Raw genomic sequence first — 110,534 nt, 5'->3', positions numbered from 1 at the left:
ATGGATGGATGCGATGCTCCGGATGCGATCCGGGAAGCTGGCCGCCGCATGCATCACGAATGGCCCGCTCATGCAGTAGCCGACGGCGCCGACCCGACGGCCGTCGGCGTGCGGGTGCGCGTCGACGTAGCGCAGCATGGCCCCGGTGTCGCGCACCGTCATGGCATTGGTCAGCGCGTTCATGTGCTCGAACATCACGGCCATCTTCGCCTCGGTGCGTTCGGTCAGCCACCAGTCGCGGGTGCGCCGGTAATAGAGGTTGGGCAGCACCACGAAGTAGCCGGCGCCGGCCAGCCGCCGCGCCATGTCGTGCAGTTCCTCGCGCTTGCCCGGCGCGTCCATGTAGAACAGCACCACCGGGTGCGGCCCGCGCTCCTGCGGGTACACCACGAAGCTGTTCATGGCGCCGTCGGCGGTGGCGATGTCGATGTGTTCCTCGATCATGCGGGTCTCCCTGTTCGCCGGCTTCTTCGTGCACGCACGGTGTCGCGTCGCGCCGGGCTGCGCTAGCATACCCGGCAGGAGGAGCTGTTGTTCTTGTTTTCAGATCTTTCCGGGCGGCCGGCGTGGCGGCGCCTGCTGCGCCTCGTCGCGCTTGCCTGGCTGGCCGTGGTCACGGCCGCCGGCGCCGAGACCGAACCTTCGATGGCGTGGCGCGGCCACGGCGGCATGGCGGCGCAGTGGTGGGCCGATGCTTCGGGGCAGGCGACCTTCGACGCGGCCCGACGCGCCTTCGAAGCCGGGCAGGGACGGCCGGCCGACGAGACGCAGATCCTGCCGCTGGGCCATGGCGCCGCCGTCTGGTACCGCGTGCAACTGCCGCCCGCGTCCGTGCCGACCCGCGCCGTGCTGGCGCTGCCCTACGCGGGCGTCGACCTGGTGGAACTGTTCCGTCCCCACCCGGCCGGTGGCTGGGAGGTGCGGCGCGCGGGCGACTCCCTCCCGGTGGCGGAATGGGCCCTGCCGTACCTGCATCCCGCGTTCCCGATGACCGTGCGGCCCCAGGAGTCGCGGCCGACCTACCTGCGTGTGCAACACAGCCACCCGGTCAGCCTGCAGTGGGAACTGTGGGACGCCAGCGGCTTCAACGAGTCGTCCAAGCTGTGGCACCTGGCGCTCGGCGCCGGCACGGGACTCATCGTGCTGGTGATCCTGCTGAACCTGGTCCATGCCGTCGCCTGGCGCGATCCGATCCATCTCTATTACGCCGTGCACGTGGTGCTGGTCGGCCTGAGCGTGATGTCGCTGACCGGGGTCGCGGGCGAGTACCTGTGGCCGCACTGGCCCTGGTGGAACGACATTGCGTCGCTGGTCGTTCCCATGGCTGCCCTCGGCTGGATGGGCGTGCTGGTGCGCGAGCTGGTCGCCGAGCGCGGCAAACCGCTGCTGTCGCGGCTGCTGCTGGCGCATGCGGCGATCTCCTTGCTGATCGTGGCGGCTTTCCTGGTGTGGGGCCGCCACTTCATGTTCCGGCCGTTCAACGTGTATGCGCTGTTCACCCTGGCGTTCATCCTCGGCGTGCTCGCCTGGTACACGCTGCGCCGCCCGGCGGTGGGCGGATGGGTGCTGGCCGGCTTCGCGATGCTGGTGGCCGGCAGCCTGTTCCCGTTGCTGCGCAACCTGGGGTTGTTGCCCGTCGGCTTCGCCACCCAGTACGGCCCGCAGATCGGCGGGGTGCTGGAGATCCCGCTGGTGCTGGTGGGCCTGTATTTCCGCAGCCGAGAGCGCCGCGACAACCAGCTGCGGGCCCAGGCGCTGGCGCACACCGACCCGCTGACTGGCCTCGCCAACCACCGCGTGCTGCACGAGCGGGTGGAACTGCTGCTGCGGCGCGCCCGCCGCGACCCGACGGTGGGCGGCGTGCTGCGGGTGCATGTCGCGAACTATTCCACCATCCGCAACGAGTACGGACGCGAGGCGGCCGAAGCCGCGCTGGTGCGCGCGGCCGAGTGCGTGGCGACCGAAGCCGCCGAGTCCGACCTGGTGGCGCGGGAGCAAGGCGGCGACCTGGTGCTGGTGCTGCACGGGCGGGTGGAGCGCGCCCAGGTGAGCGAGGCGGGCCGCAACATCATCGCCCGCGGGCTCAAGTTCTCCGGCCGCCTGCCGCCAGGGGTCACCCTCTCGCTGCGGGTGGTCGGTATCCATGCGCCGCTGCCGGCCGGGACCGCCGCGACGCTGCTGGCGACGCTGGCGCAGGCGAGCGACCAGCTGGGACGCGACCTGTTGCGGCGCAGCCTGCTGGTGATCGATCCGGCCGCGGGCCGGCAGCGCTGAAACCCGGGCAATGACCGACCGTGGCCGCATGGCATTCTCCGCCTTCGCCCGTCTTGATCGCTAGACTGACCGAAACGCAGGATCACACGGAGGCAGGGACGTTGAGTGCGCGGTTCCCGGCGCCGTGGTGGCGCCACATCTGGCTGGCCATGCTGTTCGCCCTGGCGGCGGCCCTGGCCGGCACCGCCCTGGCCGAGTCGGAGCCGGCGCGCCGCTGGCCGGCGCGCGAACTGGGCGGCGCCTTCTGGGTCGATCACACCGCGGCCGCGACGGTGGACCAGGCGCACCGCGCCTTCGCTACCGGCGCCGGCCGCCCGGTGAACCCGAACCAGGTGATGCCGCTGGGCCCGGGCACCGCCGTGTGGTACCGGCTCGAGCTGCCGCGGGTGGCCGAGCCGACGCGGGCCGTGCTGCGCATCGCCTTTTCGGGCACCGACTCGGTGGAGCTGTTCCGGCCCGACGGCGGCGGGCACTGGCGCACTCAGCGCTCGGGCGACTCGCTGCCGGTGGCCGACTGGCCGGTGCGGCACATCGACCCGTCGTTCGCCTTCGACCTCCGGCCCGGCGAGGACGCCACCTACCTGCGCGTGCGCAACGCCCAGCCGATCCGGGTGCAGTGGACGGTGCAGAACGTGACCAGCTTCATCGAAAGCGTGAAAGCCTGGCACTTCGTGCTGGGCGCCTACGCCGGCTTCATCGCGATGGTGGTGCTGGTGAGCCTGTTCAACGCGGTCTCCTGGCGCGATCCGATCCACCTCTATTACGCGGTGCACGTGGCGATGGTGGCGGTGAGCATCATGGCGCTGACGGGGCTGGCCGGCGAATACCTGTGGCCCGACCAGCCGTGGTGGACCGACAAGGCACCGGTGGTGATCCCGGGCCTGAGCATCGCGTGGGTGGGCCTCTTCCTGCGCGAGCTGGTGGCCGAGCGCGGACGGCCGATCCTGTCATGGCTGCTGTACGGGCACGTGGTCACGGCGACGCTGATGGTGGTTGCCTTCCTGGTGGTGGGCCGCGAGAACGTCTACCGGGCCCCCAGCATCTTCGCGCTGCCCGGGCTGCTGGTGCTGCTGGGCGTGATGGTCTGGTATTCGCGCCGCCAGCCGAAGGTGGGACTGTGGATCCTGGCCGGCATGGCCTTCCTGATGGCCGGCGCGCTGGCGCCTCTGGTCCACAACCTGGGGCTGGTGGAGCCGTCGTTCCTGACCGACTTCGGGCCCCAGCTCGGTGGCGCGGCGGAAGTGCCGCTGCTGCTGATCGGCCTGTACTTCCGCAGCCGCGAGCGGCACGCCAGCCGCGAACGGCTGAAGGCGATGGCGCACACCGACCCCCTCACCGGCCTGGCCAACCATCGGGTGCTGCAGCGACGGCTGGAGTCGGTCCTGCGGCTGGCCCGCAAGGACCCGCTGGCCGGCGCCGTGCTGCGGGTGCACGTTGCGAACCTGGCCGACATCCGCGCCGAGTTCGGGCGCGAGGCCGGCGAGGCCGCACTGGTGCGGGCCGGCGAATGCGTGGCCAAGGAGGCCCGCGAAGGCGACCTGGTGGCGCGCGAGCAGGGCGACGACATCGTGCTGGTGCTGGGCGGTCACCCGACCCAGGGGCAGGCGGCGATCGGCGGGCGCAACATCATCGCCCGCGGCCTGAAGTATTCCGGACGCCTGCCGCCCGGCGTGACGCTGAAGTTGCGCGTCGCCGGGTTCGCGCCGCCGCTGCCCGAGAGCGGCGACCCGGCCGGCCTGCTGCAGACCCTGGCGCGGCTGCTGCTGGACATCGAGAACGACCCGCACGGCCGCGCGCTGCGCTTCGTCGGCTCGCCCGATTCGTCGCCGTGGCGCTCGTCGCCCTGGCCCAAGCACGACGAACTGCCGCCGCAGTCCCCGCCGACGGTCGACGAACTCCTGTCGCTGGAGCATTCGCGGCCGAAGCGCACGAGCAGCCTGCACTGACCGTCGCTTGCCACCCCGCCCGCACCGCCTTCGGCACCCTGGCGCCGACCACGCGACGGAAGCCGATTCGCCGGCGGGTCTCGCCGAAGCGCTACCATGCCGCAGGAACGCGGCCCCACGCCGCCCGTGCCCCTTCAGCATCACGAGACTCCCATGCCCTTGAATTTCGCCTCCCGCCTGGACAACGTCGAAACCTCCGCCATCCGCGAGCTGTTCAAGCTCCTGGGCAAGCCGGGCATCATCAGCTTTGCCGGCGGCTTTCCGGATGCCGCGATGTTCGACGTCGAGGGCATCAGGGAATCGGTCAACAAGGCGCTGCAGCAGGAAGCCGGCGGCGCGCTGCAGTACGGCGCCACCGAAGGCTACGAGCCGCTGCGCGAGCAGCTGAGCGCGTTCATGGCGAGCAAGGGCGTGGCCGTCGCCGCCGACGGCCTGATCGTCACCACCGGCAGCCAGCAGGCGCTGGACCTGATCGGCAAGACCATGATCAGCCCCGGCGACAAGGTGATCGTCGAAGGTCCCACGTTCCTGGCCACCATCCAGTGCTTCCGCCTCTATGGCGCCGACATCATCAGCGCGCCGATCGACGAGAACGGCGTCAAGGTCGACGTCCTCGAGCAGCTGATCGTCGAACACAAGCCCAAGTTCGTCTACCTGATTCCCACCTTCGGCAATCCGAGCGGGCGCATGTTGAGCCTGGAGCGACGCAAGCGCGTGCTGGAACTGGCGGTGAACCACGAGACCCTGATCGTCGAGGACGACCCGTACGGCGACCTCTATTTCGGGGAGCCGCCGCCGCCGTCGATCCTGTCGCTGTGCGCGCAGCAGCCGGGCGCGCGCGAATGGGTGGCGCACTGCGGATCGCTGTCGAAGGTGCTCAGCCCTGGCCTGCGCGTGGGCTGGATGGTCGCGCCGCCCGAGCTGCTGGCGAAGGCGACCATGTGCAAGCAGTTCAGCGACGCCCACACCAGCACCTTCGCGCAGGCGACCGCCGCGCAGTACCTCAAGTCGGGCCGCATGCCGGCCACGCTGGCGAAGGTGCGCAAGACCTACGCCGAGCGCGCCGCCGCCATGGGCGCCGCGCTGAAGCGCGAACTGGGCGACGCGATCGAGTTCACGCAGCCGCAAGGCGGCCTGTTCTTCTGGGCCCGCCTCACCGGCGCGAACGGCAGGATCAGCGACGCCAACGAGTTTGCCAAGAAGGCGATCGAGGAGAAGGTCGCCTTCGTGCCGGGGGCGCCGTTCTTTGCGACGAATCCCGATCTGTCAACGCTCAGGCTCAGTTTTGCGACGGCGGATGTGGCGAAGATCGAGGAGGGGGTGGGGAGGTTGGGGAAGGCGATGGGGTGATGCTCGTTAGCTTGCTGCCACGCGGGCGAGTCTGGCTAGCGCTAATGTTCGATCAGCGATAGTCAGCATGCGTCGCCGCCAACGAACGGCTTGCGGCCATGAGCTGCCCGTCGTGGCGCCAACTTGAATGTCCGTTGAAGACTGGGTGCTGCCGGTCAGGTTGGAGCCGCCCGATGGCTGCTGTCGCCCCTACCTGACCTTGGCCGATTTGCGCAGTGAGGGGTCTCGATTGGTCAACAGCCGCCATTGGAGCAGTCGCGGGTGGACCGGGCCCAAGCGCGGTGTGTCTCAGATCCGGGAGGGCGAGGTGTCGTCGATCGTGAGCCAACGCAAGGGGCTTGCCCAGCTGCGCCACACGCCGACAACAGGAAGCGCCAATGGTTATATGGCCATCTCGGCAAACATGCATATCCACTTGTCCTTGAACTTTGCTGGGAGCATAGGCCTTCAGCCATTCCATCGGGGCTTTTGCTAGCCATGATGTGGGTAGTCGGCTGAGCCCCCAATGCCTTCGCGCGGAGGCAGTCGCACGCCGCGAAAGGCTTCCATCTGCTGCAGCGCTGCGCTGCGACGGTCGCCGAGATCTACTAAGGCATCCAGGACATGCAGCAGCTTTCTAGCGAGTTCGGTCGGCAGCGGCTGGTGACGGGCAGCATGGGCCTGCACCAGCCCGGCGAGCGCGGCTGGAATGGCGGTGCCTCGCCACCCTTCGGGCAGGCGGCCATCCCGCAGCTGCGTGAGGACCTGGTCGGCGAAGGTCTCCACGGGGTAAGCGCTGCCGGCGCGCTCGCACAGGGTCACGTACTGGGTCGCGACGTACGGAATCCAGCCACCCTGACGAACCAGCTTGTCGACCAGCGGCAGCATTTGCGGCAGGTCGTCCCAGCGGCCGTTCGCGAACCGGGTGGCCGCGTGCGCGCCGTCGATCGCTACCCACAGGAAGGCCTTGATCAGGTCGGGCATGTCGTAGCCACTCATGCTGCCATCGCTGTAGGCGGAGCGGCGGAAGTCGCGGTGGTCCAGCACCCGATCCAGAACCATCTCCAGCACGCCCAGCACTTCGGGGTCTAGGCACGGGGCATCCAGGACGCCTGAGGCCGCGAGATCACCGGTGAGTGGACCGAGCAGCCGCATCGCCACCTCGTCGGGCTGATCCAGGATGGGGCCAAGCAGCCGCTCGCGGAATTCCGATGCAGGAAGCCGCTCCGCCACACCCGCGAGCGACCGGCCCAATTGGCGCAGCCAATGGAAAAGCTCCCCGCCGTTCCACGCCCTGCGTTGGCGCCCCTCGGCGCGCCACAGCGGGTTAACGCTGTCCAGTGTCCATGCGACAAATCCTTCCAGGGCTTCGAGGTAACGGTCCCGCGCTGGGCTTTGCATAACGGCCGTGGCGGGAACGCGCTGCAGAACTGCAGCCGCGAAGTCGCTGAGCCAGATGTCCTCGGACCGGCGCCACCCGCTTTCGTCGGGCTGCCTGAGCTCATCGTCTGCCTCCGGCGCCACCGGGGTCCAGGACGGCAGGGGCTGCACCCAAGGCGGAAACTCCTCCGGCGCGGCCAGCTCGCGCATCGCCTCGCACAGGGCGAGCCTCCTGCGCTCGTCTTCGATGCGGGCGCGGTCTGCAGCGGTCAGCCGGTGGTCCGCTGTCGTGCGCCGGTACTGCGCCAGGCGCAGCCCCAGATTGAAGCCGCACCAGGCGAAGCGCGCATCCCGCGCCCAGCAGCCTGCGATGCCCTCCAGCGCTTTCAGCGCGACGGCCTCCTGCGGGTGGGCCAGCAACCGGTATAGCGCCGCCCGGTCGTCCGCTTGCTCACGGCCGTTCCGGATGCTGGCCGCCAGCGCCCGGGCGACGAAGAGCTTGGGGTGCCAGGGATTGCGAGACTTGGCGAAAAGGTCGTCCGCGGGAGCCTCGACCTGGTCGCGGTAGACCTCGACGGTGCTACGGGCCCACCCAGCATGTTCAGCTGGCCCGTCGAAGCACAACACGGCCGCAGCGGTGCCGGCGATGCAGGCATGGGCCACAGCATGGTCCGGCATCAGCGAAGCCGCTGTTCCGGCAGCGACAGCGGCGGACATTTCCTTCGCGCGCTCGACGGCTTCGGCCGCGGCCAGCCCGGGTGCCAATGCGCCTGTCTCGAAACACTTCTCCACCCACAGCCAGAGCTCCGATTCGCGGGCGATTTCCTCGTAGTGCTGTCGCGCCGCCAGAATCTCCGGAGCGGCATGCCGCGCGCTGCGCATCTCGATGCCCACCACGTCAGTGCGGCCCGGGATAGGTACCCTCACATAGTTCTCCTGGTGCCCGAACTCGGCCCACAACTCCGCGTTGCGGCGCAGCTCCGCCAGTTGCGCCTCGCTGGGCGCCGGCTCGTCGTAGTCCAGGTCCAGCTCGAGGGGGAAACGGTCCAGCGCGGCCCGGCACGCCGAACGCAGCCCCTCGTCCGGCCCCAGCGCGAAAAGTTGCACCAGCCAGCGGATGTCCAGGCCCCGCTCCTGAATCCCACCGGCTTCGATTACGGCCTTGCGGTGCGCATCGTCGCTGGTGAAGCCGATGAGGTTGGCCGACTGCAGCTGCCGCTCCTGCCGGTTGCGGTCCAGATCCAGGCGCCAGAGCCGGTGGCTGCTCACCAGCGGCAGGCTCACCGCGGACACCTCCTGCGCCCGAAGCGCGACGAGCACCGCGATGCTCAGCACGGCGAGACTGCTGTGGCCTTCCACCAGCTCCCGCAAGAGCTCACCTGCGGGGCGGCCCGCCGCCAACTGCTGGAGGGCCGATTGCTCCAGGGCCATCATCGCGCACTCCAGGGCGTGGGGGCCTCCGTGGCCGCGCGACCAGGTGTAGTGCTGAGGCGCGCCCCAGAACTCCTGCCGGCCCCATGGGAACTCCAACACCAGCGGCAGGGGTGTGCCGCCGCGGCCGCTGTGCCGGTGCAGCTGGCGCCAGGCCAACACCGCGTGGTTGGCGAGGTCGCGCACCAGCGTCCGGCCGACTACCGGCGCGTGCGCCAGTAGCGCATGGAAGGGCTCACGCAGCGGCGACGCCGGAAAGTACCCCTGAAAGTCGGCGCCGATCGACAGCCGGTCCCAGTCGTGGTGCGAGAAAGACCTGCCCGACATGATCGACATCGGCAGGAGGTCCAGCGCGCGTTGTTCGTTGCGGGTGCGCTCCGCCTCCGGCTTGGCCCGGAGGGCGGCGATACGGGACGCGCGCTCCCTCGACTCGCGCCGCTCCCGGGCCTGCTGATCGTCCGGCAGCTCGTTCAGGAAACTCCGGCGGGCAACTTGGGCCAGCAGCTCGGGGTGCGTCTGCGCCAGCAGCGCAGCGTGGCCCATCACCTCGCGGAAGGCGGATTCCTGCAGGCGTTGGATTGGCTCGATCTTGACCAGGTAAGCGCGGACCACGTCCGGGAAGGCACGCGCCGCGCGCAGCACTATAGCCCGCAGCTCCGAGTCGAGGCCGCCCGGCACCCGCGGCGCAAGTTGAGCCGGCTCCGCGTCGTCCGCGGACCGCCACTGGGGCGACTGGTGGGCGTCCTCGATCGCGTGCAGCCAAGTGGCGCACTGCGCCACGATCCGGCGTGACAGCGGGTGCGGCAAGTCCATCAGCGGGACCTGCCAGGTCTGGAACAACGCCACCAGCTCGCGCAGGCAGGCGTCGGGGATGTCGTCGATGTGGTCGAGCGCCCAGGTGAGCAGGCGCTCCCAGGCGCCGAAGTCCGAGGGCCACCCGAGCAGGTCGGCGATCCGGATGCGCTCGGCCGGTGCCAAGTCCCCGCCCAACTGGCCGGACAGCACCAGGGGGTTGGGTGTGGTCTTCTCGGCACGCATCCACACCAGCAGCTTCCCCAGCAGCCGGTGATCGTCGGCCGCGAGCGTCGCCGTCAATACATCGGCATGACCGCTGAAATCGGGCGTGAATACCGGGGCGATGAGCCAGGCCCTCAACCATTGCGGCCGCAGTGCGGGCGCTTCCAGCGCCTTCAAGTGCCGCCCCCATGCTTCAGGATCGACGTAGGTGTCCTGCGACAGCAGTTCCACCGTGCGAGCCAGCGCGGGCGGCTCGCCGGCGTCGGTCAGGACGCGGATCCAGTGCTCACCTTCGTCGAGCAGCAGATGCAGGAGCGACCACTCGAAGAAGATGTCGTGTGCGAACTGCACCGTCAGGCCGCTTCGGACCTGCTGCACCAGCCCATCCTGCTGCAGCGACGGCAAGACGGCCTGCGTCGCCGGAGAGAGCATTCGGATTCGCACGTCGCGGCCAAGTTCGCGCGCGCTGCGCTGCGCGAGTTCAATCAAGGCCTGTTGCCGCGCCAGGACCTGGATGTCCGGCGCGTCGTAGCCGCCGCGCGCCCACCACGCCCGGACCAGGTCAAGTTCGGAGCGCGGCGCGAAGCCCGCGGGGTAGCCGGCGAGGCCGCGGGCCAGGACCGATGCGAAGAACGGCCGGCGCGCGAGGGCCCGCACCCGGTCGTCGCCGCCGATCAACAACGGCCGCAGCGCGGGCAGGCGCGCGACCAAGCCCGCGGCTTCACCGTCGGACAAGTCCTGGACATCGACGTAGCCGACGCCGCTATCCGCGATCAGCGCCGGGGGCACCCAGTTGCGCAGCGGTTCAATGCCAGCGTCCCGTGCGGTCGCGACGATCCGCCAGGACGCCAGGGCGGGACTGCCCAGGATCTGGCCCAAGAGGTCGGTGACGACCGCGCGCTGTTGGGGGGCGATGCGGTCCAAGCCGTCGATGAACAGCACCGCCTGGCCGGTGGCCGCGACCTCGACCAGCAGCGGCTCGATGGCCACCGTCGAGAGACCCATGGCGACGGCGTTCTCGCCCCAGCTGCGGCCGGACAGCCGGTTCGCCGTCAAGAACAGAGTGGTGCCGTCGGCGGAGCAGCGCTCCAGCAGGTCTCGCAGCAGCACGGTCTTGCCGGTGCCCGGCAAGCCCTTGATCAGCGTCAGCCGGTGCCGCTCCATCTCCGTTGCGAGCGCGGCGCGCAGGTCGGTCCGGTCCACGTGGGTGCCGCCGATGTCGTGGGCCTGCTGCGCCAGCCAGTGGCGGCTGCTCTCGCGCAACACCTGCAGGTCAGCGGCGAGCGCGGGCGCGCCGGCAAAGCGGTAGCCGGCCGGCAAGCGCCGCAGCAACGACGCACGGCTGAACTCTTCCCTGCGGCCCGCGCCATCGCGCGCGATCTGCCGCAAGTGGTCCCACAAGTCCTGCGCGCGGGCGTGCTGCGCGGGCGCCAATGCCCGTTGCAGGCCGGCCAGCACGGCGGCTGCGGTGGTCGAGCCCGCGTGCATCAGGTCGAACTTGATGAGGACCAAATGCGACAACAGCCGATGCAGGGCGTCATCCTGCAGCGGCCCGGCGTCTCCCAGCGCGCAGTGGCGAACTGCATGGACGACCGCCTGGTGCGCCTGCGATGCACCACCGCCATCGCTGCACCGCTGGAAGAAGGAGGCTGGCGACTCGGATGCCCGTGCCCATTCGCACACCGTGGTGAACTGCCGGTGGGCATCGTCGGACATCGTGCCGACGGCCGCGCCCACCCGGTCCAGATGCTCCCGAAAGTCTGGCTTTTGCAGCGTCCGCCAACTGCGCTGGATCACTTCCCGGAAGTCAGTGTTGCTCGCCGCGTCCGACACCGTTAGCGACCGCTTGACCTGCAGCGACAGCCGCATTGTCGTGTGGTCGGCGGACGCGACCGCATCGACGATCACGTCATCCAGCGGCTCACCGGCGTCCCCCTGCTGCTGCGCCACGCGCTGCACCACCCCAGCGTCGAGGCCCGGCGCGGTCGTGCCGCTGACGAGGGCCGCAAGGTAGCAGCCCGCGACAGCGTCTTCAAAGGTGAATCCGGCGCCGCCGGTGAGTTCGGGCGATGGCATGTGAGCGTGACTCCAGCTTGAACCCATCATAGGGGGTGCCGCTCAGCGGCCAAGATGCGCAGCGGACCATCCGCCCGTACGTTGGCCATCAAGCACGTGATCCTGGGCCACAGCCTGAACAAGCGCGCGGTCCTGGAGACTTTACAGGCTGCTAGGAATCTCGGTCTACACAAGCTGAGTCGCGAGACAGCGTTTGCTGGTGACCTGATCCTGGTCACTACATCTTCACTTCGTATCGCCGACCATCACTCATGCCGCGGCAGCAAGGCTGCGACCGCTTGATGGCCGTTTGTGTGCGTTCGGCCTGCTGTGACGACCGACCGCAATCGCTGCATTGCTGTCATTCGGCGCCGTTGGTCGAAGGACAGCAAAGGGTCGAAAGCGGTAGTTGGCTGACGATCGGCAATATACAGTTATCCATGGTCAGCGGACCGTGGTAATCCGCAGTGCGGTCGTCGCTAATTCACGCATGTGCCGCTGCGGCCTGAAAGCGCTCGGTCGTTGCTCCGCAACGAATTCGCACGCTCCAGGGAGGCACTTTCCTTACTTGCCAGTCCGGCTGCTCAGCTAGACTTGCGCGCGACTGGAGGCTGTAGCCGTGGCAGTATTTCCGCAGGGCAAGACGAGGGTGCGCGAGCGTGCCAATGCCGGCGAAAAGCGGGTGCTCGACGCGCTCGCCAGGCATCTGGAAGACGATTACGCCGTCTGGCACAACATTGCCATCATGGGTTCGGGCCGCGAGCCTGATTTCGTGATCCTGCATCCGCAGTGCGGGCTGCTGATCCTGGAAGTGAAGGACTGGAAGCGCCAGACCATTGTCCAGGCCAACCCGATGCTGGTGCAATTGCGCACCTCGCACGGCGCCGCCAACGCCGAACATCCCGTATCGCAGGCTCGCGGCTACATGCTCGATCTCGTGCACCAGCTCCAGCACCACCCGGACCTGCTGCATGCCTCTGGCCCGCACAAGGGCAAGCTGCTGATGCCATGGGGCTGGGGCGCCGTCCTGAGCCACATCAAGGCGGCCGACGTGGCGGGGGATGCGAGTTTCTTCGAGGTGTTCGAGCCCCAGAAGGTCATGCTGGCCGACGACCTGGCCGACTCCGTCGAAACGATGGCCTTCCAGCAGAAGCTGTGGGGCATGTGCAACGTGCAGTGGCAGTGCCTTCTGACGCTGCCGCAAATGAGCATCGTGCGTGGACTGCTGTTTCCCGAGCTTCGCATGGGTTCTCAACAGAGTCTTGCGCTCGAGAGCACCCCGTCCCGCCTGATCGTGCAGGACGTGTTGCAGGTGATGGACTTGCAGCAGGAATCGGTTGCCCGCGGCCTGGGCGAAGGGCATCGGCTCATTCATGGGCCGGCCGGCTCTGGCAAGACGATGATCCTGCTGTATCGCGCGGTGCAGCTGCAGGCGATCGCGCGACCCGACAAGCCGATCCTGGTGCTTTGCTTCAACCGGGAGCTGGCCGCGCGGATCGACACGATGCTCAGGCTCAAGGGCGTCGGCCCCGCCGTGCAGGTAAGCACGTTCCACTCCTGGGCGATGGATCTGATCCGCACCTATCAGCTCGCACCCATCCCGCACCGCCAGCTCCATTCGGACGAATACGACGCGCTCGCGGGGATCGCATGCGAGGGCATCACCTCGTCAAGAATTCCGAAAGGCCAGTACGCAGCGGTGCTGATCGACGAGGCGCACGATCTGGCTGACGACTGGCTCGCTGCCGCGGCCAAGATGGTGGATCCGGCGACCAGGTCGCTGCTGGTGCTCTACGACGATGCCCAATCGATCTATCAGAAGTCGCGCCGGAAAATGAGCTTTGCCAGGCTGGGCATCGAGGCGAAGGGCCGCACCGAAATCCTCAGGATCAATTACCGCAATACCACCGAGGTGCTGGCGCTCGCCATGGAATGTGCGGAGGGCATCCTCAACGACGGCCGTGCAACGGCGGAGGAAGACATGCCGTTGATCGTGCCGCAATCGGCTGGCCGCAGCGGGCCCGTGCCGACCTTGCACCGGTTCGAAAATGGCGTACAGGAGGCAAGGCACGTCGCCGAGTCCATCGCCGAACTCGTCGCGCAGGGCCGGTCGCCGGCCGATATTGCCGTGCTGGCCCGCACGCGCCGCAGCCTGGACACGATGCGCGCGGCGATCGAGCGGGCAGGTGTGTCATGCTCGCCGTCAAGCGCGGATCGACGGGCGCCACCTAGTCCGCCGGCCGTGAAGCTCACGACGCTCCACAGCAGCAAGGGGCTCGAATTCCCGGTCGTTTTCGTTGCAGGACTGGACGAGCTCGATTGCGCCCAGGCGCGGCGGGTGGAGGAACTCCGCCTGCTCTACGTCGGCATGACCCGCGCGACGCACCGCCTCTGCTTGAGCGCGATGGGCACCTCGCCCATCGTGGACTTGGTGGAAAAGTCGCTCGACAAGGTGCAGCGGGCGTATCAGTAGGCGGCCAATGCCAGCCATGCGATTCACCGGAAAGGTCAAGAGCTGGAACGACGACCGAGGGTTCGGCTTCATTGCACCGACCGATGGCGGGCAGGACATCTTCGTCCATATCTCCGACTGCCCGAGAGGCCGCAGGCCCGAACTTCAGGAAACGATCACGTTCGAAGTGGCCCTCAATGCGCAGGGCAAGAAGAAGGCCGTGAATGTCCGCCGCGCCGAGATCGCAGCCAATGCTGCGAAGCGCGAACGTGCGCATGCCGCGCGCCGACGCAAACCTGAGGAGCGGGCGGGAGGAGTGATGGCCGGCCTCGTTGCGCTCGCAATCGCCGGCGCGATCGGATGGTACGGGTACCAGCAATACGGCAGCCGACCGGGTGCTGCTTCGGCTATCGGCGCTCCGGTAGATCGCAATCTGCCGCTCACGGGTGCCCCGGCCGCGCGCTTCTCGTGCGATGGCCGGACCCACTGCTCCCAGATGACGTCCTGCGCGGAGGCGACCTTCTTCCTGAAGAACTGCCCTGGCGTGCAGATGGACGGCAACCACGATGGCGTGCCCTGCGAGCAGCAATGGTGCCGGTAGGTGCCGGCGGAACGCGCCACGGTAGTCAACCCAGCAGCCGCCGAGCCATCCCCCGTATGGCCTGCCACAGCTGTGCCTTGGTGACCGGCCCGATGCTCAGCGCCCTCATGCACTCTTCCAGCCGCCCCGGCCGGGATTGCAGCGCGTCGACCGCTCGCGCGAGCGAGCTCCGGATCGAGTTGCCGTAGGCAGCTTCCGCCTTCACGCAGGATGCTTCCAGCAGCGGTCGGTCTCCTTGCATCATCGCCAGGTCGATGAGGTCGCGGCTGTACACCGAATCGTCCGGCCATCGGTCTGCATTCGCCAGCAGCTTTTCGGCGGCGAGGTCGATCGGCGCGAGCGCTTGGATGCCGCAGATGCGGTCCTCGTCGCCGGGCGCGGCCAAGTCGATGCGCGCTTCGAACACGATCTCGAACTTGATCGTCGACGTACCGGCGCGCACCTGCGTGCGGATGCCGTACTGGTCCGCGCGGACTTCGCGGGCGAGTTCCAGTTGGAGGCCGCCGCGCACGATGGGCTGCATCCCGGGCGCGTTGCCGAGCAGTTGGCGAAGGTCGCGGTAGCCCGCAAGATCCGAAACCATGAAGTCGATGTCCACGGACTCGCGGTATTCGCCGTATCGCAGCGCCATGGCCGTGCCGCCGCCGAAGTAGCAATGTCGTTGCGACAAGGCTTGCGGGTCGAGCGACTGGAGCACGAGCGCAACGTCGCGATGATGCGCACGTTCAAACAAGCAGGCGCCCTCCACCGAACTCCCGCGACAGCATATCGATCAGCGCCGCCTCGTCCTCGGAAAGGGCGATGCGATCCACATGGCGCCAATTGCGCTCGTACAGTTCCAGCGCCTGGCGCGGCGGAATTTCATGGACTCCATGCAACTGCCAGGCGAGCTTCTTCAATTGCGGGTAGTCGCGAAGGCGAATCTGCTTCGGCAGCTGGCTCGTCCGGCTTGCGGCGTTCGCATCGACCAGATCGAACGCGAGCCCCAGGGCGCTTGCCGCGGCCATCCAGGCGCCGATTGCCACAGTCGGCTCCCCGCGTTCGATGCGATGCAAGGTCACGCGCGAAATGCCCGCAGCCTCCGAGGCCGCGACGGTCGTGACGCGCTGGCGCTTGCGGGCGGCGCGCAGGCGCTCGCCCAGGCTGGCCAGGGGCTCGTCGCGGATGGGCGCGTGGGGTGGGACGGTGGCAGGCATGTGTTTCTCATAATAGTCTGAATACCATATTTGTCAACTATGAGCAACAGTTTCGTGAAGCGATGATCGTGCGCGGTTCGCCGCGCCGTCCGGCCCGCACTGCACAATCCCGCCCATGGCCCGCAAGTCCATCGATGAACTGGAAGTCTTCCTCCTGGCGCAGGACGTGCCGACCCTGGCCGGCGTGCTGCTCGAGCTGTCGCACGAGCACGATGCCGTGCGCCACCGTCTGGAGCGGCTGCGGCTGGCGACCGGCCGTCGCGCCTGGCTGCGTCGTTCCGCAAGCGCCTGAATGCGTGGCGACGCTCGACGGCGTTCGTGCCCTATGCCGAAGCAGGCGCCTTCGGCCGCGAACTGGAGCTCTGGCTGGCCCAGATCGAGCGAGAGCTGCTGCCGAAGGACCCGGCCGCGGCCCTCGAGCTGGCGGAGGCCTTCATCCAATCGGATGGTTTGTTCCTGGAGCGGACCGACGATTCCAACGGCGCGATCGGCGCGGCACTGGGCGCGGGTTGCGTGCTGTGGCTGAAGGCGGCGGCACGCTGCGAGGCCCCGCCCGACCAGTGGCCCGACCGCCTGCTGCGCCTGGCCAGGGACGATGGCTACGGCGCCCGGGAGGATCTGCTGCTGCATGCCAACTTGCTGCTGGACGAAGCGGCCATGCGCCAGCTGGTGGCTCGCTTCGAAGTAGAGCTGCGCGGCGTGCTGGCCGCCGCACGGGACCGGCAGGACTCTCGCCTGCCGGTGGAAGTCTTCACGGTTTCGGAGCCGCTCACGCTGCTGTCGCGGGCGCTGCGCGACCCCGATGTGCAGGTACGAGCCGTGCAGATGTACTCGCCCGAGCCGAATCCGTTGCAGAAAGCGGAATTCGCGCGCGCCTATCTGGACTGCGGCCGCGCCGAAGTCGCCCTCGACTGGCTGCAGGGCTCGTGGGGGCCACACGAGGGCGAACGCCAGAGCCTGCTCGCGCAATCCTTGGAGCGGCTGGGCAGGCTGGGCGAGGCCGCGTCCATCCGCCGGCAGATCTTCAAGCGCTCGCTCTCCGTCACCGATTTGCACCACTGGCTGGAGGACCTGGCCGTGCCTGAGCAGCCGGCGGCTGTTGCCCAAGCGCGGAAACTGGCGCTGGAGCATCCCGATCCGGCCGACGCAGCCCTGCTGCTGCTGGACATCCGTGAGGACGCAGCGGCCGAAGCGGCGCTGGTCAGCGGCGTCCAGCGGCTCGACGGCGGCGCCTACTACACGCTGCCGGAGCTGGCTCGCACCTTGGAGGAGCGCTCGCTGATGAAAGGCGCCACGGCGGTATACCGCGCGTTGCTCACCGACTTGCTGGCGCGCGCCCATGCCAAGGCCTACCCGTACGGCGCACAATACTGGATGCGGCTGGCGGCGATCGCGGCGGCGCAGCCAGACCTCTGGCCACTCGAGCCGCATGCCACGTTCGTGGAGACGGTGCGTGCGGCACACGCGCGCAAGGCGAGGTTCTGGCAGTGCGTGAAGGAGGCGGAGATGAGGGGCGCGGGGGATGAGTAGGTCGGGCGGCCCCCAGGGCGCAGCAACCGTCTCGGTTCCCCGGTTCCCGTGACCGCCGTGCTACCGTACCCCCAGGAGCCCACCCATGCCACGCCCCATCCTCGACGAACCCCACATCCATCCCGCGATCCGCGGCAAGGTCGCCGGCCACCAGCAGTCGATCGTGGAGGAGGTGCGCGGCGCCGCGCAGCGCAACGACGTGGTCGTCGTCGGCATGGCGATGAACCCGTTTCCGACGAAGGCGCGCAAGGCGCTTGCCGCGGCCGGCGTGGCGCACCAGTACCTCGAATACGGCAACTACTTCAGCGACTGGCGCCGGCGCAACGCGCTGAAGATGTGGACCGGCTGGCCGACGTTCCCGATGGTGTTCGTCAAGGGCACGCTGGTCGGCGGCGCGAGCGAGCTGCAGGCACTCATCGACAGCGGCGAGCTGAAGAAGATGCTCGCGGCCTGATCGCGCCGGCCGCGGCGACAATCGACGCCTCCGCCGTTTCCCCGAGAACCGAATGCCAGAACCAGCGATCAACACCGGCACCTACAAGCTGTTCCCGTCGCCGCGCAACGCGCACCGCACGGTGTTCCTGCACGAGGTGTTCGTGCCGCATCCGTACGCGCTGGTCGACCTGCCGAGCTTCCGCTTCAAGGGCAAGTACAGCCTGTTCGCGGCGTACCGGCTGGCCGATGGCAAGCACGGGCAGCTGGTGACGTTCGAGCTGGAGGCGGAGGCGCGGCGCTTCGAGCGGGAATTCTCGCCGGATTGAAGGCCGCGCTCACGGCCTGGGCGTCGGCGTGATGCGCACGAACTCCACGTTGCCGACCGGCTGCTCCATGAGCACGAACGCGAGTCGGGGCGACAACACCGCCGGACATGCCAGCAACGGGTCTCGCGCCACGTCGCCCCAGAAGACGCGGTAGTCGGTGCCAACGCGCAGGATCAGCTTCACCTCAATCTGGCTGCACGTCGCCCAGCCGTCGCCGCCGCCCACGACGGCGTACCTCGTGAAATCGACCGCTGGGAGCGCCGGCTCCGGCCACACGAAGTTCTGGCGCTCCGCCCAGGCCGCCGCCCAGGCCTGCGCGTCGCGGATCACATAGGCCTTGCTCGGCCACGCTGCGCCGTAGACGCCTTGCACGTACGGGATCGCGCGGGGCACGGCGCCGCTCCAGCAGACCGACGGGAGGACATCGCACTGGTAGTCGGCGAGCGATCCGACGCGCTGCGGTGCGAAGCCGGTGGACGCGCCGAGCAGGAACACGTCTTCGCCGGCCACGGCCAGGAAGTTGCCGGTGTACGGATAGTGGCGGAACGAGTAGGTGGCGGCGGACTGCGTCGGCTGGCCCGGCGGCTGGAAATACCGCGGATGGGCTGACTCGGCCCACTGCAGCAGCATTTCGGCCGAGATGACGGTGGGGAGGGCCGCGATCGAGTCGCGCCGGGCCGGCAGTTCGACGACAGCGCTTCCGCCGCCACCGCATGCGGACAGCAGCGCCGCGGCGGACAGCGACAGGATGGCAGCGCCGGTGCGCCGGACGAAGTGGTGCGTCATGGGAGGTCGCATGAGGCCCGGGGGCCGCCGGGGCTGCGCCGCCCGTCGACGCCGGCTGCCGCCGCGCGGCTGCGACGCCTGCGACCTATTGCCGGACGACGGAATTGCCCGAGTTCCGGACCGGATCGCCCACCTTGAATCCGGGGTCCTTGTCGAACTGGAAGCTGCGCTTGATGTTGTTGGGGTAGTCGACGGTCACGGTCCACACCTGGTGGGACGTCATCTTCTCCTCGATCTTCTTGCCGGCGTAGGCGCCGCCGGCGGCGCCCGCGATCGTGGCAATGTCCTTGCCGGTGCCGCCGCCGATCTGGCGTCCGAGCAGCGCGCCGCCGACGCCGCCGGCGATCATGCCGACGGGCCCGCCCTTGCCGGCCTCTTCCTTCACGGCGACGGCGGCAACGGTGCCGCAGTCGGCGCACGCCGGCGTGGCAGCCCTGGCCGAGACGGCGGTGCCGCCGTTCAACGGCGCCGTGGCGGCCGCCGTCCTGGCCTTCGCCGCCGCGATGGCGGCGTCGTACTCGGCCTTGGCGTCGCGGCGGCACTGGAGCCGCGCCTTGGTCGACGTCTCGTCGGCGCACAACGCCTTGTCGGACTCGTAGCGCGTGGTGGCCGCCTTGGTATCGGCCGCCAGTTGTGCCTTGGGTGAAAGAGTCGTGTTCTGCGCTTGCACGCCGGCGACGGCCAGTGCCATCCCCAAGGTCATGCTGATCAGGTGCTTGTTCATGGGACCTCCTGGTGCAGCAGGTATAGCAAAGAGCAGGGGCGGCGACAAGGAACCCTGTCACGCGTGCTCGTGGTTTGCGACCGTCACGCGCGAATTCGAGCCTCTGGTCTGCACCTTGCGGCCGCAGCGGGGCAGGGCGGCGAGCTACCGCTTCAGATTCAGGTACTCGCTCTGCGACCGCACCGCATCCTTCAACTGCTGCTGCTGCACCGGCAGCACCTTCTGCGCATTGGTTGCGCCGAACAGGCGCAGGTCCGAATCGGCGAGGCGCTTGCTCACGGACAGCAGCGTGTAGACGCGGATCGTCTGCTGCTTGCTGTGGTACGAGGAATAGGTGCTCTCGACCTTGGCCGACTCCAGCAGGTATTTCGCGGCGGAGGCGCTGTCCACGCCGCCGGCCTGCGGCGCCGCGAGGCGGCCGGCCAGGTACTCGCGGGCCTGCTTCAACGCATGCTCGCGCGACGCCTTGACCGCGCCGAAGTAGTCGCTGCCCTGCGCGTCGCCCAGGAAGTACAGGTGCTCGTCGTCCACCGGTACCTTGGTGATCCACGCCGGCCGCCCCGCCTGTGCATGGGCCGTCGCGATGAGACCGGCGGGTCGGGCGTCGCCGGCGGTGCGCACGCTGCGCTCCTGGAACGCCATCGGCAGCGCCAGGATCTCGTTCTTGTGGCGGCGGATCTGCTCGAAGATGGCCTTGCGCGCGTCCTGCTGGTCCGGCGGGAACTGGCTCAGCTCGTTGATCTTCACCTTGATCTCCGCCAGCAGCAACCGGCCCTGCGTGGCCATCGCCTTGTACTGCCGGTGGTCGAAGTCGAAGTACGCGTTGTTCAGGCCCGTGAGCAGCGTCACCGCACTGCCCAGGACGACGGCGCCCACCTTGGAGATCGTCATCGGCAGCGAGTGGACGACCGCGACGGCCGCACCGAGGAACACCACCACGGTGACGATCGCGATCGAGATGTAGCGCGCCACTTCCCATTCGCGCACCAGTTCGGTCGGCTCCTGCAGCAGGATGTCGATCGATGCCAGCAGGGGATCGGCCGCCGCGGGGTGGGCGACGCTCCAACAGAGAAGGACCAGCACGAGTGGCGTGATTCTGCTCATCTGCAACTCCTTGCCCCGGCGCTCCGGGATTGCAGTCACTACTCTTGTCGCGTCCACGCCGCCCGCCATCAGGGTTAGTCCCAGCGGCCGTACCTATCAACGTTGACAGGTCGCGGACGTAGACGCGACAGCCTGCGCTCACCAGAATTCAGTACCCCGCCGCCGGCCGATTCTTCGATCCGTGCCGGGCGGCGGACGAACCCCTCACTCGCATCCCGAAAGGAGGCGCGCCGTGAACCTGGGAGCACTGCTGCTTGCGAGCACGGTCGCGCTGCCGGGTCTGCTCACGGGCTGCGCCTACAACTACGTCGGCGCCGACGGCGCGCGCCACCTGGTCGGGCTGGTCCACGTCACCTTGCCGGCCGAGGGGCCGCACGCGGCGGCGTCGCTGCGCGCCCAGGCGCTGGGCCTCTCGTACACCCAGGCCGATGTCGGCGCCGCCCTGTCGCTCGGCTACAGCGACACCACCCTGGCCTACGTGCGCGACAACACCTGCGTGCGCTGGCCGCTCGTCGGCAGCGCGCCGTCCACCCCGAGGAGATCGCCGTGAACTTCTGTCGCATGGCCTGGCCGGCGTTCGTCCTGGCCTTCGCGGGTTGCGCTGGCCCGCAGGACTCCGCGGTCTTCGTCACCCGCACTTCGCTCAGCATCGTCGACCTCGATTCGGCGCCGGCCAGCGCGGCCTTCGGCTACAACCGCGTCGAAGGCTATCTGGGCCCGCGCTACGACACCGGCACGGTGCCGGCCGTGGCGGGCAGTTTCCACACCGACGGCGGGCTGTTCGACCGCAAGGTCAGGCAGACCTACGCCACCGGCAACGCGGCCCTCAACGCGACGGCCGGCGGCACGGCGCAGCCGGCGCCGGAACACGAGTACTTCGCCGGCGAGCGCAAGGCGATGTTCTTCGGCACCGGGACGGTGCTTGGCGTCAACATGGGCTTCGGCGATGCCGGCGCGAATTCATTCACGCTCGGCTTCAAGCGCAAGGAGATCTCCGTGATCCCGGTGACCAGCACCGTCACCAGCTCGATCACGCAGGACGGCACCACGGCGCAGGTGGTGCACCGGTTTCCCTCGGTGTTCGCGCGCCTGGACAACACCTCGGAGGCGAGCACCCCGGCCGACTCCGGGCTGTCGATCCGCCAGTTCTTCGCCACCGGAGTCGCCGCGCAGCGGCTGGCCAACAACACCGAAGTGCAGGCGCAGTTCCGCAAGGAGGCGGTCGACCCGCGGCTTCGCTACCGCAACGAGGAGCACCGGCAGAGCCGCTTCGCGCTGAACACGCTGTACTGCGTGGCCAGGGTACCCGATGCGCAGCTGCCGAAAGTCTTTGGCCACGCCGAGGCCATTGACCTCTTCAAGGACCGGCAGGCCTACGCCGACCTGCGGGCGGCGGCCTCGCCCCAGGCAGCGCGCGCCACCTACACCGGACACATGGGCCTGCTCGATCCCAACGAGCAGGACGCCACCGCGCTGATGCGCCTGCACCAGAAATTCGTCTGTGACCTGCCGGGAGCCAAGACATGAGCAACGAGCTTTCATTCACCGTCCTGTGCGAGGACTGCGACGACAGGAAGGAAGACCTGCAGCTGCGCGGCTACGAGGTGGTCGGCGCCTGCGCCGAGGACAAGGCGCAGCCGGGCATGTGCGTCATCCGCTACCGGCGTCGTGCCGCGGCCGCGGCAGCCGGGGCGACGGCGGTGCGCGATGCGGCCATTCCGGCGCTGGCGGTCGAGTCCTTCGAGGAGCCACCGGCAACGGCCACGCAGGCCAACGCCGCCAAGGCCATCGTCAACCTGTTCGAGACCGGCCAGGTGCTGGGCGACTACGGCGCCGTCACCGTGTTGCCGGGTGACACCGGGCACCTGACGTACGGGCGCTCGCAGACCACGCTCGGCTCGGGCAACCTGGCGGTGCTGATCGACCGCTATTGCAACCAGCCCGGCGCGCGCTTCGGCGCGCGGCTGCGCGACTGGCGCGCCAGCCTCAAGGCGCGCGACAAGGCGCTCGATCGCGACCCGCAATTGCACAACCTGCTGCGCGCCTGTGCCGACGATCCGGTGATGCGCGACGTGCAGGACCGCTTCTTCGACGACGCCTACTGGCAGCCCGCGCTGCGCGCCGCGGGCCGCCTCGGCATCCGCCTGCCACTGGGCGTGGCGATCGTCTACGACAGCTGGGTGCACGGCTCCTGGGGCGCGATGCGCGACCGCACCGACCGCGGCGGCACCGTGCGGGAGTCTGGCGAGAAGGAGTGGCTGGAGCGCTACGTCGACACGCGGCGCGACTGGCTCGCCGGCCATTCGAACCTGCTGCTGCGCAAGACGGTGTACCGCATGGACGCCTTCCGCGGCCTGATGGACCAGGGGTACTGGGGGCTGGAGCTGCCGCTGGTGGTGCGCGGCCGCGAGGTCTCGCTGGCCACGTTGTCCGGCGTGCCGCCGGGGTGCTACGACGGGCCGCAGCCCGGCACCCGGCCGCTGGCGGTGCAGTCGCCGCTGAACCGCGGGCTGGACGTGCGGCTGCTGCAACTGGGCCTGTCGCTGGCCGACCACCAGTGCGAGATCCGCGCCGACGGCATCTTCGGCAGCGGCACCGCGCGCTGGGTGCAGCGCTTCCAGCAGGCGAGCGGACAGCCGCCGACCGGCGTGGCCGACCCGGCGCTGGTGGCGAAGCTGGCGGCGGTGTGATCCACGTGCGAAAGGAGCAAGCCATGGCGACCCAAAGAGTCTTCGATGCGCGGCCCGACCGGCTGGACCTGCGCGACCTGCCTTACCGCGCACCCCTGCGCTCGCTGCCGCCGCGCTATCCGGCGGACGCGCAGGTGCAGCAGTTCATCCCCAGTTACGTGGCCGAGCGCCTGGTGCTGGACCAGGGGCTGGAAGGCGCCTGCACCGGCTTCGGGCTGGCCTGCGTCGCCAACTACCTGTTCTGGGTGCGCCACGTGCAGGAGCAGACCGGCACGCCATTCCTGCCCGTCAGCCCGCGCATGCTGTACGAGCTGGCGCGGCGCTACGACGAGTGGCCGGGCACCGACTACGAAGGCTCGAGCTGCCGCGGCGCGCTCAAGGGCTGGCACAAGCACGGCGTCTGCAGCAACGAGGTGTGGCCGTACAAGCTCGACAAGTCCGGCAAGCCGGTGTTCGCGCGGCCGTCGCAGAAGTGGCAGCTGGATGCCGCACAGCGCCCGCTGGGCGTCTATTACCGGGTCGACCGCGAGTCCATCGTCGACCTGCAGGCCGCCATCTCCGACATCGGCGCGGTGTACGTGTCGGCGTCGGTGCACGACGGCTGGGACGCGCTCGCCGGCCTGAAGCGCCCGGCACCGAACAAGCACGACGACCTGCCGGAGATCGACCCGCTGAAGGACCCGGGCAGCCGCGGCGGCCATGCGTTCGCCCTGGTGGGCTACAACGAGCGCGGCTTCGTGGTGCAGAACTCGTGGGGCACGACCTGGGGCGCGTCGGGCTTCGCCGTGCTGCCGTACGACGACTGGATCGTGAACGCCACCGACGCGTGGGCCTGCGCGCTGGGCGTGCCGGCCATCGTGCGCGACGGGCCCGACGCGACGCGGCGGCCGATCATGTCGTCGCGCTGGCGGGTGGCCAGCGGCACGTCGCTGACGGCGCTGGACCGCGCCACCCGGCAGCCGGGCAATCCGCCCGACGACCCGTGGCCGATGGACCATGCCTACCTGCACAAGGACTATGAACCCTGGTCCACGGCAGCGGCGTACGAGCACAGCCTCGTCACGGGCAACAACGGCGAGCTGGTGGCGACCGACTTCACGCGCGATCCGGGCGATCGAGCCGGACTGGCCAAGCAGATCGTCGTCGACGCGCCGCAGATGTGGTTCGCCGCCCGGCCCGAGAACGTGCTGAAGCTGGCGATCTATGCGCACGGCGGCCTCAACGACGAGCAGTCGTCGATCCAGCGCATCCGGGTGCTGGGTCCCTGCTTCGAGGCGAACGGCGTCTATCCGGTCTTCCTCACCTGGAAGACCGGCGCGGCCGAGACCATAGGCAGCATGGTGCAGGACTGGGCCGAGCGCTGGCTGGGCGAGGAGGCGGCCCGCAGCAAGGGCATCCTCGACGCGCTGGGCGACGCGAAGGACCGAGCCGTGGAAGCGGTGGCCAACAAGCTGTTCAAGGGACTGTGGACCGAGATGCGGGAGAATGCCGCCGCCTCGGTGGGCGCCGGCCACGGCCTCGACCTGCTGCTGAAGAACCTGCTCGCATTGCAGCGGGAACTGGCCGCGGCCAGCAAGCGGCTCGAGCTGCACCTGGTCGGGCATTCGGCCGGCAGCATCCTGCTGGGACACTTCCTCAAGCTGGCGAGCGGCTCGCATGGCGGCGGCAATGGCGGCTTGACGGTGAGGTCGTCCACCCTCTACGCCGCCGCCTGCTCCTGCGCGTTCGCCAACGAGCATTACGGCGCGGCGCACGCCAAGGGCGTGCTCAAGCTGTCGGACCTGTGGCTGTACGTGCTGGACGACAGGAACGAGAAGGCCGATGGCCTGCCGTCGCCCGCGCTGCCCGCGTACGGCAAGTCGCTGCTGTACCTGGTGTCGCGGGCGCTGGACGACGAGCGCAAGATGCCGCTGGTGGGCATGCACCGCGCGCTGCTGTCCGAGTACGCCGGCGACGCCGACCAGTGGGCCGGCGACCAGCTGGCCGAGGTGAAGCGCTGGCAGGCCGCCTGGCCGGGCGCCGCGAAGGACCTGCTGCGGCTGGTCGACCGGCCCCAGGTGACGGTGACGCGCGAAGGCGGGCAGTGCAAGTCCACCCACGGCTCGTTCGACAACAACATCGCCGCGCTCACGGAAACGATCGAGCGCATCAAGGGCAGCGCCGTGGTGGCGCCGCTGGAGTGGCTGGATTACTGAGGTCCGGGCGCCTCTTTCTCCCCCTCCGGGGTGCGGGCATCTTCTCCCTCCCCCTCTGGGGGAGGGCTGGGGTGGGGGCAGGCACCCGGCGGAGGACCTGGCAGCGCTCACGGGCGCAGCACCCGCGCATGGAGGAGATTCGATGATGATCTTTCGACGGACCTTGGCCACCGCGGCGCTGCTGCTCGGCGCGTCGCTCCTGCTGCCCTGCGCGGCCGCCGCACAGGCCGAAGCCCTGCAGGGCGAGCTGGCGACGCTGCGCCAGCTGCGGGCGGCCAACCGGATGGCGGATGCCTCCGACCGGGCCGTGGGGCTCGGATTCCAGCAGGCACTCGACGCCGTCCCGGGCGACAGCGCCGATGCGAAAGCCACGAGCCTGAAGGAGACGGCGCTGTGGGAGGCCGCCGACATCCACCTGGCGGAGGCGAACAGGTGGCAGGCATCGCCGGACAACGTCTATGCGAAGCGCGCCGTCGATGCCTGGACCGCCTACGTGGACTTCGCGACGGCCAGCGGCCAGTCGGCCCGCCTGCACCGCGCGGTCGAGTTCCTCCAGCGCAGCTTTGTGCAGGCGAACGAGTATCCGGAGATGTTTTCGTATTTCGTGCTGCTGCCGCCGCAGTACGTCAACGACAAGGTGGTCACCCGCTGGGAGGACCGCTTGCGCGCGTGTTCGGACTACAGCCGGCAGGGCGGGCGTCCGTGGAAGGAGCAGGACTGCGTGCGGGACGAATGCCGCGACTCGGTGGCCGCGTTCTACGAGTTCGCCCACCGGTGGCTGAAGGAATTTCCGCTGAAGGCCGACGCGCGCACGGTCTTTGCCCAGCGTGTGGAACGCGTGCCGCCGTCCTGCAGGAGCAAGCCATGAACACACTCGCCGGCATCCTGTTCGTCTGCATCTCCCTCGGCTGCGCCCAGGCGCGCGCTCAGCCCGCGGCCGCGGCCCCGCCGGCGGCCACGGTGCCGACCCGGCTGGCCCCGTCGGTGAAGGTGTCGTTCCAGCCGGAGAAGATCGGCCTGCTGGAGGACTACGTCGTCGACGCCGAACTGGTCAACGAGACGTCGCAGCCGATCCAGGTCCGGGCCGCGCGGGTCTGCTACTCGCCCGATTTCGTGAGGGCGCGCGGCGGCACCGAGAAAGGCGTCTGCGTGCCGATGCGGTGTCCCACCGTCGACGAGTCGGGTGGCGTGCGCACCGAACAGGACTGCAACCTGCTGCCGGCGCAGGTGCCGGTCGGCCAGTCGCACCTGCTGCGGCACCACGATGCGACGAGCTGGCGCCTGCTGTTTTCTCCGTCGAGCTGGCCGGCGCTCTTCATGTGGACCGACCGCAAGACCGCGATGACGGTGGAGATCGAATACAGCGGCGCCGACGCGCAACTACACAAGCTCTCGCGCCAGCTGTCGGCGCAGGTCTCGGCGTCGCTGCTGATGCTCCTGATCGGTGCATGGCTGGGCGCCGCGCTGCTCGCCGCCTTCTCCCTCACCAACGCGCAGCAGGACTCGCCCGGCGCGAAGCGGGCGCATGCGGGCCGGCTGCTGGTGGCGGGGATCGTCACCGGCACCATCTTCCTGCTGCTGATCCAGCGCGTCGGCGACCTCGACCTGCCATTCAAGTTCGCCGTCAACGATGTCATCGGCGGCGTGATCGTCGGCCTGTTCTCGTTCAAGCTGGGCCGCATGCTCTACGGTTACTTCTTCGGCCCGGGCCAGCGCGCCAGGCCGGACGGGACTGGCGACGTCCCGGTCGTCGCCAAACCCGATTGACGCGCCGCGGCTGCCGGCCGGTCCCACCGGCAGCGCCGCGCTTGCACGAAGAGCCCGCCATGCCTTAGCGTCGGTGACTTCATCGTTCAAGGAGTCGTCGCTTTGTCCTGGGTCTACCTGATCATTGCCGGGCTGTTCGAGATCGGCTGGCCCGTCGGCCTCAAGCTGGCGCAGCAGGGCGAAACCCGCGTCCTCGGCGTCGTCCTGGCCGTCCTCTTCATCGGCGCGAGCGGCCTGTTCCTGTGGCTCGCGCAGCGCGAGATCCCGATCGGCACCTCGTATGCGGTGTGGACCGGCATCGGCGCGGCCGGCACCTTCCTGGTGGGCGTGCTGTTCTACGGCGATCCGGCGACGCTGGGACGCCTGCTCGGCCTGGCGCTGATCGTTGCCGGCGTGGCGACGCTGCGGCTCGCGCACTGACTCCGGACTCCGGGCCGGCCGGAACCGGACCGGCGCGCCGGCGCGGTGGCGTATCGCCCAAATGGGGGACGGCGAACCGGCGGGCCGCGACCATCATTGCGACACGACTCGCGAGGAGCGAACATGGCCCGCAAACCCACGCCCAACGTCCGATTCGCTGCCGCCGTGCTGATGGCGATGATCGCGGCCGTGGTCATTGCAGGGACCGCCACCGCCGGCGAGAGCGACGCGCTGCTTGCGGGATCCGCGGCGGCGGCCGGGAAGGCGCCGCCGGCGCGACAAATCGACGGCCTGGACTCGCAGGCGCTGAAACGGCGCTACCTCGACTGCGAGCGCGCGGCCAGCGACGGGACGCTCGATCGCGCCTCGGTCATGTCGTGCTCGGTCGTCTACGAGGAACTGAAGCAGCGGGTCTTCGGCGGCAGCTTTGAAGCGCTGCACGCGTGGTGGCGCCAGACGCCCGATCGCGCGGCCAGGTGAGGCGCGCGGCGTACGATGCGGCGCGCCGCCCAGTGCCCGGAACCTACTTCGCGGTCGCGGCCAGTTCCTCGTCGACCAGCGTCTGCAACTGGTCCCAGCCGAACGACGGCAGGGGTCGGCCGTTGACGAAGAAGTCCGGCGTCTTCCTGACGTTGAGCATCCTCGCGTCGGCAAGGTCCTGCGCCACGATCGCCGCGATCTCGGGCGCCTGCATGTCGGCCCTCAGCTGCATCGTGTCGACTCCGGCACGGGCCAGCACCGGCCAGATCAGTTCCGGGCGCGCCTGGTGGTGCTGCACCCACGTCGGCTGTGCGGCGACCAGGGCCTCGAACGCCTGCCAGTACCGGCCCTGGCGGCGGCTCGCCTCCAGCGCCTTCACGACTTCGTCCGAGCCCTGGTGGAACGGCGCATAGCGGACCGTCAGCCGGATGTCGTCGCGGTGGGCGGCCATGAGCTGCTTGACCCGCGGATAGAAGGCGGCGCAGGTCTCGCACGCGGGGTCGAAGAATTCGACGATGTGCACCCTCGCGTCCGGACGGCCGAGCGCGGGCGAATGCGGCCGCACCAGCGACTGCCGGTTCTTCTCGGCCGTGGCCGCGGCTTCCTGCGCCTGCTGGCTGCGATACCACTGCGCACCGCCGGCGAACAGGACGGCCAGCAGGACGAGGGCGGCGATGAAGATGTGGTTGCGTTTCATGGTCTGAACCTGGTGCGGGCGGCGGCGAGGGCCGCTCCGATCGCGGTGAAGGAAAGCAGCGAGAGCAGCGGGATGGTGACGAATCCGAACCACGCCACCTTGTCCTCGGAGCACGGAACGCCCTGGGTGCAAGGGGACAGGCCGGCGGGGATGACGCCCTTGGTCAGCAGCAGGTGGTACAGCGCCACGAGCCAGCCGGCCGCCACCAGCGGCGCGGCGTAGCGCACGACCCGGCGATCGAGCGGAAAGAGTCCGGTGGCCAGCACCAGCACCAGCGGGAACATGAAGGCGCGCTGGTACCAGCACAGGGCGCACGGCGCCACCTCCACGACTTCGCTGAGGAACAGCGCGCCGAGCGTCGCCGCCGTGGCGACGAGCCATGCCGCGAAGACGAAGGGCCAGGCGGCCTCGCTCCCCGCTGCATCGACGGTCGCTGGATGGCGGAGGCGGGCGGCGGACTGTTTCATCGCAAAGGCCCCATTAGGCCGTGCGTGGCGCGGCGCGCGCTTGACCAGCGTCAGCGGCGCGGCAATCAGGCCGGCCGGCGAGCGCGGCGGCGGGCCGATGCCTGCGTCGCCGGCACCGCCGCGGCCGCCGGCTGGTCGTGCAGCACCTGCATGAAGCCGGCCAGCGCCGGATTGCCGTTGTCGCGTCGGGACACGCAGCACAAGGTGGCGAGCGCCGTCGCCCCCGCGCCCGCCAGCGGCCGCGACACCAGTGGGCCACCGTGCTTCGGCACTGCCGCCGCCGGCGCCAGGGCCAGCCCCATGCCGGCTTCCACCAGCGCCAGCAGGGTCGGCAGGATGCTCATGTGGGTGATCGTCGGGCGCACCGCCGCGGCCGCGAAGATCCCTTCGACCAGCTCGTGGAAGTAGCGCGAACCCTGAGGCGCGTAATGCAGGAAGGGCAGCCCGTGCAAGGACCGCACCGGCACGGCGTCGAGCGCGGCGAGCTCGTGGCCGGCGGGCATCACCAGCAGCATCGGCTCGCGCGCGATCAGCGCGACCTGCAGGTCGGGGTCGGCCATCTCCGGCGACACCCGGGCCAGCGCCACGTCGATGCGACCGGAGCGCACGCCCTCGAGCAGCAGGTCCGACGTCAGCTGCTTCAGGTCCAGCGTGACGCCCGGGTAGCGCGAGCGCCAGGCGCCAAGCGTCCGCGGCAGCACGCCGTACACGGTGCTGTGGGTGAAGCCCAGCGTCAGGCTGCCGGCCTCGCCGCGGGCTACCCGCTGCACCGCCACCAGGGCGGCGTCGGCTTCCGCGGTCAGCCGGCGGGCGCGTTCCAGCATCGCCTTGCCCGCGGGCGTGAGCTGCACGTTGCGGGTGGTGCGCGTGAACAGCGTGGCGCCCAGTTCGTGCTCGAACTGGCGGATCAACTGGCTGAGTGGCGGCTGGGTGATGTGCAGGCGCTTGGCGGCGCGGCCGAAGTGCAGGTCTTCAGCCACCGTGACGAAAGCGCGCAGGGGGCGGGAGAGCAGCGGCATTGATACAAATGGCGACTGAATGAGGCGTGAATTTTATATTGGACCTCTCAATCGCCAATTCCTACACTGCGGCGTCGCGATCCGGCCGTCCGGCCGTGCACCTGGAGACACCATGAAACTGCAATCCATCCGCCGCCTGGTCCTCGGCGCCGCCGTCTGCCTGCTGGCCGCCGCCGATCCCGCGCTGGCCCAGTCCGCGCCCTGGCCGAGCCGGCCGATCACGATCGTCGTGCCGTTCGGCGCCGGCAGCGTCACCGACCAGCTGGCGCGCATCGTCGGCCAGCACCTGTCGGAATCCATGGGCCAGCCCGTCGTCATCGAGAACAAGGCCGGCGCCGACGGCAACATCGGCGCCGCCTACGTGGCCGGGGCGACGCCGGACGGCTACACGCTGCTGATGGGCGCCGCCAGTACCAACGCCATCAACCCGAGCCTGCACAAGAACCTGCGCTTCAACCCGCTGCGCGACTTCGCGCCGATCACGAACATCGCCGCCGTGCCCAACGTGCTGGTGGTCGGCCCGTCGGTGAAGGCCCGCAGCGTCAAGGACTTCGTCCAGGCCGCGCGCACGGACAAGTACAGCTACGCGTCCAGCGGCGCCGGCGGCAGCATGCACTTGGCGGGCGAGCTGTTCAAGGTGATGACGAAGACTCCGGACATCCTGCACATCCCGTTCAAGGGCGGCAGCGCCCCGGTGACCGAGGTGATGGCCGGCCGCATCAACGCAATGTTCTGCAACCTGCCGCTGTGCCTCCAGCACATCAAGGCTGGCAAGCTGACGGCGCTGGGCGTCACGTCGCCGCGCCGCACGCCGCTGCTGCCGGACGTGCCCACCATCGCCGAAGCCGGCGTGCCGGGCTACGAAGTCGAAGGCTGGTTCGGCTTCTTCGCGCCGGCCGCCGTGCCCAAGCCGATCATCGACCGGCTGAACAAGGAAGTGGTGGCGATGCTCAAGGACCCGAAGGTCAAGGAGAAACTGCTGGCGCAGGGCGCCGAGCCGGTTGGCGGAACGCCGGAGGAGTTCGCCGCCTTCGTCAGGAAGGAGCACGATCGGTGGGCGAAGATCATCGCCGAGGCCGGCATCTCGCTGCAGTAACTCCGGGAAGATCGAACATGAAGAACGCCAATCAGCTTGGCGCGCTGGAGGCTGCCCGCGCCATCGATGCGGGCACGCTGACGAGCGAGGCGCTGGTGGACGCCTGCCTGGCGCGCATCGAGGCGCGCAACGCCGACGTGCTGGCCTTCACGGCCTTCGATCGCGAGCTCGCGCTGCGCCACGCCAGGACGGCGGACGCGGCCACCGGCGGCGTGCTGCGCGGCATCCCGTTCGCCGTGAAGGACGTGATCGAGACGGTGGACTATCCCACCGCCTATGGCTCCCCGATCTACGCCGGCCACAGGCCGCGGCTGGACGCCGGCTGCGTGGCGCAGGCGCGCGAGCAGGGCGCCGTGGTGCTGGGCAAGGTCGCGACCAGCGAGTTCGCCACGCAGACACCGAGCACGACGCGCAACCCGCTGAACCTGGGCCGCACACCGGGCGGCTCGTCCAGCGGTTCGGCGGCGGCCGTCGCCGACTTCATGGTGCCGGTGGCCTACGGCACCCAGACCACCGGCTCCATCGTCCGCCCGGCCTCCTACTGCGGCGTGGTCGGCTACAAGCCGACCTTCGGCTTCATCGGCGCCGCCGGCCTGAAGCTGCTCAGCCCGATGCAGGACACCATCGGCCTGCTCACGCGCACGGTGGCCGACGCGGCGTTCTTCGCGTTTGGGGTGCACGGCACCAAGCTGGTGGCCCAGGACGACGTCCGCCCGCGGCTGGCCGTGTGCCAGTCGCGCCAGTGGGAACATGCCAGGCCGGAGATGGCGCGCGCCGTCGAGCAACTGGCTGCTGACGCGCAGCGACAAGGCGCCACCGTCAGGCGCGTCACGCTGCCGGCGGAGATCGAGGACCTGGTCGAGATGCAGATCCGGCTGTTTGCCTTCGAGGCGCGGCAGTCGCTGGCGCACGAGCGCCAGCACGATGCCGGCCAGTTCAGCGAGCGGCTGAAGCAGCGCCTGGCGGGCGGCATCGGGATCACGCCGGCCGACTACCTGGCGATGCGCCGGCGCGCGGCGCAGGCGCGCATCACCATCCAGGCGCTGTTCCAGGACGTCGACGCGCTGCTGTATCCGCCGGCCGAAGGCGAAGCAGACGCCGGCCTGGCCGACTCCGGTTCGCCGCGCTTCGGCGCGCTGTGGTCGCTGCTGCACCTGCCGTGCGTGTCGTTCCCGGTCACCCGCGGCCCGCAGGGACTGCCGCTGGGCGTGCAGGCAATCGGCGCCTACGGCGACGACCAGCGGCTGCTGTCCGTGGCAGCGTTCCTGAGCGAGGTGGCCCGGTCGCGGTGATCCGGGCTCGGGCGCGGGTTACGGCAGCAGCCCGCGCTTTCTCAGCATCGAATCCACCTGCGGGTCGCGGCCGCGGAACGCGCGGTACGCCTGCGCCGGCTGGTGCTTGCCGCCGGTGCTGTAGATGTGGCGGTGCAGGCGCTCGGCGGTGTCGCCGTGGAACGGGTCGCCGGCTTCGGTGAAGGCGTCGAAAGCGTCCGCCTCCAGCACCTCGGCCCACATGTACACGTAATAGCCGGCCGCGTAGCCGCCGGCGAACAGGTGCTGGAAGTGGGTGAGGTGGTGCCGCTGCCCGATGTCCTCCGGCACCCCGAGCGCGCGCTGTTGCTGCGCCTCGAATTCGCCGACGTCCACCGGCGTGCCGGCCGGCAGGCTGTGCAAGGCCATGTCGATGAGCGCCGGCCCGGTGTACTGGATCGTCGCCCAGGCCTGGTCGAACTGGCGCGCCCGCAACAGCTTTTCCAGCAGCGCATGCGGAATCGGCTCGCCGGTGCGCCAGTGGCGGGCGTGCCGCTCCAGCACCTGCGGCTCCAATGCCCAGTTCTCGAACAGCTGCGACGGCAGCTCGACGAAGTCGCGCAGCACGCGGGTGCCCGACAGGCGCTCGTGCCGCACCTGCGACAGCAACCCGTGCAGGCCGTGGCCGAACTCGTGGAACAGCGTGCGCACGTCCTCGAACGACAGCAGCGTCGGGTCGGCCTTGGCGAAGTTGTTGTTGTTGGCCACGATCGGCAACGTGCCGCCGTCGATCTCCGACTGGCTGCGGTAGACGTTCATCCACGCGCCGCTGCGCTTGGTCGGCCGCGCGAAGTTGTCGCCGAGGAAGACGCCGAGCAGTTTGCCCGTCCGGTCGTGCACCTCCCACAACCGCACGTCGGGGTGGTAAAGGGGCGCGCCGGGCCGTTCCACGAAGCTGAGGCCGAACAGGCGGCCGGCCACGTCGAACATGGCGGCGATCATGTTGTCCAGCGAGAAATAGGGCTTGAGCTCGGCGTCGTCGAGGTCGAAGTCCTGCTGCCGCACCTTTTCGGCGAGATACCGCCAGTCCCAGGCCGCGATCGGCGTGGGCTCGCCAAGCTGCCGCGCCATCGCGGTGAGACGCTCGCGGTCCTGCGCCGCCCTGGCCTTGGCCGGCTCCCAGGCTTTTTCCAGCAGCTCCAGCACGGCGCCGGTGTCCTGGGCCATGCGGTCGGCGAGTGCGTAATCCGCGTAACTGGCGTACCCGTGCAGCGCGGCCAGCTCCTGGCGCAACGCGACGACGCGCGCCGCCACGGGCCGGTTGTCGTGCTCTCCCGCATGGGCGCCGCGCTCGACGCGGCCGCGCCAGACTTTCTCGCGCAGGTCGCGCCGCGTCGAGAAGGTGAGGAAGGGCTCGGCCAGCGACGGCGACAACGTGACCACATGGGCGCCGGCGGGCAGCCCGCGCTCCGCCGCGGCATTGCGCGCTGCCGCCCGCACCGGCTCGGGCAGGCCGGCCAGGTCGGTTTCACCTTGCAATGGCAGCACCCATCCGGCTTCTTCCGCGAGCAGGTTCTGCGCGAAGCGGGTCGTGAGTTGCGCCAGTTCCTCCGTGATGCGGCCCTGCCGCTCGCGCGCCTGCCCGGTCAGCGTGGCCCCCGCCAGCACGAAGTCGAAGTGGATGCGATCGAGGAGCTGCAGGTCCTCGTCGTCAAGGTCCAGTTCGTGGCGCCGCGCATGCAGCGCGGCGATCCGGGCGAACAGCCCTTCGTGCATGGAGATCGCGTTCTCGTGCGCCGCCAGGCGCGGCGCCAGCTCGCGCTGCACCGCCTGCAGGGCGGAGCTGGTCTCGCTGGCGGCGAGGTTGTGGAACAGCAGGTCGATGCGCGTGTACATCCGGCCGCAGCGGTCGAACGCCTGGACGGTGTTGTGGAAGGTGGGCGGCTCGGGCTGGTTCGCGATGGCGTCGATCTCGGCGAGCTGCTCGCGCATCGCCTGCTCGAAGGCGGGTTCGAAGTGTTCCGGACGGACCTCGCGAAAAGGCGGCAGGCCGTAAGGGGCGGTCCAGTCGGCAAGGAGGGGGTTGGCGGCAGGGGGCATCGGGCGATTCTGCCCGGGCTGCGGAAGCCCCGGCCGCGAAAAAAGAATCGGCGGCCCCGCGCAAACGGCCCGGCTCGGCCAGAATCCGATTCCCTCCGCGCTGCGTACCAGCAGGACAACTCAACCGGAATTGGACGATGACCGGCGATTTCGACGACAGACAGGTGATGGCACTGCTCGCCCGCGTGGCGGCGCGCCAGGACGCCGGCCGGCGCCCTGGCGATGCCGAAGCGGCGCTGCGGCAGTTGTACGACCTGGTCGGAGGCCGGTTGTACGGCGTCGCGTTGCGGGTGGTGGGCAACCGCGAGTGGGCCGAGGACGTGCTGCAGGAGACCTTCCTGGGCATCTGGCGCGTCGCCGGCGACTACAGCAGTTCGCTCAGCCCGCCGATGGCCTGGCTGGGCCTGATCGCCCGCAGCCGCGCGCTGGACCTGCTGCGCCGCCGTGCCAGCGAGCGCGCCGATGCCGGCGTCGAGCTCGACGGCGTGGTCGCCGAGACGGTGGCCGGCGATTCGGCCGACCCCATGGACACCGCCCAGGCCAGCGAGCAGGCGTGGGCGGTGCACGAATGCCTGCGCAAGCTCGAGGCCAGGCAGCGCGAACTGGTGAGCCTCGCGTATTTCCGCGACCTGAGCCACAGCGAGCTGGCGGCACGGCTGCGCCTGCCGCTGGGGACCGTCAAGACCTGGGTGCGGCGCGCGCTGGAACAGTTGCGCGGTTGCCTGGGTGGGTACGCGTAGGAGCGCCGCATGAACCTGACGCGTTCTCCCGAACTGATCGACCGGCTTGCCGCCGCCTACGCGCTCGGCACCTTGCGCGGGGGCGCGCGGCGGCGCTTCGAAGCGATCGCCCGCCAGAGCCCCGCGGTGCGGGCGCAGGCCCTCATCTGGCAGGAGCGGTTCGCCAGCATGACCGAACTCGCCCCGGCGCAGGAGCCTGACGCCAACGTGTGGAAGCGCATCGAGAACCTGCTGCCGGCGCAGGAGGCGCCGCGGCCGGCCGGCGAGCAGCCGGCGGTGCTGGAGCGGTTGCGGCGGCTCGTGTCGCTGTGGCGCGGCGCCGCGCTGGCGGGCGCCATGGTGGCGGTGGTCGTCGCCGTCGTCGGCGGCCAGCTCGCCGCGAACCTGCAGCGGCAGGAGGCGGCACTGGCCGAGGCGAGCCGCCAGCGCGACGCGCTGACGGCCCAGTTGCAGGCGGCGCCGCAGGTGCAGTACGTGGCCGTGCTTGCCGACGACCGGCAGGCGCCGGCGATGCTGGCGACCTTCGATCCGAAGCACAACACGCTGACCCTGAAGCGGGTTGGCGGGGTGCAGGCGGGGCCCGATCGCTCGCTGCAGCTGTGGGCCTTGCCGCCGGGCGCGGCGCCGCGCTCGCTCGGCGTGCTCGGTGACGAGCAGGTGCTGCGGCTGAGCCTCACCGAGCAGCAGGTGCGCGAAGTGCCGGCGCTGGCGATCAGCCTGGAGCCGCGCGGCGGGGCACCCGCCGGCAGCGGCCCGACCGGCCCGGTGGTGTCCAAGGGCGCGCTGCTGCAGACGGCGCTCTGACGAAGTCCCTGCCGCTGGCGTGGGCAAGCCGCAGCCACATCCGATCGCGCCGGGCGCGCGTATTCAGACCACCTCCAACCCGAAAGGTCTGAACATGAAGCGCTTTCCCAACCTGATCCTGTGCGCCGCCCTGGCTTGCGGCGCCGCAGCCGCGCAAGCCGGCACGCACGTGCGTGCCGCCGACCTGCCGCGGATCTCCAACGGCGGCACCGGGTTCATCGGCGTCACCGATTCGGCCGCCATGGCTCAGCGGCCCGTAACGGCCCAGTGGAACACCGCCACCAGCACGATCCCGCTGCGCGCGGGCGAGGCCAGCACCATGGTCGACGGCCGTCCCAACGCGAATCCGGAGGCACCCATGCCGCACGGCATGGCCGGCCAGCCGATGCAGCACTCGCTGCGCTCGATGGGCGGCAGCGGCGGCCCCATGACCGACCGTCCCGCGGGCGCGCACGCCGGTTGGGGCACTCCGGACTGACCCCAGCCTGCCTTTTTCCCAACCAATCCCACCGCGAGTGCACCGTCCCCGGCGCGGGTCGCCGGGGCGGCGCGTCCGGTCCACCCTTCGACAGGAGACACCATGCGAACCAAGAGAAACAAGCTGGCCCGGATGACGCTCGTCGCGCTGGCCGCGGCCGGGGCCGCGGGCCTCGGCCTTGCCGCCAGCCACCGCGAAGCGCCTTTCATCACGACCAGCCCCAAGGTCGACGCCACCGACTTCTACATGTTCCGCAGCTACGAGGGCGTGGCGCCCAACGGCAGCGGCGGGCGCGGCGACTACGTGACGCTGATCGCCAACTACCAGCCGCTGCAGGATCCGTACGGCGGGCCCAACTACTTCCAGCTCGATCCCAACGCGCTGTACGAGATCCACATCGACAACAACGGCGACGCGGCTGAGGACCTCACGTTCCAGTTCCGCTTCAACAACAGGCTCAATGACATCTCGCTGCCGGTGGGCGGCAAGAACGTCGCGATCCCGCTGATCCAGGCCGGCCCGGTCGCGGGCGTCGCCGACGCCAACCTCAACGTCACCGAGAGCTACACCGTCAACATGGTGCGCGGCGACCGGCGCAAGGGAACGGCGTCGGCGGTGACGAAGACGGGCGGGGCGACCGCGTTCGAGAAACCGGTGGACTACATCGGCGTCAAGACGCTGGGCGACGCGGCAGCCTATGCGGCGTATGCGGCCAGGCACGTCCACGAGGTGAAGATCCCCGGCTGCGGGGCCGGCAAGGACATGGGCCGCGTGTTCGTCGGGCAGCGGCAGGAGGGCTTCGCCGTCAACCTCGGCCCGATCTTCGACCTGGTCAACGCGCCGTTGTCGGTGATCACGAACCCGGCCAACATCAATGCCGCCGCGGCCAACTCGATCCAGAACAAGAACGTCACCTCGATCGCGCTGGAGGTGCACAAGGACTGCCTCACCGCCGGCAGCGAACCGGTGATCGGCGGCTGGACAACGGCCAGCCTGCGCCAGGCGCGGCTGCTCTCGGGAGCGCCGGCCGCCGGCCTGCAGGCCAGCGAGAAGCCGGGCGGACCCTGGGTCCAGGTGTCGCGCCTGGGCCAGCCGCTGGTCAACGAAGTGGTGATCGGGCTGAAGGACAAGGACCGCTTCAACGCGGCCAAGCCCAGGGGCGATGCGCAGTTCCTCGACTACGTCACCCATCCCACGCTGCCGCCGCTGCTGGGGCTGGTGCTGGCGGGCAACGCGGCCGGTTTGGCGCCGACCAACCTGCCGCGCACCGACCTGGCAACGGTGTTCCTCACGGGCATCACCGGCGTCAACAAGCCGGCCACGGTCACGCCGTCGGAGATGCTGCGGCTGAACACGGCCATCGCGCCGGTGCCGTTCGCCAGCCAGAACCGGCTCGCCATCGTCGGCAGCCTGAAGAGCGCGCCGGCCGGCAGCGACTTCGCGGGCTTTCCGAACGGCCGGCGGCCCAAGGACGACGTGGTCGACATCGCGCTGGTGGCGATGCTGGGGGGCCTGTGCGTGGCCAATGGCGACAACGACGCGCTCAAGTTGAACTCCATCCCGGGCGTGCCCGGCGTCACGTCGGCCTGCAAGCCTTCCAGCGTGCCGGCCGGTGCCGCTTCGCTGGACGTGCACGACGCGGTCGACCAGGCCGTGGTGCCGCTGCTGCCCGGCTTTCCGTACCTCAACACGCCGCTGCCGGGGTCCAAATGAACGCGCACGCAGTCTTCATGACGAACCGTTCCTGGCGCGCGCTGCTCGCCGGCGCGGCGGGTGCGGCGCTGCTCTCGGCGTGCGGCGGTGGCGGCGGGGACGCCCCCCCAGCCGTGGTCGACACGCCGGCGGCGACCAGCGAGGTGCCGGCATCGGCGCAGGCCAGCGCGGCGGGCGCCGTGGCGTTCGTGCGGCAACTGGCCGCGACGCGCGACGACGGCGCGGAGCCGATCCGAGTCGGCGACGCGGTGCTGGGCACCAGCGAAACCGACGAGCCGGTGGAGCTTTGACGATGCATGCCGCGCGCGCTGCGCTCCTGGCGCTGCTTTTGGGGTGCGCCGCGCCGGCGTGGAGCCACGACAGCTGGCTGGCCGTGGAGCGCCCGGCCGCGGGCGCGGCGCGCGCGACGCTCGAACTGGCCACCGGCAACCGCTTTCCCGTCCAGGAGGTGGCCCCGGCGCTGGACAACGTCGCGCGGGCCGGCTGCAGCGACGGCCGCGGGACCATGGCGCTGGCGGCGCGGCGCCACGATGAACGCTCGCTCGAAATGGAGGTGGCCGCGGCCGGCGGGCAGGCAGCGCTCGCGTGCTGGGTGGAACTCGGCGCGCTGGACATCGAACTGGAGCCGCGGCTGGTGCAGGTGTATTTCGACGAGATCCGTGCGCCGCAGCCGGTGCGTACGGCCTGGGCGCGGATGCACGAGCGCGGCGTGCGCTGGCAGGAGCGCTATCGCAAGTTCGCGCGCATCGAGCTGGCCGGCGGGCCGGCGCCAGCCGCGGCTCTGGCAGCGGCCCGGCAACCGGTCGGGCTGGACCTCGAGATCGTGCTGCTCGGCGGCGAGCCGGTCCGCGCCGGCGAAGCGCTGGCGTTCCAGGTGCTTCGCGACGGCCAGCCGCTGGCGGGATTTCCGGTGGAACTGGTCTCCGACCGCAGTCCGGTGGGCATCTGGCGCACCACCGATGCGCGAGGCCGGCTGCAGCACCGCCTGCCGTTCGCGGGGCAATGGCTGTTGCGGGGCACCGACCTGCGCCTGTCGGCCACTCGCCGCGACACCTGGGAGAGCCGCTTCGCGACGCTGGTCGTCGAGGTGCCGGGCGGCGATTGACGGCCGCCGCACACGCGCGAATCTCTGCGCTGCGTCCTACACGCGCCGTCGCGCCGTGCCGGCGGGCCGTCGGCCGCCCGCGGCCGACCATGCAGCATGGCCAACCATCTTCCCGAACAACCGAACCAGCCCCAGCCGGTGCCGCCCGTGCAGCCGGAGCCGACGCCCAACGACCCCAAGCCGATGCCCAAGCCCATGTAACCGGCACGGTGGTACGCGGCAGGGGGCGCTGCTGGCCTCCTGCTATCGTGTGGCATGGAACTCGTGCGACTTGCGCTCGTCGCCGGAGCGCTTCTTTCCGCCGCCGTGGCGGCCGACGCCGCCCCGGCGGCACAGCCCGTCCGGCCTTCCGCGCGTCTGTTGCACGAACTGGCAAGGTCCGACGACCTGAAGGCGTTCACGACGAGCGCGCTCACCCGCCCGGCGGAGGGCGGCTATTTCTACGCCCGCTACGTGGCGAACATGTGCGGCCGCGACTGGGCGGTCATCACGCGCTACGGCCAGGCGGCCGTCGAGCCGGAGATCCGCGCGAGCGGTCCGCTGCCCGCGTGGCGGGTCGAGATGATGCAGAACCTGCCGCGCCGGTGTGCGGGCTTCGCTCCCGGCGAAGCGGGCGCCATCCTGGCCGATCTCAAGAGCAGGCCGGACCTCCTCGAGGACCCCTTGCTGTCTGCCGAACGCGAGCTGGTCGATGCGTCCAGGGCAGGCCGCCACGCCGCGTTGCGGTCGGCCGTCAGGAGGCTCATCCAGCTCGACGATCCCGTGCTATGGACGGAGCGCCGTCTGTGGGACCGCGTGGCCCAGTCGGACCCGCGCACGCGCGGGCGGGGCGGGTACTTCTTCGACCGCAAGGTGTACCAGGGCGATGACCCGAAGTTCCTGGAGATCGCCCTCGCGCTCGAGATCGCGTTCTGCCAGCCCGATCTGCCTTGCGCGCCCGACGACGAGTTGAGCGTCGTCTGCGCCACCGGTGGCGACTGCGCTCCGGACCGGTATGCGAGGTCCAGGAGTTTCTACCTCGCGAACGGCGGTTCCGAAAAAGGATGGCCGCGGGTGCTGGCCCTGGTGCGGCGGATCCAGAACGCATTGCGCACCGGCGACGTGGCCATGTTCGTGCGTTAGCCGGCGCGCTTGCGCGCCACGAGCGCCTCGATCGTGGCAAGCTGCTCGGCGAGGGGCTGCTCGGCCGGCAGCACGACCGGCGCCGGGCCCTTGCATTCTGGCGGCGCGCCATCGCGGCTGCCCTTGGCGTAGGCCGCCCAGTGTTTCAGCTTCCATCGGTCCAGCGGATTGCCGCGCTGCTCGACCCGCCGCCGCCGCTCGGCGTCGGACAGCGACATCCACACGACCACGGAGGGCACGGCGGGCAGGCCCAGCTGCTCGGGCTGTTCCAGCAGGCCGGCCACCAGTTCGCGCGTCCATGGCCCCGGCAATGCGACGGAGCCGCCGAGCCGGAGTTGCTCGTCGGCCAGTTGCAGCGTGGCGCGGTAATCGAGGTCGCGCACTTCCTGCTTGAACAGCGGGCTGTCGCGGTCGTTCGGATCGGCGCCCATCAGCTCCAGGATGCGCGGCCCGTGCTGGCCGCCCACGAGGTCCTTGTCGATGAGGGTCCAAGGATCGCCGCGCTGGAGGCGGTGGCGCACCCATTCGCGCGCCAGCGTGCTCTTGCCGCAGGCGGCGGGGCCGGTGATGAAGAGCACCACCGGGGGCGGCGGCGCGGCGGGGGAAGTGGCGGAAGAGGCTTGGGAGGTCACCGGACGAGCATACGTCTTTCGCCTCCGGCGCGGGGCGCCGCCGCAGCCGCTACATCTTCGCGTCCTGCGTCGTGCCGCCGGTCAGGTCGGCCATGTCCACGCGCACTTCCGCGAAGCGCAGCACCTTCCCGCCGTACTGCGCGGCGAAGGTTCGCGCGTCGGCCTCCACGGCGAAACTGGCATAGGTCGGGCCCATCGAGCCGCGGCGCTTGCTGCCGCCCACGTAGAACCCGGCCCTGGCATCGAACCAGTGGCCGCGCGGCTGCTCCCAGTCGGCCTTGGCCATGTCCTGCACGAACACGGCGCGCACCGGCTTGACCTGCTCGGGCGCCAGCAGCGTCGCGAACATTTCCCTGGTGTCGCAGCAGAACACCGGCGGCGCCGAGCCGACGTAATGGATCTGCGCCTTGGGCCCGGGATAGTCGGCCAGCAGCATCCCGTCGAGGTCGCAGGTGGTGGCCGGGTCGATCTCGACCGGGGCCAGCACGGTGGCCGATCCGGCCTCGGTGCAACCCAGCAGGCCGGCCAGGGGCGCGGCGCAGGCGGCGAGCAGCAGGTGGCGGCGGGTCGGTGTCATGGGCGGAATCTCCAGGTGGCGATCCCCAGCGGCGCGGCGATCCAGGCCAGCATCACCAGCGCCATCAGCCAGGGCTTGGCCAGGGCGCCGGGGACGATGCTGGTCAGGCCGTACAGGCTGCGCATGTCGTCCAGGGAAAAGATGTTGAGGATGCGGAACACGTCCGCCGGGTTGAACAGCAGCAGGTAAGGAAACCAGTGGCCGGCCGCCTCGCCGCCGCCGGCCACCAGCAGGCCCAGCAGCAGCAGGTCGAACACCAGCACGAAGAAAAACCACAGCGCGATGGCCAGGCCGGAAGCGCGCGTGCGGTCGCGCGCCAGGACGGAAAGCATCACCGCCAGGCTCAGGAAAGCCAGGCCCAGCAGCACCGAGCTGAACATGAAGCCGAGAAAAGGCTCCAGCCCCGCCATGCCGATCTGCCCCGCCAGCAGCAGCGCGACCAGCCCGAAGCCGGCGAGCGTCGACAAGGTGAGCGCCGCCGCCAGCCCGAGGTACTTGCCCATGAGCACTTCGAGCCGGGTGACCGGCAGCGCCAGCAGCAGGTCCAGCGAGCCGCGCTCGCGCTCGCCGACCACGGCGTCGAAACCCAGCAGCAGCGCGATCAGGGGGATCAGGTAGATCACCAGGCTGACCAGGCTGGCGATGGTGGCCTCGATCGAGCGCAGGCCCACGGCGCCTTGCTGCGCGCCGCCGAAATAGGCGATGACGAGCGCGAAGACGGTGAAGACCAAAGCGACGGCGAGCACCCAGCGGTTGCGCAGGCGGTCGCGCAGTTCCTTGAAGGCGATGGTGAGGATCGGTTGCAGTTCCATGGCTTGTCCTCAATCGGCGCAGCCGAAGAACACGTCCTCGAGCGATGGCTCGTGGACCTTGAGATCGAGCACCGCGGCGCCCAGCGCCAGCAGCGCGGCCAGCACCGGCATCTTGGCCTCGCGCGCGCAGCGGGCCTGCAGGTGCGTGCCTTGCCATTGCGCCTCGCTTACCGGCAGTGAGGCCAGCGCGTCGCGCACGGCGGCCGCGCCCGATTCGCTGGCGCGCACTTCCAGCAGCAGCGGCAGCGCCATGCGCTCGCGCAGTTGCTGCACGCTGCCCAGTGCCTGCACCTTGCCCGCGGCCATGATGGCGAGGCGGTCGACGCGCTCCTGCAACTCGGCGAGGATGTGCGAGGTGATGACCATGGTCACACCCTCGGACTGCAGGCCGCGCAGCGTGGCGTAGAAGGCGCGGATCGCCTCCGGGTCCAGGCCGGTGGTGGGCTCGTCGAGGAACAGCACTTGCGGCCGCCCGAGCAGGGCCTGCGCGAAGCCGAGGCGCTGTCGCATGCCCTTGCTGTATTCGCGCACGGCCCGGCTTGCGGACTCCGTGAGGCCGACCCGCTCCAGCGCCGCTTCGCAGTCGTTGCGATGCGCACCTTTCAGGCGGGCCATGAAACGCAGCGTCTCCAGGCCGCTGAGGTTGTCGTACAGCACCACGTTCTCGGGCAGGTAACCGATGCCGCGGCGCGCGCTGCGGAAGTCGCGGCCCCCGACGGCCGATCCCTGGATGCGGATGTCGCCCGCGCTCGGCGTGACCAGCCCCAGCATCATCTTGAACAGCGTGCTCTTGCCGGCGCCGTTGTGGCCTATCAGGCCGAACACCTCGCCGCGCGGGATCTCCAGGTCGACGCCGTCGACGGCGCGCACCGCGCCATAGCGCTTGCTCACGCCGCGCAGGCTGACCGCCGGTGCCGCCGTGTCAGTGCTGCCTTGCATTCCAGTCCTTCCAGTTCGGGTGAGTCGGCGTCATGCGCGGCTTCGTGTCGACGACGCTCGGGGCGCGCAGCACCGGGAACTGCTGGCTCACCAGGCGCAGCGCCTGCACGGCGGGGCTCGCGAGCAGCAGCCTGACCATCGGGTGCCGCCAGGTCAGGCGGTCGACGATGTCGTTGGCTTCGTAGGGAACGTCGCCGCGGCCGTCGCCGTCGCGATCCCAGCCGAGGTAATTGCCCCAGTGGTTGCCCACCGTGCCGCCCCAGGCCTCGTCGCGCGCGCCGACGTAGCGCACCTGTTCGCGATTGGCGATGAAGTCGTTGCGCTCGACCTGGTTGCGGGTCGAGCCGGCCGACAGGTGCACGCCGACCTGGTTGCCCACCACCAGGTTGCCGGTGAGCTTCGCGTATTCGACGTCGTAGATGAAGAAGCCGCGCGCGTTGCCGGCGACCACGTTGTTCTCGATCACCGAGTCCTGCAGCGTCCGCAGCATGATGCCGTGGTCGGTGTTGCCCCAGGCCCGGTTGTTGCGGATCACCTGGTCGCGCACTTCCATCAGCGCCAGCCCGCCGCGGTTGGAGTAGCTGTCGTTGTCCTCCCACAGGTTGCGGTAGGAGTTCATGTAGTGCGTGCCGTAGCGGCTGTGGTGCAGGCGGTTGCCGCGGAACACCGCGTCGTGCGACACGTCCACGTACAAGGCGTCGCGCACGAAGCTGATGCGGTTGCCGACGATGCGGGCGCCCTTGGTGTTGTACAGCTGCACCCCGTTGCCGCGCTGGGAAGAGCCGTAGTCCCGCTTGCCGACGATCAGGTTGTGCTCGATGCGCACGTCGTCGGCCTTCTCGATCCACAGCCCGAACAGGTTGTAGACCAGGTCGGTGCGGCGCACCACGGCGCGGTGCGAGCCGGGCGAGAGATAGATGCCCGCGTTCTGCTGCAGCAGGCTGTCGCCGGAGTCGCGCACGATCAGCCCTTCGATGGTGACGTCCGGCGCCGTGACGCGGATCGTGTCCCCCTGCAGCCCGCCGCTGATCGTCGGGCGGCCGATGCCGCGCAAGGTGAGCGGCTTGGCGATGACCAGGTTGCCGGGATACTGGCCGCGCTGCACCTCCACCACGTCGCCGGCCGCCGCGCGGTCGATCGCCGGCTGGATCGCCTGCCCCGGCTGCACCGTCCATGTGGCCGCGGCCAGCGCCAGCGGCGCCGCGCACGCGAGCGCCGCCAGCCGCGGCAGCAGGCGGGCGAGGCGGCGCGCCAGGAGGTTCATGCGGTCACCACCAGCAGGCCCAGCGACTTCAGCGCGAGGAACAGCGTCGCGCCGATCAGGAGGTTCTTGAACAGGACGTAGCAGACCATGTCCATGATCGTCGCGACGCGGTAGCGGCGGCCCCACCACGGTCCGTCCTTGACGTAGCGCTTGGCGTTCAGCCGGATCAGCACCTCGTAGACGCTCCAGGCGAACCACCAGGCGATGATCGCCGCGGCGCGCAGCTCGCCCATGCCGGCCAGCACCCAGGCGGTCGTCACGGCGATGGCCAGCGCGATGCTGAGCACGCGCCAGGCGCGGTGCGGGATCGGCGCGCCGCGGCGCCAGGGCCAGACGTGGTCCCAGAGCTCGGCGCACAGCCAGCCGCAGACGCCGGGCTGGCCGGCGGCATACGACGGCTGCGCCGGATCGGTGGGCATTCGGGGGTCGACCATGGTGCTACTTCAGTCGGGCTTGACCGGGTGGATGGGAATGAAATAGCCGTCGCGGCCTATGCGCGTCAGCGGCAGGCCGTCGCGCTCCCGGTGCTTGCGCTCCCTGGCCAGCGGCGGGCAGGCGTGGCTGTCGGTGTACAGCACCATGCAGTCCAGGCAGTGCAGGCACTCGCGGTGGTCGATGCGGCCGTCGGCGTCGATGGCCTGCGCCCCGCAACCGGTGGCGCAGGCCTTGCAGGTGCTGCATTCCTGCTTGCGGCGCAGCCCGAACCAGCGGAAGGTCGACGGCATCGCCAGCGACGCGCCGAGCGGACAGAGGTACTTGCAGTAGGGCCGCTCGACGAAGATCGACACACCCAGGATGGTCGCGACGAACAAGGTGTACGGCCACGAGCGTTCGAACCAGCCGACCAGGAAGGTGGTCTTGAACGGCTCGACCTCCGCCAGCATCTCGGCCCGGCCCATCGAGAACATCGAGACGCCCAGCAGGCCGAGGAACACGCCGTACTTCACCCACTTGAGCCGGTCGTGCCAGGCCCGCGGCAGCGCGCGCTGGAAGCGGCGCAGGCCGATCGCGCCGCCGACCTTGTACAGCAGCTCGGACAGCGAGCCGAACGGGCACAGCCAGCCGCAGAACAGGCCCCGGCCCCACACGAACACGGTGAGGATGATGAAGATCCAGAACAGGAAGACGAAGGGATCGCTCAGGAACAGCTCCCAGGTCCACTGGAACAGCAGGGCGTGGAACCAGGTCAGCACCTGCGTGATCGAGGGCTGCGCCATCAGGTGGAAGCCGACGAAGGCGATGCTGATCACCCAGGCGCTGTACTTGAAGGCGTTGACCGGCCACTTGTTCCTGCGCGTCGCGCGGCGCGTGAGCTGGTCGCGCAGCGCGTACACCACGGCGACGGCGACCAGCAGTCCGGCGAACAGCGCGATCTCGACGGCGCGCGACTTCCAGACCTTGACCCAGGCCGCGTCGGGTTCGTCGATCTCGGGCCGGCCGCCTTGCAGCGCCCAGTCCGGCAGCCAGTACGGCGCGTCGAAACTGGCAAAGCTGCGGGCGCCGGTGGCGCGGTCGACGCGGTTGCCCAGGAAGCTCAGTTTCCAGGGATAGGCCGCGGAAAACGAGGGCGAGCGGACGATGAAGATCGCCGACTCGGTGAAGCGCGGCGCGCCGGCGGCTTCCAGTCCGTAGAGGTTGAGGTAGTCGAGGTCGCGGAAGGTAAAGCTGTCCATGCCCTGGCGCAGCTGCACCCGGTCGTAGATGCCGCCGCGCACGAAGCCGGAGCCCTTGAACGATTCGGTGCCTTCGGTGCGGATGATGAAGATGGCGTGCTCACCCGGCTTGAGCCGCGACATCAGGCTTGACCAGCCGGCCGCGCCGAGCAGCGCGCGGCCGATGTCGGGATGGTTCAGGTAGCCGAACCACAGCTCGATGAAGGGCGCGCCGCGCCCTTCGAGGCCGACCTGCGCCGGCTGTACCGCCAGGCGCTGCACCGCGCCTTCGTCGGCCAGGGAGGCCCAGTCGAGCGTGCGTTTCGTTTCGGCGAACTTCGCCTGCGCGCGCACCGTGGGCGCGAGGATGCCGGTCTGGCGCGCGACGGCAGCGCCGGACATGGTCATGACCTGGTTCTGCGCGATCACCGTGACGGTGGCGCCGGAGATCGCGTCGATGCCGACGACGCCCTCGTCGGGGCGCGACGGGCCGACCTCGAGCTTGTCGCCGACGAACTTGCCAAGGTACTGGTCGTTGAATTTCGTGAGGGCGGTCTCGGGGATGCCCAGCAGCAGGATCGGCTCGGAGTGCTTGAGGACCTTGACGCCCACGAACCGGCCCTTCAGGTCCATGCCGATCAGCGTGACCACGGGCTTGCCGGAATAGGCGGGCGTGTCGGTGATGTCGGTCGAGAGCATCACGTACCCGAGCAGCTTGCGCTGGCCCTGGACGTCGGCAAAGGCTTCGACGTACGGCGGCTGGCCCTTGCGCTCGGAAAACGACGTCGCGCCGGGGAACACCTCGGCGCAGGGCGCGTAGTCGCACAGCCGCTTCGCGCCATGGATCTCGGCTGGCAGCTCGGCTTCGTAAGCGGTGGCCCAGGCGGCGTGCAGGCCGGACAATGCGGCGGCCGCCACGCACACGCGCAGGAGGAACGACAGGAAATTCATCGGGGGGGCTGGGCCCCCGCGCGCCGCGGCGCGCGGGGGAGGCTGGCAGCGTCAGGCTTCGACGATCATGCGGCTGCGCATCTCGAGGTGCAGCGCATGGCAGAAGTGGGTGCAGTAGGCCCAGAACACGCCGGGTTTGTCGGCGATGAAGGTGACCGACTTGGTCTCCTGCGGATTGACGATGAAGTTGACGTTGTACTTCGGGATCGCGAAGCCGTGCGTCAGGTCCTGCACCTTGTCCAGGTTGGTGAGGATCAGCGTGACCTCGTCGCCCTTCTTCACCTTGAACTCGCGCAGGCTGAAGGCCGGCGCCAGCGAGGTCATCTTCACCGTGACCTTGCGGCCGTTGCGAACGACGCCGCTTTCCTTCGGGTCCTTCACGGCGTTCGGGAACTCGTCGAGGCTGTAGACCTGCTTGGGCTTGAGCAGCTCGCGCTTGAAGATGATGAAGTCGTGCGGCTCGCCGCGCACCGGGTGGTCGGCGACCAGCACCATCTTCTCGCCGGAGATGTCGATCAGCTGCTCGTTCTCCGGATGCAGCGGCCCGGCCGGCAGGAAGCGGTCCTTGGAGAACTTGCAGCCCACCGCCAGCCACTTGCCGTCGGCCGCCACGGTCTCGGACTGCGATGCGTTGACGTGGCCAGGCTGGTACTGCAGGTCGAGGCGGTCGACCACGTACCTGGCGTTCTTGTCGCCGGCGTGGAACTTGATCGCGGCCTCGACGTTCCACTTGACCAGCGCGCTGTCCAGGAACAGCGTGGTGTAGGCGTTGCCGCGGCCGTCGAAGGCGGTGTGCAGCGGGCCCAGGCCCACCTCCACCTCGGCGACGATCGCCTGGTCGATCTTCTCGAGCTTGCCGTCGAACCAGGCGAGCACCTTGGCCAGCTCGATCACGGTGCAGGTCGGCGACAGCTTGCCGGCGCAGATGAAGTACTTGCCGTCCGGACTGGCGTTGACGCCGTGCGGGTTCTTGGGAACGCTGACGTAGGCGGTCAACGCGGTGGCCGGGTCCTTGTTGGCCTCGCGCGTGCCGTCCACCACCGGCACCTTGGAGCTGCCGATCGTCTTGAACTTGCCGGCCTTCACGGCGGCCTCGATCCGCGCCACGTTGAAGAACAGGCAGGCGTCGCGCTCGGCCGACATCATGTCCTCGTACTTGACGCCGTTCTCGACGTTGTACTGGTTGGTGGCGGCCAGCTTGCCGTCGTAGGACGTGGCGGTGAGGTCGCAGTTGCCGTCGATCAGCACCTGCCAGCGCACTTCCATCGACTCCGCGTCGACGCAGGTGAAGAGCGAGCGGTACTTGTCCGCCTTCTCCAGTTCGGCGTTGCCGGGCACCAGCGGAATCTGGAACTCGGCGCCGCAGAACACGCGGGTGGTGTAGTTGATCGCGGGATCGACCGGGTCGCGCTTGTCGGGGAAGATGCCGTGGAAGCCCTGCACGTTGGGCAGCTCGGTGATCTTGTCGCAGACGAAGTAGTCCAGGCGGATGCGCGCCAGGCGGCTGTTGATCTTGTCGTTGATCCAGGCGTAGCGGCCGTCGTAGTTGCCGTCCTTGTACGAGGCGTGGGTGTGGTGCGTGTCCGCCACGGTGTACTTCAGGCTGCCGTCGGGATTGGTCCCCATGACCTGCCTGGACTCGTTGGTGATGCCCCAGCCCACCAGCGCGTCCGGCACGAAGCAGGGGATGCGGGTGATCTCGCGGCCCGAGGGCAGGCCCAGCACGCGCATGTCGCCGGTGTGGCCGCCGCTCCAGAGGCCGTAATAGGTATCGAGCTCGCCCGGCTTCAGGTGCACCGAACCGCCGTCTTCGCCGGGATTCCCGTGCGAGGCTGGCGCCGATGCCTTGGCGGCCGGCGCGCTGGCCGGCTTGTCCGAGCACGCGGCGAGGCCGACACCGGCCAGGCCGGCGATCGCCGCCGAGTTGAGAAACCGGCGACGCGGCATCTCGGGTTGCGAATCCTCAGGCTTGATGGCCCCTTCTCTCATGTCACTTCCTTGTGGTGGTCGACGAACAAACGCATGGAAGGGACCGGTCGCGGGCGACGCGACGACCCCCTGTTTTTTGAAAGGTGGATCATCCGTGCACCTTCTTGAAGATGACTTGCGTTAAGTCAAGCGTGAACGCGACCGGCGCGATTTTTCCCGCGCCGCGCACGCCTAGAATTCGCCACCGCCATTTACATCACGTCATGATGAAACACCTCGCACTCACCATCGCCATCGGTGCCGCCGCCCTGCTCGCGGCCTGCGGCAAGCAGGAACCCGCCGCACCGGCCGCTCCCGCCGCGCCTGCCGCCGCACCGGCGCCGGCCGCCGCGCCCGCGACCGCCGACAACAGCGCCGGCAAGTCGGTCTACAACAAGACCTGCGCGCTGTGCCACGCCGCCGGTGTCGCGGGTGCGCCGAAGCCGGGCGACAAGGCCGACTGGGGCCCGCGCATCGCCCAGGGCAACGACGTGCTGTACAAGCATGCGATCGAAGGCTTCACTGGCGCCAAGGGCCAGATGCCCCCGCGCGGCGGCGCCTCGTCGCTCTCCGACGACGAAGTGAAGTCGGCCGTCAATTACATGGTCGACCAGTCGCGCTGACCTTGGCTGCTGCTCCCGTGAACGATCGCACGCGCGCGCCCGTCGACGGCTCGCGGCGCCGGCTGGCGCTGGCCGCCGGCCTGGGCGCCGCCCTCGCGGCGTGGCCTGCGGCGGCCCGCGTGCGCGGCAAGCCGGTGCGCCGGCGCGCGTCGCGGCCGATGATGGGCACGCGCGTCGACGTGGCCGTGCGGGGCGACGACCCGCGGCAGCTCGACGCGGCGATCGCCGCCGCCTACGGGCGAATGGGGGCGCTGGTGGCCATGATGAGCCACTACGAGCCGGCCAGCCGCATCGCCGCGATCAACCTCGCGGCCGGCGTGCAGCCGGTGACGATCGAACCCGAGCTGATGGACGTGTTGCTGATGGCGCGACGCATGTCGCAGCGCAGCGGCGGCGCGTTCGACGTGACCATCGGCTCGGTGGGGCGCTGGCACTTCGATGCGCGCGATCCGCGCATGCCCGAGCCCGGCTACATTGCAGCGCACCTGCGCGACGTCGACTGGCGCCAGCTGGTGCTGGACCAGGACGCCGGCACCGCGTACCTGCAGCGGCGCGGGATGCGCATCGATCCCGGCGGCATCGCCAAGCTGCCGATCCTCGCGGCCGGCCTGCAGGTCCTGAAGGACCATGGCATCGAACAGGCGCTGGTCAACGGCGGCGGCGACGTGGTCGCGGCGAGCGGCGCGGCGCAGCGGCCCTGGCGCGTCGGCATCCGCGACCCGCGCCGGCCCGCCCGGCTGCTGGGCGCGCTCGACGTGCGCGACGGGTTCGTCGCCTCGTCGGGCGACTACGAACGCTTCTTCCTGCGCGACGGGCGGCGCTATCACCACCTGCTCGATCCGAAGACCGGCTACCCGGCGCGCGGTCCGCGCGGCGTGACCCTGGTCGGCAGCGACCTCGCGTCGGTGAACGGACTCGGCGCGGCCGCGATGGTGCTGGGCACCGCCGGGGGCCGCGAGCTGATTCGCGCTACGCCCGGCGTGCAGGCGCTGGTTGCCGGCAGCGACGGCGGGCTGTGGATCATGCCCGGGCTGCGCGAGCGGCTGCTGCCGGCATGAAGCGCGACACCGCCGCCGCCCCGGGCGCGCGAGAGACCGCACGCGAGCTGGTGTCTCGCTTGTCGCCGGCGCGGCACGCCCGTAGAGTCGAGTTCATCCCCCCAACGCCGTCCGTGCCGCCTGCAACCGTGGCCGGTGGCCATCGAGATTTCCCATGACCACTGCCGTCACCCTGGACAGGACGGTGCACCTGCTCCACGAAGAGACCTCCCGCTGCGCGACGCCGGCCACCCGCCGCTGCGCCACGTGCCGGGTCAGCACGCTGTGCCTGCCCGGCGGTCTGAGCGAGGACGACCTGCAGCCGCTCGACTCCCTGTTGCTCACCACGCGGCGGGTCGCGGCCGGCCAGTCGATCTTCGCCGAGGGCGATCCGTTCCGCTTCATTTACGCGGTGCGCAGCGGGACCTGCAAGACCGCGATGCTGCGATCGGACGGGCGCGAGCAGGTGACGGGCTTCCACATGGCCGGCGAGGTGATGGGGCTGGAAGGCCTGGCGCACGGCACGCACCGCCTCACGGCCACCGCGCTGGAAGACGGCGAGGTCTGCCTCATTCCCTACGAGCGGCTGGTGGCGGCGACGGTCGCCACGCCCGGCGCCAAGGACCTGGTGCGCCACCTCATGGGCCAGGAGATGGAGCGCGACCACAGCATCATGGTGGTGCTGGGGCTCACCGATGCCGGCGACCGGCTGGCGGCGTTCCTGTTGAACCTGTCGGAGCGCCATGCATCGCGCGGCTACTCGCCCCGCGAGTTCCATCTGCGCATGAGCCGTGGCGACATCGCGAGCTTCCTCGGCGTCAAGCTCGAGACGATCAGCCGCACGTTCTCCTCGTTCCAGAAGCGCGGCTTCCTCGAAGTGAGCGGGCGCCACCTGCGCATCACGGACCTCGAGGGCCTGAAGAGCGCGTACGGATTGCGGCTGCGCTGAGGCGTCTGGGCGGGGTGCCCCCACCCCCACCCTCCCCCAGTGGGGGAGGGAGTTCTTCTTGTCAGCGGGTCTGCAGCAGCGCGCGCTGGAACGACAGCACGTGTTCCTGCACGGCGGCGACGGCCGCTTCGGCGTCGTTGCGACCCAGCGCGTCGATGATCGCCGTGTGCTCCGCCTGCACTTCGGCGAGGTGGCGTTCGTCGGCCAGCGAGATTGCCCAGAAGCGCTGCGAGCGGGCGTGCAGCACCTTGAGGATCTCGGCGAGCATGCGGTTGTGGGCAGCCGCGGCGACCTGCTCGTGGAAGTCGCGGTCGAGGTTCATCACCTCGGTGAGGTGCCGGCGGGCCACCGCCGCATCGAACTCCCGTGCCACGGCGGCGATCCGCTCGACTTCCGCGCCGGTGATCCGGCCGGCGGCGAGCCGGGCGCACAGCACTTCGTTGGCCAGGCGCACCTGGATCAGTTCCATCGCGTCGTTGATCGACAGCGGCGACACCATCACGCCCTTGCGCGGAATGATCTGCACCAGCCCTTCGTTGGCGAGCCGGTGCAGCGCGTGGTTGATCGGCGTGCGGCCCAGCGCCAGTTCGTCCATCAGGCTGGCCGTGTTCAGGTACTCCCCCGGCTTGTAGGCCAGGGTGGTGAGCGCGTCCTTCAGCAACTGGTAGGCCTGCTCGTTCTGCGAGGGCGCCGCCTGCCGTGCGCGGCCGGCGGCGGGCGCGCGCGGGCGGCGGAGTTTCGGGCGTGGGCGGTCCATGGGGCGTAAGGTGCGGGTATCGGGATAGTACCTGATTTGCCTCCTGGCATGACCTTGATATGATCTTGGCCGTGTTGTGAAATTTCACGGCACAAGGAAGCCCGGCACCCGGTTCCGCATGGCCCGGGAGCCAGTCCCGCGCGCTGCGCGCCGCCCCGTCGCGGCGCCGCGCGCGGTCCCGGTCTCGTGTCCCAGGAACCACTCGTCATGAAAAAACGCATCCTCCTCGCCACCGCCATCGTCGCCGCCGCGGCCGCCACGCTGGCCAACGCCCAGGCCACGCTGCCCAAGACGCACCTGAAGGTGGTCGGCGGCCTGAGCAACCTCACCGCGTACAACGACTTCGAGAAGCCGTTCTGGACCCAGGTGGTGCCCAAGCTGTCGAACGGGCAGGTCACCGCCGAGATCAAGGGCTTCAACGAGATGGGCCTGAAGGGGCCCGAAGTGCTGCGCCTGATGTCCCAGGGCGTGATCGAGTTCGGTACCGCGACGCTGTCGTACTTCGCCAGCGACAACCCGATCAACGAGGCGGTGGACCTGGCCGGCCTGGTGCCCGACGCCAAGACCGCGCGCGCGGTGGTCGACGCGTTCACGCCGGTGTACGCCAAGTTCTACGGCGCCGGCTCCGGCATCAAGCTGCTGGGCCTGTCGCCGTATCCGGCGCAGGTGCTGTTCTGCAACGCGCCGATGAAGGGCCTGGCCGACATCAAGGGCAAGAAGGTCCGCACCAGCAGCCGCACGCAGGCCGAGTTCGTCGACGCGATGGGCGGCTCCAGCGTCACGATGGCGTTCGGCGAAGTGGTGCCGGCGATGCAGAACAAGGTGGTCGACTGCGCCATCACCGGCTCGCTCTCGGGCTACCACGCCAAGTGGTACGAGGTCTCCACGCACCTGCTGGAGCTGCCGATCAACTGGAACCCGCAGATCCACGCCGTCAATCAGAAGGCCTGGGACAAGCTCGACCCGAAGGTGCAGGCGTTCCTGCAGTCGAACATCAGGTCGATGATCAACAACATGTGGGACGGCGCCGCGTCGCAGACGCAGGAAGGCTACGACTGCAACACCGGCGCGGCCGCGTGCAAGCAGCCGGTCAAGGGCAAGATGGTCCTGGTCAAGTCGACCGATGCCGACCGCGCCCTGCTCAAGAAGGTGATGCAGGAGACGGTGCTGCCGAAGTGGGCCGCCCGCTGCTCGGCACAATGCGTGAGCGACTTCAACGCGCACATCGGCAAGATCGTCGGCCTCACTGCCAAGAAGTAAGGCGCCTGGGCGCCGGGCGGCGGCGCCCGGCGCCCGCCTCGCGCGACCGGCGCCGGTCCGCTCCATTCCAACTCGTCTTCCCATGTCCACCATCAACCGGCCCGTGCCGTTCGGCAAGCTGCTGGACCGGCTCGAACTGCTGTCGCGGATCGCCGTCTGGTCCGGCGGCGCGCTGACGCTCGCCTGCGTCTTCCTCATCTCCTTCGACGTCGTCGCCCGCAAGTTCTTCGGCTTCACCGTCGGCGGCTCCGACGAGCTGTCCGGCTATGTCTTCGCGATCAGCACCACCTGGGCCTTCGCCTACGTGCTGCTGCAGCGCGGCAACGTCCGCGTCGACGTGCTGTACCAGCACCTGCCGCCGCGGCTGGCGGCGCTGCTCGACTGGCTGTCGCTGGTGGCGCTGGGGGTGTTCATCGGCGCGATGACCTGGCACGCGTCGGGCGTCGCGCAGACGTCGTGGGAACGCAGCGCGACCGCCAATACCCCGCTGGCGACGCCCTTGTGGCTGCCGCAAGGGCTGTGGGTGCTGGGACTCGCCTGGACCTGCGTGGTCCTCGCGCTGCTGCTGGTCCCGGCATCCATCGCGCTGGTGACGGGTGACGCGGCCGCCATGAAGGAGCTGTGCGGCGTGCGCTCGGCCAAGGAGGAGGCCGAGGAAGAGGCGGTCGCCGGCGAGCGCATGGTGCGGGGGGAAGCGCGATGATCGCCACCGCCATCATCCTGCTGCTGGTCCTGATCGGCCTGAGCCTGCCCGTGGGCGCCGCCCTCGGCGTGCTGGGCCTGGCGCTCGACCCCCTGTTTTCGATGCTGCCGCTCAGCCGCGCGATGGGCGAGCTGGCCTGGAGCACCGGCAACGAGTTCCTGCTGGTCGCCATCCCGCTGTTCATCCTGCTCGGCGAGATCCTGCTGCGCGCCGGCTTCGCCGAACGCATGTACGGCGCGATGGCGCAGTGGCTGTCCTGGCTGCCGGGCGGGCTGATGCACGCCAACATCGGCGCTTCCACGCTGTTCGCCGCGACCTCGGGTTCCAGCGTGGCGACGGCCGCGACCGTCGGCACCGTCGCCATCCCGCAGATCAAGCGCTACCGCTACAACGAGTCGCTGTTCCTCGGCAGCATCGCCGCCGGCGGCACGCTGGGCATCCTGATCCCGCCGTCGATCAACCTCGTGATCTACGGCGTGCTCACCAACTCCTCCGTCCCCAAGCTGTACCTGGCGGGCATCATCCCGGGCTTCCTGCTGGCGCTGCTGTTCATGGTGGTGGTCGGCGTGGCCTGCACCGTCAAGCCCGAATGGGGCGGCCATCGCATCAAGGCGAGCTGGGGCGAGCGCATCGCCGGCCTGCAGCACCTGCTGCCGCCGCTCGGGATCTTCCTGATGGTGGTCGGCTCGATCTACGCGGGCCTCGCGACGCCGACCGAAGCCGCCGCGCTGGGCGTGCTGGGCGCCATCATCCTGGCCGCGTTCTTTCGCAAGCTGACGTTCGCGATGCTGCGCGACGCGGTCGAGGGAACCATGAAGTCGACGGCGATGATCATGCTGATCGTCATCGCGGCGAGCTTCCTGAACTTCATCATGTCGGCCATCGGCCTGACCGACGCCATGACCCAGAAGATCGTGGGCCTGGGCCTGTCGCCCGGCTGGATGCTGCTGGTGCTGGTGATCTTCTACGTCATCCTCGGCTGCTTCATGGAGACGCTGTCGATGATGATCGTCACCATCCCGCTGGTGGCGCCGATCATGACCCAGCTCGGCTACGACCCGATCTGGCTGGGGATCGTCATCATCGTGCTGGTCGAGACGGCGCTGATCACGCCGCCGGTCGGCCTGAACCTGTTCGTCGTGCACAGCCTGCGCAAGAGCGGCTCGATGAACGCGGTGATCGTCGGCGCGCTGCCCTTCGTCGGCGCGCTGTTCGCGATCATCGCGCTGCTCGCCGCCTTCCCCGACCTGGCGCTGTGGCTGCCGCGCGTGTTCGGCTGAGCGCCGCCATTCCTTCGCTCCGAATCTTCTTCAGGGACTTCGCATGAAACTCGCCTTCACCGTCGAGGCCGCCGGCCGCACGAGCCAGCTGCAGGTCGACATCGACACCTTCGTCATCGCCGGCTGGGCCGGCCGCGACCGCGCCGCCATCGACCACCATATCGAGGAACTGGCCGCGATCGGCGTCCCGCGTCCGAGCGCGGTGCCGCTGTACTACCGCGTGGCCGAGAACCAGCTCACGCAGAGCCCGCGCATCCAGGCCGTGGGCCCGCATTCCTCCGGCGAGGTAGAGACCTTCGTGTTCACCGCCGGCGGCGAGCTGTACGTCAGCCTGACCTCCGACCATACCGACCGCAAGCTCGAATCGCACAGCGTGGCGCTGTCCAAGCAGCTGTGCGCCAAGCCGGTCGGCACCACGGCCTGGCGCTTCGCCGACGTCGCCGGCCACTGGGACGAGCTGGTGATCCGCTCGCGCATCGTCGAGGACGGGCAGCAGGTCGTCTACCAGGAAGGCGCCTTGAGCGCGCTGCGCCTGCCCGTGGAGCTGATCAACGGCTACACCAACGGGCGCCCGCTGCCGGAGCGCTGCGCCATGAGCTGCGGCACCGTCGGCGCGATCGGCGGCATCCGGCCGTCGACCTCGTTCGAGATGGAGCTGTTCGATCCGCGCAGCGGCCGCAGCCTGCGCCACGCCTACACGGTGGACGTGCTGCCGGAAGTCGCCTGAGGCGCCGCGCCATGAGCACCTTGCCCACCATCGCCGGGCTGGCCGCCGACCTGCGCGCGGGCCGCACTTCTTCCGCCGCCCTCATCGAGGGCGCGTTCGAGCGCATCCAGGCGCCGGGCGGCGAGGGCGCGCGCGCCTTCACCCGCCTGTACGACGAACAGGCGCGCGTAGCGGCACGGGCGTCCGACGAATTGCGTGCCGCCGGTCTCGCGCGGTCGCCGCTCGACGGCCTGCCGGTTTCGATCAAGGACCTGTTCGACGTCGCCGGCGAGACGACGCTGGCGGGGTCGGTCGCGCGCGAGGGCGAGCCGGCCGCGACCGCCGACGCGCCCGTGGTCCAGCGCCTGCGCGCCGCGGGCGCCGTGATCGTGGGCAAGACGAACATGACCGAGTTCGCCTTCTCCGGGCTGGGCATCAACCCGCACTACGGCACGCCGCTCAATGCCTGGGACCGCGCCGGCGGCCGCATTCCGGGTGGTTCGTCCTCGGGCGCCGCGGTGTCCGTCACCGACGGCATGGCCGTGGCCGGCATCGGCTCCGACACCGGCGGCTCGGTGCGCATACCCGCGGCCTTGTGCGGCCTCGTCGGCTTCAAGCCCACCGCGCGCCGCGTCCCGCTGCAAGGGGCATTGCCGCTGTCGGCGAGCCTCGATTCGATCGGCCCGATCGCGGCCAGCGTCGCCTGCTGCGCGCAGCTCGACGCGATCCTCTCCGGCCAGGACCTGGCGCCGGCGCCCGCGCCGCTGCGCGGCCTGCGGCTGGCGGTGCCGCTGACGGTGGCCCTCGACGGCATGGACGACCATGTGGCCCGCTCGTTCCGCGCGGCGCTGGCACGCCTTTCGGCGTCCGGAGCGATCGTGCAGGAGCTGGAACTGCCGGCGTTCGCGCGGCTGGCGACGATCAACGCCAAGGGCGGCCTCACGGCCGCCGAAGCGTGGTGGTGGCACCGCGACCTGATCGACAGGGCGGCCGCCAGGTACGACCCGCGGGTGGTTTCGCGCATCCTGCGCGGCAAGGAGATCTCCGCGGCCGACTACCTGGACGTCCAGCAGGCGCGCGCCGCCTGGACGGCCGAAGTCGGGCGCGCGATCGAGGGATTCGACGCGCTGGTGCTGCCGACGGTGCCGGTCGTGGCGCCGACGGTGGCGGAACTGGTGGAGTCCGACGACGCGTATTTCCGCGTCAACGGCCTGATCCTGCGCAATCCGACGCTGGTCAACTTCCTGGACGGCGCCGCGCTGTCGCTGCCGTGTCAGGACCCCGGCTCCGCGCCGGTAGGATTGATGGTCGCCGGACCCGCCATGAGCGACCGGCGGGTCCTTTCGCTCGGACTGGCGATGGAATCCGTCCTGAAGCCACGCTGACCAACCCACACCGCCATGCCCACCACCCCCGCCCTGTTCACGCCGGTCCGCCTGGGGCCGCTCACGCTGCCGAACCGGATCATGGTTTCGCCGATGTGCCAGTACACCGCCGTCGACGGACTGCCGGTGGACTGGCACCTGATCCACCTGGGCGGCCTGGCCATCTCCGGCGCGGGCCTGCTGTGCGTGGAAGCGACGGCGGTGCGGCCCGAGGGGCGCATCACGCCCGGCTGCCTGGGGCTGTACAGCGACGGTCACGAGGCCGCGCTGCATCGCGTCGTGCAGGCGGTGCGTTCGGTGTCTTCCATTCCGCTGGCGCTGCAGTTGTCGCACGCCGGCCGCAAGGCCTCCAGCCGGGCGCCGTGGGAAGGGGGCGCGCTGATCCCGCCGGCGCAGGGCGGCTGGGAGCCCCTCGCGCCCTCGGCGCTGGCGCAGCGGCCCGAGGAGGCGCCGCCGCGCGCGATGACGGTGCGCGACATCGCCGACGTGGTCGATTCGTTCGCGGAGGCGGCCGGCCGCGCGCGTGACCTGGGTTTCGACGCCATCGAGCTGCACATGGCGCACGGCTACCTCCTGCACCAGTTCATGTCGCCGCTGGCAAACGCGCGCGACGACGCGTACGGCGGCTCGCTGGACAACCGCCTGCGGCTGCCGCTGCAGGTGTTCGACGCGGTGGCCCGGGCCGCCGGCCCCCGCATCGCCGTCGGCGTGCGCCTGTCGGCCACCGATTGGGTCGAAGGCGGCTGGGACGTCGCCCAGACGATCGAGATCGGCAAGCGGCTGCAGGCGCGCGGCTGCGCGTTCCTGGACATCTCGTCCGGCGGCGTGTCGTACCAGCAGAAGATTCCGCTCGGCCCGGGCTACCAGGTACACCTGGCGGCGCAGGTGAAGCGCGAAGTGGACATCCCCGTGGTGACGGTCGGCCTGATCACCGACCCGGCGCAGGCCGAACAGATCGTCGCGCAAGGCCAGGCCGACGTGGTCGCGCTCGCGCGCGGCTTCCTGCACGATCCGCGCTGGCCGTGGCGGGCGGCCGCCGAACTCGGCGGCACGGTGGCGGTGCCGAAGCAGTTGCTGCGGGCGCTGCCGGCCGGCCACGCGCCGATCTTCGGCGACGTGAAGATCGGCCAGCGCTGATCTGCCTGCCGTCCTCTCGCCGGCGGCTGCGCGCCACGGCGCTGCCATGCTGCTGCTCAAGCTCCTGCTCGTTCCCACGCTGATCGCGCTGATCACGCTGGCCGGCCGCCGCTGGGGGCCGGCGGTGGCCGGCTGGCTGGCCGGCTTCCCCGTCGTGGCCGGGCCGCTGCTGCTGATGATCGGGGTGGAGCAGGGGCCGGCCTTCGCCGCGCAGGCGGCGCAGGCCGCGCTGCTGGCGATCCTCGCCAACCTCGCGTTCAGCGCCGGCTATTCGTGGGCCGCGCTGCGCTGGCCATGGTGGGCCTGCGTCGCCTCCGGCATGCTGGCCTTCGGCGCGGTGGGATGGTTGCTGGTCGCGTTCCCCATGCCGCTGTGGGCGGCGCTGGCCGTGACGATCGCCGGGCTGCTGGCCGCGCCGCGTGCCTTTCCCGGACGCGAGGCGTTCGTGCCGCCGCGCGGCCAGCCATCGCCGCTGGAACTGCCGGCCCGCATGGTGGCGGGCGCCGTGCTGACGGTGGCCGTGACGATGTTCGCGAGCCGGCTCGGACCGGCGGCGAGCGGCCTGTTCAGCGTGTTCCCCGTGATGGCGCTGGTGTTCGCCGTGTTCTCGCACCTGACGTGGGGCGTTGCCGGCACCATCCGGCTGCTGAGCGGCATGGTGCCGGGCTTCTATGCCTTCGCGACGTTCTGCCTGCTGGTGGCGCTGGCCGTGCCGCGCCTGGGCCTCGCGCCGGGGTTCCTCGTTGCGCTGGCCTGCGCGTTGCTGGTGCAGGCGGCGAGCTTCAGGCGGCGCTGAGGCAGGAGGAGCGGACAGCGGCCGGCTGTGGGTTTCTCAGCCGTCCCCGTCCTTCTTCCGCCCCGCCGCCTGTTTCGACGGGAACGTCCGCTGCACGCGGTTGTCGCCGCGGCTGCGCTGGCCCTGCGCGACGCGCTGCTTGCCGCCGGCCTTCGCCTGGCGCTGCCCCTTTGCGGCTCCCTTCGCTTGCTGCTGGTCCTTGCCCTGGCGCGCCACCTTCCGCACCGGCGGCGGGGCCTCGCCGCCCGCGAACTGCCGGATGCGCTCGGCGTCCTCCAGCCGGCTGCGCTTGTCGGCCGAATCCAGCAGCACCAGGACCAGGTCGCGGCCGGCCACCGTCGCGTTCATGGCGAGGCATTGCCCGGCCTCCACGATGTAGCCGGTCTTCTGCAGGTTGATGTCCCAGTACGGGCTCTTGACCAGCCGGTTGGAGTTGTTGAACCGGAGCGTGCGCTTGCCCAGCAGCACCAGGTGCTGCGGCGTGGTCGAGTACTCGCGCACCAGCGGCTGGCGCGACGCGGCGGTGGCCAGCAGCGCGACGTCGTGGGCCGTCGACTGGTTGCGGTTGGACAAGCCGGTGGGGTCGACGAAGGTCGTGCGGACCATGCCGAGCACCCGCGCCTTGCGGTTCATCGCCGCGACGAAGGCGTCCAGGCCACCGGGATAGGCGCGGCCCAGGGCATGCGCCGCACGGTTCTCGCTGGACATCAGCGCCAGGCGCAGCGCCTCGGCGCGCGGCAAGGTCGTGCCGACGCGCAGGCGCGACCGGCTGTTGCGCTCGGTGTCCACGTCTTGTTCGGTGATCGTGATCTCCTCGTGCAGCGGCAGCTTCGCATCGAGCACGACCAGGGCCGTCATCAGCTTGGTGAGCGAGGCGATCGGCAGCACCGTTTCGTCGTTCTTGCGCACCAGGACCTTGCCGGTGCGGGGCTCGACCACGTAGGCCGCGCTGGCGCGCAGCCGCAGCTCGTCGCGGGTGGTGTGCAGCCCGGCCATGCGCCCCCACGAGACGCCGTTGCGCGCTTGCGGCGGGTCGGATTCCGTGGTCGGCGCGGCCTCGGCCACTTCGGCCGGCAGCGCTTCGGGCCCGCTCACGGGCGGCGGGGCGGCCGGCCCGGCCGGCGCGGTGGCCACGCCAGGGGCGGCGGGCGGGGTCGCGATGGGCGCGGGCTCCTGCTCCAGATACCACCACGCGGCCGCCAGCGCCGTCGCCAGGACCAGGACGAGGCTGAGGCGGATTGTTCGTGCTCCTGTTCGTGTGGCTTTGCCCATCGACGACGTCCCTCGGGCCACCGGAGGCCAGCGGCAACTCTAGTGGCGCACCGCCGGGCGGCGGTTGCGGCAAAGGAGCAAGCTGTTGTAGGCGGGGGGCGACAGCGCGACGGGGCCGGCCGCGGCCGTGACGCGGCGCAAGAAGCCGTGCCGCGCGGATGGAATGACTAAAAATTTCGTTATGATCGACCGGCTTGTAAATATATGTTCACCTCGCTCACGCGCCCGGGAGCGCCACGCTGATGGCGGCGCCCCCCGGCAATCCCTCGATGGCGCAGCGCATCGCGCGCGTGCTGCCCAGCCTGACGCGATCCCACCGCCAGATGGCGGACTGGGTGCTCGCGCATCCGCTGCAGGCGGCGACCATGCCGATCGACGAGCTCGCCGCGACGGTGGGCGTGTCGGTGGCCACGGCCAACCGCTTCGCGCGGGCGCTGGAGTTCGAGGGCTACGCGCAGTTCCGCGCGGCGCTGGTGCTGGGGTTCGAGACCACGCTCGCGCCGGTGGAGAAGCTGCGCAGCAAGCTGGAACGCTCGGCCAGCGTCGCCGACGTGTTCGCCAGCGCGCTCGCCGACATCCAGCGCAACATCGAGTTCACCCGGCAGTCGCTGGACCGCCACAGCTGCGAGCAGGCGGTCGAGGCGATCCTGAAGGCCGAGCGCATCTACATCATCGGCTTCGGCAGCAGCAGCTGGCTCGGCGGACTGCTGCAGCGCAGCCTCGATCCGTACCGCGACAACGTGCAATTGCTGGCGACGGTGGAGAGCGCCTCGTTTGCCGCCAAGATGCTGAGCCGCGCGCGGCCGGCGGACCTGGTGATCGCGATCGCCTTTCCGCGCTACCTGGCCGACACGGTGCAGCTGGCGCAGCGCGCCCGCGAGGCGGGCGTGCCGGTGCTGGTGCTCACGGATCGCGTCACCTCGCCGCTGGCGCCGATCGGCAGCGTGGCCCTGTACGCGCAGACCGACAGCCACTACTTCGCCAACTCCGAGGCCACCGTGCTGGCCCTGATCGAGGCGCTGGCCAGCGCCGTCGCGCACCGCGTCAAGGGCTCGGTCAAGGCGGCGGCGCGGCTCGCCGAGTCGGTGCTGCCCTGGCTGCACCGCGATGACGCCCGTGCCCCCGACGCCGCACCGGCCCCGCGGCGCCGGCGCCGTCCCACAACATCATCCAAGGTCCAGCAGTGAGTTCGTCCCCCGCCCGTCCCCTCGTCGTCGTCCACGGCGGCGCCGGCACCATGAGCCGCGACGGCAGCCCCGCGCAGCAGCAGGAGGCGTACCACGCCGCGCTGCGTGCCGTGCTCGGCCCGGCGCAGGAGCTGCTCGCCAGGGGCGGCAGCGCGCTCGACGCCGTGTCGCTGGCGGTCGACCTGCTGGAAGACTGCCCGTTGTTCAACGCCGGCCATGGCGCGGTGTTCACGCACGACGAGACGCACGAACTCGACGCCGCCGTGATGGACGGCGCCACGCTCAAGGCCGGCGCGGTGGGTTGCGTCACGCGCATCAAGCGCCCGGCGCGCGCGGCCCGCGCCGTGATGGAACACACCGAGCACGTGCTGCTGGTCGGCGCAGGCGCCGAAGCGCTGGCGCAGCGGCTTGGCCTGGAACTGGTGACGCCCGATTATTTCTCGACCGAGGCACGGCGCGAGCAGTTGCGCCGCGCCCTGGCGGCTGACAAGGCGATGCTCGACCATGACGGCGCGTCGCTGACTTTTCGCCAGCCGGCCGCCGTGCCGCCGCTGGACGAATCGCGCAAGTTCGGTACCGTGGGCGCCGTGGCACTGGACGCGCAAGGCAACCTCGCCGCCGCCACGTCCACCGGCGGCATGACCAACAAGCAGCCGGGCCGCGTCGGCGACTGCCCGGTGATCGGGGCCGGCACCTACGCCGACAACCGCACCGCGGCCATCTCCTGCACCGGCACCGGCGAGATGTTCATCCGCGCCGCGGCGGCCTACGACGTCTGCGCGCGCATGGCCTACGGCGGCGCGTCGCTCGAGGCGGCGGCCCAGGCGGTGGTGATGGAGACCCTGCCGCCGATCGGCGGGCGCGGCGGCCTGATCGCCGTCGACCGCCACGGCAACTTCAGCATGCCGTTCAACACCGAAGGCATGTACCGCGGCTGGGCCCGCGTGGGCGAACCGCTGCAGACGGCCATCTTCCGGTGAGCGTACGAGCACGATGAGCAGCACCTTGATCGACATGCCGGCGCCGGCGGCACTGGAACTGCCCGCGCAGCGCGTGGTGCAGGTGAGCGACCTGTCGGTGCGCTTCACCACGTCCGAGCGCACCGTGGACGCGGTGCGCAACCTGTCGTTCCACGTCGACCGGGGCGAGACGCTGGCGATCGTCGGCGAGTCGGGCTCCGGCAAGTCGGTGACCTCGCTGGCGCTGATGCGGCTGGTGGAGCACGGCGGCGGACGGATCGTGAACGGCCGCATGGCGTTCCGCCGGCGCAAGGGCGAGGTGCTGGACCTGGCGCGGGCCGACTCGTCGACCATGCGCGGCATCCGCGGCGCCGACATCGCGATGATCTTCCAGGAGCCGATGACGTCGCTGAACCCGGTGTTCACGGCCGGCGACCAGATCGCCGAATCGATCCGCGTGCACCAGGGCAAGAGTGCCGGCGAGGCCCGTGCCGAGGCCCTGCGCATGCTGGAGCTGGTGCGCATCCCGGAGGCGCGCAACGTCCTGGACCGCTTCCCGCACCAGTTGTCGGGCGGGATGCGCCAGCGCGTCATGATCGCCATGGCGCTGTCGTGCCGTCCGTCGCTGCTGATCGCCGACGAGCCGACCACGGCGCTGGACGTGACGATCCAGGCCCAGATCCTGCAATTGATCCGCGCGCTGCAGGACGAGATGCAGATGGGGGTGGTGTTCATCACCCACGACATGGGCGTGGTGGCCGAAGTGGCCGACCGCGTGCTGGTGATGTACGGCGGCAACAAGGTGGAGGAGGGTACCTCCGAAACCATCTTCGCCCAGCCTCGCGAGCGCTACACCCGCGCCCTGCTGTCGGCGGTGCCGCGGCTGGGATCGATGCAGGGCACCGACCTGCCGCGCAAGTTCGAGCTGCTGCGCACCGACGCCGACAGCGGCCCGCCCGACACCACGCCGCAGGACACCGTGCCAGCCGGCAGCGCGCCGGTGCTGCGGGTGCACGACCTCGTGACGCGCTTCGACGTGCCCAGCGGCATCCTGGGGCGGGTCAAGCGCCGGGTGCATGCGGTGGAGAAGGTGAGCTTCGAGCTGCTGCCCGGCGAGACGCTGGCGCTGGTCGGCGAATCCGGCTGCGGCAAGTCGACCACCGGTCGCTCGCTGTTGCGGCTGGTGGACAGCCAGGGCGGCGCCATCGAGTTCGGCGGCCGCAACGTCCGCGACCTGCCGAACACGCAGCTGCAGGCCCTGCGCCGCAACATCCAGTTCATCTTCCAGGACCCGTTCTCCTCGCTCGATCCGCGCGTGACCGTCGGCTTCACCATCATGGAGCCGCTGCTGGTGCACAGGATCGCGAAGGGCAAGGAAGCGCAGGATCGCGTCGACTGGCTCCTGCAGAAGGTCGGCCTGCCGCGCGAATACGCGCAGCGCTACCCGCACGAGTTCTCCGGCGGCCAGCGCCAGCGCATCGCCATCGCGCGCGCCCTGGCCCTCAACCCCAAGGTCGTGATCGCCGACGAGTCGGTGTCGGCGCTGGACGTGTCGATCCAGGCGCAGATCGTCAACCTGATGCTGGACCTGCAGCGCGAACTCGGCATCGCCTTCCTGTTCATCTCGCACGACATGGCGGTGGTCGAGCGCATCAGCCACCGTGTCGCCGTCATGTACCTGGGGCAGATCGTCGAGATCGGCCCGCGCCGCGCGATCTTCGAGAACCCGCAGCACGCCTATACGAAGCGGCTGATGGCGGCCGTGCCGGTGGCCGATCCGGCCCGCCGGCACCTGCGCCGCGAGCTGCTGGAAGGCGAGATTCCCAGCCCGATCCGCGCCGTGGGCGACGAGCCCGTGGTGCGGCCGCTGGTGGAGGTCGCGCCCGGCCATTTCGTCGCCCGCCATCCGGTGGGCGGCGCCTTCTGAACGCAGTTTTTTCACAGAGGAGCAACCCATGAAACATTCCCTCGCACCCCTGGCGGCAGCGCTCGCGCTGTCGGCCACGTTCGCGGCGCCGGCCTTCGCGGCCAAGGACGTCGTGGCGGCGGTCGCCTCGACCTTCACCACGATGGATCCGTACGACGCCAACGACACGCTGTCGCAGGCCGTCGTCAAGTCCTTCTACCAGGGGCTGTACGGTTTCGACAAGGACATGAAGATGAAGCCGGTGCTGGCCGAGAGCCACACGGTGAGCAAGGACGGCCTCGTCTACACGATGAAGCTGAAGAAGGACATCAAGTTCCACGACGGCACCGATTTCAATGCGCAGGCGGTGAAGGCCACCTTCGACCGCGTGACCAACCCCGACAACAAGCTCAAGCGCTACAACCTGTACAAGAACATCGCCAAGACCGAGGTGGTGGACCCGTACACCGTGAAGTTCACGCTGAAGGAGTCGTTCTCGCCCTTCATCAACTCGCTGGCGCATCCCTCCGGCGTGATCATCTCGCCCGCCGCGCTGGAGAAGCACGGCAAGGCGATCGCCCAGAACCCGGTCGGCACCGGTCCGTTCAAGTTCGTCGAGTGGAAGCAGAGCGACTACCTGAAGGTCGCGAAGTTCGACGGCTACTGGAAGAAGGGCTTCCCGAAGGTCGACACCATCACCTTCCGCCCGGTGGTCGACAACAACTCGCGCAGCGCGATGATGCAGACCGGCGAGGCCCACTTCACCTTCCCGGTGCCGTACGAGCAGGCCGAGATCCTGAAGACCAAGCAGGACATCGCGCTGGTGGCCGCGCCGTCGATCGTGCACCGCTACATGTCGATGAACACGCTGCAGAAGCCGTTCGACAACCCGAAGGTGCGCCAGGCGATCAACTACGCGATCAACAAGCAGGCCCTGGCCAAGGTGGCCTTCTCCGGCTATGCGATCCCGGCCGAAGGCGTGCTGCCCAAGGGCGTGGAATACGCGGTCAAGCTCGGCCCGTGGCCGCATGACCCGGCCAAGGCCAGGGCGCTGCTGAAGGAGGCCGGCTATCCGAATGGCTTCGAGACGCAACTGTGGTCGGCCTACAACCACACCACGGCGCAGAAGGTGATCCAGTTCCTGCAGCAGCAGCTGGCGCAGGTCGGCATCAAGGCCTCGGTGCAGGCGCTGGAAGCCGGCCAGCGCGTCGAGAAGGTCGAAAGCGCGCAGGACGCCGCCACCGCGCCGGTGCGGCTGTACTACGTCGGCTGGTCGTCCTCCACCGGCGAGGCCGACTGGGCCATGCGCCCGCTGCTGGCGTCCGAGTCGCATCCGCCCAAGATGTTCAACACGGCCTACTACAAGAACGACGTGGTGGACCAGAACATCGCCAAGGCGCTGAACACGACCGATCCGAAGGAGAAGACGCGCCTCTACACCGAAGCGCAGAAGCAGATCTGGAACGACGCCCCGTGGGCCTTCCTGGTGACCGAGCAGCTGCTGTCGGCCAGCAGCAAGAAGCTGACCGGCTTCCACGTGATGCCCGATGCTTCGTTCAACTTCGACGACGTCGACCTGAAGTAATCAGGACAGGCAAAGACAGGGAACCCGCCCGCGATGGCCAGTTATTTCCTCAAGCGCCTGCTCGGTTTGCTGCCGACGCTGCTGATCGTCGCGGTGCTGGTGTTCCTGTTCGTGCACATGCTGCCGGGGGACCCGGCGCGGCTGGCGGCCGGCCCCGACGCCGACCAGCAGACCGTGGAACTGGTCCGCAAGGACCTGGGCCTGGACAAGCCGCTGCCCGAGCAGTTCGCCAGCTTCTTCACCAGGATGCTGCAAGGCGACTTCGGGACGTCGCTGCGCAGCAAGCGCGCGGTCTCGACCGAGATCGCCGAGCGCTTCCTGCCGACGCTCTGGCTGACCCTCGCCAGCATGGTCTGGTCGGTGGTCTTCGGCATGGCGATCGGCATCGTCTCCGCCGTGTTCCGCAACGAGTGGCCCGACCGGTTCGGCATGACGCTGGCCGTCTCGGGCATCTCCTTTCCTGCCTTCGCGCTGGGCATGCTGCTCATGGAGATCTTCTCCGTGCAGCTGGGCTGGCTTCCCACGGTGGGCGCCGACAGCTGGCGCCACTACATCTTGCCTTCGATCACGCTGGGCGCCGGCGTCGCCGCCGTCATGGCCCGCTTCACCCGCGCCTCATTCGTGGAAGTGATCCAGGAGGACTTCGTGCGCACGGCCCGGGCCAAGGGCCTGGAGGAGCGCGTCGTGATCTTCAAGCATTGCCTGCGCAATGCACTCATTCCGGTCGTCACCATGATGGGCCTGCAGTTCGGCTTCCTGCTGGGCGGCTCGATCGTGGTGGAGACCGTCTTCAACTGGCCGGGGCTCGGCCGCCTGCTGGTGGACGCCGTCACCATGCGCGACTACCCCGTGATTCAGACCCTGGTGCTGCTGTTCTCGCTGGAGTTCATCCTGATCAACCTGATCGTGGACCTGCTGTACGGCTACATCAACCCGACCATCCGCTACCGATGAACGCACCTTCGACCCAGCCGGTCCCCGCCGAAGACGCCAGTGCCGGTGCTGAGGTCCCGACGAGCGCTCGCGTGCGCACGCCGTGGAGCGAGTTCTGGCGCAAGTTCCGCAAGCAGCACGTGGCGCTGGTGGCGCTGGCATTCGTGCTGCTGCTGGTCGCCGTGGCAATCCTCGCGCCGTGGATCGCGCCGTACGACGCCGAGAACTTCTTCGACTACGACCGCATCAACGACGGGCCGTCGTGGCAGCACTGGATGGGCGTCGACCCCCTGGGCCGCGACATCTTCAGCCGCATCCTTTCGGGCGCGCGCCTGTCGCTGGCGGCCGGCTTCTTCTCGGTGGCCCTGGGCGGCCTGGTCGGCGCCGGCCTGGGCCTGCTCGCCGGCTACTACGGCGGCTGGTGGGACCGCATCGTGATGCGGATCTCCGACGTGCTGTTCGCCTTCCCCGGCATCCTGCTCGCGCTGGGTGTCGTCGCGATCCTGGGCAGCAGCATGGTCAACGTGGTGGTGGCCGTGTCGGTGTTCAGCGTGCCGGCGTTCGCGCGGCTGGTGCGCGGCAACACGCTGGTCCTCAAGCAGATGACCTACGTCGAGGCGGTGCGCAGCGTCGGCGCCAACGACTGGACGATCGTGATGCGGCACATCCTGCCCGGCAGCATCTCGGCGATCGTCGTGTACTTCACGATGCGGCTGGGCACCTCGATCATCACCGCGGCCAGCCTGTCCTTCCTCGGCATGGGCGCGCAGCCGCCGACGCCGGAGTGGGGCGCGATGCTCAACGAGGCGCGTGCCGACATGGTCAACGCGCCGCACGTGGCACTGTTCCCCAGCCTGGCGATCTTCTTCACGGTGCTGGCGTTCAACCTGCTGGGCGACGGCATGCGCGACGCGCTGGACCCGAAGATCGACCGGACCTGAAGTCATGCATTTCGCCGTCCCGCACATCGGCACGCTCGCGGCGGGTCCGCGCAACGCGATCAGCGACGTGCACGGAGTCACGGTGGGCCACCACACGCTGGCGCACGGCGCGGTGCAGACCGGCGTCACCGTCGTGCGGCCGCATGCCGGCGATCCGTACCGCGACAAGGTGCCGGCGGCGGCCGTCGTCCTCAACGGTTTCGGCAAGAGCGTGGGACTGGTGCAGGTCGACGAACTGGGCGTGCTGGAAACGCCGATCGCCCTGACCAACACGTTCTCTGTGCCGGCGATGGCGATGGCGCAGATCCGGCAATGCATAGGCGCCAATCCCGAGAGTGGACGCAGCCTGCCCACCGTCAATCCGCTGGTCTTCGAGTGCAACGACGGTTTTCTCAACGACATCCAGCGCATGGCGCTGGGCGATGAGCACTACCTGGAGGCCTGGGCCGCCGCCGGCGCGGATTTCGAGCAAGGCGCCGTCGGCGCCGGCCGCGGCATGTCGTCCTTCGAGCTGAAGGGCGGCATCGGGTCGGCGTCGCGCCGCGTCGCCGGCGGCGGGCACACGCTGGGGGCGCTGGTGCTGGCCAACTTCGGCAAGCTGCCGCAGCTCACCATCGCCGGACATCCGGTGGGCCGGCACCTGGCCGGCTCCTCCCCCCGCTGGGGGGAGGCTGGGAGGGGGGCTCGCGGGGCTCGCGATGAGGGCGATGGCGTCCCCGAGCAGGGTTCGATCATCCTGCTGCTGGCCACCGACGCGCCGCTGGACGCCCGCCAGCTGCGCCGGCTGGCGCTGCGCGCCGGCGCCGGCCTGGCCCGCACCGGTTCCGTCTTCGGCCATGGCAGCGGCGACATCGCGCTGGCGTTCTCCACCGCGTACACCGTGCCGCACCTGATCGAGCGGCCGATGCCGGCGATCGCGATGTTGCATGACGGCGTGCTCGACCCGCTGTTCCAGGCCGCCGCCGACGCCTGCGAGCAGGCGATCGTGAACGCGCTGTGGCATGCGCGGCCCGTCACCGGCCGCGACGGCCATCGTCGCGAGTGCCTTGCCGACCTGCTTGCCAGCTGGCGTTCGCTGTCGCAGCCGCCGGCCCGGACCTCACCATGAAGATCCTGATCTCCACCGACATCGAAGGCGTCGCCGGCGTCGTGCACCACCAGCAGGTGCGCGCCGGCAACCCGGAATACGAACGGGCCCGCGTGCTGATGACGCACGAGGCCAACGCGGCGATCGCCGGCGCCTTCGACGGCGGCGCCACCGAGGTGCTGGTCAACGACTCGCACGGCGACTTCCGCAACATGGCCGCGGAACAGCTCGACGCGCGAGCGCAGTTCGTCCTCGGCAAGCCGCGCTATCTCGGCATGATGGCCGGCGTCGAGCAAGGCGTCGCGGCCGTGTGCCTGGTCGGTTACCACTCGCGGGCCCAGGGCCGCGGCATCCTGGCGCACACGATCAACAGCTTCGCGTTCCGGCGCGTGCTGTTCAACGACGCCGAGGTGGGCGAAGCCGCCATCTACGGCGCGCTGGCCGGCGAGTACGGCGTGCCGGTCGTGATGGGCAGCGGCGACGACGCGTTCATCGAGGAGCACCGGCCGCTGTTTCCGCAAGCCGTGTTCGTCCAGACCAAGCGTGCCACCGGCCATACCAGCGGCGTCAGCCTGTCGCCGGAAGAGTCGCGGGCCGCGATCCGTGCCGGCGTGAGCGAGGCGCTGCGCCGGCCGCTACCGGTTGCGTTGCGGGTCGCGGCGCCGCTGCAGGTGCGCATCGAGACCCAGGGCCCGGCGCTGGCCGACCTCTTCTGCCAGTGGCCTGCGCTGCGCCGGATGGCGGGCGACGAGGTGGGCTTCGAGGCCCCGTCGATCGAGGCTGGCGTGCGGATGATCAATTGCCTGTCGGCGATGTCTTCGATGCTGCGCTGAGCGGAGGCGTAGAACACCCAACAGCCGGACGCAGAAGCCGCAAAGGAAACGCAGAAGCCGCAAAAAAGACAAAGAATCTTTTTGAATTCTTTTGCGGCTTCTGCGAAACCTCTGCGGCTTCTGCGTATGGATGTCCGCTTTCACTGCTCCAATGACGCGATGACGACCACGATCAAGACCGTCCGCCTGCCGTGCGGCGAGACGGTGCCGGCCCTGGGGCAGGGCACCTGGATGATGGGCGAGGATGCGGCGCTCAAGGCGCAGGAGATCGCCAGCCTGCGCGCCGGGCTCGACCACGGCCTGTCGCTCATCGACACGGCCGAGATGTACGGCGAGGGCCGCACCGAAACGCTGGTAGGCCAGGCGATCGCCGGGCGGCGCGACGAAGTGTTCCTGGTGAGCAAGGTCTACCCGCACAACGCCTCCGTGGCGGGAATGCGCGCAGCCTGCACGGCCAGCCTGAAACGCCTCGGGACCGACCGGCTCGACCTCTACCTGCTGCACTGGGGCGGCAGCGTCCCGCTGGCCGAGACGGTGGGCGCGTTCGAGCGCCTGCAGCGGGACGGCCTGATCCGCCACTGGGGCGTGAGCAACCTCGATCCGGCGGCGATGCGGGAACTGTGGTCGCTGCCCGGCGGCCCCGGGGTGCAGACGAACCAGGTCCTCTACAACCTCACCCGCCGCGGCATCGAATGGGACCTGCTGCCGTGGCAGCGCGAGCGCGGCATTCCGACCATGGCGTATTCACCGATCGAGCAGGGGCGGCTGGTACGGCATCGCGGCCTGGCGGCATTCGCCGGGCGGCACGGCATGACGCCGGCGCAGGCCGGGCTGGCGTGGCTGCTGGCCAGGGACGACGTCGTCGCCATTCCCAAGACTTCGAGCGCGCAGCGCCTCGCGGAGAATCTCGGTGCCCTGGCGCAGCCGCTGGACGCGGCCGCGCTGGCGGAACTCGATGCGCTCTTTGCGCCGCCGTCGCGCGCCACGCCGCTCGAGATGATCTGAATCCTGTCCCACACGAGGAAAGACGAGCCATGACTTCGAAGATCCAGGCCAGGCTGGCCGAACTGGGCGTGACCCTCCCCGTGGCGCCCACGCCCGCCGCCAACTACGTGCCAGCCGTGCGTGCGGGCAATCTCCTGTTCATCGCCGGCCAGGTGCCGGTGCAGGACGGCAAGGCGCAGTTCCTCGGCCAGCTCGGTGCGACCCTGACCGTCGAGGAGGGGCAGAGCGCGGCCCGCCTGTGCGCGATCAACGTGCTGGCCCAGGTGGCGCAGGCGCTCGGCGGCGATCTCGACCGGGTGGTGCGCTGCGTGCGCGTGGGCGGCTTCGTCAACGCCGTGCCGCAGTTCACCGAGCACCCGAAGGTGGTCAACGGCGCTTCCGACTTCTTCGTCGCCGTGTTCGGCGACGCCGGCAGGCATGCCCGCACGGCCGTGGGCGCCGGTTCGCTGCCGCGCGGCGTCGCGGTGGAAGTGGAGGCCGTGTTCGAGATCCGCGACTGATCAGTCGTCTTCCACGACGGTCTCGATCGTGAAGGCACCCGGGCCGGCGGAGCGGGCGATCGAGTGGAACGATTTGCCCGCCAGGTGCGCGGCCACACCCGTCGCCAGTTTGTAGACCCCCGTGCCTTGCCCTTCCCAGGAACGGGCGTCGGCCCCGGGCGGGCGGGCGCGGCGGGTGACTTCCTGCACTTCGTAGACGACGATGGAGTGCGCCTTGCGCGCGACGACCAGCGAGCCGAGCAGCAGTCCGTCGCGCAGCCGGCCGCCCCAGAGGTTGGTGCCGGTGGCCACGAACCCGTCGAGCGGCCCGCCCTTGACGCGGCACGTGAAGCGGCTCAGTTCCGCGGTGCCGCCGTCGGGCGCCAGTCCGGCCAGCGTCTCGGTGCCGGTCACCTGGCAGTGGAAGCGGGACGCGGCCTCGCTGGCCAGCACAGGGGCCGCTGCCAGCGGCAGCAGGAAGGCGAGGACGTGAAGCGCGCGCGGGCGTGCCATGGCGGACCCTGGGCAACTCGGGCGGCGCAAGAGCGGGTGCCGCGCGCCGTCGACGGATGAGTTCTAGGCGGCCCCGGCCGCATTTCCTTGATCCGGGTCAGGTTCGCCGGATCGCAGCCGCTCATTTGCGAAAGATCTGGTCGAAGCTCGCGCCGTCGGCGAAATGGGCCCGGTTCGCCTTCTCCCAGTTGCCGAAGGCCTGCCCGATGGTGAACCGGTCGATCCGGGGGCACCACTTGCTTATCCGCATAAGCTCATGGCCGCCCCGCGGCGGCTTCAGAACGAGAAGCCGGTGAGCAGTTCGGCGAACAGGCTCTGGTCGTGCTGCGAGGCGACGGCCACCAGCGCGACGGCGGAGGCGACGGCCGCCTGCGCGATCTGGTCTTCGCCCAGAGCCGGCGGGTTGCCCGGGTCGGCCACGATGCCGTGCATCAGCGCCATGAACTCCTGCAGCACCGCGGGATCTTCGTTTTCGAGCGCCGCGCCCTTCTCTTGCACGAACTGGGCGACTTCCATCGCTTCCTGCATGTCCAGCGTGCCGGCCAGCCGGATGATGGTGCCGTAGAACAGCGACTCCAGGGTCGCGGCCGTCGCCGGCAGGTCACCCAGGCTCGAGACGCCGAGGTCCGCCGCCGAGAAGATGCCGTCCAGGCCGCCGGCGTAGTGGTTCGGATCGAAGGCCGCGTTGTAGGCGGATTCGCCGGTGTGGGCGATCACCTGGGCGCGCAGCGATGCGGTCGAAAGCGCGCCAGTCGCGGCATTGAGCGCCATCACTTCCGAGAACGCCAGCATGTCCGGGGGGAACAGCGACTCCGCCTCCAGCGGCGTGGCGTCGATGCCGAAGCCGGCGAGATAGCCGCGCACCTCGGCGGCGCTGTAGCCACCGGCGATCTCGCCCAGCATGTCGTTCGTGATCCCGTACTGGCGGGCGGTGGCGACGATGGCGTGCGGGTCGTTCAGGTGGGCGAGAACATACTCGCGCGCCTGCCCGATCGTGACGCCGAAGTTGGCGAGGTAGCTCGATGTCGACATGAAGGCCTCCGGGATGTTTGAGTTGGTCCTGCGCTGCGTGACAGCCGGCCGATTATGTCGAGCCGATGCGCAGGCGGCCCGGCCGGTGGCGATAATCACGCGTGTCCGTGCACTCCGTCACTGAGCGACGTTGCTTTCCCGCCATGCCCCTCGCCTTCGATGCCAGCACCGTCACCCACGGGATCCAGCTCGCCGTGGCGCCCGTGTTCCTGCTCACGGCCGTGTCGGGAATGATCGGCGCGGTGGCCGGGCGGCTGGCCCGCATCATCGACCGGGCGCGGCTGGTGGAGGACCGCGCGCGCGAGTCCACCGACGCGGAGTTCCTGCGCCGCGCGCACGCGGAGCTGTCGGAGCTGCGCACCCGAGGCCGGCTGACGAACGCCTGCATCGCGCTGCTGACGACGTGCGCCTTCATGATCGGCGCGACCATCATCCTGCTGTTTCTCGGCGAGACCGCGGCGATGCAGATCAACCGCTACGCCGTGACCGGCTTCCTGGCGGGGGTGTTCTGCTTCCTCGCGGCGCTGCTGTGCTTCCTGGTGGAGACGCTGATCGCCACCCGCCTGCTGAACTTCCACATGTTGCGGCCCTGAAGCCGCAGCCAGGCGCTCCTACTTCTCGATCGCGAGCAGTTCCACGTCGAACGTCAGCCTGGCGTTGGGCGGCACCACCCCGCCCGCGCCGCGCGAGCCGTAGGCTGTTGCCGGGGGGCAGGTCAATGTCGCCGCGCCGCCCACCTTCATCTTCTGCACGCCTTCGGTCCAGCACCGGATGACGCCGTTCAGCGGAAAGGTGGCGGGCATGCCGCGCTTGTGCGAGCTGTCGAATTCGGTGCCGTTGTCCAGGCGGCCGCGGTAGTGGACACGCACCGTGTCGCTGGCGGCGGGACTGGCGCCGCTGCCGGTGCGGGTGTGCTTGACGACGACGCCGCTGGGCAGGGTTTCGGTGGCCGCTTCCTTGGCGGGCGCGTCGGCGGCGCCGGCGAAGCCGGCGAAGCCCGCGGCGGCGAGCAGGGCGGCGGACAGAAGGCTGGGCAAGGGCTTGGTCATGGCAACTTCGCAGGTGTCGGGGATCGAGCCCGGATCATACGCAGCGGGCCGGGGCGAATGGCAAAGTTCCAATGCCCCCGCCATCTGTCAGCCTGGCGACAGGAATGAACGCGTGCTTGGGGGTTTCCCCGCGAGCCGGCGGCGCAGCCGGGGCGTACATTCCGCCCGACCAAGCGCGGCGGCTGTTCGCGCCGCTACACCAAAGGAGACCTCGATGACCTCGACGCGCGTTCGTTCCCTGGGCCTGCTCGGTTCCGCGCTCCTCGCGCTGCCGGCGCTGGCCGCCGACCCGATCCTGATCGGGGCCAGCATCACCCAGTCACCCCCCGGGTCCGTGGTGCAAGGCACGCAGGTCAAGGACGGCATGGAAATCCTCAAGGACATGATCAACGCGAAGGGCGGCGTGCTCGGGCGGCAGATCCAGGTCCTGTACGAGGACAACCAGGGCATCCCGGAAAAAGGGCGCGCCGCCACCGAGAAGCTGATCACCAGCAACAAGGTCGTGGCGCTGGCGGGCGGCCACCAGAGCTCGGTGTGCCTGGCGGAGATCGAGGTCGCGCACCGCTACAAGACGCCGTACGTCAACACCAACTGTTGGTCGGACGACGTGCGCAAGCGCGGCTATCCGGAAGTGTTCAACACGTCGCCGTACAACACGCTGGTGTCGTCGTCGATGGCAGAGACGCTGGCGACGATGAAGGTCAAGCGCGTGGTGGCCTTCGCGGAGAACACGGACTACGGCATCGGCCAGGCCAAGCTCACCGGCGAACTGCTCAAGCAGAAGGCGCCGAACGTCGAATACAAGTACGAGACGCTGGACCGTGCCAGCAAGGACTTCACCGCCGCCATCCTGCCGCTGCGCGCGAACCCCCCCGACGTGGTCGTGCTGACGATGCTGCCGCCCGCGGCCTACCTCGTGATGAACCAGATGTACGAACAGGGCGTGGCGCCGAGCCCGAAGACCCTCATGTACGACGGCGGCGGCCTGGCCGACTATCCCGACTTCTGGCAGAACGTGAAGGAGGGCGGCCGGTACCTGCTGTCGTTCGCCCTGTACCACCCGCAGATGCCGCAGACGCAGCTGGCCAAGGACATCGCGGCCGAATACAAGAAGCGCACCGGCGGCGACATCAACCGGCTGGTGCTGCAGGCGGCGGATTCGCTGCACCTGGTGGTCGAGGGCATCAAGGCCGCCAAGAGCACGGACCCGGAGAAGCTGGCGCAGGCGATGCGCACCATGAAGTTCGACAGCCTGCGCGGCATCGGCAATTTCTCGACCAAGCCCGGTTACAGCTTCCAGCAGTGGCTGGACATTCCGTACGTCAACTACGAGCTCACCGCCATCAAGCAGCCGGTCGGCCAGACCGTGCTGATCCAGGCGCCGGGGCAGAAGTTCGACGCGGCCAGGATCGTCCGCCCGGCGAAATAAGCGGTCCAGTCTTCTTGACGCTCCTGTCTCCATCCGGCATCGCAGCTCGTGGTGCCGGATTTTTTGTGCACTGATTGCCGATGCTCGCGCTCGACCTGCTGGCCAACGGCCTGATCTACGGCTGCTTCTACGCGCTGATGGCCGTGGGGCTGGCCATGATCTTCGGGGTGCTGAAGATCGTGAACTTCGCCCACGGCGAGTTCTTCATGATCGGCGCGTACACCTACGTGCTGGTGTCGCTCAAGCTCGGCGTGTCGCCGTGGATCGCGCTGCCCGGCGCCGCGCTCGCCGGCGCGCTGCTCGGCTGGGCCGTCGAGCGACTCCTGATGCGGCCGCTCTACGCCGGATACGCGAGCTGGGGTTTCATGAAGGACGAATACGCGGTGGTGGTGACCTTCGGGCTGTCGCTGCTGCTGATCAACCTGGTCGACAAGGCGGTCGGCCCGTATTCCTTCCGCGGAGAGCCGCTGATCGACGTGAGCCGCTTCGCGCTGGGCCCGATCATGCTGACCGGCCAGAAGGCGATCGCCGCGGTCGTGGCGGTGCTGGTGATGGTCGCGCTGGCGCTGTTCATCAAGCGCTCGGTGTGGGGCAAGCAGATCCAGGCGGTGGCGCAGAACCGGCTCGGCGCGTCGCTCGCCGGCATCGACGCGACCCGCACGACCAGCCTGATCTTCATCATCTCGGGCATGCTGGCGGCGCTGTCGGGGGCGCTGCTGGCGCCGCTGATCAATCCCTCGCCGGATATCGGCGCGTTCCCCGCTGTCAAGTCGTACGTGATCGTGGTGCTGGGCGGCATGGGCTCGATGTGGGGCGCGATGCTGGCCGCGCTGATCCTCGGCGTCAGCGAGGCGTTCTTCTCCGTGTACATCTCCTACGACTACCGCGACGCGTTCGGGCTGATCATCCTGGTGCTGGTGCTGCTGCTGCGGCCGCAAGGCCTCTTCGGCGAGAAGGGGCGCACGGTATGAAGCCCACGGCCAACCTCTGGCAGCACCGGCTGCGCTTCGACATGCGCGCGGCGCTGGCGATCTGCGGCCTGATCGCGCTGGTGCCGCTGTTCGTCACCGGGCCTTACGCGCTGGGCATCATCCTGGTCAGCGTGTACTTCGCCATCCTGGCGCTTGCCTGGAACCTGCTGGCCGGCTACACCGGCCAGTTCTCGCTGGCGCCGGCGGCGTTCGCGATGATCGGCGGCTACACCACGGCGCTGCTGGACTTCTACTGGAAGGTGCCGCTGGCGCTGGGCATCCCGGCCGCGATCGTGGTCGCGGCGCTGTTCGGGCTGGTGCTCGGCAAGCTGGTGCTCAATCTGAGCGGCCCGTACCTCTCCCTCACGACCCTGGCATTCGCCGAGATCGCCCGGGTGGTGATCGGCAACTCGCACGAGTTCACGCGCGGCGACCAGGGCATGCACGTGGCCACGCTGATGCAGAGCCGGGTCGGCTACTACTACGTGTTCCTGGCGACGCTGGTGGCCGTGCTGCTGGGGCTGTACTGGCTGCTCAAGGGGCGCCTGGGCCGCTTCATGATGGCGGTGCGCGACGACCCGGTCGGCGCCGAGAGCCGCGGGATCGACGTCGTGCGCACCAAGATGATCGCGTTCTGCGTGTCGTGCGCGATCTGCGGCCTGGCCGGCTCCCTCTACGGCACCTTCAGCCAACTGGTCAGCCCCGAACTGGGCCTGTTGCAGCAGACCGGCCTGGTGCTGTCGATGGTGGTGATCGGCGGCATGAGCTCGCTGTCCGGCGCCATCCTGGGCGCGATCCTGGTCTACCTCGGCTCGGAGTGGCTGCGCGAATTCGGCGACATCCAGATCATCGTGTTCGCGCTGCTCGTGATCCTCTTCGCCCGCTACGTGCCGGCGGGGCTGTGGGGCTTCATCGCCGCGCGGCTGCAGGGGCGCAAGACATGAGCCTGCTGACGATCGAGGGACTGCTGCGGCGCTTTGGCGGGGTGGCCGCCGTCGACGACGTGAGCTTCGACCTGCGCGAGGGCGAGATCCTGGGCCTGATCGGCCCCAACGGCTCGGGCAAGACGACGGTGCTGAACATGCTCTCGGGCTTCCTGGCGCCGCACGCCGGCCGGGTGCGCATGCGCGGCGAGGACATCACCGGCCTGCCGCCGGACCGGCTGGCGCAGCGCGGCGTGCTGCGCATGTTCCAGATGACGCGCGTCTTCGCCCGCATGTCGGCGTTCGACAACCTGCTGACCGCGGGCATGGCGCGCGGCCTGTCGGAAGCGGAGTCCACGAAGCGCGCGCAGGCCCTGGTCGAGGAACTGACCCTCGGCCCGGTCCAGTATCTCGACGCGGGCCAGCTCTCGGGTGGCCAGCGCAAGCTGCTTGAGTTCGGCATGTGCTTCATCGAGCCGCCGCTGATCGCCATGCTGGACGAGCCGTTCGCCGCGGTGCATCCGGTGATGCGTGAAGTGATGGCGAAATTCATACGTACGCGCCACGCGCAGGGCTTCACGTTCCTGCTGGTGAGCCACGACATGCCGATCGTCGTGGACCTGTGCCAGCGTGCCGTGTGCATGAACGCGGGGCGTGTGATCGCCGCCGGCGACATCCACGCCGTGCTGAAGAACCACGCCGTGATCGAGGCCTATCTGGGCGAGAGCCAGCACGGGGAGGGCGAGCCGCCCAGCCTGGAGGTCCATTCGTGAGCGCCGCGCCCTTGATGGAGATGCGCCGGGTGACGGCCGGGTATGCCCAGGACATCGACGTGCTGCGCGACATCGACCTGCGCGTGGACGCCGGCCGCATCACCGGCCTCATCGGTCTCAACGGCGCCGGCAAGTCGACGCTGGTCAAGACCATCTGCGGGTTCCTGCCGCCCAAGTCCGGCACCGTGCACTTCGACGGCCAGGACATTTCGGGCGTGGCGCCGCACCGGCTGATCGACCTGGGCATCTGCTGCATCCCGCAGGAGTCCAGCCTGTTTCCCTACCTGTCGGTGCAGGACAACCTGCTGCTGCCGCTGCTCGGGCGGCCGAAACGGTTCGCGAGCGACATGCGCACGCGACTGCAGGAGGTGTTCGAGCTGTTCCCGGCGCTGCACGAGAAGCGGACGGACCAGGCGGGCAGCCTGTCGGGCGGCCAGCAGAAGCAGGTGGAATTCGCGAAGGCCTGGCTGCAGCAGCCCCGCCTGTGCCTCATCGACGAGCCGAGCATCGGCCTGTCGCCTCGCGTCTCGGAAGAAGTGTTCGTCTGGATCGAGCGGTTCGCCAAGGCGCAGATGGGCATCCTGTTGATCGACCACAACGTGCGGCGGGTGGTGCGCATGTCCGACCGCATCTGCGTGCTGAGCCTGGGCAAGATCACGGCCGACGGCACGCCGGCCGACTTCGAAGGCAACCTGCACGAACAGGTGCAGCAGTGGCTGGGGCTGAACTTCTGAAGTTAAACGCAACAGCCGAACGCAAAAGCCGCAAAGGTTACGCAGAAGCCGCAGAAGAATTCAAGGAAGAAGAGGAAACGAAGCCCCGGCAGTGGTGGCGTCGGCAGGCCGCGTGCTCGCACATGGCTCCAAGGTGCCGCGCACCACCACACCCATGTCTTTTTTGCGCTTTCTGCGTAACTTTCGCGGCTTTTGCGTCCGGCTGTTGGGGTTGGGACTCGCAAGAAGAACGGGGCGCCGCGGCGCCCCGTGAGGTGGGGAGGCACAGCGCCTCCGGTTGACGGTCAGTGGTCGGCGTGGGCCCCGCCGCTGAGCGGCTGGTACACGGCGCTGTCGGCCGGGCCGGTCACTTCGAGCGACGCCGCCAGTCCCTTGGCGACGCGCGACAGGGCGTGGTCGACCAGCAGGTACTTGCCGGGATAGTCGACCTTGAAGTCGACGATCGTCGCGCCGCCGGGGGCCACCGTCGTCGTCTGGACGTCGCGCCGCACGCTGGAGATCGAGCCTTCGCTGTAGACCTTGCCGAAGATCTCGCCGATGGCGTGGAAGGCCGACGACTTGTTGGGGCCGCCGACGCCGAAGTACACGCGCACCGTCTCGCCGACCTTCGCCTGCATCCTGAACTCCTTGGTCAGCGCGCCGACCGACCCGTTGAAGGTGTAGTAGGTGGGCAGCTCGTCGCTCGCCTTGTCGGTGTCGTAGGCCTGGTGGCCCTTGGTGCCCTTCTTGTGCGACGTGTACAGGTCGCCCTGCATCACGTAGAACTCGCGGTCCACCTTGGGCAGGCCTTCCGGCGGCTCGACCAGGATCAGGCCGTACATGCCGGCGGAGATGTGGTGCGGCACGTCGGGCGTGGCGCAGTGGTAGACGTACAGGCCGGCGTTCATCGCCTTGAAGCGCACCGTCTTCGACTCGCCGGGGGCGACCTGGGTGTGCTCGCCGCCGCCGTGGCCGCCGGTGACCGCATGCAGGTCGATCGAGTGGATCATCTTGCTGCTCCTGGCGTTGGTCAGCGTCAGCTCGATGGTGTCGCCTTTCTTCACGCGCAGCATCGGGCCGGGCACTTTCTTGTCGAACGTCCAGTAGGTAAACGTGGTGCCGTCGTCGAGCTTGCCGGCCAGTTCCACCGTCTCGATGCTGTACTTGACCAGCTGGGGCGCGCGCTGGCCGAGCGGCTTGGGCACGGCCGTGGGATCCATGGCGATGCTGACGGCGTCCGTCGCCACGGCGGCGATCGGCTTGACGGCGGGCGCTGCCGCGGAGCCCAGCACGGCGGTGTTCGATCCCTTCGGTGCGGCCGCGGAGGCGTCGGCCGGGCCGGTCACTTCCAGCACGCCTTCCATGCCGATCTGGCGGTGGCCCGGAATCGAGCAGTAGTAGGTGAAGCTGCCGGACTGGGTGACGGTGAAGCGAACCGTCGTCGGGCCGCTGGCGGCGCTGAAGGGCTTGGATTGCACCTTGAAATCGGGAATGACGATGTCGTGCTCGGCGCCTTCGCCGCTGGCCAGCGTCAGCTCGATGGTGTCGCCGACCTTGGCACGCAGCACCGGGTTGACCTGGCCCTTGGCGTCGAGGTAGACCATCTTGCCGTCGGCCATGCCGGTCTTCAGCGCGATCTGGTGGACCACGCCCTTGGTCTTGGCGGCCTTGGCCGGCGCGGCGACGGCGGCCGCCGAGGTGACTGCGGTGGCGCCGATGGAGGCGATCGTCAGGGGACCGGCCGAGAGCAGGACGACGATGGCGAGGGGGATCGGGGCGAAGACTTTGGAGAACACTTTTGGTACTTCCTGGAGATATCGCGGGGTGCCCCCGCGGGGCGGCAGCCTCTTGAGCTGATGCCTCCAATGTAGGTAGTTACCCTAGGTGCGTAAAGGTGCCAACGCGATGCATCTTTGATGAATCTCAAGGTTGGCGCGCCTTCCCGGCGCGGCGCGAGGGTGACCGTTCGCACGGCGGGGCTCGGGTACATTCGGCCGGTCCCGGGGCGCCGGCTGCCGGGGCGATTCACCACCACCCCGGAGGCCTCATGCCAGCAACCGAACTCGCGTTCCTGCCCGTCCACCAGCTGTCCGCCGACCTGGCGACGCGGCGCGTCTCCCCGGTGGAGGCCACCGAGGCGTTCCTGGACCGAATCGCGGCGCAGGACGGCAAGCTCGGCGCCTTTGTCGACGTCTACGGCGACGAGGCCCGCCTCGCCGCGCAGGCGGCCGAGGCCGCGATCCGTTCCGGCCATGCCGTCGGTCCGCTGCATGGGGTGCCGGTGGCGCTGAAGGACCTGATCGAGCTGGAAGGGCGTGTGGTCACGGGCGGTTGCCGGGCGTGGCGCGAGCGCCGGGCCACCCGTACGGCGACGCTGGCGCGGCGGCTGATCGCCCAAGGCATGATCGTCCTCGGCAAGACCCACACCGTCGAGTTCGCCATGGGCGGCTGGGGCACCAACTCCGTCCTCGGCACGCCGTGGAACCCCTGGGATCCGGATCGCCGGCGCACCCCCGGCGGCTCCAGCAGCGGCTCGGGCGTCGCGGTGGCTGCGGGGCTGGCGCCCTGGGCGGTCGGCAGCGACACCGGCGGCTCGGTGCGGCTGCCGGCCTCCTGGTGCGGCATCACGGGCCTCAAGACCACCATCGGCCGCATCAGCACCCATGGCGTGCTGCCGCTGAGTCCGACGCTGGACACCCCCGGCCCCATGGCCCGCTGTGTCGAGGACGCGGCGCTGCTGTACCTGGCGATGCAAGGGCCGGACCCGCTCGATCCGCGCACCTTGCGCCTGCCGTTCACCGATCCGATGCCGACGCTGCGCCTCGGCGTGCGCGGACTGCGGCTGGCCCGCATGCCCGAAGGCGAGCGCGAGTACGCCTCGAAAGAAGTGCTGGCCGCCTACGACCGGTCGCTGGCCGAACTGGAGGCGCTGGGCGCCGAGGTCGTCGCCGTAAAACTCCCGTTCAACTTCGCCGACGTCGCGGCGGCGAACCTGCTGATCATGGCGGCCGAGAGCTACACGATCCTGCACGAGCTGATCGACGACGAGCGCGCGCCGCTCGACCCTCACGTGCGGCCGCGCATCGCCGCCGGCCGCGCCGTGACGGCCCGCGCCTACATCGAGGCATTGCAGCAGCGCGAGGCGATGAAGCTGGCGTTCGGCTCTGCCATGGAAGGCATCGATGCGCTGCTGACACCGACCACCATGACGACCGCCTTGCCGCTGGAGGACGTCGACCAGGGCAAGGCGCCGGCGCATTTCACGCGGTTCGGCAACTTCCTGGACCTGTGCGCGCTGGCGCTGCCCAACGGCCAGGGCGAAGGGGGGCTGCCGACGTCGCTGCAGATCGTGTGCCGCGGGTACGACGAAGCCATGGCGTTGCGCATCGGCTGGGCCTACGAGAACGCCACCGAGTGGCACCGGCGCCGTCCGCCCGGGTAAGCTCGAGAGCCAAGAGCAAAGGAAGTTGAAGTGACTGGACAACGCAGCGGCGGCTGGTATTTCGGGTGGAACATCGTGGCCGCGGCCAGCCTGCTCACGCTGCTCACGGTGGGCATGCGCATGGGGATCGGGCCGTTCTTCCTGCCGATCGCCGCGGACCTGGGCTTCAGCCGCAGCCTGCTGGCGGGCATCGTCGCCATCGGCATGTTGTGCTACGGCATCGGGATGCCGCTGGCCGCGCACCTGGTGGCGCGGCATGGCACCCGCTTCGTCCTGCTCGCCGGCAACGCGCTGGTGGTGGCGGCCATCATCTGGACCGTCAACGCCCGCAGCCCGCTCGGCTTCCTGCTGTCGTTCGGCGTGCTGCTGTCGTTCGCGCTGGCCTTCCTGGGCCCGGTGGCGCTCACGCCGGTGATCAGCCGCTGGTTCTCGCGCCGGCGCGGCATGGCGCTGTTCTTCCTGTCCACCGGCTCGATGTCGGGGATCGCCATCATGACGCCGCTGCTGAGTTCCTCGATCCAGGCGTTCGGCTGGCAGAACACGCTGCTGGGGTTCGCCGCCGTCTTCACCGCCATCACCGTGCCGCTGGCCCTGTTCGTGATCCGCGAGGACGCGCCGGCCCACGCCGACTGGCTGCCCGACCAGATGACCGCGAGCGGTCCGGCCCAGGCCGAGGCGATGCGCGAGTCGCTGTCCCTGCGCGAGGCCGTGCGCACCATGCCCTTCATCAAGATCTGCGTGGGCCTGTTCGCCTGCGGCTTCAGCATGAACCTGCTGGGCACCCATGGCGTGCCGATGCTGATGGACCACGGGTTCGATGCGATGACCAGCTCCTACGGCGTGGGGCTGATCGGCGTGGCGGCGATCTTCGGCACGCTGGTGCTCGGCCGCATGTCCGACCGGCTGCCCCGGCGCAACATCCTGGCGGCCATCTATTTCGTGCGCGGCCTCGGCTTCTTCGCCTTGCTGCTGGTCGGCACCCACTGGGAGCTGTACATTGCGGCGGTGATCGGCGGGCTGGTGTGGGCTGGCAGCATCGCGCTGTCGTCGGCGATCCTGGCCGACGTCTACGGCGTGCGGCTGGTCGGCATCCTCTACGGCTGGGCCTATTTCGGCCACCAGGTCGGCGCCATGATCAGCTCGTGGCTGGGCGGCTGGGCCTACGACCGGTTCGGCACCCACTGGATTGCCTTCGGCGCCTCCGGGCTGCTCCTGATGGTGGCGACCGCCGTGTCGCTGCGGCTGCCGCTCAAGGGCTTCCGCCTCGGACCGGCCGCGCAGCCGGCTGGTAGATTCGCCGCATGAAAGCCGTTGTTCTCGCATTGCTGCTGGCGGCCACGGGCGCCGCGGCCAAGACCCCGGGGGAAGTGGAAGTGGGCCAGGTCCTGCGCCAGGCGCCCATGCAAGGCATCCTCGGCCCGTCGCGGCTGCTGTCCGACTTCCGCGGCAAGCCGCTGATCATCAACGTGTGGGCGAGCTGGTGCGGACCGTGCCAGGCCGAGATGCCTTCGCTGCAGCGGCTGGCGAAGCGCGCGGGGCAGCAGGTCCAGGTGATCGGCATCTCGACCGACGACTACCGGGACCGCGCGGAATCCTTCGTGCGGACCTTCGACATCGCGTTCCCGAACTTCATCGACAGCAAGCTGCGCCTGGAGCACATGCTCGGCGCCGAGCGGCTGCCGCTCACGCTGCTGGTGGACGCGGAAGGCAAGGTCGTGGCCAAGCATTTCGGCGCCAGGGAGTGGGACAGCCCCGACGCGATGGCCTACTTGGCGAAGCACCTGCGCCTCAAGCTGTAGCTGCGCGATGGCTCATGTCCCGAGGCTGACCCGGCAATTGCAGCAACTGCTGGTGGCACAGCGGGTCGCCGCGCTGGGCACCATCGGCGACGACGGCGCCCCGCTCGTGTCCATGGTTCCTTTCGCGGTGGAACGCGGACTCGGCGCGTTCGTCATCCACGTGAGCGACCTGGCGGCGCACACCCGCAACCTGCAGGCCAGGCCGAGCGTGTCGCTGCTCGTGATGCAGCCCGCGGGCCCCGGCGAGCCGGTGCATGCGCTGCCGCGCGTCACCTTCGACGGGCAGGCACGGGTACCCGCCCCGGGCGGCGACGAATGGCGCGCATGCCGCCAGGCCTACGTCGAGCGCTTTCCCGAAGCCGCGTTCATGACGGAACTGGGCGATTTCCGCTTCGTCGCGATCGAGCCTGCCGGCGCGCGCCAGGTGGCCGGCTTCGGGGCGGCCCGTTCCATCGACGCGGCCGAAGTGCGGCTGGCCATGCAGGCGCCGGCCGGCTGAGCCGTCGCCGGCGTTCGTGACGAGCGGTCAGCGTCGTTCCTGCTGCTGCTTGTCGCGCCAGTTGGCGTAGGCGTCGTCCATGCGCTGGCGGCGGCCCTGGTCCTGGGCCTGGGTCTGGTCCTGCGCCCGGTCCGAGCCGCTCGCGCCCATGGCGCGGGTGTCGTGGCGCGAATCCTTGTCGGTGCCCAGCTTCTGGCCCAGGCGCTCGCCCGTGTGGCGGATCTTGTCGCCCATGCGGCTGAAGGCGCGCTTGGTCTTGTCGACGACGCCGCCGCTGGAGGCCTTGGCGGGATGTTCGCTGCTCGCCCGCTGCCCGTGCTCGGTGGCGCTGTCTGCCGCCATGGCCGAACCGCAGGCCAGTGCCGCCGCCGCCAGGAAGGCTGCCATTTTCATATCGGTGCTCCTTGAGGAAAGAACACGGATCAGACCGCGCCGCGCGGTGCGGCGCTGTCGGAAAGGCCAGCGGGTGCGCGTAGGAGGCCAGCGGCCAAGGCCAGACCCGGCAGCCGAACGCCCGCGGAAGCCGCAAGAGAACCTCTGCGGCTGCGTTCGGGTGTCCGGCTTCGCTGCCCCGCGACGAATGGCTGCAGCGGCACCCCGTCGAGCTGGCCGGCGACGCACTGGCACCGATTTGCGCCAGGACAAACCTTGCCGCTGTCGCCGGTGCGATAAGGACGGTTCGATGCGCGGCACCCCGCCCCGGCGCGGGCAAGGAGCGATCATGAGCGACCGGTTCTGGCTCTGGACGGCGACCGCCGTCTTCACTGCAGTGATCCTCGGCGCCCTGGCCCATGCGGTGGCGGTCGCCCGGGATTGCGAGCGGCAGGGGGGCACGATGGTGCGTTCGTTCTCGGCCTGGGGCTGGTCGTGCGTCCGGACTCCCGCTCCGGCGCAGCCGCCGCGCTGACCGGCAACGCCTTCAGATCAGCGCGACCTGTTCGCGCTGCTCGTGCAGGAGCGAGCGCAAGGCCGCCAGCCGCCGGTTGGCCTCCTCGGTGAGGCGCCTGCTCTCGGCAATCTCGTGGGCCGGCGGCGCCGGACCGGTCCCGGCGCAATAGGCATCCAGCTGCCGGCACAGCCGCGCCCCGGCGCGCGCGGCTGCCGCCGCGGCGCAGTCCCACTCCTCGAACAGCACGAAGAACGAAATCATCGCGCCCGAAGTACAGGACAAGACGGGGCGGTTTCCTTGACGCAAATCAGGCATGCGGCGCGCGCAACGCGTGCCCGTGCGCTGGCGCAAGAATGCCGCGCGGCGCGATCCGCAGGCGCGTCGCGCTTGACTCACCTCAAGTCGGGCGACCGCGCGCCGCGCCACGATGGGCCCGCAATGAGAACGCAACTTCGAGTTCCCCCATCCGGCGGCGGGCTGGACGACTGGCGCGTCGCCGACGCCCAGGCGCTGCGCGCCGAGCGGCAGGTGGTGCAGAAGATGAAGGCCGCCGCGAACAGCGGCGCAGCGGCGCCGAGCGACGACGAGCGCCGCCGAGCCGTCATGCTCAGGGCGCAGGCGAACGCGTTGCTCGGCAAGGCGATCGCCTGAGCCCGGGCGCCGCCCCCCACCGTTTCTAGTGCAGGCCCAGGTAGCGGGCCGTGAGCGTGGCGTCGGCGCGCGCGTCCGCCGCCTTGCCTTTCCACACGGTGCGCCCCGACTCCAGCACGCACAGGTCGTCGGCAACGCGCAGCAGGCGGTCGGTGTTCTGTTCAACCACCAGCACGGCCAGGCCGTCGCGGCGCAGTTGCTCCAGGGCGCGGTAGCACAGGTCGATCACCTTGGGCATCAGGCCCAGCGAGATCTCGTCGATCATCAGCAGCTTCGGGCGCGCCATCAGCGCGCGGCCGATCGCCAGCATCTGCTGCTCGCCGCCTGACAGGTTGCCGGCCAGCGAGTGCAGCCGCTCGCCCAGGCGCGGGAACAGGCCAAGCACCTTGTCGCGGTCCTGCGCATAGCAGGACGTCGGATGGATGAGGCCGCCGACCTTCAGGTTGTCCTCGACGCTCAGGTCCTTGAACAGGCGCCGGCCCTCCGGTGAAATCGCGATGCCCCGTTTCACGCGCTCGCGCGGGCCCAGCTGGCCGATGTCCTGTCCTTCGAAGCGAAGCTGCCCCGCCGTCATCGCCACGTGCCCGGCGATGCACATCAGCGTGGACGACTTGCCGGCGCCGTTGGCGCCGATCAGGCCGGTGATCCGGCCGGGCTGGAGTTCCAGCGACAGGTCCTCCACGGCCTGGAACATGCCGTAGCCGCAGCCCAGGCCTTCAAGCTGCAGCATCGGCGTCTCCCCCCAGGTAGGCGGCGCGCACCGCCGCATCGTTCATGGTCGCCTGCGGTGGACCGTCGGCGATCTTGCGGCCGTTGTCCAGCACAACGAGGCGCTGGCAGATCCGCATCACCTCGCCGAGGTTGTGCTCGATCAGGATGATGGTCATGCCTTGCCGGTTGACGTCGGCGATGGTCTGCGCGAGCTCGCTCGCTTCCTTCGAGTTCAGGCCCGCCAGCGGTTCGTCCAGCAACAGCAGCCGGGGCTTCAGGGCCAGCGCCCGCGCCATCTCCAGGCGCTTGAGGACGCCCAGCGGCTGGGTGCGCGGGCTCTGCGCGGCGAGCCTGGCGATGCCGACGCGCTCCAGCGCCTCGAGCGCGACCTGGCGCTCGGCCCGGCGGTCCACGTGGACGAGCGCCTGCAGGGGGGTCCGGGTCTTCGCCGCGCCGGCGGCTAGCGCCACGTTGTCGCGCACGTCGATCTCGCGGAAGGGCTTCACCAGTTGCTGCGACAGGGCGAGCCCGGCGCGGATGCGTGCGTCGATCGACAGCGAGTCGAGCCGCCGCTCGCCGAGGCTGACGCTACCCTTCTGCGGGCGGTGGATGCCGACGATGGCGCGCATCATGGTGGTCTTGCCGGCGCCGTTGGGGCCGATCAGGCCCAGCAGTTCGCCCGGCATCACTTCGAACGAAACGTCGTCGATCGCCGTCACGCCGCCGAAGCGGACGGTGACGTTGCGCGCGGAGAGGAGGGGCTCCATGTCAGGCCCTCCGCCGCGCCATCAGCCGCCGCAGCGCGCCGGTCACGCCGTCGGGCGAGAACCGCATCATGAGGAACAGCAGGCCGCCGTAGACCAGCAGCTTGTACTCGCCGACGAATGTGAACATCGAAGGCAGCAGCGCCAGCACGATGGCCGCCACGGTGACGCCGGGCACCGACCCGATGCCGCCGATGACGACCATCGACAGCACCGTCATCGATTCGACGAAGCCGAAGCTGTCGGGGCTGATGAATTTCAGGTTGCTGGCGTAGAGCGCGCCGGCCAGCCCGGCCAGGGCGGTGCCGATGGCGAACGCCGCCAGCTTGAAGCGGGGCACGTCGATGCCCATCACGCGGGTCGTGTCCTCGTCCTCGGCGATGGCGTTGAAGACCTGGCCCATCCAGCTGCGCCGGATGTACTGGCTCAGCAGCGCCGTCAGCACGCACAGCGCCACAGTCAACAGCATGAAGGCCAGCTTGGACAGGCCGCTGTCGGGAATCGCCGAAATGCCCATCTCGCCGCCCAGCGCGTCCTGCTGGCGGACCACGCCGACGAACAGGAAGCCGATCCCCATGGTGGTGATGGCCAGGAAGTCGGCGCGCACCCGCAGGCTGGCCAGGCCGACGACCAGTCCGAACAGGGCCGGCAGCGCCATTGCGGCGGGCAGGGTGGCGAAGAACGGCACGCCGGCCTTGGCCAGCAGCGCGCAGGTGTAGGCGCCGATGCCGAAGAAGGCGGCATGGCCCAGGCTGATCTGGCCGCAGAAACCGGTGATGAGGTTCAGCGACAGGGCGAACAGCACGCTGATCCCCACCGCCGTCGCCAGCGAAATCTCGTATTCCATGCCCTACCTTTTCGCGAAGAGGCCCTGCGGGCGCACCATCAGCACCAGGATCAGGAACGCGAAGGCGATCGCGTTGCGGTCCAGGAGCTTGCCGAGGTAGATCGTCCCGAACGACTCCACGATGCCCAGCGTCAGCGCCGCCAGCAAGGTGCCGGGCACCGAGCCCAGGCCGCCCAGCACGATGATCGCCAGCGCCTTGTACGAGGGCACGCTGCCCATGGTCGGCTCGACCAGGTTGTTCAGCAGCGCCACCATCACGCCGGCCGCGCCGGCCAGCGCCGAGCCGACGAAGAAGTTCACGTAGCGCACCGTCTTGAGGTCGATGCCGAACGATTCGGCCATCTGCGGGTCGGTGACCGTGGCCTGGCAGGCGATGCCCAGGCGCGTGCGGCTTTGCAGCAGCGCCAGCACGCCGATCGCGAGCGCGCCGCCCACCATCACCAGCAGTTCGGCCTGCTTGAAGCGCAGCGCGCCGATGGCCACCTGTCCCTGCAGCGGCGGATCGGCATACGACAGGCCATAGGCGCCGAAGACCAGGCGATAGATCTCCTCCGACGCGATGAACAGGCCGATCGAGGCGATCAGCGGCACGAACGGCGGCTGGTGCAGGATCGGCTCGTAGCAGAAGCGGTACATCAGCACGCCGGCGATGCCTGCGACCAGCATTGCGGCCACCATGGCCAGGCCGAGGCTGCCGGTCTGGTTGGTGAGCAGCACGCCCATGTAGCCGCCCAGCGTGAACAGGGCCGCGTGGGCGACGTGCAATATGCGCAGCAGGCCATAGACCAGGGTCAGCCCCAGCGCGATCAGCGCGTAGATGCTGCCCTGGACCAGTCCCTGGGCGATCAGTTCGACAATCAGCACGGGGACTCCCTCGGCCCGGTCGCGGCGCGTCTGCGGCCGGTTACTTCTTCAGGCTGGCCTTGGTCGGCGCGGCCAGGAAGACCGGATCCGACACCACGGCGAAGCGGCGGAACGCCTTGTCCTTGACGATCTGCACCTGCACGTCCTTGTTGACCTCGTGCAGGTCGTTGAACGTCAGCTTGCCCACGGGCGTCTCGAACGTGCCGCCGGCGATCGCATCGCGGATCGCCTCGCGGTTGGCGGTGCCGGCCTTCTTCATCGCCTCGATGGCGATCGCGGTGGCGCTGTACGTGGACGCGGCCACCATGTCCGAACCGCTGCCCACCGTCTTCTTGAAGTCGGCGAGGTAGGCCTTGGTCACCGGCGAAGCGGAGTCGCGGTCCAGCGAGGTGGTGACGTACACCCCTTCGGCGGCGGCGCCGGCGATCTCGATGAACTTCTCGGAGTCGTAGCCTTCCTGGCCGATCACCGGGGCCGTGACGCCGGCGGCGCGCAGCTGGCTGACCAGCGGACCGGCGGTGAAGAAATAGCCCGAGGCGTAGATCGCCTCCGGGTTGTCGGCCTTCAGCCTGGAAATCAGCGGGCCGAACTGGCGGTCCGACATGCCGTACTCGTACTCGCCGGTGATCTGGATGCCGAACTTCGGCGCGCCTTCCTTGAAGCCGGCGGCCAGCGCCTGGCCGAAGTCGTTCTTCAGCGTGACGAGGGCGACCTTCTTCTTCTTCAGCACCTCGCCGACCAGCTTCGCGCCGGCGCGGCCCTGCACCTCGCCCATGGTCGAGGCGCGGAACATGTAGTCGCCGGTCGCGGTGACGTCGGGGTGGATCGAGTAGGCGACGACGTACGGCACCTTGGCGGCCTGGAACACCGGCGCGGCGGCGCGGGTCGAAGCCGAGTACGAACCGGACACCGCCACCACGACCTTGTCCTTCTCCACCAGCTTGGTGGCGATGGGCGCGGCTTCCTTGGGCGAGGCCTGGTCGTCGTACACCACCAGCTCGATCTTCTCGCCCTTGATGCCGCCGGCCGCGTTGGCCTGGGCCACGGCGAGCTTGGCGCCTTCCAGCGCCGACTTGCCGTCGGCGGCCGCGAAGCCCGTCAGCGGCACGTTCAGGCCGATCTTCACGTCGGCGTGGGCGGCGCCGGCCAGGCACAGCAAGGTGGCGATGGCCGTCGTGGTGAGTCGTGTCTTCATGGTCTTCCTGTCAAGGGTTCAACAAGCAGCTACTCACGCGAGCTGCGACGCGTCCAACTCCGGCCAGCCAGGGTTGCGAGGGATCAGGTTCACAGGCCTTGCATCGGCAGCTTCAGGCCGTGCTCGCGGGCGCATTCCTGCGCGATCTCGTAGCCCGCGTCGGCATGCCGCATGACGCCGGTGGCGGGGTCGTTCCAAAGGACGCGCTCGAGCCGCTGCGCCGCCTCGGGCGTGCCGTCGCAGACGATCACGACGCCGGCATGCTGCGAGTAGCCCATGCCGACGCCGCCGCCATGGTGGAAGCTGACCCAGGTCGCGCCGCTGGCGGTATTGAGCAGCGCGTTGAGCAGCGGCCAGTCGCTGACGGCGTCGCTGCCATCCTTCATTGCCTCGGTCTCGCGGTTGGGCGAGGCGACGGAGCCGCTGTCCAGGTGGTCGCGACCGATCACGATCGGGGCCTTGAGTTCGCCGGTGCGCACCATCTCGTTGAAGGCCAGCCCGGCCAGGTGCCGCTCGCCCAGCCCGATCCAGCAGATCCGCGCCGGCAGCCCCTGGAAGGCGATGCGGTCGCCCGCCATGTCCAGCCAGCGGTGCAGGCCGGCGTTGTCCGGGAACAGCTCCTTCATCCTGGCGTCGGTCTTGCGGATGTCCTCCGGGTCGCCGCTCAGCGCCACCCAGCGGAACGGGCCGACGCCGCGGCAGAACAGCGGCCGCACGTACGCAGGCACGAAGCCCGGATAGTCGAACGCGTTGCCGACGCCGAAGTCCTTGGCCACCTGGCGCAGGTTGTTGCCGTAGTCGACGGTGGGAACGCCCATCGCGTGGAACGCCAGCATGGCCTGCACGTGGCGCGCGCACGACTCGCCGGCGGCCTGCTTCAGCCGGGCGTGCTGCGACGGATCGCGCTGCGCCGCGCGCCACTGCTCGATGGTCCAGCCGCTGGGCAGGTAGCCGTTGACCAGGTCGTGGGCCGACGTCTGGTCGGTGACGATGTCGGGGCGGATGCCGCCGCCCTTGGCCAGCGCGGCCAGCTGGGGCACCACGTCGGCGGCGTTCGCGCACAGGCCGATCGACACCGCTTCCCTGCGGCCGGTGTGTTCCCTGATCAGCGCCAGCGCCTCGTCCAGGTCCCTGGCCTGCTTGTCGAGGTACTTCGTGCGCAACCGGAAATCGATGCGGGTCTGGTCGCACTCGATGTTCAGCGAGCAGGCGCCGGCGAAGCTGGCGGCCAGCGGCTGCGCGCCGCCCATGCCGCCCAGCCCGGCCGTCAGCACCCAGCGGCCGGCCAGGCTGCCCTGGTAGTGCTGGCGGCCGGCTTCGGCGAAGGTCTCGTACGTGCCCTGGACGATGCCCTGCGAGCCGATGTAGATCCAGCTGCCGGCCGTCATCTGGCCGTACATCATCAGGCCCTTCTGGTCGAGCTCATTGAAGTGCTCCCAGGTGGCCCACTTCGGCACCAGGTTGGAGTTGGCGATCAGCACGCGCGGCGCGCCCTCGTGGGTGCGGAACACGCCCACCGGCTTGCCCGACTGCACCAGCAGCGTCTCGTCGGCCTTGAGCTTGCGCAGGCTGTCGAGGATCGCGTCGAAGCAGGGCCAGTTGCGCGCGGCCTTGCCGATGCCGCCGTACACCACCAGCGCATCGGGGTTCTCGGCGACGCCCGGGTCCAGGTTGTTCTGGATCATCCGGAAGGCCGCCTCGATCTGCCAGTTGGCGCAGGACAGGGACGGCCCGCGCGGCGCGCTGACGGGGCGGGCGGCGCTGCCGGCGAATGGCGTGGTGCTGATATCAGGCATGGTGGACTCCCGTGGTGACGCTTGGCGGATTTGCCTGTATAGTGAGTTGTATATACAAGGCGAGTCTAGTTGTCTATACAACATCGGCGACTCAGGGAAAACCCTGACCCCCACGGCAATGACCACGACATGACCACGACCCGGTTGCCGGCCTACGAACAGGTCAAGGCATTCGTCAAGCAGCAGATCGGCAGCGGCGCCTGGCGGCCCGGCGCCGCGGTGCCCAGCGAGGCGGCGCTGCAGCAGCAGTTCGGGCTCAGCCGCATGACCGTCAACCGCGCCATGAAGGAACTCGCCGTGGAGGGCGTGGTGACCCGGGTGCAGGGCTCCGGCACCGTGGTGGCGCAGCTGCACCGCATCTCGACCACGCTGGCGCTGCGCGACATCCACGAGGAAATCACCGAGCGCGGCCATCACCACGCCACGCGCGTCCTTGCCGTGGAAAGCACCAGGGCGGACGCCGGGCAGGCACAGGTCTTCAAGCTGCGGGCGGGCGCGCGCCTGTTCCATTCGGTACTGCTGCACCTGGCCGACGGCGTGCCGATCCAGCTGGAGGACCGCTACGTCAACCCGGCCGCGGCGCCCGACTACCTCGGGGTGAACTTCAACGCGACCACGCCGACGAGCTACCTGCTGGAGCACGCGCCGCTCACCCAGGCCAGCTACTCGATCGAAGCCGGGCTGGCCGGCGCGGCCGAGGCCAGGGCGCTGGCCATCAAGCGCGGCGACCCGGTGCTCGTGATGACACGCGGCACCGTGAGCGGCCCGCACGTCGCGAGCTTCGCCCGCCTGGTGTACCCAGGCGCCCGCTACAGTTTCAACGGAACCTTCCAGCTATGACCTGGCACCTGACATCACTCGACGGCGCGGCGCCGGCGCCGTGGCGCAACGGCGGCGGCGTGACGCGCGAACTCGCCGCGCAACCGGGCGGCGCGGACTGGACCTGGCGCATCTCGGTGGCCGAGGTGGCCGCCGACGGCCCGTTCTCGAGCTTTCCCGGCGTGCAGCGCTGGTTCGCCGTGCTCGGCGGTGCCGGCGTGATCCTGAAGCGCGCGGGCGCCGAGCACCGGTTGACGCTCGCCAGCGCACCGCTGTCCTTCGACGGTGAGGAGGCGGTGGACTGCGAACTGCTGCACGGCCCCACGCGGGACCTCAACCTGATGGTGCGGCGCGAGCTGGCCTCGGCACGAATGGCGCGCGTCAATGGCGTGCGGCACCTGATGGCCGCGCGGGCCAAGGTGGTCGCCGTGTACGCCGTCGGCGAGCCGGCGCAGCTGCGTCACGAAGGCGAATCCGTCGAGGTCGCGCCGCACACCCTGGCCTGGGCATCGCTGCCGGCCGGCGCGGAAGTGGCTGTCACGTCGGCGTCGGCCCTGGCCATGGAGATCGAGCCATGGGCATGAAGCTGTGGCGCAACTGCCGCGCCGCCACCATGCAGGGCGCGGCCCCGCAGCCGTACGGGCTGGTCGAGGACGCGGCGCTGGTGGTCGATGGCGCCATGCTGCACTGGGTCGGCGCCGAAAGCGACCTCCCCGCCGCGCTGCGTGCCGGCTGCAGCGAGGTGCATGACGCGCAAGGCGCGCTCGTCACGCCGGGCCTCATCGATTGCCACACCCACCTGGTCTACGGAGGCGACCGCGCGCAGGAGTTCGAACTGCGTCTGCAGGGCGCCACCTACGAGGAGATCGCGCGCCGCGGCGGCGGCATCGCCTCGACGGTGCAGGCCACGCGGCGCGCCGGCGCGCAGGAGCTGGCGGCGCAGAGCGCGCCGCGGCTGCGCGCGCTGCTGGCCGAGGGCGTGACGACGCTGGAGGTCAAGTCCGGTTACGGGCTGGCGCTGGAGCACGAGCGCAAGACGCTGCAAGTGGCGAGAGACCTCGGACAGGTTCACCGGGTCGACGTGCGCACCACCTTCCTCGGCGCGCACGCGCTGCCGCCGGAGTTCGCCGGCGCCCCCGACGCCTACGTGGACGAGGTGCTGCGCATGCTCCCCGCATTGAACGCCGAAGGGCTGGTCGACGCGGTCGACGCCTTCTGCGAGCGCATCGCCTTCAGCACCGCGCAGGTGGAGCGCGTCTTCGAGGCGGCGCGACAACTCGGGCTCCCGGTCAAGCTGCATGCGGAGCAGTTGAGCGACAGCGGCGGCGCGCAGCTGGCCGCACGGCACGGCGCCCTGAGCTGCGATCACCTGGAGTGGCTGTCCGAGGCGGGCGCCGCCGCGATGGCCACCGCCGGGACGGTGGCCGTGCTGCTGCCGGGCGCCTTCTATTTCCTGCGCGAGACCAGGCTGCCGCCGGTGGAGCTGTTGCGCCGCCACGGTGTCGGCATCGCCGTGTCGACCGACTGCAACCCGGGCTCGTCTCCCTGCACTTCGCTGCTGCTGATGCTCAACATGGCCTGCACCCTGTTCCGGCTCACGCCCGAGGAGGCGCTGGCTGGCGTGACGCGCCACGCCGCGCGGGCGCTGGGCCTGTCCGACCGGGGCGTGCTGGCCGCCGGCCTGCGCGCCGACTTCGTGCTGTGGGACGTGCAGCAGCCGGCGCAACTGGCCTACGCCATTGGCGCCAATCCCTGCATCCGCACCGTGTTCGAGGGAGAGCCGCGATGAGCACGGCACAGCGCTTCTTCGCGCCGCGGGCGTGGGTCGACGCTGCCTGGGCCCGCGACGTGCTGCTGACGGTCGACGAGGGCGGGTCATGGGCATCGGTCGTGCCGGACGCGCCCGCCACCGACCGCGCCGGCGCCGTCGTGCTGGACGGACCGGTGCTGCCCGGCGTCGTCGACGCGCACAGCCATGCGTTCCAGCGCGCGATCGCCGGCCAGGCCGAACAGGCCGGTCCGGCCGGCGACGACTTCTGGAGCTGGCGCGACCGCATGTATTCGGCGGCGCTGCGGGTGACGCCGCGCCAGCTGGAGCGCATCGCCGCGTTCCTCTACGCCGAGCTGCTGGCCGGCGGCTACACCCAGGTCTGCGAGTTCCACTACCTGCACAACGCGCCGGCCGGCGGCCCGGCCGCCGACCCGCTGGAGATGTCGATGGCGCTGGTGCGGGCGGCGCAGCGCACCGGCATCGGCCTGACGCTGCTGCCGACGCTGTACATGCGTTCGGGGTTCGGCGCGACCGGCCTGCGCGAGGACCAGCGGCGCTTCGCTTCGACGCCCGAGGGCATCGCGCGCCTGGTGCAGGAGGTGCAACGCGAAGTGCGCGGCGACGCCAATGTGAACGTCGGCGTCGCCATCCACTCGCTGCGCGCGGCGGGACTCGATCCGATCCGCGAAGCTGCCGCCTTTGCCGCCGCGGGCGGCCTGCCGGTGCACATCCACGTGGCGGAACAGACGCAGGAAGTGCAGGACTGCCTCGCGCAGACCGGGCAGCGGCCGATCGAGTGGTTGCTGGATCACGTCGCCGTCGATGCCCGCTGGAACCTGGTCCACGCCACGCACACCGTACCGGCGGAACTGCAGGGAGTGAGCGAGCGCGGCGCCAGCATCGTGATCTGCCCGAGCACGGAGGCCAACCTCGGCGACGGCGTGTTCGACCTGCCCGGCCATGCGGCGGCCGGCGGCGCCTGGTCCGTCGGCTCCGACAGCCACGTGACGCGCGGCTGGCCCGAGGAGCTGCGCCTGCTCGAATATTCCCAGCGGTTCACGCTGCGCCGGCGCAACGTCGCCGCGCAGGCAGCGCGCCGCGCCAGTTCGGCCGCCGCGCTGTTCGGCGCGGCGATCGCCGGCGGGTCGGCGGCCAGCGGCTGCCGGCTCGGCGGTCTCGCGGTCGGCCAGCGCGCGGACTTCCTCGTGCTCGACGCGCAGTCGCCCGCGCTGCTCGGGGTGCCGCCGGACAACCTGCTGGACGCGGCGGTGTTCTCCAGCCCCGGGGCGTCCTTCGCTCAGGTGCGGGTGGCCGGCCGGCTCGTCCCCGGGCGCTCGGCGCAGATCGATGCAGACTACCTGGCCGCCATGACGGAACTCTGGTCCGTGCCGGCCCGGTAAACCACTGATGCACGGCCCAGCCGCTCCTGCCATGACCACCACCGAACTGCTCGTTCCCGGCGCCCTCGACCTGGCCGCCTTGCGCCGGTTGGCCGGCAGCCAGTCGCGCCAGGTGCGGCTGGACCCCGCCTGCCGCCCCGGCCTGCGCGCCAGCGCCGAGGTGGTGCGGCGGGCCGCCGCCGGCGACGCGCCGGTCTATGGCATCAACACCGGCTTCGGCAAGCTGGCCGGCACCCGCATTCCCGCGCCCGACCTGCAGCGGCTGCAACTCAACCTGCTGCGCTCGCACGCGGTGGGTGTCGGCGAGGCGATGCCCGACCGGGTCGTCCGGCTCATGCTGCTGCTCAAGGCGGCCAGCCTGGCGCGGGGCTACTCCGGCGTGCGCGAGGAAGTGGTCGATGCGCTGCTGGCGCTTGCCAACCGCGACGTGCTGCCGGTGGTGCCGGCGCAGGGATCGGTCGGCGCGTCGGGCGACCTCGCGCCGCTGGCCCACCTGTGCCTGCCGCTGATCGGCGAGGGCGAGGTCTGCCACGGCGGGCGGCGCATGCCGGCCGCGCAGGCGCTGGAGCGCGCCGGCATCAGGCCGCTGCAACTCGAGCCGAAGGAGGGCCTGGCGCTGATCAACGGCACCCAGGCCTCCACCGCACTGGCGCTGGACGCCTTGTTCGGCGCCGAGCGGCTGTTCGAGGCCGCCGTGATCGCCGGCGCGCTCACGCTCGACGCCGCGCGCGGCAGCGACGGCCCGTTCGATCCCCGCATCCACGCGGTGCGGGGCCAGCCGGGACAGGTGCAGTGCGCGCAGGCCTACCTCGCGCTGCTGGCCGGCAGCGGCATCCGCAAGTCGCACCTGAAGAACGACGACCGGGTGCAGGACCCGTACTGCCTGCGCTGCCAGCCGCAGGTGATGGGCGCCTGCCTCGAGCAGATGCGGCATGCCGCGCAGGTGCTGCTGCGCGAGGCCAACGCCGTCACCGACAACCCGCTGGTGTTCGCCGACCGCGGCGAGATCGTCTCGGGCGGCAATTTCCACGCCGAGCCGGTGGCGCAGGCGGCCGATGCGCTGGCGGTCGCCATCGCGGAGATCGGCGCCATCGCCGAGCGCCGCGTCGCGATGCTGGTCGACACCGCCGTGTCGCGGCTGCCGCCGTTCCTGGCGGCCGAACCGGGGCTCAATTCCGGATTCATGATCGTCCACGTGACGGCGGCGGCGCTGGCCTCGGAGAACAAGTCGCTGGCGCACCCGGCCAGCGTCGACAGCCTGCCGACCTCGGCCAACCAGGAGGACCACGTCAGCATGGCCACCTTCGCCGCGCGCCGCCTGCAACCGATGTTGCGCAACACCGGCCGCATCGTCGCGATCGAGCTGCTGGCCGCGGCGCAGGGCATCGAATTCCTGCGGCCGCTCGCGAGCGCGCCGGTGCTGGAGGAAGTGCTGCGCCTGGTGCGGGCCGTCTCGCCGGCGATGATGCAGGACCGCAGCCTGTCGCGCGACATCGAGGCGGTGCACCGGCTGGTGGAGGCCGGCGACCTCGGCCACCACGCCCGCGACGGGATGCCCGAGCTGCGCGCGCTGCGACTGTAGCGGCTCAGATCAGCCGCAGCCGCTCTTGTGCGCGCCGGGTCTGGAACAGGATCCAGCGCAGCCGGTGGTTGGCGACGAAGCGCAGCCGCCTGGCTGAATGCACGTCGGCGGGCGTGGGCGGCTCGCCCGCCGCGTCGCTCCACGCGTCCAGCGCCCGCTCCAGCCGCCGCGCTGCGGCAAAGGCCGCTTCGTCGAAGCTGGCCCACTGGGCGACGAGCTGTGCGGAATCGTTCATGGCGAGGTCCTCCACGCTGACTGCCATTGAGCGGCCGGCGCGCGGCGGCGCGCTTGACGAAGATCAACGGCTGGCGCCCGGCTGGCGGGCACCCGCAGCGGCTCGGGAAGTGGAGTCGGGCCGTGGCGCCAGCAGCGAGTCGTACTCGCGCCGCACCATGCGGTAGCACTCGCACGCGCCGAGTTCGAGGCGGGCGCGGTCCAGCACCTTGATGCGGCCCCGGCCCGAACGCACGAGCCCCTGCGCCTGCAGGCGCCCGATGGCGTCGCTCACGGTCTCGCGCCGCACGCCCAGCATCGTCCCGACCAGCTCGTGGGTGGTGGCGATTTCGTCGCCCGTCGCCCGGTCCAGGCTGAGCATCAGCCATCGGCACAGCTGCTGCTGCGGCGTGTGGTGGCGGTTGCAGACCGCCGTCTGCGATACCTGGAACATCAGCGCCTGCGCGTACCGCAGAAGGAGGCGCATCGTCTCGCCGCCGCGTTCGAACTCTTCCTTGACCGCGGCGGCGTCGATGCGCAGGGCGGTGCCGGCGTTCTGCACCACCGCGCGCATCGTCATCGGCCCGCCGCCCATGAACGCGCCGGTTCCGACCAGCCCCTCGCTGCCGACCATCGCCACCTGCACGCAGTCGCCGGTGCGCAGCAGCTGGAGCAGGGCCACGGTCGCCGTCAGCGGAAAGTACACGAAGCGCACGCTGTCGCCGGGGTCGAACAGCGCCTGGCCGAGCGGCAGCGACACCAGCTCGCAGAACGGCATCCAGGCGCGCCGGGACTGGGGCGGCACCAGGGCCAGCAGCCGGTTCCGGTCGATATCGACGGCGTGCAGGTCCGCCGGTTCCCGGGTTCCTGGTGGCGATGTGCGCATGACGCCCTCTTCGCGTGGCTCGACATCCCCTGAGTAGGGCCCGGCTCAGCGCAAAAAACGAGCCGTTCTTACAGTGGGTTGCATCGGGGACACACTGAGACGTCGTTGGGTGCGCGGGCGCACAGAGGACCCGCCCGCGTGGGTGTCATCCTACAAGCGCAATCAGGGAAGGATGACATGCAGACGCACGAGTCAGCAGGCGCGAGCGCACCGGCCGGGCGGCATCAGCGGCGGCGGGACGCGCTGCTGGCGACGGTCGCGCACGAACTGCGCAACGGCATCGCCCCCCTGGGCAATGCGCTGGAAGTCCTGGCGGGCAGCGACGACGCGTCCGCCCGGGCGCTCGCCGTGGCGCTGGCCCGGCGGCAGCTCAGGGCCATGGCCCACCTGGTGGAGGACCTGGCCGACTACGGCCAGGCCAGCCGCGGCCGGTCGGCGCTGGAGCGCCACCCGCTGGAGCTGCAGGAGCTGCTGACCCAATCGATCCAGGCCTGCCGCAGCGCCTTCGACGAGCGCGCCGTGGAACTGGCGGTCGCGCTGCCGGCGGCGCCGCTGACGGTGTCCGGCGACGAGTTGCGGCTGGGACAGGTGTTCATGAATCTCCTGACCAATGCGGCCAAGTTCGCCGCGCCCGGGGGGCGGGTGGCCGTGTGCGCCGGCCGCGACGGCGGCATGGCGGAAGTGCGCATCGCCGACGATGGAGCCGGGATCGAAGCGCACGACCTGGAGCGGATCTTCGAGCTGTTCGAGCAGGGCGGCGGCAGCCGGCAGCTGTCGCCGCGCGGGCTCGGCGTGGGCCTGGCGGTGGCGCGCCGCTTCGCGCAACTGCACGGCGGCAGCGTGCGCGCCGAAAGCCGGGGTGCCGGCCAGGGTTCCACGTTCATCGTCCGGCTGCCGCTGGTGCCTTGCGCGCCGGCCGGCGATCAGTGCGAGCCGCTCGCTTGCGGACCGCTGTCGCCCGTCTCCTGCTGATCGGCCTCCTCCAGCTGCTGCAGCAGGTACAGGCGCTGGTACAGGCCGTCGGCGATCGCCATCAGCTCGCCGTGGGTGCCCAGCTCCGCGATGCGCCCGTGGTTGAGCACGACGATGCGGTCGGCGTCGCGCACGGTGGACAGGCGGTGCGCGATCGCCACGATGGTGACCTTGCCGCGCAGCCCGGCCAGCGCGCGCTGCACCACCTGCTCGGTTTCGGAATCGATGTGCGAGGTGGCTTCGTCGAGGAACAGGATGCGCGGCTCGCCGGCCAGGGCGCGGGCGATCGCGACCAGCTGTTTCTGGCCCACCGACAGCCGCGCACCGCCTTCGCCCAGCGGCGTGTCGTAGCCCTGCTCGAGGCGGGCGATGAACTCGTGCACATGGGCCGCGCGCGCCGCGGCCTCGACCTGCGCGTCGGTCAGCGGCCGGCCCATGGCGATGTTCTCGCGCGCCGTGGCCGCCAGCAGGAACGGCTCCTGCGGCACGACGCCGACGCGATCGCGGAAGTGGTCCTCGGCGATCGCCTCCACCGGCGTGCCGTCGATGCGGATCGCGCCGTGGGGCGCCGGGTAGAAGCGCAGCAGCAGTGCGAGCAAGGTGCTCTTGCCGCTGCCCGTGTGGCCGACGATGCCGTGAAAGCTGCCGGGCGCGAACTGCAGGTCCAGGCCGTGCAGCACCGGGCGTCCCGGCAGGTAGGCGAAGTCCAGGTGCTCGATCGCGATGGCGCCTTGCGTCACGCGGCCGCGGTCGGCCGCCGGCGGCGACTCGGCTTCCTTGAGCAGCACCTGCACCCGCGCCGCGCCGACCATCGCCTGCTGCAGCTGCGAGAACTGCATCGTGATCTGGGTCAGCGGCTCGGTCACGCGCGAGATGTAGTTCACGAAGGCGTACAGGATGCCCACTTCCAGCGGGCCGAGCACCCCGCCGTGCCCGCGCAGGCCGAAGACGCCGATCACCGCCGCCATCAGCACGACGTTCAGCAGGTCCAGCAGCGGCCGCAGCAGCCAGGCGTTGGCGCGCAGTTCGCGCCGCCGCGAGCGGTAATGGCTGCCGTTGACGGCGGCGAAGCGGTCGCGAAAGCGCGCGGTCGCGTTGCTCGCCTGCAGCACCTGCATCCCGGCGATGCTCTCGGCCACCTGCGCGTTCAGCTCGCTGCGCAGTTCGCGGGTGCGGCTCACCGCCGGCGCCGACAGGCGCTGGTAGACGATCACGACCAGCACCGCCACCGGCACGAGGGTCGCCACGATCAGCATCAGCCGCCAGTCCAGCCACAGCATGGCGGCGGTGGTGCCGACCAGCACCAGCAGGCTGTCCAGGATGACAAACAGCACCTGCACGTAGAGCGTCTTCACCGCCTCGGTGTCGTTGGTGACGCGGCTGACCAGCTGGCCGGTGATGGCGCGGTCGAAGAAGGACATCGGCAGCCGCAGCACGTGCCGGTACACCTCCTCGCGCACGCGCTGCACCGACCGCATCGCCACGCCGGCGAGCCGCACCAGCTGGCCATAGCGCAGCCAGCTCGCGGCGAAGCCGGCGACCAGCGCGCCCAGCAGCAGACCGGCGATGGCGCCCAGCTGCGCATCGCGCGGCAGCAGGTAGCGGTCGATCAGCCATTTGCCGATCAGCGGTCCCAGCGCCTCCAGGCCGGCGGTCAGCAGGAGCCACGCCGCGGCCCGCAGGACGTGGTGCCGCTCCGGCGCCGCGGCGCGCAGCAGGAGCGCGGCGGCGTCGCCGACGAGCCGGCTGCGGCCCTCGGGGGCGCCGGGCAGCGTGCCGGCGGCGATGGATTCAGCTGGCGTCAAGGCTGGCCTCCAGTTGCTGATAGCGCCACTGACGCGCGTACCAGCCGTTGTCCGCCAGCAGCTGCCCGTGGCTGCCTTGCTCGACGGGGTGCCCGTCGCGCAGCACGATGATCTCGTCGGCGTCGGCGACGGCGCTCAGGCGGTGGGTCACGATGACCACGGTGCGGCCGATCCGCGCCGCGCGCAGGTGCGCCAGGATGCGCGCCTCGGTGTCGGTGTCCACCGCCGACAGCGCGTCGTCCAGCAGCAGCAGCGGCGCGTCGGCCAGCAGGGCGCGGGCGATCGCCACGCGCTGGCGCTGCCCGCCCGACAGGGTCACGCCGCGCTCGCCGACGGGCGTGTCGTAGCCGCGCGGCAGGCGCTGGATGTCCTCGTGCACGGCGGCCAGCCGCGCCGCCTGTTCCACCTGGACGCGGGTCGCGTCGGGGCGGGCGAGGGCGATGTTCTCGGCCACCGAGGCCGAGAACAGGAACGCTTCCTGCGGCACCCAGGCGATGGCGCCGCGCAACGCATCCAGCGTGTAGTCGGCGAGCTGGATGCCGTTCCACTGCAGCTGCCCGGCTTCCGGCGCGTGGTGCCGCAGCAGCAGCCGCAGGAGCGTCGACTTGCCGGCGCCGGTCGGGCCGACCAGGCCCAGCGTGCGGCCAGGCGCCAGTTGCAGCGACACGCCGTCCAGCGCCGCCCGTGCCTGGCCCGGATAGTGGAAGCGCACGCCTTGCACGGCCAGCGGGCCGGGCGTGACCTGGGCCACCGTGCCGTGGTCGTCTACGCTCAGGGGCGCGTCGAGGACTGGCTGCAACCGCGCCCAGGCGGCCTTGCCGCGCTGCACCAGCGAAAGCACCCAGCCGGCGGCGAACATCGGCCAGATCAGCTGCCCCAGGTACAGGCTGAAGCTGGTGAGCTGGCCCACGGTGAGCTGGTCGTGCCACACCAGCCAGCCGCCGACCCCCAGCGTGAGCACGGTGGCGGCGCTGAGCGTGAAGCCGACGGCCGGCTCGTACGCCGCCTCCCATTGCTGCGCGCTCAGGCTCGCCTCGGCCGCCCCGGCCGCGAGCGACGAGAACTGCGCCTCGCTGCGCGCCTGCAGCCCGAGCGCCCGTACCGTTCGCACCCCGGCAAGCGTTTCCTGGACGTGGTCGTTGAGCGCGCCGAAGCGGTCCAGGGCCAGCCGCGATGCCTCGTGCACGTGGCGCGAGATCCACCAGAAGGCCAGCGCCATCAAGGGGAAGGGCAGCAGCGCGCAGGCCGCCAGCCGCGCGTCGACGCCCAGCGACATCATCGCCACGACCAGCACCAGCGTCAGCGTGCCGTCGAAGCCGGCGAGCATCGCCTCGCCGGCGGCCATCTCCACCGCGTCGATGTCGTTGGTGGCCAGCGCCATCAGGTTGCCCGTGCGCCGGTCCTGGTAGAAGCTCGCCCCTTGCAGCGTGAGCCGGCCGTACAGCCGCTCGCGCAGTTCCACGCCCAGCCGGTAGGCGGCCGCGAACAGCTTCAGGCGCCAGCCGGCGCGCAGGAAGTACACGACGACGCCGGCGCCGGCGAGCCAGGCCAGCTCCTGCAGCAGGTCGGCGCCCGCCAGCCGGCTGGCCACCAGGCCGTCGACCAGCCGCCCGATCTGGCGCGGGATCCAGACGATCAGCAGGGCGATGCCGAGCAGCATCAGGCCGGCCAGCACGTAGGCCGTCCAGTGGCGTCGCAGGAAGTGACCGATCAGGCGATAGAGGGACATGCGATGCGCGGACGCGCGGCATGGGGACACCGGCGGCGCGAAACGGCCGATTCTATGCAGCGCAGCGGCCGGGCCGCCACGGACCGTCGCCGGCAGCGCGGCGGCGCCCGCGGGCAACTCATCGTCCGCGTCCTACAGCGCGATGCGCGGCGCGCCCGCGCCCGCCGTCGGCGCCGTCGGATACAAACGGCGACACCTCAACAACCCAAGGAGCAGGACATGATGAAGAAATTGCTGGTCGCGTCGATGGTGGCCGTGGGACTGGCCGGCTGCGGCGCGATGATGGGCGGCAGCGGCGCGCCCCAGCGCAGCGTGGGGCAGGCCGTCGACGACGTCACCATCGGCACCAAGCTGAAGGCGGCGCTGGCGGCCGATCCGCAACTGAGCGCGCTGAAGATCAACGTCGACACCACGCAGGGCAACGTGCGGCTCAAGGGCGAAGTCAAGACCTTCGCATTGCGCAAGAAGGCCGAGGACCTGGCCCGTTCGATCGACGGCGTCAAGTCTGTCGACAACCAGCTGATCATCACCGGCTGAGCCAGCGCGCCCGTGCCGCCGCCGCCGCCGCCCGGGACGGGCTGCGGCGGCCCTTCTCAGGGCATGATCTCCACGTACTCGTAGACCTCGCAGTCGGTGAGCTGGCGCCGCACCGGCAGCGGCAGCCGGGCGAACCACGCCTGCGGGTCATGGCGGTCGATCTCGCGCCCGAGGAAGCGCAGCAGCCCGCAGATCGGGTCGGCCACGTTCTCGCGGTAGCGCCGGTCGCCCTTGACGTAGGCCAGGTGCAGGTTCTTCATGCAGTTGCCCCGGCACCAGGAGAGCGCCTCGCAGCCGCCGCACGGCATGGCGGGCGCCTGCTGCAGCGGGCTGGCGTGCAGCCAGTTGCCCTGGATGTTGCCCATCACCATGCCCGGTTCGTACAGCAGGTCGGGGCAGGGAAAGATCCGGCCGTCGGGCATGACGTTGAGCAGGTGCGACGACGCCCGGCACTGCGTGCGGCCGCCGTAGAGCTCCTGCGCGCGCCCCGGCAGCAGCTTGTTGCGCACGATGCCCATGATGGGAATCAACGGATAGAGCGCGTCGGTGCGGGCGAAGAAACGCTCGACCAGCCGGCGCAGCACGTCCTCGCGCCGGGCCACCGCGTCGCCGCCATACTGTTCGTCGGCGACGAACTGCCAGTACAGGTAGTCGAAGGGGGAGTCGTCCGCCACCAGGGCGTCGAGTTCCTCGAACGTCGTTGCCGGGTTGCCCCAGGTGACGCGCGCCGTGACGCTCCCGCCGATGGCCCCGCGCACCTGCGCCAGGTTCTTCAGCACCTGCCGGTAGATGCCGCGGCCGCGGTAGCCGTCGGTGATCGCCTGGCCGCCGTCGATGGAGACCAGCACGTTGGACAGCCGCTGCAGGATCGCCGGCGGCAGGTCGTCGATCAGCGTGCCGTTGGTCTGCAGCTGGAAGCGCCAGTGCGGGAAGCGCTGCATGACCTCCGCCATCATGGGCCGGTTCAGCGTCGGCTCGCCGCCGTAGAAAGTGACGTACACCTCCTTGCCCGCGAGGTGGGTGTCGGTGAAGGCGGCGAGCTGGTCGATGCCGTAGGCGACCTGCGTCTGCGAGCCCAGCACGTCGCCGACGCCCAGGGAGCAGTAGCTGCACTTGAGGTTGCACTTCAGCGTCGTGAGCAATTGCAGTTCCACGCGGTGGCCGGGGATGGCGGCCGGGGCGGGGCGCGGCGCAAGGAGAACGGGAGATTCCATCGGGAAACGGGTACCTGACAAGAAATGGCGGGACCCGGCTTATAGAGCGGCCGCGCCCGGCCCGTATTGACGTGGTGCAAGGAAGCGTCGGGCGCGAGCCGTCACGCGGGTCGGCCGAAGGCGCCAATTGTTGCGGAAGTGGGAACAGTGCATTCCAGAATGCGGCGGTCGTGTCGGTTGGCGCGGCAATAGAATTCGCGACTCGTGCCGGAGCCCAGCCGTTGCGCGGCTCGCCCGAGCAGCAGTTCAACCACCCAACCGACGGATCCATCCATGTCCATCTCCACCACCCGCCGTTCCATGTCGCTCGCGATCGCCGCGGCAGGACTCGCGCTGTGCGCCTCCACCTTCGCCGCCGCGCCGGCGCCGGCCGGTACCTACAAGATCGACGCGGCCCATTCCGTCGCGTACTTCGAGGTCGGCCACCTCGGCGGCGTCAGCCGCTTCATGGCCCGCTTCAACGACATCAGCGGCGACCTCGTGGTCGACGCGGCGCCGGAGAAGAGCCGCATCAAGGTCGACGTCAGGACCGACAGCATCGACACCAAGCACGAAGGCCTGGACAAGCACCTGAAGAGCCCCGACTTCTTCAATGCCGTGCAGTTCCCGACCATGAGCTTCGCCTCCACGGCCGTGACGCTGAATGCCGCCGGCGAAGGCAGCGTGGCCGGCAACCTGAACCTGCACGGCGTCACCAAGCCGGTGACCTTCCGCCTGCGCCACGTCGGCACCGGCAAGGGCATGAAGGGCGAACAGCGCGTCGGCTACGTCGCCACCGCCACCATCAAGCGCACCGATTTCGGCATGGGCTACGGCGTGCCGGGCGCGGCCACCGACGAGGTGGACCTGCGCATCAACATCGAAGCCATCAAGCAGTGATGCCGCGCCGGCCCGTGCGGGCCGGCCTTGCCGTTTTCGAGGAACTCCGATGCCCGACCTGTCTTTCGTCCTGCCCCTGGTCCTGCAGAGCGCGCTGCTGCCGTTCGCCGTCGCGCTGGCGCTGCTGGTCGCCGGCCGCGTGCGACCGGGCGCGCCGGCCGCCGTGGTGGCGGCGGTGGCGGCGGGGTTCCTCGCCTCCTATTTCGCGACATTGCATGCGCAGTGGTCGCTCCTGCCCAGGGTGGCGCTCGACTGGCTGCCGCTGATGGTGGTGGCGGGCGCCGCCGCTGCCGTCGCCGTGGAGAACGTCCGCACGGCCGCCGCGCGTCGCCTTGCCCGCGCGGCGGTCTCGCTGGCCGCCGCGGCGCTCGTCGTCTGGCCGGCCCTGGGCAGCCTCGGCGCGACCAAGGCGGCGCTGGCCGCGGTGGCGACTGGCCTGCTGATCGCCGCCGCCTGGAGCGTGAAGGCGCACGCGGCCGCCCGGCGGCCGACGCCGCCGCTGCTGCTGGCCGTGGTGGCCGGCGGGGCCGGGCTCGCGCTGATGCTCGACTCCAGCCAGTCCATCGGGCAGTTGAGCGGCGGCCTGGCCTCGGCGCTTGCGGCCTGCCTCGCCTTCAACGTACCGCGCCGGCGCGTGCCGTTCCCGCCAGCCGCCGCCGGCTTCGCCGTCCTGATGCTGGGCGTGCTGCTGGCCAACGCGCATCTGTACGCCGGGTTCTCGCTCGGTTACGTGGCGCTGCTTGCCGCCGCGCTCGCGGCCGATCCGCTCTGGTCGCTGCTGCGCGGGGCCAGGGCCCCGGACAACCAGGTGGCGGCCTGGGCCACCGCCGCCGTGCTCACCGCCATCCCGGTGGCGGCAACCATCGGCCTGGCCGTCAAGGCGGCCCAGGACGCGGGCGGCTACTGACCGCTGCGCTTTCAGGGAGTCACGCTCCGCAGAGAGCGCCACGCGCCGACGCTGCCGGTCGCACCCATTCTCTTCACGACAGCAAGGATTCCCATGAGCACAGCAAAAGCCATCATCGCAGCCAGGTCGCCGTTCGCCGCCGACGTGGAAGCCGGCAAGGACTATTACTGGTGCAGCTGCGGCCGCAGCGCCGCGCAACCGTTCTGCGACGGCAGCCACCAGGGCACGCCGTTCACGCCCACCAGGTACACCGCGGAGGAAAGCAGGACGGTGTACTTCTGCGGCTGCAAGCAGAGCGCCACCGGCCAGTTCTGCGACGGGACGCACCAGTCGCTCTGATCGGGCGACCGCCACCCGAGCCTTCGACCCCGCCGCGGCGGGGTTTTTTCCGTACGCCCCCGCCATACAGGGGGGTGTATAGAAATCCTGGCGCGCTTATATGTGCCAAGTCGTTGCCGCCGAACGGTTTTGCATCCGGCGGCGGCGCCGGCGCCTGAAAAAAATGTACTTCGCGGCCGCTCCGCGGCGGCGCGCCTGGCGCGGCTTTGCCCGCAAGCCATTGATTCGCAACGAGAAGTGCCGCCTCGCGGACGGGTGGCACGGCTGATGCATCAGCTGTCGCGATCCTCAGGCTGCGCTGCCTGCGCGCGGCCATTCGACCACCACCCAGCGGCTGCATGACCCCACACGATCGTCGTCCCGCTGCCGTGCCGTCTTTCCCGTGTCCGCCCCGCCGCACCACCGTGCGGCGCCGCCGCGACCGCCATTTCCCCAGGCCATATCGACAAGGAGGTCAAAGATGAAGGCCCATGCCAGGACCGCGCTCGCCGCGGTGATTGCCACCATGCTGTCGTGCCCGCCGCTGTTCACGGGCAGTGCGGACGGCATCGGTGTCGCGACGGCGCAGACGGCGCAGACGGCGCCCGCCAAGGCCGGCTACTACGGCAAGCAGGTGGACCTCGCGACCGTGAAGCAGTACGCCGTGCTGCCGAAGCGGACCGACGTGACCATCGTCGATGCCCGGCCCGCCGCACGCAAGTACGACATCGGGCACATCCCGACCGCCGTCAACATCCCCGATTCGCAGTTCGACCAGCTCGCCGGCAAGCTGCTGCCGCAGGACAGGTCGCAGCTCGTGATCTTCTATTGCGACGGGCCCGAATGCATGCTAAGCCACAACTCGGCCCGCAAGGCGGAGCAGCTCGGGTACACCAACGTGCGGGTGCACGTCGGCGGCTTTCCCGAGTGGGCCCAGGCGGGCAACCTGGTGGCCGTGAGCATCCCGCAGCTGAAGAAGGTGATGGACGCGAAGGAGCCGCTGACGCTGGTCGATGCGCGCCCGAAGGAGCGCAAGTACGACAAGGGCCACATTCCGGGGGCGATCAGCCTGCCGGACAGCCAGTTCGACAAGCTGGCCGCGCAACTGCTCCCCGCCGACAAGGCGGCGGCCCTGTACTTCTACTGCGACGGGCTGGAGTGCAAGCTGAGCAACGACTCGGCCGAGAAGGCCGTGAAGCTCGGCTACTCCAACGTCAAGGTGGTCCCGGACGGCTGGCCCGGCTGGAACAAGGCGTACGGCGCCAGCGGCGGGGCTGCGGCGGCGCCGGTGGCGGCCGCGCCGGTTGCAGCGGCGCCCGCGATCGTCGCCGGCAAGGAGCCGGGCAGCATCGCCGTGCCTTCGTTCGAGCAGATCCTGCGCGAGGCGCCGCAGTCGGTGCACCTGATCGATGTGCGCGATCCGCAGGAATTCGCCGCCGGCACCTTCAAGGGCGCGGTGAACATCCCGGTGGGAACGCTCGACAAGAAACTCGACCAGCTCCCGCGCGACAAGCCGATCGTGTTCTTCTGCGGCGCCGGCGGGCGCAGCGGCGAGGCCCATGACGTCGTGAAGTCAGCGCTGCCCGCGCTCAAGACAGTGTTCGTCGATGCCACGATCAAGTGGAAGCCGACGGGGGAATACACGATCACGGCGAAATAGCGCGTCATTCGGCGAGCGCTGCGCCACTGCTACCGCGAGTACCCGAGCAGGCCGCCGCCGCGCTCCGCCAGCGCCAGCGCACGCCGCAGCTGGCGCCTCGTGCCGTCGGCGCCGGGCGAAGCGTCCATCATCCAGCGCGCGAACGTCGCGAGGTAGATGCTGGTCAGCACCGCTTCCTCGAGTTCGCGCCGCCAGCCGGTCGCGGGCGACAGCGCCACTTCGCGCCACCACTGCACCGTGCGGCTGATGCGCGCCACGCCGCGCACCTGCAGGTGGACGTGCTCGGGGTGCAGTTTGTAGCCCAGCATGTCCGCGACGACGCGGCGGTGCGGCGCCAGCGCGTCGAGCCACGCCATCAAGCTCGTGAACAGGCGCTCCCGCAACGGCAGGAGCGGCCAGCGTTCGTCGCGCGCGGCGGCCGTCATCGCGGCGTCCGCCATGTCGAAGAAGCCTTCGGCGATCGAGTCCTTGTCGGGGAACTGCCGGTGCACCTCCTCCATCGTCGCGCCGGCCTCGCGGGCGACGGCGTGCACGTGGACTGCGTCCCAGCCGCCGGGCGCTCGCGCGAGCCGCAGCGCGCTTGCGACGATCCGGCGCCTCGTGGCGTCGTCGGATGCCGGCCGCGCCGGGACGTCTCC

Annotated in this window: 107 protein-coding genes and 1 pseudogene (2 of these 108 only partly in view); 69 read left to right on the top strand and 39 right to left on the bottom strand. The window is 70.1% G+C overall.

All coding sequences use genetic code 11. The features are described from left to right. On the bottom strand, positions 1-444 hold the 5' portion of the coding sequence (locus RAMLITH_RS07115) for a dienelactone hydrolase family protein (RefSeq protein WP_168106692.1). 285 nt of this gene lie to the left of the window's left edge; only the first 444 of its 729 coding nucleotides appear in the window; its start codon is at positions 442-444; its stop codon lies off the left edge, out of view. Positions 445-531: 87 nt separating this feature from the next. Between RAMLITH_RS07115 and RAMLITH_RS07110 the strand changes: the two genes are divergently transcribed. From RAMLITH_RS07110 to RAMLITH_RS07100, 3 genes are all read left to right on the top strand, one after another. After that, positions 532-2,274 (top strand): 7TM diverse intracellular signaling domain-containing protein, encoded by a 1,743-nt coding sequence (locus tag RAMLITH_RS07110; protein WP_168106691.1) that lies wholly within the window; start codon positions 532-534, stop codon positions 2,272-2,274. Between the two features lie 101 nt (positions 2,275-2,375). Further along, the gene (locus RAMLITH_RS07105) at positions 2,376-4,220 is read left to right on the top strand and encodes a sensor domain-containing diguanylate cyclase (protein WP_168106690.1); all 1,845 of its coding nucleotides are present in this window, start codon (positions 2,376-2,378) and stop codon (positions 4,218-4,220) included. A gap of 159 nt (positions 4,221-4,379) precedes the next feature. Further along, positions 4,380-5,570: an aminotransferase-like domain-containing protein gene (locus RAMLITH_RS07100; protein ID WP_168107186.1), complete on the top strand. Its 1,191-nt coding sequence runs from the start codon at positions 4,380-4,382 to the stop codon at positions 5,568-5,570. 471 nt (positions 5,571-6,041) lie between these two features. Here RAMLITH_RS07100 and RAMLITH_RS07095 read toward each other — a convergent pair whose 3' ends face one another. After that, entirely contained in the window at positions 6,042-11,453 is a 5,412-nt protein-coding gene (locus RAMLITH_RS07095) for an AAA family ATPase (RefSeq protein ID WP_168106689.1), read from the bottom strand. A gap of 598 nt (positions 11,454-12,051) precedes the next feature. Here RAMLITH_RS07095 and RAMLITH_RS07090 point away from each other — a divergent pair. Both RAMLITH_RS07090 and RAMLITH_RS07085 read left to right on the top strand, forming a co-directional pair. Continuing rightward, positions 12,052-13,905 (top strand): 3'-5' exonuclease, encoded by a 1,854-nt coding sequence (locus tag RAMLITH_RS07090; RefSeq protein WP_168106688.1) that lies wholly within the window; start codon positions 12,052-12,054, stop codon positions 13,903-13,905. Positions 13,906-13,921: 16 nt separating this feature from the next. Then, positions 13,922-14,485, top strand: coding sequence for a cold shock domain-containing protein (locus RAMLITH_RS07085; RefSeq protein ID WP_168106687.1), 564 nt, complete (start codon positions 13,922-13,924; stop codon positions 14,483-14,485). A 25-nt stretch (positions 14,486-14,510) separates the two neighbouring features. Here RAMLITH_RS07085 and RAMLITH_RS07080 read toward each other — a convergent pair whose 3' ends face one another. Both RAMLITH_RS07080 and RAMLITH_RS07075 read right to left on the bottom strand, forming a co-directional pair. Continuing rightward, positions 14,511-15,218 (bottom strand): nucleotidyl transferase AbiEii/AbiGii toxin family protein, encoded by a 708-nt coding sequence (locus tag RAMLITH_RS07080; protein ID WP_168106686.1) that lies wholly within the window; start codon positions 15,216-15,218, stop codon positions 14,511-14,513. Beyond that, on the bottom strand, positions 15,211-15,681 hold the full coding sequence (locus tag RAMLITH_RS07075; RefSeq protein ID WP_168106685.1) for a helix-turn-helix transcriptional regulator: 471 nt from the start codon (positions 15,679-15,681) through the stop codon (positions 15,211-15,213). The genes RAMLITH_RS07080 and RAMLITH_RS07075 overlap by 8 nt, the downstream gene beginning before the upstream one ends. 115 nt (positions 15,682-15,796) lie before the next feature. Between RAMLITH_RS07075 and RAMLITH_RS07070 the strand changes: the two genes are divergently transcribed. The 4 genes from RAMLITH_RS07070 to RAMLITH_RS07055 all read left to right on the top strand — a co-directional run bounded on the left by RAMLITH_RS07070 (position 15,797) and on the right by RAMLITH_RS07055 (position 17,972). Further along, positions 15,797-15,973 carry a hypothetical protein gene (locus RAMLITH_RS07070; protein WP_168106684.1) on the top strand — a complete coding sequence of 59 codons (177 nt, stop codon included), beginning with the start codon at positions 15,797-15,799 and terminating at the stop codon, positions 15,971-15,973. Next, on the top strand, positions 15,946-17,211 hold the full coding sequence (locus tag RAMLITH_RS07065) for a DUF6880 family protein (protein WP_337786134.1): 1,266 nt from the start codon (positions 15,946-15,948) through the stop codon (positions 17,209-17,211). The genes RAMLITH_RS07070 and RAMLITH_RS07065 overlap by 28 nt, the downstream gene beginning before the upstream one ends. An 85-nt stretch (positions 17,212-17,296) precedes the next feature. Beyond that, the gene (locus RAMLITH_RS07060) at positions 17,297-17,665 is read left to right on the top strand and encodes a glutaredoxin domain-containing protein (protein WP_168106682.1); all 369 of its coding nucleotides are present in this window, start codon (positions 17,297-17,299) and stop codon (positions 17,663-17,665) included. Positions 17,666-17,717: 52 nt separating this feature from the next. Then, complete coding sequence (locus RAMLITH_RS07055) at positions 17,718-17,972, top strand: hypothetical protein (protein ID WP_168106681.1); 255 nt, start codon at positions 17,718-17,720, stop codon at positions 17,970-17,972. A gap of 9 nt (positions 17,973-17,981) precedes the next feature. Here the strand turns inward: RAMLITH_RS07055 and RAMLITH_RS07050 are convergent, their stop codons facing one another. The 3 genes from RAMLITH_RS07050 to RAMLITH_RS07040 form a co-directional block, all read right to left on the bottom strand. After that, complete coding sequence (locus RAMLITH_RS07050; protein WP_168106680.1) at positions 17,982-18,758, bottom strand: hypothetical protein; 777 nt, start codon at positions 18,756-18,758, stop codon at positions 17,982-17,984. An 85-nt stretch (positions 18,759-18,843) separates the two neighbouring features. Continuing rightward, positions 18,844-19,482 carry a glycine zipper 2TM domain-containing protein gene (locus RAMLITH_RS07045; protein WP_168106679.1) on the bottom strand — a complete coding sequence of 213 codons (639 nt, stop codon included), beginning with the start codon at positions 19,480-19,482 and terminating at the stop codon, positions 18,844-18,846. 144 nt (positions 19,483-19,626) lie between these two features. Continuing rightward, a complete protein-coding gene (locus tag RAMLITH_RS07040) occupies positions 19,627-20,586 on the bottom strand; it encodes a hypothetical protein (RefSeq protein ID WP_168106678.1) in 960 nt (319 codons plus the stop codon). A gap of 232 nt (positions 20,587-20,818) precedes the next feature. Here RAMLITH_RS07040 and RAMLITH_RS07035 point away from each other — a divergent pair, with 232 nt between their 5' ends. The 8 genes from RAMLITH_RS07035 to RAMLITH_RS07000 all read left to right on the top strand — a co-directional run bounded on the left by RAMLITH_RS07035 (position 20,819) and on the right by RAMLITH_RS07000 (position 28,138). Then, entirely contained in the window at positions 20,819-21,136 is a 318-nt protein-coding gene (locus tag RAMLITH_RS07035; protein ID WP_168106677.1) for a hypothetical protein, read from the top strand. Further along, on the top strand, positions 21,133-22,113 hold the full coding sequence (locus RAMLITH_RS07030; RefSeq protein ID WP_168106676.1) for a hypothetical protein: 981 nt from the start codon (positions 21,133-21,135) through the stop codon (positions 22,111-22,113). Before RAMLITH_RS07035 ends, RAMLITH_RS07030 begins: the two co-directional genes overlap by 4 nt. Continuing rightward, on the top strand, positions 22,110-23,276 hold the full coding sequence (locus tag RAMLITH_RS07025; protein ID WP_168106675.1) for a chitosanase: 1,167 nt from the start codon (positions 22,110-22,112) through the stop codon (positions 23,274-23,276). Before RAMLITH_RS07030 ends, RAMLITH_RS07025 begins: the two co-directional genes overlap by 4 nt. Positions 23,277-23,299: 23 nt before the next feature. Then, positions 23,300-25,471 (top strand): C1 family peptidase, encoded by a 2,172-nt coding sequence (locus RAMLITH_RS07020; RefSeq protein ID WP_168106674.1) that lies wholly within the window; start codon positions 23,300-23,302, stop codon positions 25,469-25,471. A 142-nt stretch (positions 25,472-25,613) separates the two neighbouring features. Next, positions 25,614-26,339 (top strand): hypothetical protein, encoded by a 726-nt coding sequence (locus RAMLITH_RS07015; RefSeq protein ID WP_168106673.1) that lies wholly within the window; start codon positions 25,614-25,616, stop codon positions 26,337-26,339. Continuing rightward, positions 26,336-27,238 carry a hypothetical protein gene (locus RAMLITH_RS07010; RefSeq protein WP_168106672.1) on the top strand — a complete coding sequence of 301 codons (903 nt, stop codon included), beginning with the start codon at positions 26,336-26,338 and terminating at the stop codon, positions 27,236-27,238. The genes RAMLITH_RS07015 and RAMLITH_RS07010 overlap by 4 nt, the downstream gene beginning before the upstream one ends. A gap of 102 nt (positions 27,239-27,340) precedes the next feature. Then, positions 27,341-27,658 (top strand): DMT family transporter, encoded by a 318-nt coding sequence (locus RAMLITH_RS07005; RefSeq protein ID WP_168106671.1) that lies wholly within the window; start codon positions 27,341-27,343, stop codon positions 27,656-27,658. Positions 27,659-27,781: 123 nt separating this feature from the next. Further along, positions 27,782-28,138 carry a hypothetical protein gene (locus RAMLITH_RS07000; RefSeq protein WP_168106670.1) on the top strand — a complete coding sequence of 119 codons (357 nt, stop codon included), beginning with the start codon at positions 27,782-27,784 and terminating at the stop codon, positions 28,136-28,138. A 43-nt stretch (positions 28,139-28,181) separates the two neighbouring features. Here the strand turns inward: RAMLITH_RS07000 and RAMLITH_RS06995 are convergent, their stop codons facing one another. The 3 genes from RAMLITH_RS06995 to RAMLITH_RS06985 form a co-directional block, all read right to left on the bottom strand. Beyond that, on the bottom strand, positions 28,182-28,835 hold the full coding sequence (locus RAMLITH_RS06995) for a DsbA family protein (protein ID WP_168106669.1): 654 nt from the start codon (positions 28,833-28,835) through the stop codon (positions 28,182-28,184). Beyond that, on the bottom strand, positions 28,832-29,302 hold the full coding sequence (locus RAMLITH_RS06990; RefSeq protein WP_168106668.1) for a disulfide bond formation protein B: 471 nt from the start codon (positions 29,300-29,302) through the stop codon (positions 28,832-28,834). The genes RAMLITH_RS06995 and RAMLITH_RS06990 overlap by 4 nt, the downstream gene beginning before the upstream one ends. A gap of 65 nt (positions 29,303-29,367) precedes the next feature. Next, positions 29,368-30,321 carry a LysR family transcriptional regulator gene (locus RAMLITH_RS06985; protein WP_168106667.1) on the bottom strand — a complete coding sequence of 318 codons (954 nt, stop codon included), beginning with the start codon at positions 30,319-30,321 and terminating at the stop codon, positions 29,368-29,370. A gap of 112 nt (positions 30,322-30,433) precedes the next feature. Here RAMLITH_RS06985 and RAMLITH_RS06980 point away from each other — a divergent pair, with 112 nt between their 5' ends. Next, complete coding sequence (locus tag RAMLITH_RS06980; protein WP_168106666.1) at positions 30,434-31,417, top strand: Bug family tripartite tricarboxylate transporter substrate binding protein; 984 nt, start codon at positions 30,434-30,436, stop codon at positions 31,415-31,417. Positions 31,418-31,434: 17 nt separating this feature from the next. Continuing rightward, entirely contained in the window at positions 31,435-32,709 is a 1,275-nt protein-coding gene (locus RAMLITH_RS06975; protein WP_168106665.1) for an amidase, read from the top strand. A gap of 18 nt (positions 32,710-32,727) precedes the next feature. Here the strand turns inward: RAMLITH_RS06975 and RAMLITH_RS06970 are convergent, their stop codons facing one another. After that, positions 32,728-34,767, bottom strand: coding sequence for a M3 family metallopeptidase (locus RAMLITH_RS06970; protein WP_168106664.1), 2,040 nt, complete (start codon positions 34,765-34,767; stop codon positions 32,728-32,730). A 137-nt stretch (positions 34,768-34,904) separates the two neighbouring features. Here RAMLITH_RS06970 and RAMLITH_RS06965 point away from each other — a divergent pair, with 137 nt between their 5' ends. The 7 genes from RAMLITH_RS06965 (at position 34,905) to RAMLITH_RS06935 (ending at position 40,729) form a co-directional block, all read left to right on the top strand. Then, entirely contained in the window at positions 34,905-35,507 is a 603-nt protein-coding gene (locus RAMLITH_RS06965) for an RNA polymerase sigma factor (RefSeq protein ID WP_168106663.1), read from the top strand. Between the two features lie 9 nt (positions 35,508-35,516). Further along, positions 35,517-36,311, top strand: a complete 795-nt coding sequence (locus tag RAMLITH_RS06960) for an anti-sigma factor (protein WP_168106662.1) — start codon at positions 35,517-35,519, stop codon at positions 36,309-36,311. A gap of 94 nt (positions 36,312-36,405) precedes the next feature. Beyond that, on the top strand, positions 36,406-36,789 hold the full coding sequence (locus RAMLITH_RS06955) for a hypothetical protein (protein WP_168106661.1): 384 nt from the start codon (positions 36,406-36,408) through the stop codon (positions 36,787-36,789). Between the two features lie 102 nt (positions 36,790-36,891). Further along, the gene (locus RAMLITH_RS06950; protein WP_168106660.1) at positions 36,892-38,502 is read left to right on the top strand and encodes a DUF4331 domain-containing protein; all 1,611 of its coding nucleotides are present in this window, start codon (positions 36,892-36,894) and stop codon (positions 38,500-38,502) included. Positions 38,503-38,519: 17 nt separating this feature from the next. After that, positions 38,520-38,792: a hypothetical protein gene (locus tag RAMLITH_RS06945; RefSeq protein ID WP_168106659.1), complete on the top strand. Its 273-nt coding sequence runs from the start codon at positions 38,520-38,522 to the stop codon at positions 38,790-38,792. A 2-nt stretch (positions 38,793-38,794) separates the two neighbouring features. Beyond that, a complete protein-coding gene (locus tag RAMLITH_RS06940) occupies positions 38,795-39,607 on the top strand; it encodes a DUF4198 domain-containing protein (protein WP_168106658.1) in 813 nt (270 codons plus the stop codon). Positions 39,608-39,862: 255 nt separating this feature from the next. Then, on the top strand, positions 39,863-40,729 hold the full coding sequence (locus tag RAMLITH_RS06935; protein ID WP_168106657.1) for a hypothetical protein: 867 nt from the start codon (positions 39,863-39,865) through the stop codon (positions 40,727-40,729). On the opposite strand, the gene RAMLITH_RS06930 is transcribed toward RAMLITH_RS06935, so the two are convergent. The 7 genes and pseudogenes from RAMLITH_RS06930 to nosZ all read right to left on the bottom strand — a co-directional run bounded on the left by RAMLITH_RS06930 (position 40,726) and on the right by nosZ (position 49,545). Continuing rightward, entirely contained in the window at positions 40,726-41,361 is a 636-nt protein-coding gene (locus tag RAMLITH_RS06930) for an AAA family ATPase (protein WP_168106656.1), read from the bottom strand. The genes RAMLITH_RS06935 and RAMLITH_RS06930 overlap by 4 nt on opposite strands. Positions 41,362-41,410: 49 nt before the next feature. Continuing rightward, positions 41,411-41,938 carry a nitrous oxide reductase accessory protein NosL gene (locus tag RAMLITH_RS06925; protein WP_168106655.1) on the bottom strand — a complete coding sequence of 176 codons (528 nt, stop codon included), beginning with the start codon at positions 41,936-41,938 and terminating at the stop codon, positions 41,411-41,413. Then, positions 41,935-42,750: an ABC transporter permease gene (locus RAMLITH_RS06920; protein ID WP_168106654.1), complete on the bottom strand. Its 816-nt coding sequence runs from the start codon at positions 42,748-42,750 to the stop codon at positions 41,935-41,937. The genes RAMLITH_RS06925 and RAMLITH_RS06920 overlap by 4 nt, the downstream gene beginning before the upstream one ends. A gap of 9 nt (positions 42,751-42,759) precedes the next feature. After that, a complete protein-coding gene (locus RAMLITH_RS06915; protein ID WP_168106653.1) occupies positions 42,760-43,689 on the bottom strand; it encodes an ABC transporter ATP-binding protein in 930 nt (309 codons plus the stop codon). Beyond that, positions 43,673-44,953, bottom strand: coding sequence for a nitrous oxide reductase family maturation protein NosD (locus RAMLITH_RS06910; protein WP_168106652.1), 1,281 nt, complete (start codon positions 44,951-44,953; stop codon positions 43,673-43,675). The genes RAMLITH_RS06915 and RAMLITH_RS06910 overlap by 17 nt, the downstream gene beginning before the upstream one ends. Further along, a pseudogene (locus RAMLITH_RS06900) lies at positions 44,950-47,556 on the bottom strand (4Fe-4S binding protein). Before RAMLITH_RS06900 ends, RAMLITH_RS06910 begins: the two are co-directional and overlap by 4 nt. 51 nt (positions 47,557-47,607) lie before the next feature. Then, positions 47,608-49,545: a TAT-dependent nitrous-oxide reductase gene (gene nosZ, locus RAMLITH_RS06895; RefSeq protein WP_168106649.1), complete on the bottom strand. Its 1,938-nt coding sequence runs from the start codon at positions 49,543-49,545 to the stop codon at positions 47,608-47,610. 206 nt (positions 49,546-49,751) lie between these two features. Between nosZ and RAMLITH_RS06890 the strand changes: the two genes are divergently transcribed. The 3 genes from RAMLITH_RS06890 to RAMLITH_RS06880 all read left to right on the top strand — a co-directional run bounded on the left by RAMLITH_RS06890 (position 49,752) and on the right by RAMLITH_RS06880 (position 52,133). Beyond that, complete coding sequence (locus tag RAMLITH_RS06890) at positions 49,752-50,147, top strand: c-type cytochrome (RefSeq protein WP_168107185.1); 396 nt, start codon at positions 49,752-49,754, stop codon at positions 50,145-50,147. A gap of 17 nt (positions 50,148-50,164) precedes the next feature. After that, entirely contained in the window at positions 50,165-51,205 is a 1,041-nt protein-coding gene (locus tag RAMLITH_RS06885; RefSeq protein WP_168106648.1) for an FAD:protein FMN transferase, read from the top strand. 154 nt (positions 51,206-51,359) lie between these two features. Beyond that, positions 51,360-52,133, top strand: a complete 774-nt coding sequence (locus RAMLITH_RS06880; RefSeq protein WP_168106647.1) for a helix-turn-helix domain-containing protein — start codon at positions 51,360-51,362, stop codon at positions 52,131-52,133. Positions 52,134-52,194: 61 nt separating this feature from the next. On the opposite strand, the gene RAMLITH_RS06875 is transcribed toward RAMLITH_RS06880, so the two are convergent. Further along, positions 52,195-52,890: a GntR family transcriptional regulator gene (locus tag RAMLITH_RS06875; RefSeq protein ID WP_168106646.1), complete on the bottom strand. Its 696-nt coding sequence runs from the start codon at positions 52,888-52,890 to the stop codon at positions 52,195-52,197. Between the two features lie 207 nt (positions 52,891-53,097). Here RAMLITH_RS06875 and RAMLITH_RS06870 point away from each other — a divergent pair, with 207 nt between their 5' ends. The 7 genes from RAMLITH_RS06870 (at position 53,098) to RAMLITH_RS06840 (ending at position 60,157) form a co-directional block, all read left to right on the top strand. Beyond that, positions 53,098-54,150, top strand: coding sequence for a TRAP transporter substrate-binding protein (locus RAMLITH_RS06870; RefSeq protein ID WP_168106645.1), 1,053 nt, complete (start codon positions 53,098-53,100; stop codon positions 54,148-54,150). Between the two features lie 82 nt (positions 54,151-54,232). Beyond that, the gene (locus RAMLITH_RS06865; protein ID WP_168106644.1) at positions 54,233-54,853 is read left to right on the top strand and encodes a TRAP transporter small permease subunit; all 621 of its coding nucleotides are present in this window, start codon (positions 54,233-54,235) and stop codon (positions 54,851-54,853) included. Continuing rightward, positions 54,850-56,133: a TRAP transporter large permease gene (locus RAMLITH_RS06860; protein ID WP_168106643.1), complete on the top strand. Its 1,284-nt coding sequence runs from the start codon at positions 54,850-54,852 to the stop codon at positions 56,131-56,133. The genes RAMLITH_RS06865 and RAMLITH_RS06860 overlap by 4 nt, the downstream gene beginning before the upstream one ends. 43 nt (positions 56,134-56,176) lie before the next feature. Beyond that, the gene (locus RAMLITH_RS06855) at positions 56,177-56,860 is read left to right on the top strand and encodes a DUF2848 domain-containing protein (protein ID WP_168106642.1); all 684 of its coding nucleotides are present in this window, start codon (positions 56,177-56,179) and stop codon (positions 56,858-56,860) included. An 11-nt stretch (positions 56,861-56,871) separates the two neighbouring features. Then, positions 56,872-58,224 carry an amidase gene (locus RAMLITH_RS06850; protein ID WP_168106641.1) on the top strand — a complete coding sequence of 451 codons (1,353 nt, stop codon included), beginning with the start codon at positions 56,872-56,874 and terminating at the stop codon, positions 58,222-58,224. Between the two features lie 15 nt (positions 58,225-58,239). Further along, positions 58,240-59,361: an NADH:flavin oxidoreductase/NADH oxidase gene (locus RAMLITH_RS06845; protein WP_168106640.1), complete on the top strand. Its 1,122-nt coding sequence runs from the start codon at positions 58,240-58,242 to the stop codon at positions 59,359-59,361. Between the two features lie 46 nt (positions 59,362-59,407). Continuing rightward, the gene (locus RAMLITH_RS06840) at positions 59,408-60,157 is read left to right on the top strand and encodes a hypothetical protein (RefSeq protein WP_168106639.1); all 750 of its coding nucleotides are present in this window, start codon (positions 59,408-59,410) and stop codon (positions 60,155-60,157) included. 36 nt (positions 60,158-60,193) lie between these two features. Here the strand turns inward: RAMLITH_RS06840 and RAMLITH_RS06835 are convergent, their stop codons facing one another. Continuing rightward, complete coding sequence (locus RAMLITH_RS06835) at positions 60,194-61,429, bottom strand: serine hydrolase (protein WP_238344071.1); 1,236 nt, start codon at positions 61,427-61,429, stop codon at positions 60,194-60,196. Positions 61,430-61,671: 242 nt separating this feature from the next. Here RAMLITH_RS06835 and RAMLITH_RS06830 point away from each other — a divergent pair, with 242 nt between their 5' ends. The 10 genes from RAMLITH_RS06830 to RAMLITH_RS06785 all read left to right on the top strand — a co-directional run bounded on the left by RAMLITH_RS06830 (position 61,672) and on the right by RAMLITH_RS06785 (position 72,365). Then, on the top strand, positions 61,672-62,616 hold the full coding sequence (locus RAMLITH_RS06830; RefSeq protein ID WP_168106638.1) for a MurR/RpiR family transcriptional regulator: 945 nt from the start codon (positions 61,672-61,674) through the stop codon (positions 62,614-62,616). After that, on the top strand, positions 62,613-63,596 hold the full coding sequence (locus RAMLITH_RS06825; RefSeq protein ID WP_420376893.1) for an isoaspartyl peptidase/L-asparaginase family protein: 984 nt from the start codon (positions 62,613-62,615) through the stop codon (positions 63,594-63,596). Before RAMLITH_RS06830 ends, RAMLITH_RS06825 begins: the two co-directional genes overlap by 4 nt. A gap of 13 nt (positions 63,597-63,609) precedes the next feature. Beyond that, the gene (locus RAMLITH_RS06820) at positions 63,610-65,502 is read left to right on the top strand and encodes a dipeptide ABC transporter ATP-binding protein (protein ID WP_420376892.1); all 1,893 of its coding nucleotides are present in this window, start codon (positions 63,610-63,612) and stop codon (positions 65,500-65,502) included. 28 nt (positions 65,503-65,530) lie between these two features. Continuing rightward, positions 65,531-67,066 (top strand): glutathione ABC transporter substrate-binding protein GsiB, encoded by a 1,536-nt coding sequence (gene gsiB / locus RAMLITH_RS06815; RefSeq protein WP_168106637.1) that lies wholly within the window; start codon positions 65,531-65,533, stop codon positions 67,064-67,066. 33 nt (positions 67,067-67,099) lie between these two features. Continuing rightward, a complete protein-coding gene (gene gsiC, locus RAMLITH_RS06810; RefSeq protein WP_168106636.1) occupies positions 67,100-68,020 on the top strand; it encodes a glutathione ABC transporter permease GsiC in 921 nt (306 codons plus the stop codon). Continuing rightward, the gene (gene gsiD, locus RAMLITH_RS06805) at positions 68,017-68,940 is read left to right on the top strand and encodes a glutathione ABC transporter permease GsiD (RefSeq protein WP_168106635.1); all 924 of its coding nucleotides are present in this window, start codon (positions 68,017-68,019) and stop codon (positions 68,938-68,940) included. Before gsiC ends, gsiD begins: the two co-directional genes overlap by 4 nt. A 4-nt stretch (positions 68,941-68,944) precedes the next feature. Continuing rightward, positions 68,945-70,048 (top strand): DmpA family aminopeptidase, encoded by a 1,104-nt coding sequence (locus tag RAMLITH_RS06800; RefSeq protein WP_168106634.1) that lies wholly within the window; start codon positions 68,945-68,947, stop codon positions 70,046-70,048. Then, entirely contained in the window at positions 70,045-70,860 is an 816-nt protein-coding gene (locus RAMLITH_RS06795) for a M55 family metallopeptidase (RefSeq protein ID WP_168106633.1), read from the top strand. Before RAMLITH_RS06800 ends, RAMLITH_RS06795 begins: the two co-directional genes overlap by 4 nt. 171 nt (positions 70,861-71,031) lie before the next feature. Beyond that, positions 71,032-71,865 (top strand): aldo/keto reductase, encoded by an 834-nt coding sequence (locus RAMLITH_RS06790; RefSeq protein WP_168107182.1) that lies wholly within the window; start codon positions 71,032-71,034, stop codon positions 71,863-71,865. Positions 71,866-71,894: 29 nt separating this feature from the next. Then, the gene (locus tag RAMLITH_RS06785) at positions 71,895-72,365 is read left to right on the top strand and encodes a RidA family protein (protein WP_168106632.1); all 471 of its coding nucleotides are present in this window, start codon (positions 71,895-71,897) and stop codon (positions 72,363-72,365) included. On the opposite strand, the gene RAMLITH_RS06780 is transcribed toward RAMLITH_RS06785, so the two are convergent. The 3 genes from RAMLITH_RS06780 to RAMLITH_RS06775 all read right to left on the bottom strand — a co-directional run bounded on the left by RAMLITH_RS06780 (position 72,366) and on the right by RAMLITH_RS06775 (position 73,889). After that, entirely contained in the window at positions 72,366-72,857 is a 492-nt protein-coding gene (locus RAMLITH_RS06780; RefSeq protein ID WP_168106631.1) for a hypothetical protein, read from the bottom strand. A gap of 121 nt (positions 72,858-72,978) precedes the next feature. Then, complete coding sequence (locus RAMLITH_RS26035) at positions 72,979-73,107, bottom strand: hypothetical protein (protein WP_272954159.1); 129 nt, start codon at positions 73,105-73,107, stop codon at positions 72,979-72,981. Between the two features lie 26 nt (positions 73,108-73,133). Next, positions 73,134-73,889, bottom strand: coding sequence for a hypothetical protein (locus RAMLITH_RS06775; RefSeq protein ID WP_168106630.1), 756 nt, complete (start codon positions 73,887-73,889; stop codon positions 73,134-73,136). 143 nt (positions 73,890-74,032) lie between these two features. Between RAMLITH_RS06775 and RAMLITH_RS06770 the strand changes: the two genes are divergently transcribed. Further along, entirely contained in the window at positions 74,033-74,482 is a 450-nt protein-coding gene (locus RAMLITH_RS06770) for a DUF2721 domain-containing protein (RefSeq protein ID WP_168106629.1), read from the top strand. An 18-nt stretch (positions 74,483-74,500) separates the two neighbouring features. Here RAMLITH_RS06770 and RAMLITH_RS06765 read toward each other — a convergent pair whose 3' ends face one another. Further along, a complete protein-coding gene (locus RAMLITH_RS06765; protein ID WP_168106628.1) occupies positions 74,501-74,938 on the bottom strand; it encodes an FKBP-type peptidyl-prolyl cis-trans isomerase in 438 nt (145 codons plus the stop codon). Between the two features lie 214 nt (positions 74,939-75,152). Between RAMLITH_RS06765 and RAMLITH_RS06760 the strand changes: the two genes are divergently transcribed. The 5 genes from RAMLITH_RS06760 (at position 75,153) to RAMLITH_RS06740 (ending at position 79,768) form a co-directional block, all read left to right on the top strand. Further along, the gene (locus RAMLITH_RS06760; RefSeq protein ID WP_168106627.1) at positions 75,153-76,367 is read left to right on the top strand and encodes an ABC transporter substrate-binding protein; all 1,215 of its coding nucleotides are present in this window, start codon (positions 75,153-75,155) and stop codon (positions 76,365-76,367) included. Between the two features lie 80 nt (positions 76,368-76,447). Further along, the gene (locus RAMLITH_RS06755) at positions 76,448-77,338 is read left to right on the top strand and encodes a branched-chain amino acid ABC transporter permease (RefSeq protein WP_168106626.1); all 891 of its coding nucleotides are present in this window, start codon (positions 76,448-76,450) and stop codon (positions 77,336-77,338) included. Continuing rightward, positions 77,335-78,282, top strand: a complete 948-nt coding sequence (locus RAMLITH_RS06750) for a branched-chain amino acid ABC transporter permease (RefSeq protein WP_168106625.1) — start codon at positions 77,335-77,337, stop codon at positions 78,280-78,282. Before RAMLITH_RS06755 ends, RAMLITH_RS06750 begins: the two co-directional genes overlap by 4 nt. After that, the gene (locus RAMLITH_RS06745) at positions 78,279-79,034 is read left to right on the top strand and encodes an ABC transporter ATP-binding protein (RefSeq protein ID WP_168106624.1); all 756 of its coding nucleotides are present in this window, start codon (positions 78,279-78,281) and stop codon (positions 79,032-79,034) included. The genes RAMLITH_RS06750 and RAMLITH_RS06745 overlap by 4 nt, the downstream gene beginning before the upstream one ends. After that, positions 79,031-79,768, top strand: a complete 738-nt coding sequence (locus tag RAMLITH_RS06740) for an ABC transporter ATP-binding protein (protein ID WP_337786114.1) — start codon at positions 79,031-79,033, stop codon at positions 79,766-79,768. The genes RAMLITH_RS06745 and RAMLITH_RS06740 overlap by 4 nt, the downstream gene beginning before the upstream one ends. A gap of 284 nt (positions 79,769-80,052) precedes the next feature. Here RAMLITH_RS06740 and nirK read toward each other — a convergent pair whose 3' ends face one another. Next, positions 80,053-81,543 (bottom strand): copper-containing nitrite reductase, encoded by a 1,491-nt coding sequence (gene nirK, locus RAMLITH_RS06735; RefSeq protein WP_337786113.1) that lies wholly within the window; start codon positions 81,541-81,543, stop codon positions 80,053-80,055. Positions 81,544-81,794: 251 nt separating this feature from the next. Here nirK and RAMLITH_RS06730 point away from each other — a divergent pair, with 251 nt between their 5' ends. The 4 genes from RAMLITH_RS06730 to RAMLITH_RS06715 are packed head-to-tail and all read left to right on the top strand — an operon-like array spanning position 81,795 to position 85,487. Next, entirely contained in the window at positions 81,795-83,189 is a 1,395-nt protein-coding gene (locus RAMLITH_RS06730; protein ID WP_168106623.1) for an amidase, read from the top strand. 30 nt (positions 83,190-83,219) lie between these two features. Beyond that, the gene (locus RAMLITH_RS06725; protein ID WP_168106622.1) at positions 83,220-84,494 is read left to right on the top strand and encodes an MFS transporter; all 1,275 of its coding nucleotides are present in this window, start codon (positions 83,220-83,222) and stop codon (positions 84,492-84,494) included. Further along, the gene (locus RAMLITH_RS06720; protein WP_168106621.1) at positions 84,491-84,988 is read left to right on the top strand and encodes a TlpA family protein disulfide reductase; all 498 of its coding nucleotides are present in this window, start codon (positions 84,491-84,493) and stop codon (positions 84,986-84,988) included. Before RAMLITH_RS06725 ends, RAMLITH_RS06720 begins: the two co-directional genes overlap by 4 nt. A 7-nt stretch (positions 84,989-84,995) precedes the next feature. After that, entirely contained in the window at positions 84,996-85,487 is a 492-nt protein-coding gene (locus RAMLITH_RS06715) for a HugZ family pyridoxamine 5'-phosphate oxidase (protein WP_168106620.1), read from the top strand. A gap of 27 nt (positions 85,488-85,514) precedes the next feature. On the opposite strand, the gene RAMLITH_RS06710 is transcribed toward RAMLITH_RS06715, so the two are convergent. Continuing rightward, the gene (locus RAMLITH_RS06710) at positions 85,515-85,880 is read right to left on the bottom strand and encodes a hypothetical protein (RefSeq protein ID WP_168106619.1); all 366 of its coding nucleotides are present in this window, start codon (positions 85,878-85,880) and stop codon (positions 85,515-85,517) included. Positions 85,881-86,208: 328 nt separating this feature from the next. Between RAMLITH_RS06710 and RAMLITH_RS06705 the strand changes: the two genes are divergently transcribed. Beyond that, positions 86,209-86,394 (top strand): hypothetical protein, encoded by a 186-nt coding sequence (locus RAMLITH_RS06705; RefSeq protein WP_168106618.1) that lies wholly within the window; start codon positions 86,209-86,211, stop codon positions 86,392-86,394. A 12-nt stretch (positions 86,395-86,406) separates the two neighbouring features. Here RAMLITH_RS06705 and RAMLITH_RS06700 read toward each other — a convergent pair whose 3' ends face one another. Continuing rightward, positions 86,407-86,658: a hypothetical protein gene (locus RAMLITH_RS06700; protein WP_168106617.1), complete on the bottom strand. Its 252-nt coding sequence runs from the start codon at positions 86,656-86,658 to the stop codon at positions 86,407-86,409. Between the two features lie 156 nt (positions 86,659-86,814). Here RAMLITH_RS06700 and RAMLITH_RS06695 point away from each other — a divergent pair, with 156 nt between their 5' ends. Then, a complete protein-coding gene (locus RAMLITH_RS06695; RefSeq protein WP_168106616.1) occupies positions 86,815-87,027 on the top strand; it encodes a hypothetical protein in 213 nt (70 codons plus the stop codon). Positions 87,028-87,052: 25 nt separating this feature from the next. Here the strand turns inward: RAMLITH_RS06695 and RAMLITH_RS06690 are convergent, their stop codons facing one another. The 6 genes from RAMLITH_RS06690 to hutU form a co-directional block, all read right to left on the bottom strand. Next, a complete protein-coding gene (locus RAMLITH_RS06690) occupies positions 87,053-87,757 on the bottom strand; it encodes an ABC transporter ATP-binding protein (RefSeq protein WP_168106615.1) in 705 nt (234 codons plus the stop codon). Further along, positions 87,744-88,505: an ABC transporter ATP-binding protein gene (locus tag RAMLITH_RS06685; protein ID WP_168106614.1), complete on the bottom strand. Its 762-nt coding sequence runs from the start codon at positions 88,503-88,505 to the stop codon at positions 87,744-87,746. The genes RAMLITH_RS06690 and RAMLITH_RS06685 overlap by 14 nt, the downstream gene beginning before the upstream one ends. Before the next feature lies 1 nt (position 88,506). Further along, complete coding sequence (locus RAMLITH_RS06680) at positions 88,507-89,349, bottom strand: branched-chain amino acid ABC transporter permease (protein ID WP_168106613.1); 843 nt, start codon at positions 89,347-89,349, stop codon at positions 88,507-88,509. A gap of 3 nt (positions 89,350-89,352) precedes the next feature. Then, positions 89,353-90,213: an ABC transporter permease subunit gene (locus RAMLITH_RS06675; protein ID WP_168106612.1), complete on the bottom strand. Its 861-nt coding sequence runs from the start codon at positions 90,211-90,213 to the stop codon at positions 89,353-89,355. 40 nt (positions 90,214-90,253) lie between these two features. Beyond that, positions 90,254-91,408 carry an ABC transporter substrate-binding protein gene (locus RAMLITH_RS06670; protein ID WP_168106611.1) on the bottom strand — a complete coding sequence of 385 codons (1,155 nt, stop codon included), beginning with the start codon at positions 91,406-91,408 and terminating at the stop codon, positions 90,254-90,256. Positions 91,409-91,497: 89 nt separating this feature from the next. Continuing rightward, positions 91,498-93,204 (bottom strand): urocanate hydratase, encoded by a 1,707-nt coding sequence (hutU, locus tag RAMLITH_RS06665; RefSeq protein ID WP_168106610.1) that lies wholly within the window; start codon positions 93,202-93,204, stop codon positions 91,498-91,500. A 129-nt stretch (positions 93,205-93,333) separates the two neighbouring features. Between hutU and hutC the strand changes: the two genes are divergently transcribed. From hutC to hutH, 5 genes are read left to right on the top strand one after another with little or no spacing between them, the layout of a single operon-like run. Continuing rightward, positions 93,334-94,044: a histidine utilization repressor gene (gene hutC, locus RAMLITH_RS06660; protein ID WP_168106609.1), complete on the top strand. Its 711-nt coding sequence runs from the start codon at positions 93,334-93,336 to the stop codon at positions 94,042-94,044. Beyond that, complete coding sequence (locus RAMLITH_RS06655; RefSeq protein WP_168106608.1) at positions 94,041-94,607, top strand: HutD/Ves family protein; 567 nt, start codon at positions 94,041-94,043, stop codon at positions 94,605-94,607. The genes hutC and RAMLITH_RS06655 overlap by 4 nt, the downstream gene beginning before the upstream one ends. Beyond that, complete coding sequence (gene hutI / locus RAMLITH_RS06650; protein WP_168106607.1) at positions 94,598-95,812, top strand: imidazolonepropionase; 1,215 nt, start codon at positions 94,598-94,600, stop codon at positions 95,810-95,812. Before RAMLITH_RS06655 ends, hutI begins: the two co-directional genes overlap by 10 nt. Beyond that, a complete protein-coding gene (locus RAMLITH_RS06645) occupies positions 95,809-97,194 on the top strand; it encodes a formimidoylglutamate deiminase (RefSeq protein ID WP_168106606.1) in 1,386 nt (461 codons plus the stop codon). Before hutI ends, RAMLITH_RS06645 begins: the two co-directional genes overlap by 4 nt. A gap of 31 nt (positions 97,195-97,225) precedes the next feature. Then, a complete protein-coding gene (gene hutH / locus RAMLITH_RS06640; RefSeq protein WP_168106605.1) occupies positions 97,226-98,776 on the top strand; it encodes a histidine ammonia-lyase in 1,551 nt (516 codons plus the stop codon). A gap of 4 nt (positions 98,777-98,780) precedes the next feature. On the opposite strand, the gene RAMLITH_RS06635 is transcribed toward hutH, so the two are convergent. Together RAMLITH_RS06635 and RAMLITH_RS06630 are read right to left on the bottom strand one after the other, a co-directional pair. Continuing rightward, the gene (locus RAMLITH_RS06635) at positions 98,781-99,011 is read right to left on the bottom strand and encodes a hypothetical protein (RefSeq protein ID WP_168106604.1); all 231 of its coding nucleotides are present in this window, start codon (positions 99,009-99,011) and stop codon (positions 98,781-98,783) included. 63 nt (positions 99,012-99,074) lie between these two features. Continuing rightward, positions 99,075-99,875: a Crp/Fnr family transcriptional regulator gene (locus RAMLITH_RS06630; protein WP_168106603.1), complete on the bottom strand. Its 801-nt coding sequence runs from the start codon at positions 99,873-99,875 to the stop codon at positions 99,075-99,077. 177 nt (positions 99,876-100,052) lie between these two features. Between RAMLITH_RS06630 and RAMLITH_RS06625 the strand changes: the two genes are divergently transcribed. After that, positions 100,053-100,847: a sensor histidine kinase gene (locus tag RAMLITH_RS06625; protein ID WP_168106602.1), complete on the top strand. Its 795-nt coding sequence runs from the start codon at positions 100,053-100,055 to the stop codon at positions 100,845-100,847. Here the strand turns inward: RAMLITH_RS06625 and RAMLITH_RS06620 are convergent. Next, positions 100,799-102,619: an ABC transporter ATP-binding protein gene (locus RAMLITH_RS06620; protein WP_168107179.1), complete on the bottom strand. Its 1,821-nt coding sequence runs from the start codon at positions 102,617-102,619 to the stop codon at positions 100,799-100,801. The genes RAMLITH_RS06625 and RAMLITH_RS06620 overlap by 49 nt on opposite strands. Positions 102,620-102,638: 19 nt before the next feature. Then, entirely contained in the window at positions 102,639-104,381 is a 1,743-nt protein-coding gene (locus tag RAMLITH_RS06615; protein WP_168106601.1) for an ABC transporter ATP-binding protein, read from the bottom strand. A gap of 219 nt (positions 104,382-104,600) precedes the next feature. Here RAMLITH_RS06615 and RAMLITH_RS06610 point away from each other — a divergent pair, with 219 nt between their 5' ends. Further along, entirely contained in the window at positions 104,601-104,918 is a 318-nt protein-coding gene (locus RAMLITH_RS06610) for a BON domain-containing protein (RefSeq protein ID WP_168106600.1), read from the top strand. 56 nt (positions 104,919-104,974) lie between these two features. Here the strand turns inward: RAMLITH_RS06610 and RAMLITH_RS06605 are convergent, their stop codons facing one another. Further along, the gene (locus RAMLITH_RS06605) at positions 104,975-106,132 is read right to left on the bottom strand and encodes a radical SAM/SPASM domain-containing protein (RefSeq protein WP_168106599.1); all 1,158 of its coding nucleotides are present in this window, start codon (positions 106,130-106,132) and stop codon (positions 104,975-104,977) included. 273 nt (positions 106,133-106,405) lie between these two features. On the opposite strand from RAMLITH_RS06605, the gene RAMLITH_RS06600 reads away from it, so the two are divergent. The 4 genes from RAMLITH_RS06600 (at position 106,406) to RAMLITH_RS06585 (ending at position 109,896) form a co-directional block, all read left to right on the top strand. Beyond that, positions 106,406-107,011: a YceI family protein gene (locus tag RAMLITH_RS06600; protein ID WP_168106598.1), complete on the top strand. Its 606-nt coding sequence runs from the start codon at positions 106,406-106,408 to the stop codon at positions 107,009-107,011. A gap of 49 nt (positions 107,012-107,060) precedes the next feature. Next, positions 107,061-107,918, top strand: coding sequence for a hypothetical protein (locus tag RAMLITH_RS06595; RefSeq protein WP_168106597.1), 858 nt, complete (start codon positions 107,061-107,063; stop codon positions 107,916-107,918). Between the two features lie 93 nt (positions 107,919-108,011). After that, positions 108,012-108,257 carry a CDGSH iron-sulfur domain-containing protein gene (locus RAMLITH_RS06590; RefSeq protein WP_168106596.1) on the top strand — a complete coding sequence of 82 codons (246 nt, stop codon included), beginning with the start codon at positions 108,012-108,014 and terminating at the stop codon, positions 108,255-108,257. 460 nt (positions 108,258-108,717) lie between these two features. After that, positions 108,718-109,896: a rhodanese-like domain-containing protein gene (locus RAMLITH_RS06585; protein ID WP_168106595.1), complete on the top strand. Its 1,179-nt coding sequence runs from the start codon at positions 108,718-108,720 to the stop codon at positions 109,894-109,896. Between the two features lie 29 nt (positions 109,897-109,925). On the opposite strand, the gene RAMLITH_RS06580 is transcribed toward RAMLITH_RS06585, so the two are convergent. Then, positions 109,926-110,534, bottom strand: the 3' portion of a protein-coding gene (locus RAMLITH_RS06580; protein ID WP_168106594.1) for a TetR/AcrR family transcriptional regulator. 111 nt of this gene lie beyond the right edge of the window; only the last 609 of its 720 coding nucleotides appear in the window; its start codon lies beyond the right edge, outside the window; its stop codon occupies positions 109,926-109,928.

Origin of the sequence: Ramlibacter lithotrophicus, assembly GCF_012184415.1 — a bacterium.
Taxonomy (GTDB): Bacteria; Pseudomonadota; Gammaproteobacteria; order Burkholderiales; family Burkholderiaceae_C; genus Ramlibacter; species Ramlibacter lithotrophicus.
The sequence above is the reverse complement of the archived record's forward strand: the minus strand, read 5'-3'. Positions and strand labels throughout refer to the sequence as shown.

Excerpts from the sequence above, each read along its gene's own strand:
- RAMLITH_RS07095 (WP_168106689.1), bottom strand. The coding sequence starts at position 11,453 with ATGCCATCGCCCGAACTCACCGGCGGCGCCGGATTCACCTTTGAAGAC.
- RAMLITH_RS07085 (WP_168106687.1), top strand. The coding sequence starts at position 13,922 with ATGCGATTCACCGGAAAGGTCAAGAGCTGGAACGACGACCGAGGGTTC.
- RAMLITH_RS07075 (WP_168106685.1), bottom strand. The coding sequence starts at position 15,681 with ATGCCTGCCACCGTCCCACCCCACGCGCCCATCCGCGACGAGCCCCTG.
- RAMLITH_RS07070 (WP_168106684.1), top strand. The coding sequence starts at position 15,797 with ATGGCCCGCAAGTCCATCGATGAACTGGAAGTCTTCCTCCTGGCGCAG.
- RAMLITH_RS07060 (WP_168106682.1), top strand. The coding sequence starts at position 17,297 with ATGCCACGCCCCATCCTCGACGAACCCCACATCCATCCCGCGATCCGC.
- RAMLITH_RS07055 (WP_168106681.1), top strand. The coding sequence starts at position 17,718 with ATGCCAGAACCAGCGATCAACACCGGCACCTACAAGCTGTTCCCGTCG.
- RAMLITH_RS07050 (WP_168106680.1), bottom strand. The coding sequence starts at position 18,758 with ATGACGCACCACTTCGTCCGGCGCACCGGCGCTGCCATCCTGTCGCTG.
- RAMLITH_RS07045 (WP_168106679.1), bottom strand. The coding sequence starts at position 19,482 with ATGAACAAGCACCTGATCAGCATGACCTTGGGGATGGCACTGGCCGTC.
- RAMLITH_RS07040 (WP_168106678.1), bottom strand. The coding sequence starts at position 20,586 with ATGAGCAGAATCACGCCACTCGTGCTGGTCCTTCTCTGTTGGAGCGTC.
- RAMLITH_RS07025 (WP_168106675.1), top strand. The coding sequence starts at position 22,110 with ATGAGCAACGAGCTTTCATTCACCGTCCTGTGCGAGGACTGCGACGAC.
- RAMLITH_RS07020 (WP_168106674.1), top strand. The coding sequence starts at position 23,300 with ATGGCGACCCAAAGAGTCTTCGATGCGCGGCCCGACCGGCTGGACCTG.
- RAMLITH_RS07015 (WP_168106673.1), top strand. The coding sequence starts at position 25,614 with ATGATGATCTTTCGACGGACCTTGGCCACCGCGGCGCTGCTGCTCGGC.
- RAMLITH_RS07010 (WP_168106672.1), top strand. The coding sequence starts at position 26,336 with ATGAACACACTCGCCGGCATCCTGTTCGTCTGCATCTCCCTCGGCTGC.
- RAMLITH_RS07000 (WP_168106670.1), top strand. The coding sequence starts at position 27,782 with ATGGCCCGCAAACCCACGCCCAACGTCCGATTCGCTGCCGCCGTGCTG.
- RAMLITH_RS06995 (WP_168106669.1), bottom strand. The coding sequence starts at position 28,835 with ATGAAACGCAACCACATCTTCATCGCCGCCCTCGTCCTGCTGGCCGTC.
- RAMLITH_RS06990 (WP_168106668.1), bottom strand. The coding sequence starts at position 29,302 with ATGAAACAGTCCGCCGCCCGCCTCCGCCATCCAGCGACCGTCGATGCA.
- RAMLITH_RS06985 (WP_168106667.1), bottom strand. The coding sequence starts at position 30,321 with ATGCCGCTGCTCTCCCGCCCCCTGCGCGCTTTCGTCACGGTGGCTGAA.
- RAMLITH_RS06980 (WP_168106666.1), top strand. The coding sequence starts at position 30,434 with ATGAAACTGCAATCCATCCGCCGCCTGGTCCTCGGCGCCGCCGTCTGC.
- RAMLITH_RS06975 (WP_168106665.1), top strand. The coding sequence starts at position 31,435 with ATGAAGAACGCCAATCAGCTTGGCGCGCTGGAGGCTGCCCGCGCCATC.
- RAMLITH_RS06970 (WP_168106664.1), bottom strand. The coding sequence starts at position 34,767 with ATGCCCCCTGCCGCCAACCCCCTCCTTGCCGACTGGACCGCCCCTTAC.
- RAMLITH_RS06965 (WP_168106663.1), top strand. The coding sequence starts at position 34,905 with ATGACCGGCGATTTCGACGACAGACAGGTGATGGCACTGCTCGCCCGC.
- RAMLITH_RS06960 (WP_168106662.1), top strand. The coding sequence starts at position 35,517 with ATGAACCTGACGCGTTCTCCCGAACTGATCGACCGGCTTGCCGCCGCC.
- RAMLITH_RS06955 (WP_168106661.1), top strand. The coding sequence starts at position 36,406 with ATGAAGCGCTTTCCCAACCTGATCCTGTGCGCCGCCCTGGCTTGCGGC.
- RAMLITH_RS06950 (WP_168106660.1), top strand. The coding sequence starts at position 36,892 with ATGCGAACCAAGAGAAACAAGCTGGCCCGGATGACGCTCGTCGCGCTG.
- RAMLITH_RS06945 (WP_168106659.1), top strand. The coding sequence starts at position 38,520 with ATGACGAACCGTTCCTGGCGCGCGCTGCTCGCCGGCGCGGCGGGTGCG.
- RAMLITH_RS06940 (WP_168106658.1), top strand. The coding sequence starts at position 38,795 with ATGCATGCCGCGCGCGCTGCGCTCCTGGCGCTGCTTTTGGGGTGCGCC.
- RAMLITH_RS06935 (WP_168106657.1), top strand. The coding sequence starts at position 39,863 with ATGGAACTCGTGCGACTTGCGCTCGTCGCCGGAGCGCTTCTTTCCGCC.
- RAMLITH_RS06925 (WP_168106655.1), bottom strand. The coding sequence starts at position 41,938 with ATGACACCGACCCGCCGCCACCTGCTGCTCGCCGCCTGCGCCGCGCCC.
- RAMLITH_RS06920 (WP_168106654.1), bottom strand. The coding sequence starts at position 42,750 with ATGGAACTGCAACCGATCCTCACCATCGCCTTCAAGGAACTGCGCGAC.
- RAMLITH_RS06915 (WP_168106653.1), bottom strand. The coding sequence starts at position 43,689 with ATGCAAGGCAGCACTGACACGGCGGCACCGGCGGTCAGCCTGCGCGGC.
- RAMLITH_RS06910 (WP_168106652.1), bottom strand. The coding sequence starts at position 44,953 with ATGAACCTCCTGGCGCGCCGCCTCGCCCGCCTGCTGCCGCGGCTGGCG.
- nosZ (WP_168106649.1), bottom strand. The coding sequence starts at position 49,545 with ATGAGAGAAGGGGCCATCAAGCCTGAGGATTCGCAACCCGAGATGCCG.
- RAMLITH_RS06890 (WP_168107185.1), top strand. The coding sequence starts at position 49,752 with ATGAAACACCTCGCACTCACCATCGCCATCGGTGCCGCCGCCCTGCTC.
- RAMLITH_RS06880 (WP_168106647.1), top strand. The coding sequence starts at position 51,360 with ATGACCACTGCCGTCACCCTGGACAGGACGGTGCACCTGCTCCACGAA.
- RAMLITH_RS06875 (WP_168106646.1), bottom strand. The coding sequence starts at position 52,890 with ATGGACCGCCCACGCCCGAAACTCCGCCGCCCGCGCGCGCCCGCCGCC.
- RAMLITH_RS06870 (WP_168106645.1), top strand. The coding sequence starts at position 53,098 with ATGAAAAAACGCATCCTCCTCGCCACCGCCATCGTCGCCGCCGCGGCC.
- RAMLITH_RS06865 (WP_168106644.1), top strand. The coding sequence starts at position 54,233 with ATGTCCACCATCAACCGGCCCGTGCCGTTCGGCAAGCTGCTGGACCGG.
- RAMLITH_RS06860 (WP_168106643.1), top strand. The coding sequence starts at position 54,850 with ATGATCGCCACCGCCATCATCCTGCTGCTGGTCCTGATCGGCCTGAGC.
- RAMLITH_RS06855 (WP_168106642.1), top strand. The coding sequence starts at position 56,177 with ATGAAACTCGCCTTCACCGTCGAGGCCGCCGGCCGCACGAGCCAGCTG.
- RAMLITH_RS06850 (WP_168106641.1), top strand. The coding sequence starts at position 56,872 with ATGAGCACCTTGCCCACCATCGCCGGGCTGGCCGCCGACCTGCGCGCG.
- RAMLITH_RS06845 (WP_168106640.1), top strand. The coding sequence starts at position 58,240 with ATGCCCACCACCCCCGCCCTGTTCACGCCGGTCCGCCTGGGGCCGCTC.
- RAMLITH_RS06840 (WP_168106639.1), top strand. The coding sequence starts at position 59,408 with ATGCTGCTGCTCAAGCTCCTGCTCGTTCCCACGCTGATCGCGCTGATC.
- RAMLITH_RS06835 (WP_238344071.1), bottom strand. The coding sequence starts at position 61,429 with ATGGGCAAAGCCACACGAACAGGAGCACGAACAATCCGCCTCAGCCTC.
- RAMLITH_RS06830 (WP_168106638.1), top strand. The coding sequence starts at position 61,672 with ATGGCGGCGCCCCCCGGCAATCCCTCGATGGCGCAGCGCATCGCGCGC.
- RAMLITH_RS06820 (WP_420376892.1), top strand. The coding sequence starts at position 63,610 with ATGAGCAGCACCTTGATCGACATGCCGGCGCCGGCGGCACTGGAACTG.
- gsiB (WP_168106637.1), top strand. The coding sequence starts at position 65,531 with ATGAAACATTCCCTCGCACCCCTGGCGGCAGCGCTCGCGCTGTCGGCC.
- gsiC (WP_168106636.1), top strand. The coding sequence starts at position 67,100 with ATGGCCAGTTATTTCCTCAAGCGCCTGCTCGGTTTGCTGCCGACGCTG.
- gsiD (WP_168106635.1), top strand. The coding sequence starts at position 68,017 with ATGAACGCACCTTCGACCCAGCCGGTCCCCGCCGAAGACGCCAGTGCC.
- RAMLITH_RS06800 (WP_168106634.1), top strand. The coding sequence starts at position 68,945 with ATGCATTTCGCCGTCCCGCACATCGGCACGCTCGCGGCGGGTCCGCGC.
- RAMLITH_RS06795 (WP_168106633.1), top strand. The coding sequence starts at position 70,045 with ATGAAGATCCTGATCTCCACCGACATCGAAGGCGTCGCCGGCGTCGTG.
- RAMLITH_RS06785 (WP_168106632.1), top strand. The coding sequence starts at position 71,895 with ATGACTTCGAAGATCCAGGCCAGGCTGGCCGAACTGGGCGTGACCCTC.
- RAMLITH_RS06780 (WP_168106631.1), bottom strand. The coding sequence starts at position 72,857 with ATGGCACGCCCGCGCGCGCTTCACGTCCTCGCCTTCCTGCTGCCGCTG.
- RAMLITH_RS26035 (WP_272954159.1), bottom strand. The coding sequence starts at position 73,107 with ATGCGGATAAGCAAGTGGTGCCCCCGGATCGACCGGTTCACCATCGGG.
- RAMLITH_RS06775 (WP_168106630.1), bottom strand. The coding sequence starts at position 73,889 with ATGTCGACATCGAGCTACCTCGCCAACTTCGGCGTCACGATCGGGCAG.
- RAMLITH_RS06770 (WP_168106629.1), top strand. The coding sequence starts at position 74,033 with ATGCCCCTCGCCTTCGATGCCAGCACCGTCACCCACGGGATCCAGCTC.
- RAMLITH_RS06765 (WP_168106628.1), bottom strand. The coding sequence starts at position 74,938 with ATGACCAAGCCCTTGCCCAGCCTTCTGTCCGCCGCCCTGCTCGCCGCC.
- RAMLITH_RS06760 (WP_168106627.1), top strand. The coding sequence starts at position 75,153 with ATGACCTCGACGCGCGTTCGTTCCCTGGGCCTGCTCGGTTCCGCGCTC.
- RAMLITH_RS06755 (WP_168106626.1), top strand. The coding sequence starts at position 76,448 with ATGCTCGCGCTCGACCTGCTGGCCAACGGCCTGATCTACGGCTGCTTC.
- RAMLITH_RS06750 (WP_168106625.1), top strand. The coding sequence starts at position 77,335 with ATGAAGCCCACGGCCAACCTCTGGCAGCACCGGCTGCGCTTCGACATG.
- RAMLITH_RS06745 (WP_168106624.1), top strand. The coding sequence starts at position 78,279 with ATGAGCCTGCTGACGATCGAGGGACTGCTGCGGCGCTTTGGCGGGGTG.
- RAMLITH_RS06730 (WP_168106623.1), top strand. The coding sequence starts at position 81,795 with ATGCCAGCAACCGAACTCGCGTTCCTGCCCGTCCACCAGCTGTCCGCC.
- RAMLITH_RS06720 (WP_168106621.1), top strand. The coding sequence starts at position 84,491 with ATGAAAGCCGTTGTTCTCGCATTGCTGCTGGCGGCCACGGGCGCCGCG.
- RAMLITH_RS06715 (WP_168106620.1), top strand. The coding sequence starts at position 84,996 with ATGGCTCATGTCCCGAGGCTGACCCGGCAATTGCAGCAACTGCTGGTG.
- RAMLITH_RS06710 (WP_168106619.1), bottom strand. The coding sequence starts at position 85,880 with ATGAAAATGGCAGCCTTCCTGGCGGCGGCGGCACTGGCCTGCGGTTCG.
- RAMLITH_RS06705 (WP_168106618.1), top strand. The coding sequence starts at position 86,209 with ATGAGCGACCGGTTCTGGCTCTGGACGGCGACCGCCGTCTTCACTGCA.
- RAMLITH_RS06695 (WP_168106616.1), top strand. The coding sequence starts at position 86,815 with ATGAGAACGCAACTTCGAGTTCCCCCATCCGGCGGCGGGCTGGACGAC.
- RAMLITH_RS06690 (WP_168106615.1), bottom strand. The coding sequence starts at position 87,757 with ATGCTGCAGCTTGAAGGCCTGGGCTGCGGCTACGGCATGTTCCAGGCC.
- RAMLITH_RS06685 (WP_168106614.1), bottom strand. The coding sequence starts at position 88,505 with ATGGAGCCCCTCCTCTCCGCGCGCAACGTCACCGTCCGCTTCGGCGGC.
- RAMLITH_RS06680 (WP_168106613.1), bottom strand. The coding sequence starts at position 89,349 with ATGGAATACGAGATTTCGCTGGCGACGGCGGTGGGGATCAGCGTGCTG.
- RAMLITH_RS06670 (WP_168106611.1), bottom strand. The coding sequence starts at position 91,408 with ATGAAGACACGACTCACCACGACGGCCATCGCCACCTTGCTGTGCCTG.
- hutU (WP_168106610.1), bottom strand. The coding sequence starts at position 93,204 with ATGCCTGATATCAGCACCACGCCATTCGCCGGCAGCGCCGCCCGCCCC.
- hutC (WP_168106609.1), top strand. The coding sequence starts at position 93,334 with ATGACCACGACCCGGTTGCCGGCCTACGAACAGGTCAAGGCATTCGTC.
- RAMLITH_RS06655 (WP_168106608.1), top strand. The coding sequence starts at position 94,041 with ATGACCTGGCACCTGACATCACTCGACGGCGCGGCGCCGGCGCCGTGG.
- hutI (WP_168106607.1), top strand. The coding sequence starts at position 94,598 with ATGGGCATGAAGCTGTGGCGCAACTGCCGCGCCGCCACCATGCAGGGC.
- RAMLITH_RS06645 (WP_168106606.1), top strand. The coding sequence starts at position 95,809 with ATGAGCACGGCACAGCGCTTCTTCGCGCCGCGGGCGTGGGTCGACGCT.
- hutH (WP_168106605.1), top strand. The coding sequence starts at position 97,226 with ATGACCACCACCGAACTGCTCGTTCCCGGCGCCCTCGACCTGGCCGCC.
- RAMLITH_RS06635 (WP_168106604.1), bottom strand. The coding sequence starts at position 99,011 with ATGAACGATTCCGCACAGCTCGTCGCCCAGTGGGCCAGCTTCGACGAA.
- RAMLITH_RS06630 (WP_168106603.1), bottom strand. The coding sequence starts at position 99,875 with ATGCGCACATCGCCACCAGGAACCCGGGAACCGGCGGACCTGCACGCC.
- RAMLITH_RS06625 (WP_168106602.1), top strand. The coding sequence starts at position 100,053 with ATGCAGACGCACGAGTCAGCAGGCGCGAGCGCACCGGCCGGGCGGCAT.
- RAMLITH_RS06615 (WP_168106601.1), bottom strand. The coding sequence starts at position 104,381 with ATGTCCCTCTATCGCCTGATCGGTCACTTCCTGCGACGCCACTGGACG.
- RAMLITH_RS06610 (WP_168106600.1), top strand. The coding sequence starts at position 104,601 with ATGATGAAGAAATTGCTGGTCGCGTCGATGGTGGCCGTGGGACTGGCC.
- RAMLITH_RS06605 (WP_168106599.1), bottom strand. The coding sequence starts at position 106,132 with ATGGAATCTCCCGTTCTCCTTGCGCCGCGCCCCGCCCCGGCCGCCATC.
- RAMLITH_RS06600 (WP_168106598.1), top strand. The coding sequence starts at position 106,406 with ATGTCCATCTCCACCACCCGCCGTTCCATGTCGCTCGCGATCGCCGCG.
- RAMLITH_RS06595 (WP_168106597.1), top strand. The coding sequence starts at position 107,061 with ATGCCCGACCTGTCTTTCGTCCTGCCCCTGGTCCTGCAGAGCGCGCTG.
- RAMLITH_RS06590 (WP_168106596.1), top strand. The coding sequence starts at position 108,012 with ATGAGCACAGCAAAAGCCATCATCGCAGCCAGGTCGCCGTTCGCCGCC.
- RAMLITH_RS06585 (WP_168106595.1), top strand. The coding sequence starts at position 108,718 with ATGAAGGCCCATGCCAGGACCGCGCTCGCCGCGGTGATTGCCACCATG.